Annotated in this window: 107 protein-coding genes and 1 other RNA gene (1 of these 108 cut by a window edge); 63 read left to right on the forward strand and 45 right to left on the reverse strand. The window is 51.2% G+C overall.

Going from position 1 to position 112402, the window contains the following annotated elements; genetic code table 11:
• Positions 1 to 265: 265 nt before the first annotated feature.
• The 4 genes from dksA to ACTHR2_RS03005 all read right to left on the reverse strand — a co-directional run bounded on the left by dksA (position 266) and on the right by ACTHR2_RS03005 (position 3045).
• Positions 266 to 682, reverse strand: a complete 417-nt coding sequence (gene dksA / locus ACTHR2_RS02990; protein ID WP_004519243.1) for an RNA polymerase-binding protein DksA — start codon at positions 680 to 682, stop codon at positions 266 to 268.
• A 233-nt stretch (positions 683 to 915) separates the two neighbouring features.
• Positions 916 to 1473: a YggT family protein gene (locus tag ACTHR2_RS02995; RefSeq protein ID WP_263339113.1), complete on the reverse strand. Its 558-nt coding sequence runs from the start codon at positions 1471 to 1473 to the stop codon at positions 916 to 918.
• 2 nt (positions 1474 to 1475) lie between these two features.
• The gene (gene proC / locus ACTHR2_RS03000; protein WP_263339116.1) at positions 1476 to 2273 is read right to left on the reverse strand and encodes a pyrroline-5-carboxylate reductase; all 798 of its coding nucleotides are present in this window, start codon (positions 2271 to 2273) and stop codon (positions 1476 to 1478) included.
• A 76-nt stretch (positions 2274 to 2349) separates the two neighbouring features.
• Positions 2350 to 3045 (reverse strand): YggS family pyridoxal phosphate-dependent enzyme, encoded by a 696-nt coding sequence (locus tag ACTHR2_RS03005; RefSeq protein ID WP_263339119.1) that lies wholly within the window; start codon positions 3043 to 3045, stop codon positions 2350 to 2352.
• Between the two features lie 117 nt (positions 3046 to 3162).
• On the opposite strand from ACTHR2_RS03005, the gene ACTHR2_RS03010 reads away from it, so the two are divergent.
• The 3 genes from ACTHR2_RS03010 (at position 3163) to yccS (ending at position 7832) form a co-directional block, all read left to right on the forward strand.
• Positions 3163 to 4209, forward strand: coding sequence for a type IV pilus twitching motility protein PilT (locus tag ACTHR2_RS03010; protein WP_004519239.1), 1047 nt, complete (start codon positions 3163 to 3165; stop codon positions 4207 to 4209).
• Positions 4210 to 4295: 86 nt separating this feature from the next.
• Positions 4296 to 5525 carry a PilT/PilU family type 4a pilus ATPase gene (locus ACTHR2_RS03015; protein WP_049333157.1) on the forward strand — a complete coding sequence of 410 codons (1230 nt, stop codon included), beginning with the start codon at positions 4296 to 4298 and terminating at the stop codon, positions 5523 to 5525.
• A gap of 165 nt (positions 5526 to 5690) precedes the next feature.
• Complete coding sequence (yccS, locus tag ACTHR2_RS03020; protein ID WP_440375342.1) at positions 5691 to 7832, forward strand: YccS family putative transporter; 2142 nt, start codon at positions 5691 to 5693, stop codon at positions 7830 to 7832.
• 95 nt (positions 7833 to 7927) lie between these two features.
• Here the strand turns inward: yccS and ACTHR2_RS03025 are convergent, their stop codons facing one another.
• Positions 7928 to 9106, reverse strand: a complete 1179-nt coding sequence (locus ACTHR2_RS03025) for a phosphoglycerate kinase (protein ID WP_036493913.1) — start codon at positions 9104 to 9106, stop codon at positions 7928 to 7930.
• A 195-nt stretch (positions 9107 to 9301) separates the two neighbouring features.
• Between ACTHR2_RS03025 and ACTHR2_RS03030 the strand changes: the two genes are divergently transcribed.
• The 3 genes from ACTHR2_RS03030 to ACTHR2_RS03040 all read left to right on the forward strand — a co-directional run bounded on the left by ACTHR2_RS03030 (position 9302) and on the right by ACTHR2_RS03040 (position 12499).
• Positions 9302 to 10651 (forward strand): M16 family metallopeptidase, encoded by a 1350-nt coding sequence (locus ACTHR2_RS03030; RefSeq protein WP_440375343.1) that lies wholly within the window; start codon positions 9302 to 9304, stop codon positions 10649 to 10651.
• A 58-nt stretch (positions 10652 to 10709) separates the two neighbouring features.
• Complete coding sequence (locus ACTHR2_RS03035) at positions 10710 to 12008, forward strand: M16 family metallopeptidase (protein ID WP_440375344.1); 1299 nt, start codon at positions 10710 to 10712, stop codon at positions 12006 to 12008.
• Between the two features lie 131 nt (positions 12009 to 12139).
• Positions 12140 to 12499, forward strand: coding sequence for a DUF2628 domain-containing protein (locus ACTHR2_RS03040; protein ID WP_036492509.1), 360 nt, complete (start codon positions 12140 to 12142; stop codon positions 12497 to 12499).
• 77 nt (positions 12500 to 12576) lie between these two features.
• Here ACTHR2_RS03040 and glmS read toward each other — a convergent pair whose 3' ends face one another.
• The 4 genes from glmS to ACTHR2_RS03060 all read right to left on the reverse strand — a co-directional run bounded on the left by glmS (position 12577) and on the right by ACTHR2_RS03060 (position 17041).
• A complete protein-coding gene (glmS, locus tag ACTHR2_RS03045) occupies positions 12577 to 14415 on the reverse strand; it encodes a glutamine--fructose-6-phosphate transaminase (isomerizing) (RefSeq protein WP_263339143.1) in 1839 nt (612 codons plus the stop codon).
• Between the two features lie 160 nt (positions 14416 to 14575).
• Positions 14576 to 15949 (reverse strand): bifunctional UDP-N-acetylglucosamine diphosphorylase/glucosamine-1-phosphate N-acetyltransferase GlmU, encoded by a 1374-nt coding sequence (gene glmU / locus ACTHR2_RS03050; protein WP_049335633.1) that lies wholly within the window; start codon positions 15947 to 15949, stop codon positions 14576 to 14578.
• A 98-nt stretch (positions 15950 to 16047) separates the two neighbouring features.
• Positions 16048 to 16332 carry a membrane lipoprotein lipid attachment site-containing protein gene (locus tag ACTHR2_RS03055; RefSeq protein WP_003686634.1) on the reverse strand — a complete coding sequence of 95 codons (285 nt, stop codon included), beginning with the start codon at positions 16330 to 16332 and terminating at the stop codon, positions 16048 to 16050.
• Between the two features lie 61 nt (positions 16333 to 16393).
• The gene (locus ACTHR2_RS03060; protein ID WP_440375345.1) at positions 16394 to 17041 is read right to left on the reverse strand and encodes a pyrimidine 5'-nucleotidase; all 648 of its coding nucleotides are present in this window, start codon (positions 17039 to 17041) and stop codon (positions 16394 to 16396) included.
• Positions 17042 to 17105: 64 nt separating this feature from the next.
• Here ACTHR2_RS03060 and ACTHR2_RS03065 point away from each other — a divergent pair, with 64 nt between their 5' ends.
• From ACTHR2_RS03065 to ACTHR2_RS03075, 3 genes are all read left to right on the forward strand, one after another.
• Positions 17106 to 18107, forward strand: a complete 1002-nt coding sequence (locus ACTHR2_RS03065; protein WP_101755634.1) for a thiamine ABC transporter substrate-binding protein — start codon at positions 17106 to 17108, stop codon at positions 18105 to 18107.
• Positions 18108 to 18218: 111 nt separating this feature from the next.
• On the forward strand, positions 18219 to 19064 hold the full coding sequence (locus ACTHR2_RS03070; RefSeq protein WP_440375346.1) for a mechanosensitive ion channel family protein: 846 nt from the start codon (positions 18219 to 18221) through the stop codon (positions 19062 to 19064).
• Positions 19065 to 19140: 76 nt separating this feature from the next.
• Positions 19141 to 19608, forward strand: a complete 468-nt coding sequence (locus tag ACTHR2_RS03075; RefSeq protein WP_440375347.1) for a CinA family protein — start codon at positions 19141 to 19143, stop codon at positions 19606 to 19608.
• Positions 19609 to 19681: 73 nt separating this feature from the next.
• Here ACTHR2_RS03075 and efeB read toward each other — a convergent pair whose 3' ends face one another.
• The 3 genes from efeB to efeU form a co-directional block, all read right to left on the reverse strand.
• Positions 19682 to 20947, reverse strand: a complete 1266-nt coding sequence (gene efeB / locus ACTHR2_RS03080; protein WP_070504079.1) for an iron uptake transporter deferrochelatase/peroxidase subunit — start codon at positions 20945 to 20947, stop codon at positions 19682 to 19684.
• A 134-nt stretch (positions 20948 to 21081) separates the two neighbouring features.
• On the reverse strand, positions 21082 to 22248 hold the full coding sequence (gene efeO, locus ACTHR2_RS03085; protein ID WP_049335642.1) for an iron uptake system protein EfeO: 1167 nt from the start codon (positions 22246 to 22248) through the stop codon (positions 21082 to 21084).
• Positions 22249 to 22260: 12 nt separating this feature from the next.
• Positions 22261 to 23085 carry an iron uptake transporter permease EfeU gene (efeU, locus tag ACTHR2_RS03090; protein WP_440375348.1) on the reverse strand — a complete coding sequence of 275 codons (825 nt, stop codon included), beginning with the start codon at positions 23083 to 23085 and terminating at the stop codon, positions 22261 to 22263.
• A 381-nt stretch (positions 23086 to 23466) separates the two neighbouring features.
• Here efeU and ACTHR2_RS03095 point away from each other — a divergent pair, with 381 nt between their 5' ends.
• The 3 genes from ACTHR2_RS03095 (at position 23467) to ACTHR2_RS03105 (ending at position 25485) form a co-directional block, all read left to right on the forward strand.
• Complete coding sequence (locus tag ACTHR2_RS03095) at positions 23467 to 24642, forward strand: cytochrome-c peroxidase (protein ID WP_049333127.1); 1176 nt, start codon at positions 23467 to 23469, stop codon at positions 24640 to 24642.
• 138 nt (positions 24643 to 24780) lie between these two features.
• Positions 24781 to 25110 (forward strand): FKBP-type peptidyl-prolyl cis-trans isomerase, encoded by a 330-nt coding sequence (locus ACTHR2_RS03100; RefSeq protein ID WP_094192864.1) that lies wholly within the window; start codon positions 24781 to 24783, stop codon positions 25108 to 25110.
• Between the two features lie 126 nt (positions 25111 to 25236).
• A complete protein-coding gene (locus ACTHR2_RS03105; protein ID WP_003686612.1) occupies positions 25237 to 25485 on the forward strand; it encodes a BolA family protein in 249 nt (82 codons plus the stop codon).
• 145 nt (positions 25486 to 25630) lie between these two features.
• Here the strand turns inward: ACTHR2_RS03105 and ACTHR2_RS03110 are convergent, their stop codons facing one another.
• Positions 25631 to 26425, reverse strand: coding sequence for a class I SAM-dependent methyltransferase (locus ACTHR2_RS03110; protein WP_049344917.1), 795 nt, complete (start codon positions 26423 to 26425; stop codon positions 25631 to 25633).
• A 55-nt stretch (positions 26426 to 26480) separates the two neighbouring features.
• On the reverse strand, positions 26481 to 27227 hold the full coding sequence (bioH, locus tag ACTHR2_RS03115; protein ID WP_049344918.1) for a pimeloyl-ACP methyl ester esterase BioH: 747 nt from the start codon (positions 27225 to 27227) through the stop codon (positions 26481 to 26483).
• On the opposite strand from bioH, the gene ACTHR2_RS03120 reads away from it, so the two are divergent.
• The 7 genes from ACTHR2_RS03120 (at position 27226) to rnpB (ending at position 31346) form a co-directional block, all read left to right on the forward strand.
• Positions 27226 to 27942, forward strand: coding sequence for a ComF family protein (locus ACTHR2_RS03120; protein WP_049344919.1), 717 nt, complete (start codon positions 27226 to 27228; stop codon positions 27940 to 27942). The genes bioH and ACTHR2_RS03120 overlap by 2 nt on opposite strands.
• A gap of 64 nt (positions 27943 to 28006) precedes the next feature.
• Positions 28007 to 28471, forward strand: coding sequence for a tRNA (uridine(34)/cytosine(34)/5-carboxymethylaminomethyluridine(34)-2'-O)-methyltransferase TrmL (gene trmL / locus ACTHR2_RS03125; RefSeq protein WP_049344920.1), 465 nt, complete (start codon positions 28007 to 28009; stop codon positions 28469 to 28471).
• 48 nt (positions 28472 to 28519) lie between these two features.
• Positions 28520 to 29239 carry a septal ring lytic transglycosylase RlpA family protein gene (locus ACTHR2_RS03130; RefSeq protein WP_049344921.1) on the forward strand — a complete coding sequence of 240 codons (720 nt, stop codon included), beginning with the start codon at positions 28520 to 28522 and terminating at the stop codon, positions 29237 to 29239.
• A 98-nt stretch (positions 29240 to 29337) separates the two neighbouring features.
• Positions 29338 to 29922: a Holliday junction branch migration protein RuvA gene (gene ruvA, locus ACTHR2_RS03135; RefSeq protein WP_049344922.1), complete on the forward strand. Its 585-nt coding sequence runs from the start codon at positions 29338 to 29340 to the stop codon at positions 29920 to 29922.
• A gap of 13 nt (positions 29923 to 29935) precedes the next feature.
• Positions 29936 to 30169 carry a hypothetical protein gene (locus ACTHR2_RS03140; RefSeq protein WP_049322987.1) on the forward strand — a complete coding sequence of 78 codons (234 nt, stop codon included), beginning with the start codon at positions 29936 to 29938 and terminating at the stop codon, positions 30167 to 30169.
• A gap of 54 nt (positions 30170 to 30223) precedes the next feature.
• Positions 30224 to 30931 (forward strand): hypothetical protein, encoded by a 708-nt coding sequence (locus ACTHR2_RS03145; protein ID WP_049344923.1) that lies wholly within the window; start codon positions 30224 to 30226, stop codon positions 30929 to 30931.
• A gap of 53 nt (positions 30932 to 30984) precedes the next feature.
• An RNA gene (rnpB, locus tag ACTHR2_RS03150) (RNase P RNA component class A) lies at positions 30985 to 31346 on the forward strand.
• A 106-nt stretch (positions 31347 to 31452) separates the two neighbouring features.
• On the opposite strand, the gene mltA is transcribed toward rnpB, so the two are convergent.
• From mltA to ACTHR2_RS03170, 4 genes are all read right to left on the reverse strand, one after another.
• Positions 31453 to 32775, reverse strand: a complete 1323-nt coding sequence (mltA, locus tag ACTHR2_RS03155; protein WP_049344924.1) for a murein transglycosylase A — start codon at positions 32773 to 32775, stop codon at positions 31453 to 31455.
• Between the two features lie 91 nt (positions 32776 to 32866).
• On the reverse strand, positions 32867 to 34786 hold the full coding sequence (gene tet(M) / locus ACTHR2_RS03160; protein ID WP_063856397.1) for a tetracycline resistance ribosomal protection protein Tet(M): 1920 nt from the start codon (positions 34784 to 34786) through the stop codon (positions 32867 to 32869).
• 15 nt (positions 34787 to 34801) lie between these two features.
• Entirely contained in the window at positions 34802 to 34888 is an 87-nt protein-coding gene (locus ACTHR2_RS03165) for a tetracycline resistance determinant leader peptide (RefSeq protein ID WP_011058339.1), read from the reverse strand.
• Positions 34889 to 35125: 237 nt separating this feature from the next.
• Positions 35126 to 35698 (reverse strand): RDD family protein, encoded by a 573-nt coding sequence (locus ACTHR2_RS03170; protein WP_049344925.1) that lies wholly within the window; start codon positions 35696 to 35698, stop codon positions 35126 to 35128.
• Between the two features lie 240 nt (positions 35699 to 35938).
• Between ACTHR2_RS03170 and asd the strand changes: the two genes are divergently transcribed.
• Complete coding sequence (gene asd / locus ACTHR2_RS03175; RefSeq protein ID WP_049344926.1) at positions 35939 to 37054, forward strand: aspartate-semialdehyde dehydrogenase; 1116 nt, start codon at positions 35939 to 35941, stop codon at positions 37052 to 37054.
• Positions 37055 to 37142: 88 nt separating this feature from the next.
• Here asd and ACTHR2_RS03180 read toward each other — a convergent pair whose 3' ends face one another.
• Complete coding sequence (locus ACTHR2_RS03180) at positions 37143 to 37940, reverse strand: factor H-binding protein (protein ID WP_049344927.1); 798 nt, start codon at positions 37938 to 37940, stop codon at positions 37143 to 37145.
• A 197-nt stretch (positions 37941 to 38137) separates the two neighbouring features.
• On the opposite strand from ACTHR2_RS03180, the gene ACTHR2_RS03185 reads away from it, so the two are divergent.
• On the forward strand, positions 38138 to 38620 hold the full coding sequence (locus ACTHR2_RS03185) for a dihydrofolate reductase (protein ID WP_003747727.1): 483 nt from the start codon (positions 38138 to 38140) through the stop codon (positions 38618 to 38620).
• Between the two features lie 82 nt (positions 38621 to 38702).
• Here ACTHR2_RS03185 and ACTHR2_RS03190 read toward each other — a convergent pair whose 3' ends face one another.
• Positions 38703 to 38969 (reverse strand): DUF3079 domain-containing protein, encoded by a 267-nt coding sequence (locus ACTHR2_RS03190; RefSeq protein WP_003686685.1) that lies wholly within the window; start codon positions 38967 to 38969, stop codon positions 38703 to 38705.
• 167 nt (positions 38970 to 39136) lie between these two features.
• Here ACTHR2_RS03190 and ACTHR2_RS03195 point away from each other — a divergent pair, with 167 nt between their 5' ends.
• Positions 39137 to 39592, forward strand: a complete 456-nt coding sequence (locus tag ACTHR2_RS03195; RefSeq protein ID WP_263339484.1) for a GNAT family N-acetyltransferase — start codon at positions 39137 to 39139, stop codon at positions 39590 to 39592.
• A gap of 69 nt (positions 39593 to 39661) precedes the next feature.
• Here the strand turns inward: ACTHR2_RS03195 and dinG are convergent, their stop codons facing one another.
• Positions 39662 to 41812, reverse strand: a complete 2151-nt coding sequence (gene dinG / locus ACTHR2_RS03200) for an ATP-dependent DNA helicase DinG (RefSeq protein ID WP_263339487.1) — start codon at positions 41810 to 41812, stop codon at positions 39662 to 39664.
• A 164-nt stretch (positions 41813 to 41976) separates the two neighbouring features.
• Positions 41977 to 42195, reverse strand: a complete 219-nt coding sequence (locus tag ACTHR2_RS03205; protein WP_440375349.1) for a DUF2061 domain-containing protein — start codon at positions 42193 to 42195, stop codon at positions 41977 to 41979.
• 128 nt (positions 42196 to 42323) lie between these two features.
• On the opposite strand from ACTHR2_RS03205, the gene ACTHR2_RS03210 reads away from it, so the two are divergent.
• On the forward strand, positions 42324 to 43274 hold the full coding sequence (locus tag ACTHR2_RS03210) for a D-2-hydroxyacid dehydrogenase (RefSeq protein ID WP_263339495.1): 951 nt from the start codon (positions 42324 to 42326) through the stop codon (positions 43272 to 43274).
• A gap of 195 nt (positions 43275 to 43469) precedes the next feature.
• Here the strand turns inward: ACTHR2_RS03210 and gnd are convergent, their stop codons facing one another.
• The gene (gnd, locus tag ACTHR2_RS03215) at positions 43470 to 44918 is read right to left on the reverse strand and encodes a decarboxylating NADP(+)-dependent phosphogluconate dehydrogenase (protein ID WP_263339498.1); all 1449 of its coding nucleotides are present in this window, start codon (positions 44916 to 44918) and stop codon (positions 43470 to 43472) included.
• Positions 44919 to 45400: 482 nt separating this feature from the next.
• On the opposite strand from gnd, the gene ggt reads away from it, so the two are divergent.
• Positions 45401 to 47170: a gamma-glutamyltransferase gene (ggt, locus tag ACTHR2_RS03220; protein WP_263339501.1), complete on the forward strand. Its 1770-nt coding sequence runs from the start codon at positions 45401 to 45403 to the stop codon at positions 47168 to 47170.
• Positions 47171 to 47406: 236 nt separating this feature from the next.
• Here the strand turns inward: ggt and lpxC are convergent, their stop codons facing one another.
• Complete coding sequence (gene lpxC, locus ACTHR2_RS03225; RefSeq protein WP_263339507.1) at positions 47407 to 48321, reverse strand: UDP-3-O-acyl-N-acetylglucosamine deacetylase; 915 nt, start codon at positions 48319 to 48321, stop codon at positions 47407 to 47409.
• Positions 48322 to 48972: 651 nt separating this feature from the next.
• Here lpxC and gap point away from each other — a divergent pair.
• Positions 48973 to 49977, forward strand: a complete 1005-nt coding sequence (gene gap / locus ACTHR2_RS03230; protein ID WP_440375350.1) for a type I glyceraldehyde-3-phosphate dehydrogenase — start codon at positions 48973 to 48975, stop codon at positions 49975 to 49977.
• 95 nt (positions 49978 to 50072) lie between these two features.
• Here the strand turns inward: gap and tsaA are convergent, their stop codons facing one another.
• Positions 50073 to 50747, reverse strand: coding sequence for a tRNA (N6-threonylcarbamoyladenosine(37)-N6)-methyltransferase TrmO (gene tsaA / locus ACTHR2_RS03235; protein ID WP_263339514.1), 675 nt, complete (start codon positions 50745 to 50747; stop codon positions 50073 to 50075).
• A gap of 170 nt (positions 50748 to 50917) precedes the next feature.
• On the opposite strand from tsaA, the gene ACTHR2_RS03240 reads away from it, so the two are divergent.
• From ACTHR2_RS03240 to ACTHR2_RS03260, 5 genes are all read left to right on the forward strand, one after another.
• On the forward strand, positions 50918 to 51553 hold the full coding sequence (locus ACTHR2_RS03240) for a nicotinamidase (protein WP_263339517.1): 636 nt from the start codon (positions 50918 to 50920) through the stop codon (positions 51551 to 51553).
• Positions 51554 to 51600: 47 nt separating this feature from the next.
• On the forward strand, positions 51601 to 52569 hold the full coding sequence (waaC, locus tag ACTHR2_RS03245; protein WP_440375351.1) for a lipopolysaccharide heptosyltransferase I: 969 nt from the start codon (positions 51601 to 51603) through the stop codon (positions 52567 to 52569).
• 183 nt (positions 52570 to 52752) lie between these two features.
• Positions 52753 to 53502, forward strand: a complete 750-nt coding sequence (locus tag ACTHR2_RS03250; RefSeq protein ID WP_440375352.1) for an electron transfer flavoprotein subunit beta/FixA family protein — start codon at positions 52753 to 52755, stop codon at positions 53500 to 53502.
• A 10-nt stretch (positions 53503 to 53512) separates the two neighbouring features.
• A complete protein-coding gene (locus ACTHR2_RS03255) occupies positions 53513 to 54445 on the forward strand; it encodes an electron transfer flavoprotein subunit alpha/FixB family protein (protein ID WP_263339526.1) in 933 nt (310 codons plus the stop codon).
• A 61-nt stretch (positions 54446 to 54506) separates the two neighbouring features.
• Positions 54507 to 55118 carry an IMPACT family protein gene (locus tag ACTHR2_RS03260; RefSeq protein ID WP_263339530.1) on the forward strand — a complete coding sequence of 204 codons (612 nt, stop codon included), beginning with the start codon at positions 54507 to 54509 and terminating at the stop codon, positions 55116 to 55118.
• A gap of 54 nt (positions 55119 to 55172) precedes the next feature.
• On the opposite strand, the gene ACTHR2_RS03265 is transcribed toward ACTHR2_RS03260, so the two are convergent.
• Positions 55173 to 55484 carry a DUF4298 domain-containing protein gene (locus ACTHR2_RS03265; RefSeq protein WP_003747758.1) on the reverse strand — a complete coding sequence of 104 codons (312 nt, stop codon included), beginning with the start codon at positions 55482 to 55484 and terminating at the stop codon, positions 55173 to 55175.
• A gap of 139 nt (positions 55485 to 55623) precedes the next feature.
• On the opposite strand from ACTHR2_RS03265, the gene purD reads away from it, so the two are divergent.
• Both purD and ACTHR2_RS03275 read left to right on the forward strand, forming a co-directional pair.
• Positions 55624 to 56895, forward strand: coding sequence for a phosphoribosylamine--glycine ligase (gene purD / locus ACTHR2_RS03270; protein WP_440375353.1), 1272 nt, complete (start codon positions 55624 to 55626; stop codon positions 56893 to 56895).
• Positions 56896 to 56967: 72 nt separating this feature from the next.
• On the forward strand, positions 56968 to 57537 hold the full coding sequence (locus tag ACTHR2_RS03275; RefSeq protein WP_063068648.1) for an L-threonylcarbamoyladenylate synthase: 570 nt from the start codon (positions 56968 to 56970) through the stop codon (positions 57535 to 57537).
• A 386-nt stretch (positions 57538 to 57923) separates the two neighbouring features.
• Here ACTHR2_RS03275 and ACTHR2_RS03280 read toward each other — a convergent pair whose 3' ends face one another.
• Positions 57924 to 58364: a surface-adhesin E family protein gene (locus tag ACTHR2_RS03280; protein ID WP_440375354.1), complete on the reverse strand. Its 441-nt coding sequence runs from the start codon at positions 58362 to 58364 to the stop codon at positions 57924 to 57926.
• A gap of 210 nt (positions 58365 to 58574) precedes the next feature.
• Between ACTHR2_RS03280 and purB the strand changes: the two genes are divergently transcribed.
• Positions 58575 to 59945, forward strand: a complete 1371-nt coding sequence (gene purB, locus ACTHR2_RS03285; RefSeq protein ID WP_440375355.1) for an adenylosuccinate lyase — start codon at positions 58575 to 58577, stop codon at positions 59943 to 59945.
• A gap of 130 nt (positions 59946 to 60075) precedes the next feature.
• Here purB and msrAB read toward each other — a convergent pair whose 3' ends face one another.
• Positions 60076 to 61644: a bifunctional peptide-methionine (S)-S-oxide reductase MsrA/peptide-methionine (R)-S-oxide reductase MsrB gene (gene msrAB, locus ACTHR2_RS03290; protein WP_263339543.1), complete on the reverse strand. Its 1569-nt coding sequence runs from the start codon at positions 61642 to 61644 to the stop codon at positions 60076 to 60078.
• A 145-nt stretch (positions 61645 to 61789) separates the two neighbouring features.
• Here msrAB and ftsY point away from each other — a divergent pair, with 145 nt between their 5' ends.
• Complete coding sequence (gene ftsY / locus ACTHR2_RS03295) at positions 61790 to 63202, forward strand: signal recognition particle-docking protein FtsY (protein WP_440375356.1); 1413 nt, start codon at positions 61790 to 61792, stop codon at positions 63200 to 63202.
• 158 nt (positions 63203 to 63360) lie between these two features.
• Here the strand turns inward: ftsY and ACTHR2_RS03300 are convergent, their stop codons facing one another.
• The 5 genes from ACTHR2_RS03300 to ACTHR2_RS03320 form a co-directional block, all read right to left on the reverse strand.
• Positions 63361 to 64257 (reverse strand): polyprenyl synthetase family protein, encoded by an 897-nt coding sequence (locus ACTHR2_RS03300; protein WP_440375357.1) that lies wholly within the window; start codon positions 64255 to 64257, stop codon positions 63361 to 63363.
• Entirely contained in the window at positions 64241 to 64468 is a 228-nt protein-coding gene (locus ACTHR2_RS03305) for an exodeoxyribonuclease VII small subunit (RefSeq protein ID WP_003681131.1), read from the reverse strand. The genes ACTHR2_RS03300 and ACTHR2_RS03305 overlap by 17 nt, the downstream gene beginning before the upstream one ends.
• A gap of 135 nt (positions 64469 to 64603) precedes the next feature.
• Positions 64604 to 66460 (reverse strand): ribonuclease catalytic domain-containing protein, encoded by a 1857-nt coding sequence (locus tag ACTHR2_RS03310; protein ID WP_440375358.1) that lies wholly within the window; start codon positions 66458 to 66460, stop codon positions 64604 to 64606.
• A 108-nt stretch (positions 66461 to 66568) separates the two neighbouring features.
• Complete coding sequence (locus tag ACTHR2_RS03315; protein ID WP_440375359.1) at positions 66569 to 67489, reverse strand: patatin-like phospholipase family protein; 921 nt, start codon at positions 67487 to 67489, stop codon at positions 66569 to 66571.
• A gap of 99 nt (positions 67490 to 67588) precedes the next feature.
• Complete coding sequence (locus ACTHR2_RS03320) at positions 67589 to 68206, reverse strand: tellurite resistance TerB family protein (RefSeq protein WP_263339564.1); 618 nt, start codon at positions 68204 to 68206, stop codon at positions 67589 to 67591.
• 150 nt (positions 68207 to 68356) lie between these two features.
• On the opposite strand from ACTHR2_RS03320, the gene rsgA reads away from it, so the two are divergent.
• Positions 68357 to 69223 (forward strand): ribosome small subunit-dependent GTPase A, encoded by an 867-nt coding sequence (gene rsgA / locus ACTHR2_RS03325; RefSeq protein ID WP_263339571.1) that lies wholly within the window; start codon positions 68357 to 68359, stop codon positions 69221 to 69223.
• Positions 69224 to 69333: 110 nt separating this feature from the next.
• On the opposite strand, the gene ACTHR2_RS03330 is transcribed toward rsgA, so the two are convergent.
• The 6 genes from ACTHR2_RS03330 to ACTHR2_RS03355 all read right to left on the reverse strand — a co-directional run bounded on the left by ACTHR2_RS03330 (position 69334) and on the right by ACTHR2_RS03355 (position 75485).
• Entirely contained in the window at positions 69334 to 69528 is a 195-nt protein-coding gene (locus ACTHR2_RS03330) for a virulence regulator (RefSeq protein ID WP_263339574.1), read from the reverse strand.
• A gap of 23 nt (positions 69529 to 69551) precedes the next feature.
• Positions 69552 to 71609, reverse strand: a complete 2058-nt coding sequence (gene metG / locus ACTHR2_RS03335; RefSeq protein WP_263339579.1) for a methionine--tRNA ligase — start codon at positions 71607 to 71609, stop codon at positions 69552 to 69554.
• 127 nt (positions 71610 to 71736) lie between these two features.
• Positions 71737 to 72990, reverse strand: coding sequence for a UDP-N-acetylglucosamine 1-carboxyvinyltransferase (gene murA, locus ACTHR2_RS03340; RefSeq protein ID WP_070504121.1), 1254 nt, complete (start codon positions 72988 to 72990; stop codon positions 71737 to 71739).
• Positions 72991 to 73186: 196 nt separating this feature from the next.
• Positions 73187 to 74104 (reverse strand): permease-like cell division protein FtsX, encoded by a 918-nt coding sequence (gene ftsX, locus ACTHR2_RS03345; protein WP_003747810.1) that lies wholly within the window; start codon positions 74102 to 74104, stop codon positions 73187 to 73189.
• Complete coding sequence (gene ftsE / locus ACTHR2_RS03350) at positions 74101 to 74751, reverse strand: cell division ATP-binding protein FtsE (protein ID WP_003681151.1); 651 nt, start codon at positions 74749 to 74751, stop codon at positions 74101 to 74103. Before ftsE ends, ftsX begins: the two co-directional genes overlap by 4 nt.
• A 251-nt stretch (positions 74752 to 75002) precedes the next feature.
• Positions 75003 to 75485, reverse strand: coding sequence for a TlpA disulfide reductase family protein (locus tag ACTHR2_RS03355; protein WP_049349226.1), 483 nt, complete (start codon positions 75483 to 75485; stop codon positions 75003 to 75005).
• Between the two features lie 169 nt (positions 75486 to 75654).
• Here ACTHR2_RS03355 and arsC point away from each other — a divergent pair, with 169 nt between their 5' ends.
• Both arsC and ACTHR2_RS03365 read left to right on the forward strand, forming a co-directional pair.
• Positions 75655 to 76014: an arsenate reductase (glutaredoxin) gene (gene arsC / locus ACTHR2_RS03360; RefSeq protein ID WP_263339594.1), complete on the forward strand. Its 360-nt coding sequence runs from the start codon at positions 75655 to 75657 to the stop codon at positions 76012 to 76014.
• A 25-nt stretch (positions 76015 to 76039) separates the two neighbouring features.
• A complete protein-coding gene (locus ACTHR2_RS03365; protein WP_049349227.1) occupies positions 76040 to 76696 on the forward strand; it encodes a YdcF family protein in 657 nt (218 codons plus the stop codon).
• Positions 76697 to 76766: 70 nt separating this feature from the next.
• On the opposite strand, the gene ACTHR2_RS03370 is transcribed toward ACTHR2_RS03365, so the two are convergent.
• Both ACTHR2_RS03370 and ACTHR2_RS03375 read right to left on the reverse strand, forming a co-directional pair.
• Positions 76767 to 76964, reverse strand: a complete 198-nt coding sequence (locus ACTHR2_RS03370) for a hypothetical protein (protein ID WP_440375360.1) — start codon at positions 76962 to 76964, stop codon at positions 76767 to 76769.
• Between the two features lie 181 nt (positions 76965 to 77145).
• Positions 77146 to 78240 (reverse strand): ABC transporter substrate-binding protein, encoded by a 1095-nt coding sequence (locus ACTHR2_RS03375; RefSeq protein WP_263339602.1) that lies wholly within the window; start codon positions 78238 to 78240, stop codon positions 77146 to 77148.
• A 159-nt stretch (positions 78241 to 78399) separates the two neighbouring features.
• Here ACTHR2_RS03375 and gltX point away from each other — a divergent pair, with 159 nt between their 5' ends.
• On the forward strand, positions 78400 to 79794 hold the full coding sequence (gene gltX / locus ACTHR2_RS03380) for a glutamate--tRNA ligase (RefSeq protein WP_263339606.1): 1395 nt from the start codon (positions 78400 to 78402) through the stop codon (positions 79792 to 79794).
• Positions 79795 to 79873: 79 nt separating this feature from the next.
• On the opposite strand, the gene ACTHR2_RS03385 is transcribed toward gltX, so the two are convergent.
• Complete coding sequence (locus ACTHR2_RS03385) at positions 79874 to 80830, reverse strand: DUF2167 domain-containing protein (protein WP_263339608.1); 957 nt, start codon at positions 80828 to 80830, stop codon at positions 79874 to 79876.
• 444 nt (positions 80831 to 81274) lie between these two features.
• Between ACTHR2_RS03385 and ACTHR2_RS03390 the strand changes: the two genes are divergently transcribed.
• The 9 genes from ACTHR2_RS03390 (at position 81275) to ACTHR2_RS03430 (ending at position 88088) form a co-directional block, all read left to right on the forward strand.
• Positions 81275 to 81613, forward strand: a complete 339-nt coding sequence (locus ACTHR2_RS03390; RefSeq protein ID WP_063076510.1) for a hypothetical protein — start codon at positions 81275 to 81277, stop codon at positions 81611 to 81613.
• Positions 81614 to 81672: 59 nt separating this feature from the next.
• Positions 81673 to 82008: a zinc ribbon domain-containing protein YjdM gene (locus tag ACTHR2_RS03395; protein WP_003682724.1), complete on the forward strand. Its 336-nt coding sequence runs from the start codon at positions 81673 to 81675 to the stop codon at positions 82006 to 82008.
• A gap of 216 nt (positions 82009 to 82224) precedes the next feature.
• A complete protein-coding gene (gene recQ / locus ACTHR2_RS03400; RefSeq protein WP_263339618.1) occupies positions 82225 to 84534 on the forward strand; it encodes a DNA helicase RecQ in 2310 nt (769 codons plus the stop codon).
• Positions 84535 to 84756: 222 nt separating this feature from the next.
• Positions 84757 to 85206: an HvfX family Cu-binding RiPP maturation protein gene (locus tag ACTHR2_RS03405; protein ID WP_263339622.1), complete on the forward strand. Its 450-nt coding sequence runs from the start codon at positions 84757 to 84759 to the stop codon at positions 85204 to 85206.
• 98 nt (positions 85207 to 85304) lie between these two features.
• Entirely contained in the window at positions 85305 to 85577 is a 273-nt protein-coding gene (locus tag ACTHR2_RS03410; RefSeq protein ID WP_049333024.1) for a hypothetical protein, read from the forward strand.
• Positions 85578 to 85662: 85 nt separating this feature from the next.
• Complete coding sequence (locus ACTHR2_RS03415) at positions 85663 to 86505, forward strand: HvfB family MNIO-type RiPP peptide maturase (protein WP_440375361.1); 843 nt, start codon at positions 85663 to 85665, stop codon at positions 86503 to 86505.
• Positions 86495 to 87181 (forward strand): HvfC family RiPP maturation protein, encoded by a 687-nt coding sequence (locus tag ACTHR2_RS03420; protein ID WP_263339630.1) that lies wholly within the window; start codon positions 86495 to 86497, stop codon positions 87179 to 87181. Before ACTHR2_RS03415 ends, ACTHR2_RS03420 begins: the two co-directional genes overlap by 11 nt.
• A gap of 142 nt (positions 87182 to 87323) precedes the next feature.
• Positions 87324 to 87902: a sigma-70 family RNA polymerase sigma factor gene (locus ACTHR2_RS03425; RefSeq protein WP_049333018.1), complete on the forward strand. Its 579-nt coding sequence runs from the start codon at positions 87324 to 87326 to the stop codon at positions 87900 to 87902.
• Positions 87903 to 87914: 12 nt separating this feature from the next.
• Positions 87915 to 88088 carry a zf-HC2 domain-containing protein gene (locus ACTHR2_RS03430; protein WP_141745160.1) on the forward strand — a complete coding sequence of 58 codons (174 nt, stop codon included), beginning with the start codon at positions 87915 to 87917 and terminating at the stop codon, positions 88086 to 88088.
• Positions 88089 to 88326: 238 nt separating this feature from the next.
• Here the strand turns inward: ACTHR2_RS03430 and ACTHR2_RS03435 are convergent, their stop codons facing one another.
• Positions 88327 to 92475 (reverse strand): translocation/assembly module TamB domain-containing protein, encoded by a 4149-nt coding sequence (locus ACTHR2_RS03435; protein ID WP_440375362.1) that lies wholly within the window; start codon positions 92473 to 92475, stop codon positions 88327 to 88329.
• Positions 92476 to 92556: 81 nt separating this feature from the next.
• A complete protein-coding gene (locus tag ACTHR2_RS03440) occupies positions 92557 to 94398 on the reverse strand; it encodes an autotransporter assembly complex protein TamA (protein ID WP_263339641.1) in 1842 nt (613 codons plus the stop codon).
• Between the two features lie 446 nt (positions 94399 to 94844).
• Here ACTHR2_RS03440 and sstT point away from each other — a divergent pair, with 446 nt between their 5' ends.
• On the forward strand, positions 94845 to 96068 hold the full coding sequence (gene sstT / locus ACTHR2_RS03445) for a serine/threonine transporter SstT (protein ID WP_440375363.1): 1224 nt from the start codon (positions 94845 to 94847) through the stop codon (positions 96066 to 96068).
• Positions 96069 to 96296: 228 nt separating this feature from the next.
• Positions 96297 to 98153, forward strand: a complete 1857-nt coding sequence (locus ACTHR2_RS03450; protein WP_263339646.1) for an ABC transporter ATP-binding protein — start codon at positions 96297 to 96299, stop codon at positions 98151 to 98153.
• Between the two features lie 108 nt (positions 98154 to 98261).
• Here the strand turns inward: ACTHR2_RS03450 and ACTHR2_RS03455 are convergent, their stop codons facing one another.
• Positions 98262 to 98990: a TIGR00730 family Rossman fold protein gene (locus ACTHR2_RS03455; RefSeq protein WP_263339649.1), complete on the reverse strand. Its 729-nt coding sequence runs from the start codon at positions 98988 to 98990 to the stop codon at positions 98262 to 98264.
• 140 nt (positions 98991 to 99130) lie between these two features.
• Between ACTHR2_RS03455 and truC the strand changes: the two genes are divergently transcribed.
• From truC to ACTHR2_RS03525, 14 genes are all read left to right on the forward strand, one after another.
• Positions 99131 to 99847: a tRNA pseudouridine(65) synthase TruC gene (gene truC, locus ACTHR2_RS03460; protein WP_263339652.1), complete on the forward strand. Its 717-nt coding sequence runs from the start codon at positions 99131 to 99133 to the stop codon at positions 99845 to 99847.
• Between the two features lie 97 nt (positions 99848 to 99944).
• The gene (gene prfB, locus ACTHR2_RS03465) at positions 99945 to 101048 is read left to right on the forward strand and encodes a peptide chain release factor 2 (RefSeq protein ID WP_049328751.1); all 1104 of its coding nucleotides are present in this window, start codon (positions 99945 to 99947) and stop codon (positions 101046 to 101048) included.
• A gap of 200 nt (positions 101049 to 101248) precedes the next feature.
• A complete protein-coding gene (locus tag ACTHR2_RS03470) occupies positions 101249 to 102706 on the forward strand; it encodes an oligopeptide:H+ symporter (RefSeq protein ID WP_263339657.1) in 1458 nt (485 codons plus the stop codon).
• Positions 102707 to 103040: 334 nt separating this feature from the next.
• Complete coding sequence (locus ACTHR2_RS03475; RefSeq protein WP_003686600.1) at positions 103041 to 103397, forward strand: NADH-quinone oxidoreductase subunit A; 357 nt, start codon at positions 103041 to 103043, stop codon at positions 103395 to 103397.
• Positions 103388 to 103870 carry a NuoB/complex I 20 kDa subunit family protein gene (locus tag ACTHR2_RS03480; RefSeq protein WP_002215610.1) on the forward strand — a complete coding sequence of 161 codons (483 nt, stop codon included), beginning with the start codon at positions 103388 to 103390 and terminating at the stop codon, positions 103868 to 103870. The genes ACTHR2_RS03475 and ACTHR2_RS03480 overlap by 10 nt, the downstream gene beginning before the upstream one ends.
• A gap of 12 nt (positions 103871 to 103882) precedes the next feature.
• Complete coding sequence (locus tag ACTHR2_RS03485; RefSeq protein WP_002258030.1) at positions 103883 to 104476, forward strand: NADH-quinone oxidoreductase subunit C; 594 nt, start codon at positions 103883 to 103885, stop codon at positions 104474 to 104476.
• Positions 104466 to 105722 carry an NADH dehydrogenase (quinone) subunit D gene (gene nuoD, locus ACTHR2_RS03490; RefSeq protein WP_049332998.1) on the forward strand — a complete coding sequence of 419 codons (1257 nt, stop codon included), beginning with the start codon at positions 104466 to 104468 and terminating at the stop codon, positions 105720 to 105722. The genes ACTHR2_RS03485 and nuoD overlap by 11 nt, the downstream gene beginning before the upstream one ends.
• Positions 105722 to 106195 (forward strand): NADH-quinone oxidoreductase subunit NuoE, encoded by a 474-nt coding sequence (gene nuoE / locus ACTHR2_RS03495; protein ID WP_049332996.1) that lies wholly within the window; start codon positions 105722 to 105724, stop codon positions 106193 to 106195. The genes nuoD and nuoE overlap by 1 nt, the downstream gene beginning before the upstream one ends.
• Positions 106196 to 106235: 40 nt before the next feature.
• Positions 106236 to 106661: a hypothetical protein gene (locus tag ACTHR2_RS03500; RefSeq protein WP_070826729.1), complete on the forward strand. Its 426-nt coding sequence runs from the start codon at positions 106236 to 106238 to the stop codon at positions 106659 to 106661.
• A 65-nt stretch (positions 106662 to 106726) separates the two neighbouring features.
• A complete protein-coding gene (nuoF, locus tag ACTHR2_RS03505) occupies positions 106727 to 108022 on the forward strand; it encodes an NADH-quinone oxidoreductase subunit NuoF (protein ID WP_263339669.1) in 1296 nt (431 codons plus the stop codon).
• A 58-nt stretch (positions 108023 to 108080) separates the two neighbouring features.
• The gene (gene nuoG / locus ACTHR2_RS03510) at positions 108081 to 110342 is read left to right on the forward strand and encodes an NADH-quinone oxidoreductase subunit NuoG (protein WP_263339671.1); all 2262 of its coding nucleotides are present in this window, start codon (positions 108081 to 108083) and stop codon (positions 110340 to 110342) included.
• Between the two features lie 2 nt (positions 110343 to 110344).
• Positions 110345 to 111421, forward strand: coding sequence for an NADH-quinone oxidoreductase subunit NuoH (gene nuoH, locus ACTHR2_RS03515; protein ID WP_002216340.1), 1077 nt, complete (start codon positions 110345 to 110347; stop codon positions 111419 to 111421).
• 80 nt (positions 111422 to 111501) lie between these two features.
• Positions 111502 to 111981 (forward strand): NADH-quinone oxidoreductase subunit NuoI, encoded by a 480-nt coding sequence (gene nuoI / locus ACTHR2_RS03520; protein ID WP_070837200.1) that lies wholly within the window; start codon positions 111502 to 111504, stop codon positions 111979 to 111981.
• A gap of 11 nt (positions 111982 to 111992) precedes the next feature.
• Positions 111993 to 112402, forward strand: the 5' portion of a protein-coding gene (locus ACTHR2_RS03525) for an NADH-quinone oxidoreductase subunit J (RefSeq protein WP_003747879.1). 262 nt of this gene lie beyond the right edge of the window; only the first 410 of its 672 coding nucleotides appear in the window; it begins with the start codon at positions 111993 to 111995; the stop codon falls past the right edge of the window.

Below are 112402 nucleotides of genomic sequence, written 5' to 3' on the forward strand. Positions count from 1 at the left end.
TAACTAACTGTGTTATACTGTCTGCTTCGTTTTCTTCACCGCGTCAGCAGCGAAGAACCGAACTATACGCCCCCAAATAAAACCAGTCAACACCTTTCGCAAAATTATTTCTAGAAATTTAACCACCACCCTGTTTTAACAGGGTTTTTATTTCTAAAAAAATACTATCAAACTTCCTACACTCCCCATACATACAAAAAATACAAAACAAAGGCCGTCTGAAATGCTCTTTCAGACGGCCTTTTGAGGTTTCTATATCTATATTTTAGTCGGCGAACTGTTTTTTCATTCGTTCGCGTCGCTCTTGCGCTTCTACGGACAATGTCGCGGTCGGACGTGCCAGCAGGCGTTTGAGGCCGATGGGTTCGCCGGTATCGGCACAGAAACCGTAATCGCCTTCGTCAATACTGCGGAGAGTCGCTTGCACTTTATTGAGAAGTTTACGCTCGCGATCACGGGTGCGCAGTTCTAAAGCGTATTCTTCTTCTTGAGTAGCTCGGTCGGCTGGATCGGGAGCGGATTCGTGCTCTTGAAGATGGCCGGTAGTGGTGTTTGCATTTTCAATCAGTTCTTCTTGCATTTTAACCAGTAGTTCGCGGAAGAAGGCCAATTGGTCGCTGTTCATGTAGTCCTCTTCAGGACCATCCCAGTTTAAAATATCTTGTTCTGTCAGCTTTGCCATGGTGTCTGCTTTCGGTTTGTTGTTAATGATTTAGATGCTACGGGTTTGCTTTTATTGGGTTTTCTTAAATTTCCGTTTTGGAAATTGGGCGAATCATATCATGTTTTACCTATTCATTTGTTCTTTATATTTCGATTTGCACTTTTTTGCACTACCTTACACCTAAATATATTAAAGCGCTTTTTAGGACGTTGTATTTTTGGTTATTAATGCCTGCTGCGCTTTCAGACGGCCTATTGAAGCAACCATAGGTTGGTTTGCTGGATAAGTTGGGGAAACCATCGGGCCAGCCACAACCATAATAAGAGCACCAACAAACTGCCTGAAAAATCGTATCGTCCTACGCGTAAGAAGGAAAACGGTTTGAGCAATGGCTGCAGGATTCGTTCGATGGCATAAGTCAACGGCGAATAGCGACCTTGTATGCTGGCCACCATTCTAATAATCAGACCGATAAGTAATGTATAGGCCGCGGCTTTCAGCATATGGAGTGCGGCAAACCAGAAGTTTGCCAAAATCAGCTTATTGCTGATGGACAGCGCCGGCGATATAAAAATAATGGCGGTACAGGCAAGGTAGTACACCAGAAAACCTGCGGGTAGGCAGTACCAATCGGTTTTCGCGCCGGATGGAAATGCTTTTTGCCAAGGTTTGGTAAGCCAGCCTGTTGCCTGTATGCTGAATTTGAGCAGGGGGTGCTCTGCTGCCAATCCTGCGTATCGGAGCAAAAAGCGTGTGATACACAGGATGGCAACAGCGTCTGCCAATAATAAGAGCAAGTCGCCGCGCATGTTCAGACGGCCTTGTATTGTTGCGCCATTTCTTGCGAACGTTTGACGCAGGCTTCTACGCCCTGTTCGATGGCTTCGGCAACGTGACGGGCTTTGAAGGTTTCGATGGCTTCGTGTGTCGTGCCGCCTTTGGAAGTTACGTTTTGCTGTAATTGTGCGAATGCTTCGCCGGTTTGTTCGGCCAAAGCCACTGCGCCTTTAAATGTAGCAAGGCTCAGTTCGCGTGCGTCTTGTTCGTTGAAACCTTGTGCCAAAGCCGCGTTTTGGAGCGCACCCAACAGATAGAAAACATAGGCGGGGCCGCTGCCGCTGATGCCGGTAATATTGTGGAGTTGCTCTTCCTCGTTCAGCCAAACGGTTGTGCCGACAGAGCGCATGATGCCGTCTGCGGCTGTGCGGTCGGCTTCTGAAACACCCGCATCAGCAAACATACCGGATACGCCCAAACCGATTTTGGCTGGCGTATTGGGCATGATGCGCACGATACGGCGTGTGCCGCCCAGATACTGGCTGAGGGTATCGATGGACAAACCAGCCGCTACGGACAACACCAGCGCACCATTCAAACGGATGTTTTGACAGGCTGCCTGCATGTCTTGCGGTTTGACGGCGAGAATAAGGACATCGTCCGCACTCAATTCAGGCAGGTTTTCAGAAGCGGCTACGCCCAATTCTTGAACCAGTTGCGCTCGTCTCTCTGCGCCGCGTTCGACAATGTGGACACGATAGCCGTCTTGTTTGACCAAACCGCCTGCAATGGCAGTCGCCATATTGCCGCCGCCGAGAAAATAGATATTCATATATATGTCACTCCTTTGTGATATCGATCAGGCCGTCTGAAACTGCTGTCTGCCCTGTTCAGACGGCCTATTACTTTTATTGAGGATAATGCCGCTTGCCGAAAATCGCGCTGCCGATGCGGACATGGGTTGCGCCGCATTCTACCGCGATTGGCATATCTCCGGACATACCCATAGACAAAACATCTGCTTCGACGCCTGCCGCATTCAACTCAGCCAACAGCCGCTGCATGGTATGAAACTGGCTGCGCAATTCATCGTCGCTGCTGTCGGCCTTGGCCACACACATCAATCCGCGCACTTTAATATTCGGCAACTTGGCCACTTCAAGGGCCAGCGCAACCGCTTCAGCGGGCGCTACGCCGTGTTTCGCCTCTTCCGCGGCAATGTTCACTTCAATACACACCTGCAACGGCGGCATTTCAGATGGCCTTTGTTCACTCAAGCGCCGCGCCGTTTTTAGACGGCCTATCGTATGCACCCAATGTGCGCGTTCGGCCACAAATTTGGTTTTATTAGACTGCACATCGCCGATAACGTGCCAAACAATATCCGGCAAATCGGCCAGCGTTTCCGTTTTTTCAAACCATTCCTGAATATAGTTCTCGCCAAAATCGCGCTGACCGGCCGCATACACTTCGCGGATATCGTCTGCCGGAAACGTCTTGCTGACCGCTACCAGCTTTACCGCATCCGCAGGCCGTCCTGCAGCCTCAGCCGCCTGTTCAACCGCCCGGCATACATCCTGATAGTTTTGTTGCAATACCGACATGGTTTTCTCCTTTAACCCGTTCATCACTCGGCATTTTGAAAATTTTACTTGGTCGAACGGATTTATCTATTTAAAATAAAGCGATTTTATTATTCTAAACCAAAACAAGGCCACATTATGCAGATTACCGACTTACTCGCGTTCGGCGTGAAAAACAAAGCCTCCGACCTCCATTTGAGTTCGGGCATTTCCCCCATGATACGCGTACACGGCGACATCCGCCGCATCAACCTGCCCGAGATGAGTTCGGAAGAAGTCGGTACCATGATTACCTCGGTCATGAACGACCACCAGCGCAAGCTCTATCAACAGGATTTTGAAGTTGATTTCTCATTTGAGCTGCCTAATGTTGCCCGTTTCCGCGTCAACGCCTTTATGACCGAACGCGGCCCGGCCGCCGTATTCCGTACCATTCCGAGCACCGTCCTGACGCTGGAAGAATTGCGTGCGCCGCGCATTTTTCAAAAAATTGCCGAAAATCCGCGCGGTTTGGTCTTGGTAACCGGCCCGACCGGTTCGGGTAAATCCACCACGCTGGCGGCGATGGTCAACTACATCAACGAAACCCAACCGGCCCACATTCTGACCATCGAAGACCCGATTGAGTTCGTCCACCAAAGCAAAAAGGCGCTCATCAACCAACGCGAGCTGCATCAACACACCCACAGCTTCACCAACGCCCTGCGTTCCGCCCTGCGCGAAGACCCAGACGTGATTTTGATCGGTGAGATGCGCGACCCTGAAACCATCTCCCTCGCCCTGACCGCCGCCGAGACCGGCCACTTGGTTTTCGGTACGCTGCACACAACCGGCGCCGCCAAAACCATCGACCGTATTGTCGACGTATTCCCTGCAGGCGAAAAAGAAATCGTGCGCTCCATGTTGTCCGAATCCTTGCGCGCCATCATTTCCCAAACCCTGCTGAAAACCCGCGACGGCAACGGCCGCGTCGCCGCACACGAAATCCTGATTTCCACACCGGCCGTGCGCAACCTCATCCGCGAGAACAAAATCGCCCAAATCAACGCCGCCCTCCAAACCGGTCAGGCCCACGGTATGCAAACCCTTGATCAAGCCCTGCAAACCCTTGTCCGCCAAGGCACCATCAGCCCAGAGCTGGCACGCAGCAAGGCGCAAAACATCGAAAACCTCTCTGTTTTCTAAACCATAATCAGGCCGTCTGAACCCCATCATCCCGTTTTCAGACGGCCTTTCAGCCTGACCGAATACCCGTTTTAAAGAGAATCATCATGAGCGACCTCGCCCCTCTGCACGACCTGTTAAGCGAAATGGTGCAAGCCTACTCACAAAAAAACCAAGCACCGCACATCCCCACCCCGGCCGAAATCGGCACGCATCTTCATCCCCTGCTCGACCGTATGTGTGAAGAGGCCGAAAAACGCAACGCATCCGACATCTTCATCAGCGCAGGCTTTCCTCCTGCCATCAAAGTCGGCGGCACCCTCACGCCCATGCCCCACAAAGCGCTGACCGGCGCGGACACCGCCGCCATCGCCGAATCCACCATGAACCCCGACCAGCTCGAAGCCTTCAACCGCGACTGGGAAATCAACTATTCCGTCCAATCGCGCAGCAACACACGCTACCGCGTCAACGCCTACCACGAGCAAGGCCGCGTCGGCATGGTATTGCGCCGCGTCAGCCAAGACATTCCCGAGATGAAGACCCTCGGCTTACCCGAAAAGCTCCAAGAGCTTGCACTCGCACCGCGCGGCCTGCTGATCCTCGCCGGCCCGACCGGTTCGGGTAAGTCCACCACCATGGCCTCCATGCTCAACTACCGCAACCAAAAGCTGCCCGGCCATATCGTTACCATCGAAGACCCCATCGAGTTTATCTACAAACCTTGCCGCAGCATCTTCACCCAGCGCGAAATCGGCATCGATACCGACAACTGGAAAACCGCCGTTCAAAGCGCCATGCGTCAAGCACCCGATGTCGTCTGCATCGGAGAAGTCCGCAGCGAAGAAAGCATGGAATACGCCCTTCAACTGGCTCAAACCGGCCATCTGTGCGTTTTCACCATCCATGCCAGCACGGCCTCCCAAACCATTGAGCGCATCATCAACTTCTATCCGGAAGACCGCCGCCAACAAGTTTTGATGGATTTGGCGTTAAACCTTGTCGGCATCATCGGCCAACGCCTCACCATCAAGAAAAACCGCCAACGCACGGCCGTTACCGACCTCCTGCTCAACACTCCGGCCATGCAGGACTTGATTTTCAAAGGCGAATTGCTGGAAATCCGTGACCTGATGGCACGCTCCGGCAGCAACGGCATGCAGACGTTCGACCAAAACCTCTTCAACCTCTACGCACAAGGCCAAATCGAACTCAGCGAAGCCCTGCGCCAAGCGGTATCCGCCAACGATTTGCGCCTGCGCATTCAAATGCACGACGAGGGCAACAATACCGAACGCCTCTACGACCGCATCAGCGACCTCAACCTGATGACCTAATGGCGCAAGCCAAACAAGGCCGTCTGAACGGATGTGGAAACGAAATCAAGTATTTCCCCGTATCCGTTCAGACGGCCTTATCCTATTTCAAACATTCTGAAACCGACTGAAAATCCTGTTAAAATCGAATCATTCACCTCATAACGAATAATAAACAACACCATCATGAACACTCCGCCGCTCAAACCTCTGATCATTGCCTCCCTGCCCGTCTTCGCCAGCGTATTCATCGCCGCCACCCTCGTTTGGCACTTCGACACGCCCAAACTGGTTATGCCCTTCGTACTCGGCATTATTGCCGGCGGTTTGGTCGATTTGGACAACCGCCTCACAGGCCGTCTGAAAAACATCATCATCACCGTTGCCCTGTTCACCCTCTCCTCGCTGCTTGCCCAAAGCACCATCGGCACAGGCGTTCCCTTCATCTTGGCCATGACCATGATGACTTTCGGCTTCACCATCCTCGGCACCATCGGCCTCAAATACCGCACCTTCGCTTTCGGTGCGCTTGCCGTCGCCACCTACACCACGCTGACCTACACCCCCGAGACCTACTGGCTGACCAACCCTGTCATGATTCTGTTGGGCACTGTCCTATACAGCGTCAATACCCTGATCTTCCAAATCATCCTGCCCCACCGCCCCGTCCAAGAAACCGTTGCCAACGCCTACGACGCACTCAGCAACTACTTCGATGCCAAAGCCGACTTTTTTGATCCCGACGAAGCCGCATGGTTGGGCAACCGCCAAATCGACTTGGCCATGAGCAACACCGGCGTGATTACCGCCTTCAACCAATGCCGCGGCGCACTTTTCTACCGGTTGCGCGGCCAACACCGCCATCCGCGTACCGCCAAAATGCTGCGCTACTACCTCTGCGCACAAGACATGCACGAACGCATCAGCTCCGCCCACGTCGATTACAGCGAAATGGCCGAACAGCTCAAAAATACCGACCTCATCTTCCGCATCCGCCGCCTGCTCGAAATGCAAGGCCAGGCGTGCCGCAACGTTGCCTCCTCCCTGCGCAACAACAAACCCTACGCATACAGCAAACGCCTCGGCCGCGCCATGGAAGGCTGCCGCCAATCCCTCAGCCATTTTGCCGAGACCCATGCCGATAATGCCAACCTTCACAATATCCGCCGTCTGCTCGACAATCTCAGCAGCGTCGATTACCAACTGCGGCAACTGCAAAACGATGCGTCCCTTGCCGAAAACGACAACGCCAACACCCGCATCGCCGCCCTTGAAAATACCAAGTTCCGCAATATCGGCGAAACCGTCCTCAGCCAGCTCAATTTCGAATCCGGCGTCTTCCGCCATGCCACCCGCCTCTCCATCGTCGTGGCCGCGGCCTGCATCATTGTCGAAATCCTTCATCTCAACCTCGGCTACTGGATTCTGCTGACCGCCCTTTTCGTCTGCCAGCCCAACTACACCGCCACCAAAAGCCGCGTGTACCAACGTATCGCCGGCACGATTCTCGGCGTGATTGTCGGTTCGCTCGTCCCCTACTTCACCCCGTCTGTTGAAACCAAGCTTTGGATTGTCATCGCCAGCACCACCCTGTTCTTCATGACCCGAAGCTACAAATACAGCTTCTCCACCTTTTTCATCACCATCCAAGCCCTGACCAGCCTTTCGCTTGCCGGTTTGGACGTGTACCACGCCATGCCCATCCGCATCATCGACACCATCGTCGGTTCCGTTATCGCATGGGCCGCCGCCACCTACCTCTGGCCTGATTGGCGTTACCTCACCCTCAGCCACACCGCCGCCCAGACCATCACTGCCAACGGCCGCTATCTCGACGCCATCCTCGACCAGCTGCAAAACGGCAGCCGCGACGATTTCGACTACCGCCTCACCCGCCGCCAAGCCCACGAAAGCACCGCCGCCCTCAGCAGCACCTTATCCGACATGAGCAGCAACCCGAAAAAATACCAAAACCGCCTGCAAGACGGCTTTACCCTGCTCAAAACCAGCTATGCGCTGACCGGCCACATTTCCGCGCTCGGCGCATACCGCGACCAGGTTCATCACGACGGCAGCGATACCTTCGCCCCATATGCCCGCCTGACCCACCACATCGCCGAACTCCTCAAACAAATGCCGCAGACCGAACCGACCACCTTCGATGCAAGCATCGAAGCCATCCGACAGGAGTTTGCCGATTTGGAACAGACCGACAAAGAGCAGTCCCAACAAAACCAAATCCTCAAACACCAGCTCGACCTCATCATCCGCCAGCTTGCACCGTGTTATCAGGCATTGCACAGACAGTCGGATACGCAAACCGCCTAAACCGATAACACATTTCAATAAAATAAATAAGGCCGTCTGAAACCTGATTTCCAGATTTCAGACGGCCTTTATTCAGCCATCGAAATTAAAACCGATTATGCGCCGCGTTTTTCCAAAGCAGCAACGGCAGGCAACTCTTTGCCTTCCAAGAACTCAAGGAACGCGCCGCCGCCGGTAGAGATGTAGCTGATTTGATCGGTTACGCCGAATTTGGCAATCGCCGCCAAAGTGTCGCCGCCGCCGGCAATCGAGAACGCATCGCTTTGGGCAATCGCTTCGGCCAATACTTTGGTACCGCCGGCAAATTGGTCAAATTCAAATACGCCGACCGGGCCGTTCCATACGACCGTACCGGCAGCTTTGAGCAACTCGGCCAAAGCAGCGGCAGATTTCGGGCCGATGTCCAGAATCATGTCGTCTTCGGCAACGTCGGCAATGTCTTTCACCACAGCTTCCGCATCGGCGGCAAAGGCTTTAGCGACAACTACATCGGTCGGCAACGGAACAGAGCCACCTTTGGCCGCCATTTTCGCCATGATTTTTTTGGATTCTTCCACCAAATCGTGTTCGGCCAAAGATTTGCCGATGGCTTTGCCTTCTGCCAACAGGAAGGTATTGGCAATGCCGCCGCCGACGATGAGTTGGTCGACTTTATCGGCCAAAGATTCGAGGATGGTCAGTTTGGTGGACACTTTACTGCCGGCAACGATGGCAACCATCGGATGAGCCGGTTGTTTCAGGGCTTTGCCCAAAGCATCGAGTTCGCCCGCCATCAACACGCCGGCGCAGGCAACCGGTGCGGCTTGGGCAACGGCTTCAGTCGAAGCTTGGGCGCGGTGGGCGGTACCGAATGCGTCGTTGACGAACACGTCGCACAAAGAAGCGTAGGCTTTGCCCAGCTCCAAGTCGTTTTTCTTCTCGCCTTTGTTGATGCGCACGTTTTGCAGCATCACGACATCACCGGCGTTCAAAGTCGGTTTGTTTTCACGCCAGTCGTTCAATACTTTCACGTCTTTGCCCAACAGTTTGCCCAAATGCGCGGCAACAGGCGCCACATCGTCTTCAGGATGGAATTCGCCTTCGGTCGGACGGCCGAGGTGGGTCATCACGATCACAGACGCGCCGTTGTCCAAGCAGTATTTAATGGATGCGAGCGAAGCGCGGATACGGGTGTCGTCGCTGATGTTGCCGTCTTTAAACGGTACGTTCATATCGGCGCGGATCAGAACGGTTTTGCCTTGAACATTTTGTTCGGTCAGTTTCAAAAATGCCATGATGATTCCTTTGTGATGGTTGGAAACGGGAATGTTTGGGATTATCCGCGAATGAGGCGCGACGGTAAAGATTGGCAACGGCCACGCTTGATGTGAATCAGCAGATAAGGCCGCAGGCCGTCTGAAACATTCGGCCTATCTTTGCAGATTTTCCGCTATACTTTGGCGATTGATTTTCATTTTACGGATTGAACCATGTTACGCCGAATTGCTTTAATGCTTGCCTTCACGCTGCCTGCCGCCTCATGGGCGCAGACGCTTTCTGAAACCCTGCCCAACGGTCTGAAAATCATCGTCAAAGAAGACCATCGCGCACCTGTGGCCGTTTCGCAGATTTGGTACAAAATCGGCAGCGTGGATGAAAAACCGGGCAAAAGCGGCCTGAGCCACGCTTTGGAACACATGATGTTTAAAGGCACGAAAGACGTTCCCTCCGGCGAGTTCAACCGCCGCGTATCCGAGCTGGGCGGGCAAAACAATGCCTATACCAACCGAAATGAAACGGTGTATTACGAAAACGTCGCCGCCGCCAACCTGCCCGAGATTCTGAAGCTCGAGGCAGACCGCATGCACAACCTCAACTTCAGCGACAAAGAATTCCTCAACGAGATGAACGTCATCCGTGAAGAACGCCGCCAGCGCACGGAAGACACGGCCGACGGCAAAATGTGGGAACAAGCCTATCTTGCCGCCTTTACCCAACCGTCGATGCGCGCCTCCGTCATCGGCTACATGAAAGATTTGCACACGCTAAAAGCCGACGACCTTCGCGCGTGGTACAAACAATATTACGCGCCCAACAATGCCGTATTGGTCATTGTCGGCGATGTCGATGCCAAACAAACGCTTCAGACGGCCGCCAAACTCTTTGGCGATATTCCGGCCAAAGCCCAGCCGCCGCGCAACAAGCTCCATACCGAACCCTATTTGCGCAAGCCTGTTACAGTCAAAGCCACTTCTCCGGTTACACACCAGCCGCTGATTGCCATCAACTTCCGTGTGCCGAAACTCCAAAAACTCGATGACACGATGCCTTTCGCCCTCGACATCCTCTCCGATATTTTGGCAGGCAACGCGTCCAGCCGTTTTGATAAAAACCTCGTGCGCGGCAAGCAAACCGCATTGAACGCAGGAACGCATTACGACATCATCAGCCGTGAAATGCCGCTGTTCAGCGTCATGGCTATGCCTGCCGAAGGCGTGAAAACCGATACTCTGATTGCCCAGCTGCGCCAAGAAATCAAAGACATTGCCGACAACGGCGTTTCCGAAGAAGAATTGCAGCGCGTCAAAACCCAGGCAGCGGTCAGCGAAATCTACGCCAAAGACTCCATGTCTTCCCAAGCCTCCATGATGGGCCGCCTCGAAGCGCGCGGTTTCCAATATACCGACGAACAAGAAATCCACCGCCGCTTGCAGGCAGTCAGCGCGCAAGAAGTACAGGCCGCCGCCCAGATGTTGACCGACGATCGCATGAGCACCGTCATCATCGAGCCGCAAAAACCTGCTGCCGCGCCAAGCAAAAAAGCTGCCAAACGCCGATAAACATCAGGCCGTCTGAAAGCCCATACCCTTTCAGACGGCCTTAACAGAAAGCCACAACATGAAACCCACCCTGCTCGCCCTTGCCCTACTCCTGCCCTTAAGCGTCCAAGCCGCCACCGACATCCAGCGCTGGCGCAACCACGACGGCACCCAAATCCTCCTTGTCGAACGCCACGAAAACCCCATCATCGACCTTGAAGTCAGCTTCAAGGGCGCAGGCAGCGTCGCCAATCCGGACGGCAAAAGCCAAGTTGCCGAATTTACCGCCGCCCTTCTGACCGACGGCACCCAAGAACTGGACGAAGAAGCCTTTAATGCCGAAGCCGACAACATCGGCGCGCACATCAGCAGCGACAGCAATGCCGAGAGCGCGTCCGCAGGCTTCCGCAGCCTCAGCAAAGCCGACATCCGCGACAAAGCCGCCAACTTGCTCAACCACTCGCTGACCCGTCCGCGCTTTGATGAAGCCGTTTTCCGCCGCCGTCAAACCCAATCCATCACCGGCTTGCAACAACAGGAAACCACCCCCGACTACACCGCCACGCGCGAACTGACTAAACTCATCTACCCGAACCACCCCTACGGTAGCGGCGCAAACATAACCGTTGACAGCCTCAAACAAGTTAGTCTGGACGACATCCGCGCCTTCCACCGCACCCACTACGGCAAAGACAACGCCATTGTCGCCATCGTTGGCGACCTCAACCGCAAACAGGCAGAGCAACTGGTCGAACGCGTCCTCAAAGACCTGCCGGCCAAAGCCACTGCAACCCACGCCATCCCGCCCGTTCCTAAACAAACCGCCCAACGCCGCGACATCCCCTTTGCCGGCACACAGGCACAAATCCTGCTCGGCACCTCCCTCATCAAACGCCACGACCCCGACTACTATGCCCTCGTTGCCGGCAACTACATCCTCGGCGGCGGTGGTTTCGACAGCCGCCTCATGAAAGTTTTGCGCGACCAACACGGCTACACCTACGGCGTATACAGCAGCCTCGCCCCGGCGACAGAAGAAGGCACGTTTGCCGTTTCCTACTCCACCCAAAAGAAAAACACCAAAGCCTCACTGGCAGACACCCAAGCCGTCATCGAACAGTTTATCGCCGAAGGCCCGAACGAAGCCGAGCTGAAACAGGCCAAAGCCAACATCGTCGGCGGCTTTCCCCTGCGCTACGACTCCAACGACAAGCTGCTCAACTACCTGAGCCTGATCGGCCTCTACGACCTGCCCAACGACTACTTGGAAGCCTACCCCAAAGCCATCAACAGCCTGACCGTCGAACAAGTCCGCGACGCATGGCAACGCCGCGTCAAATTCAAAGACCTCAACACCGTCGTTGTCGGTGCAGAATAAAACGCTTTAAAACAACAGGCCGTCTGAAAGATTTTTCAGACGGCCTGTTTTCCTAATTATCCAAATTATTTATGTTATTGTGATACAATCACTTGTTTTTTCAATTTTTGATCGTAAAAGGAATATATTTTATGAAAACTTACAAAATATTCAAAAATCCGACAGGTCAATATGAAGCTGTCAAACAAGGTTGGTCTTGGCCTGCATTTTTCTTTGGCGGCATCTGGGCATGCGTGAAAAAAATATGGGGTTTGGGTATCGGAATCTTTGTTGTATTTATAATTTTGAATTTAATCGCCGGTGACAATCCGGCCATGGGAAGCCTTGTCAGCGCACTTGGCTTCGGTGTAGGCATTGTACTTGGCTTACAAGGCAACAAATTGCGTGAAGGAAATCTAAAAAAACGCGGCTATCAAGAAGCACCTAAAATCATTCAGGCCAATAATCCGGAAGCTGCTGTCGCACAATACATTTCCGAATACGAAAAATAAATCGGATTCTTAAAACATAAAGGCCGTCTGAAACCTGATTCAAGGTTTCAGACGGCCTTTTTTAACCGGTCAATTACTTATTCAACCGTTACCGATTTAGCCAAGTTGCGCGGTTTGTCCACGTCTGTACCGCGTGCAAGGGCGGCGTGGTAAGACAGGAGCTGCACAGGGATAGTGTGCACAATCGGTGAGAGTACGCCGACGTGGCGTGGGGCGCGGATAACGTGCACGCCTTCGGTGGCGTTGAAGTTGCTGTCGAGGTCGGCGAAGACAAACAGTTCGCCGCCGCGTGCGCCGACTTCCTGCATATTAGCTTTTACTTTGTCCAACAGGCTGTCGTTCGGGGCAATCACGACAACAGGCATGTTCTCGTCCACCAAGGCCAACGGACCGTGTTTCAACTCACCCGCAGGATAAGCTTCGGCGTGGATATAGGTAATCTCTTTCAGCTTCAATGCGCCTTCGAGGGCGATTGGGAAGTGGATGCCGCGGCCGAGGAAGAGTGCGCTGGTTTTCTTGGCAAATTTTTGCGCCCAAGCGGCGATTTGCGGCTCCAGATTGAGAGCGTGCTGAATGCTGCCCGGCAGTTGGCGCAATTCTTCAACGTATTCACGCGCTTGTTCGTCAGAAACCAGGCCGCGCTGTTTGCCTAAGGTAACGGCCAGGCCGAACAGGACAACCAGTTGGGTCGTGAACGCTTTGGTAGAGGCAACGCCAATTTCTGCGCCGGCGCGTGTGTACAGTACCAACTCGCTTTCGCGCGGCAGGGCGGATTCCATCACGTTACAAATAGACAGGCTGTGTTTGTGTCCCAAGGATTGCGCGTATTTCAGGGCTTCCATGGTGTCCAAAGTTTCGCCGGATTGGGAAATGGTGATGACCAGTTGTTTCGGATCGGCAATCACGTCGCGGTAGCGGTATTCGCTGGCGATTTCGACGTCGGTCGGCACTTTGGCGATGGATTCGAGCCAATATTTGGCGGTCAACGCGGCATAGTAGGACGTACCGCAGGCAAGGATTTTGATGCTGTGGATATCATCGAACACTTCGCGTGCATTCGCGCCAAAGTTTTCAGGCTCAAAACCGCCGTCCAAGAAGACTTCGGCAGTATCGGCGATGGCGCGGGGTTGTTCGTGGATTTCTTTTTGCATGAAGTGGCTGTATGGGCCCAACTCCAAAGAAGCCAAAGACAATTCGGACACTTTAATCGCGCGTTCGGTTTGCGCACCGGTTTTGTCGAGCAGTTTTTCGATGCCGTTTGCGTTCAGCAGGGCGATGTCGCCGTCTTCCAAGTAAGCAATGCGGCGGGTAAAAGCGATCACGGCAGATACGTCGGAAGCGATAAAGGTTTCTTGGTCACCCAAGGCCACCAACAACGGGCAGCCCATGCGCGCAACAACCATTTGTTCAGGGTTGTCTTGTGCGATAACGGCAATCGCGTATGCGCCGTGGAAACGGGCAGTCGCAGCTTGGACGGCTTCAAACAGTTTGCCACCGTTTTGCGTGTATTCGTGGTTGACGCTGTGGGCAATGACTTCGGTATCGGTTTGCGATTCGAAGGTGTAACCCAACGCTTTCAGGCGTTCGCGTTCGGCTTCAAAGTTTTCGATGATGCCGTTGTGGACAACCGCAATCATGCCGCCGGAAATGTGGGGGTGGGCATTAGGCTCGGTTACACCGCCGTGGGTTGCCCAACGGGTATGGCCGATGCCGATATGGCCGAACACGCCTTTTTCGCGTGCTGCATCTTCCATCAGCTGCACACGGCCGACACGGCGGACGCGTTTGATTTTGCCGTCCATGTTGACGGCGATACCCGACGAATCATAGCCTCGGTATTCAAGGCGTTTGAGACCGTCGGTCAGAAAATCGACTACATTGTGATTGGCGCGAATAGCACCTACGATACCGCACATATAAGTTCCTTAGTATCAAAAGTTTGAGAAAATGACTGCTGCTCCGGCTCCCGAAAGCGGCAGTCGGAAAACGCCGTTTTATATTCATTAAACGGCAAATCTAGGTTTCAGACGGCCTGTTGTTTCTCAAGGCCGTCTGAAAGTAAATAAAAGGCCGGCTTTACTTCTTATCGCCTTTTTCCGGACGCACCCAGCCTTCGATGACGGTTTGGCGCGAACGGGCGAGAACGAGTTTGCCGTCTTCGCAGTTGCGGGTAATCGCGCTGCCCGCGCCTGTCGTTACTTTGTTGCCTAGGGTAACGGGGGCAACCAGTACGCAGTTTGAACCGATGCGCACTTCGTCGCCGATGACGGTTTTGTGTTTGTTCACGCCGTCGTAGTTGGCAATAATCGTGCCGGCGCCGAAGTTGGTTTTGCTGCCGATTTCGGCATCGCCGATGTAGGTGAGGTGGTTGGCTTTGGTGCCGTTGCCGATGGTAGCGTTTTTGACTTCGACGAAGTTGCCGATGTGTACGTCGTCGGCAAGTTTGGCTTGCGGACGCAAACGGGCGTATGGGCCGATTTGGTTGTTTTCGCCGACTTCGCAACCTTCAAAATGGGAGAATGGGGCGATTTTGGTGTTGGCACCGATTTTGGCGTTTTTGATCACGCAATTGGCACCGATTTCGACGTTGTCACCGAGTTCGACTTCGCCTTCGATGACGACGTTGACGTCAATCACGACATCTTGTCCGTGTTTCAGACGGCCTCGTAAATCGAAACGTGCCGGATCGCGCAGGGTTACGCCTGCTTTGAGCAATTCTTGCGCCTGCTCGGTTTGGAAAATACGCTCGAGTTCGGCCAGTTGGAGTTTGTTGTTCACGCCGGCGGCCAGATGGGAAGCGCGGACTTGGACGGGATGAACTTTGATGCCGTCGGCAACGGCTTTGGCGATGAGGTCGGTCAGATAGTATTCGCCTTGGGCATTGTTGCTGGAAAGGCTGTTCAACCAAGCTTCGAGTTTGGCGTTGGGCAGAACCAAAATGCCGGTATTGATTTCTTTCACGGCTTTTTGGGCGGCATCGGCGTCTTTTTCTTCGACAATGGCGGTTACGCTGCCGTTGCTGTCGCGGATGATGCGGCCCAAACCTGTCGGGTCGTTGGGCACGTCGGTCAACAGGCCGACTTCGTCGCCTGCGGCTTCGAGCAGGGTTTCGAGGGTGGCTGCGTCAATCAGGGGAACGTCGCCGTACAACACCAGCGTGCGGCCTTCGGCAGACAGGTGCGGCAGGGCGGTTTTGACGGCGTGGCCGGTACCAAGCTGTTCGGTTTGTTCAACCCAAACGACATCGCGTTTGACGGTGTCCAAGACCTGCTCTTTGCCGTGGCCGATGACGACGCAGATGTTTTGGGGATTCAGGGAGGCGGCGGTATCGATAACGCGCTCAACCATGGGAAGGCCGCCGATGCGGTGCAGCACTTTGGGCATTTTGGAGTACATGCGCGTGCCTTTGCCGGCGGCAAGGATAACGATATTTAAAGCTGTCTGAGCCATGATACGGTTTCCGTTGTCGTTGTTTGAGGACGTCTGAAAAGTGTGGCAACAAGTGTTGATTGTTTTTCACTCCGCTTCAGACGGCCTTGGGAATATTGTTATTCGGTTGCTGGCTGTTGGTTGGCAAATTGCGGTTTTTGCCAGTGCTGGCCGCGTTCGCCGTGTTCAGCATGATCCGCTTGATTGGATTGGACGGCGCGGCGCTCTGGGCGGAACTGGTTGTAATTCATGTTTTTAGAATAAGTACCGTCCTGATAAACGATAGGTGTGCCGGTAGCATATTTTTGGCGTACGGCGGTACGGCCGGATTCGTTGGTGTAGGTTTCCCAAGAGCAACCGGCCAAAACGGCGGCGGCGGTCAGAATTAAAGCGAGTTTACGCATGATGTTGTCCTTGTTTTTAAATGTCGGCAATACCGTGTATTGTACTTGTTTTTTCAAAACTTCACGGCAGTTTTGTGCAAAATTCAAGCAAACCCTGCATATCTTTCGCTATGCCATCGGCAAATGGCAGCGGATGGGCTTTTTCGCCGTACCAAACGGTCTTCATGCCCAAGGCTTTGGCTTGGTGCAGATTGTCGGCGCTGTCGTCCACCATAATGCACTGTTCGGGTTTGATGCCCAACAGGCGGCAGACGTTGAGATAGGCTTGCGGATTGGGTTTGTAGAGCAGGCCGAAGTCGTCCGTGCCGAACAAGCCGTCAAAATGCGCTTCCAAGCCCAAGGCTTCAACCAATGCGCGGACATAAAACGAAGGCCCGTTGGAAAATACGGCTTTTCGCCCTTTCAGACGGCCTAAAACGTCATCAGTTCCATCCATACCCTCCACCTTTGCCAAAATTTGCTTAAGGGGGTGACTTTCACGCAAAAATTCATCGATATCGACTTCGGGATGATGGATTTGCAAACCGGCAAGCGTCGCGCCGTATCGGTGCCAATAATCTTGGCGCAGTTGGGAGGCGGCCTCTTCGGAAAGCTTCAGACGACCTGCCATGTATTCGGTCATGGCGCGGTTGATGATGTAGAAAATGCCGGCTTCGGCATTGTGCAAAGTATTGTCGAGGTCAAACAGCCAAACGGGGGAATGATTCATATCGTGCCTTGATATGCAGATTTTGTTATGATATTTCATATTTTACCCGTACAAAGGAAAGAGAATGAAACTGAAATTATCCGTCCTCGCCCTGTTGCTGGCTTCGGCAAACCTGTACGCCCAAACCGAAGTGCGTTTGGCCGTGCACAAATCCTTCAGCCTGCCCCAATCCGTCATCGCGCAATTTGAAAAAGCCAATGATGCCAAAGTGTCCGTCATCAAGGCAGGCAGCGGCAACGAAATGCTCAACAAGCTGATTTTGAGCAAGGCCAACCCGATTGCCGATGCGGTTTACGGTTTGGACAACGCCAACATCGGCAAAGCCAAAGCCGCCGGCATCCTCGCCGCCAGCCAACCCAAATCCGCGCCCGTAACCGCTTCCCTGCCTGATGCACTGGCCGTTGATTACGCCTATGTTGCCATTAACTACGACAAAAAATGGTTTGAACAGAAAAAACTGCCCCTGCCGCAAACCCTGCAAGACCTGACCAAACCGGAATATAAAAACCTTCTGGTGACCCCGTCTCCCGCCACATCTTCGCCCGGCCTCTCCTTCCTCTTGGCCAACATCGGCGGCATGGGTGAAGAAGGCGCATTCAAATGGTGGGCGCAAATGCGCCAAAACGGCGTGAAAGTTGCCAAAGGCTGGAGCGAAGCCTACTACACCGACTTCACCCAAAACGGCGGCGCCTATCCCCTCGTGGTCAGCTATGCCACCAGCCCGGCGGCCGAGGTCCACTACTCCAAAGGCAAATACAGCACCCCGCCCACCGGCAACCTCTTCCTCAAAGGCGGCACATTCCGCCAAGTTGAAGGCGCGGCCGTTTTGAAAGGCGCAAAACAACCCGAGCTGGCAGCCAAACTGGTGAGCTGGCTGCAAAGCGGTGAAGTGCAAAAAGCCCTGCCTGCCGAAATGTGGGTCTATCCGGCAGTCAAAAACACACCGCTGCCCAAAGTATTCGAGTTTGCCCAAACCCCGAAACACAGCGATTCCCCCAACCGCGCCGACATCAACACCAAACAAAAACAATGGGTGAGCCGTTGGAGCAAAACCGTTTTACGTTAAACCGAAAAACTTAAAAACACATCAAGGCCGTCTGAAAAAACAAATCATTAGTTTTTCAGACGGCCTTGTTTTACAATAATCTTTTAAACAACTTCACACGCACACACAATTATGAATTTCGATCTTCAAGTCCTCTCTTCGTTCTCCGGCTGGGAACAACTCGCCCAAACCGGCATGTCTTTCGGTACCAACCTGCTGGCTGCCTTAGCCATCTTCTTTATCGGCCGCTGGATCGCCACACGCTTGGTAACACTGATGAAAGCTGCGCTGACACGCGCCAAAGTCGATAAAACACTGGTCAGCTTCCTCGGCAACGTCGCCAACATCGGCCTGCTGATCCTCGTCATCATCGCCGCACTGGGCAAACTCGGCATCCCGACCACTTCCGTAACCGCCCTGATCGGCGGCGCAGGCTTGGCCGTGGCTTTATCTTTGAAAGACCAACTGTCCAACTTCGCTGCCGGCGCGCTGATTATCCTGTTCCGCCCGTTTAAAGTCGGCGACTTTATCCGCGTCAACGGTTTTGAAGGCATCGTCCGCGAAATCAAAATGGTGCAGACCTCTTTAAGCACGCCGGACAACGAAGAAGTCGTCCTGCCCAACAGCGTGGTCATGACCAACAGCATCACCAACCGCTCCTCCCTGCCCCTGTGCCGCGCCCAAGTCGTTGTCGGCGTCGACTACGCCTGCGACTTGAAAGCCGCCAAAGCCGCCGTATTGAGAGCGGCAACCGAGCATCCATTGTGTGTTCAAACCGAAGAACGACCTGCCGTCGTATACATTACCAACCTTGGCGACAGCGCCATCGAAATCACCCTTTGGGCGTGGACGCAAGAAGAAAATCTCGGCCCGTTCCGATTCGCCCTGAACGAGCAAGTAGTTGAAAACCTGCGTGCCGCCAACATCAACATCCCGTTCCCGCAACGCGATGTCCACCTCATCCAGCCGAAAGCCTGATTTCAGCTTTCAGGCCGTCTGAAATCCGGCGGGCCAAGCGCCTGCCCGGTTTTACCCTTTTCCCTAAGGAGCCGCCATGTCCCACCTGCAAACCATCGCCGAACACCTGACCAGCCACCGTCAAACCGTTACCTGCGCCGAGTCCTGCACCGGCGGCCTGCTTGCAGGTGCGCTGACTTCCATTCCCGGCAGCTCGCAGTGGTTTCATCAAAGCTTCGTCACATACAGCAACCAAGCCAAGCAGGAGCGTCTGGGCGTCATGCCCGACACCTTGCTGAAACACGGCGCGGTTAGCCGCGAGACCGTCTATGAAATGGCACGCGGCGCAAAAGCCGTCGCGCAGGCAGATTACGCCTTGAGTATTTCCGGCATCGCCGGCCCCGGCGGCGGCAGCGCGGCCAAACCGGTCGGCACAGTCTGGTTCGGCCTGGCCACGCCCGAAGGTTCGTTTGAGCAAACCGCGCTATTCACAGGCGATCGCGAAGCAGTAAGGGCGCAAGCCGTCGAATACGCATTGGCTTTCTTGGTGGAACATTTGGTTTGATAGAAAAACTCAGGCCGTCTGAAATCAGGTTTCAGACGGCCTTTTTATTTATCGATTCAAACCATCGGCGGATTTATACGCCCAAAAGCTCTTTGCCGAGGAAGCTGCCTTTTTCGACACCCGGCAGGACGAAGAAATAGCCACCGCCAAACGGGCTGATGTATTCCTCCAGCGGCTCGCCGTTGAGCAGGTTTTGCACGAAGATGAAGCCGTCGGCAAGGTTGGCCTGATAACAGATGAACACCAAGCCGACATCGAGCTGGCCGTTGGCGGCAAGGCCGCGCGAATAGTTGAAGGCGCGGCGGTAGAGCAGGTGTTTTTTCATGAACTCCGGATCGCGCGGATTGGCAAGGCGCATATGGCTGTCTTTGGGCGTGATTTTGCCGTCGGGGTCTTTGGCGAAATCGGCGGTGTCGCCCTCTTTTTTACCGTCCATAGGCGCGCCGCTGTATTTGCGCCGGCCGAAAATATCGGTTTGTTCCTGCATCGGGGTGCGGTCCCAAAACTCGACAAAGTGGCGGATGAGGCGGACGGCCTGATAGCTGCCGTTTTTCGCCCATGCCGGTTCGTCCAAGCTGTTGGCGGCAACGCCTGTCCACAGGACTTGATCGGCGACTTTGGGATCTTCGACTTTGGGATTGCCGGAGCCGTCGCGGAAACCTAAAAGATTGCGCGCGGCAATGGCGCCGGGTTCGGCTTTAGGCAGCCAACCGTCTATGCTCCAACGGATGACGGCAAACTGGGCGGTGTTTTTGATGATGTCGCGCAGGGCGGCTTGACAGGTTTCAGGGGAAAACGCGCAAATTTGTAGGCTGAGGTCGCCGTCGCACCAAGATTTTTGGAGTTTGTCGTTAGGAAAGTCGCGCATTTCTTGTAGGTGTTTCGGCTTTTTGTCTTTGAGGCCGAAGCGATCGTCAAAGAGGCTGCTGCCGACGCCGACGGTAACCGTCAGCCCATCGGGGCGGAATTGTTTGCCGAGGATGCCGCTGCCTGCAGGCGGGAGTTTGTCGTCGCCGTCTTGGTATTCGCCGCCTTGGGTGAGGAATTCGATGCGGGCGGTCAGTGTGCGGAACAGGTTTTCAAGTTGTTTGGCGTCTTTGGCGGTAACGTCAAAGGCACACATAATGCCGAAGAGCTGGTGTGGCGTAACGATGCCTGCCTGATGCTCGCCGTAACACGGATAGGCCAGCTCGGAATGTTGGTTGTTTTGGGTTTCGGCGGCGGCTTCGCCTTGTTTTTTACCGGCAAAATAACCGGCAACGCCGATGGCGCCGGCGGCAAGGGCAGTTTTGAAAAGGGTTCGTTTTTCGGGTTGTGCCGGTTGTTTGTTTTGGCTCATGGTCTGCTCCTTGGCAGAGAACGGAAAGATTGCAATCGTGTGAAGTAAGGTCGGTTTTCAAGCATATTTGTGTGGGCGGCAATAAGATTCAGACGGCCTTTCAATATCCAAAGGCCGTCTGAAAACGCGTTATCTTATTTCAAACCCAAAATGCCGCGCAGTTTGGCCAAGTCTTCTGCCAAGGCATTAATCGGCGCCTGCAGGGCTTTGCGGTCTTCTTCGCTCAGTTTGTCATACAGCTCGAAACCGTTCGGGGTTTTGTATTTCGCCAAAATGTCTTCAACCTGTTTGAAGTTGGCATCGGTTTTTTCCAACAACGCTTTGTCTTTGGCTTCGATCAGCGGACGGAACAAATCAACGATTTTTTTGGAGCCTTCCACATTGGCTTGGAAGTCGCTCAAGTCGGTATGGCTGTAACGGTCTTCTTCGCCGCTGATTTTGCTGCCGGCCACTTCTTCAATCAGTTCGGACGCGCCGCCGACCACCTTACCCGGAGGGAATGCCAATGCGTCGATTTCTTTTTGTAGTGCTTCGACATCGGTCATCAGTTTGGCTGCAATTTCCTTCACGCCGGATACGTCTTTTTCTACCCAAAGGGCGTGTTCGATACGGTGGAAGCCGGTAAATCCGGCATCTTTCGCACCGTCTTTGAAGTCGTCTTCACGCGCATCGATGACGGGGTCGAGTTCGCTGAAAAGCTCGGCAATCGGTTCGATACGTTCGTAATGGACGCGGGTGGCGGCAAACAGGGATTTGGCCTTTTCAATGTCGCCGGCTTTAACGGCTTCGGTAAAGGTTTTGGTTTTCGCCACCAGCTCTTTAACCTCGCCTTGAACGTAAGCTTTATAGTCGGCGAGCGGTTGGGACAGTTTTTCCAAATCCGCTTCGTTGGCAGTATCTTTGAAGCCGCTGTCGGTAACAATCAGCTTACCGCGCGGATTGGTCAACAGGCCGCAAGTCATTTCATATTCGCCCGGCAGCAGGGTAACGGTCATTTTGTCGGATAAACCCGGGGCGATGTTTTCACGCTCGTCCACCACCATCACGCCTTTCAGGATTTCCCATTCCAGCTTGCGGCCGCTGTCGTTTTTAATATTGAACACGACTTGGCCGCTGGGGACGGTCAATTCCATTGGTTCACAAGCAGTATCGTTCACGCCGATATTGACCGAACCGTCGGCATTGGCGGCAGCGGATGCGCCTGAAGCGGCAGGCGCGGCTTTTTCGGCTTCAGGCGGCTGACACGCGGTCAAACCCAGAGCCAACATTACGGACAAAGCAGTCAGATTGAATTTTTTCATTTTCATTCCTTTTTATTTAGTTAACGTTTTTGCTGGCGCACTGCCGCGCAAAAACCAAATCATGACGGGAACCAGATACAGCAGCCAAATCAGGACTTCGCCTTCGGTCGGATGGTCGGTATAGCCGAAGAAACCGCCGAGCAGCACGCCTAAAGGGCTGTCTTCATGCAAATATTTCGAGGTGTCGAAAGCGATGTCCTGCATCACATTCCATACGCCGGCCTCATGCAGCGCACGAAATGAACCGGCCAGCAGACCGGCCGCCACCACAATCAGAAACGCGCCCGTCCAACGGAAAAACTTCGCCAAGTTCAGGCGCATACCGCCCTGATAAATCAGCGTACCGATGACAACCGCCGCCAACAGCCCCAACACCGCGCCTATCGGCATAGACCACGTCGGGCTTTGCTGGAACACGGCCAGCAGGAAAAACACACTTTCCAAACCTTCGCGCGCCACGGCCAAAAACGCCATGCCGACCAAGGCCCAGCCCTGGCCGCTGCCACGGTTCAAGGCCGTCTGAACCGAATCCTGCAGATGCTGTTTCATCGAACGCGCGGCCTTCTTCATCCACAAAATCATGTACGTCAGCATCGCTACGGCCACCAGGCCGATAACGCCAACCACCAATTCCTGTTCTTTTTGCGGAATCTCGCCCGTAATGGAATGAATGCCGTAACCGATACCCAAACACATGGCCGCAGCCAAAAACACGCCCAGCCAAACCTTCGGCATCAGCTCGCTGTGTCCCGACTGTTTCAAAAAACTGGCAACAATGCCGACGATCAGGGCGGCTTCGATGCCCTCGCGCAGCATAATCAAGAAAGCAATCAGCATAAAAAACTCTAAAGTGAAACGTTCATTTGTTAACGCATTTATAACGCTTTACGCTTAATAACGCAAATTATTTTCATTTTTTAATACCCCTATATTTATTAAGATTTTTTAAAAGAAAATAACGAACGTAATCAATAAAAACTAAAAGGCCGTCTGAATTTTGTTTTTTCAGACGGCCTTAAAAACCATAACTAATTGTAAAGCAATAATAAAAAAGTTTCATGGTATAAAATTCTCTATCGGTTATATTTTCAAAATTTATCAAAATTAAAAGGTTGATTTACAATAAAAATTAAAACCACCTTATCTTTTATAGTTGGCATATTGCTGGTGCAATCAGCAATCCATGACATAACAAACGCATAACAAAGGAACCCTCCTATGCCACGTTTAAAACTCCACCAAATCGCTTTGGCTTTGGCCGTTTCTGCCGCGCTGACCGCCTGCGGCGAGAAAACGGCTCAAACAACCGAAACCCCTCAAGCGGCTTCTGCCGCGAGCGCTGCCGATGCTGCCGCAAGCACCGCCGCTGTTTCGGCCCCTCAAAATTCCGCCGATGTTTCTGCCGAAGACAAAGCCCTGTTGGAACGCGCGCAAACCGTGTTCAAACCTTTGCCTGATGCGGCCGAAATGCAAAAAATCCGTCCGTTTACCGAAGAGCAGGTCAAACTCGGCCAACAACTTTGGTACGAAACCCGCCTGTCCAAAGGCAACACCGTCAGCTGTAACTCCTGCCACAACTTGGCAACTGCTGGCGTAGACAACATGCCGACCAGCGCGGGCCACAAAAGCCAATTCGGCGCCCGTAACCCCCCGACTGCCCTGAATGCCGCCTTGTTGGGAAGCCAATTCTGGGACGGCCGTGCCGCCGATGTGGAAGAACAAGCCGGCGGCCCATTGCTCAACCCGGTTGAAATGGCCAACGCGACCGAAGCCGATGCCGCCGCCAAAATCGCCGGTATCCCTGAATACCAAGAAAAATTCAAAGCCGCATTCCCTGAAGACGGCGCGGTTTCCTTTAAAAACATCACCACTGCATTGGGCGCGTTTGAACGTACCCTGCTGACTCCGACCCGTTGGGACGACTACCTGAAAGGCAACGTATCTGCCCTGAGCGAACAAGAACGCAAAGGCGTACGCGCATTTATGGACAACGGCTGTATCGCTTGTCACAACGGCGTCAACTTGGGCGGTACCATGTTCCAAAAATTCGGTTTGGTGGATGGTCCTTACTGGAAACACATCGACGATCCTAAACACGACAAAGGCCGTGCGGACGTAACCAAAAAAGCTGAAGACGAATTCTTCTTCCGTGTTCCCGGCTTGAGAAACGTTGAACGTACCTATCCATACTTCCACAACGGCAGCGTTTGGGAATTGGATAAAGCCGTCAACATCATGGCGAAAGCTCAATTGGGTAAAACCCTGGCTCCGGAAGACACTGAAAACATCGTTGCCTTCTTGAAAGCCCTTTCCGGCAATGTTCCGGAGTCTGCCCGAACCATGCCTGAGCTGCCCGTCTCCCACGATGTCAAATCCCAACCTGACAACAAATAAGGGTTAGCATAAAACAAGGCCGTCTGAAAATCCGTTTCAGACGGCCTTTTTGCTGCCGGCCATATGGGCAGCTTTGTTTCACGATTGCGCACAATATGGTAATCTTGAGCCGATTTTCACCATACATCCGAAAGGAACATCATGAGCCTGATTATTGAAGACTTGCAAGAAGGCCACGGCAAAGAAGCCGTCAAAGGCAAAGAAATCACCGTACATTACACCGGCTGGTTGGAAGACGGTACCAAATTCGACTCCAGCCTCGACCGCCGTCAACCGCTGACCATCACTCTGGGCGTCGGCCAAGTGATTAAAGGCTGGGACGAAGGCTTCGGCGGCATGAAAGAAGGCGGCAAACGCAAGCTGACCATTCCTTCCGAAATGGGCTACGGCGCACACGGTGCCGGCGGCGTGATTCCTCCGCACGCAACCTTGATTTTTGAAGTCGAGCTGCTGAAAGTGTACGAATAAGCATTTGACGCTTCAAAAGACCGAGGCCGTCTGAAATCCGAAGTTTGGTTTTTCAGACGGCCTGTTTTTATCAAGATTCGGTATAATGCCCTCTTTTACAAGCAAACCATTTCCCAAGGAACCCCCATGCTTTTACCCGAACAAGTCAAAACCCTGATTGAAGGCGTTACCCCTTGCGAACACGTCGAAGTCGAAGGCGACGGCCATCACTTCTTCGCCGTCATCGTTTCCTCCTCATTTGAAGGCAAAGCCCGCCTCGCCCGTCACCGCCTGATTAAAGACGGCCTCAAGCCGCAACTCGAAAGCAACGAATTACACGCGCTGTCGATTTCCGTTGCTGCCACTCCGGCCGAATGGGCTGCCAAGCAGGCTTAATTAGGAATCAAATAAAAGGCCGTCTGAAAAGTTTTCAGACGGCCTTTTTCATACATATTAAACAGCACAGGCAATCGATACAAACGCCAAACCGCATTCCACAATACGCAATCTCGGTGTAAACCCTACCGGCACAACCGCCAAACTAGCCCTGCCGTTTCGGGAAAAACTGCACCACATTCTCCCCTTGCGGCAACACCAATTTTTTCACGGCATGGCCGTACACGGTTTCAAGCGTGATGTTCAGACGGCCTTCGTTGGCAAAAATCTTATCCACACATTCCTTGGCCGCTTGCGGATTGCTGAACTTCAACGCATTCCACAATCCCAAGGTTTCCATGTCCTGCCAAAACGTCGCAGCTTTTTTATAGCCCAACTCAAGCTTGGCCGTGTCGGTTACCGGATCGTAAAAGCCGTTGTCGGCGAGCATATCGCCCAAGTCGTGCATATCAATCAGCGTGGGCGCTTCGCATTCGATGCCTTCATGGTTCAGACGGCCTGTCAGTTCGGTCAGGCTGTCGCGGCCAAAGTGCGTGAAAAACAATAATCCGTCGGTTTTCAAAGCAGCGGCCCAGTTTTTCAATACCGGCAAAATATCGTCGGCGCGGCTGAGGCTGAGGTTGGCCCACAACATATCAGCGGATGCTTCGGGCAACGGCGCGGTCAGGGCTTGGCAATGCTGCGGGATGGTTTTGCCGGTCAGCTTCTGCCAGAAACCGCCTTTGCGCGCGGCGGCGGCGGTTTTCAAAAAATCGGCATTCGGATCGTATTCTTCAAACACGGCATCGGGATAACGCGCGGCCAGCAGGCTGCGGCTGATGTCGGCATCGGCACCAATCAGCATGATGCGTTTGGGTGCATTGCGGACCAGCTGCAGGCGCTCGTCGGTGTCTTGGGCGAGATGGCGGTGAATCTGCCAGCGTTTGTCTTGTTCGGTCATGGTGGGTCGTGTCAGCGGGCTTTGCCCGACAATGTTTTTATGGTTTAAGTCTGTTTCAGACGGCCTTTTCGACAAAATTGCGGTAGGTTTCGGCAAATTCGTCGGCATGGCTTAAAAAGGGCGCGTGTGCGGCTTTGTCTATAAGGACCAGCTCGCTGTTGCTCAAATGGCGGTGTAAATATTCGCCCATGCGCGGCGGCGTGATGGCGTCTTTTTGTCCAAACACCAGCAATGACGGCGTTTGAATCAGCGGCAACAACGGACGCGCATCGGCATGGTTGACCGCTTCAAGCGCGGCCTGTAAGGCGGAAGGCGTGCCGCAGCGCGCCAAATCGGGCAGCACCCGGTTTAAGATTTCGCCGGAATGGGGCGTGTGCAGCAGTTGCAGTTGTAGAAACTGTTTAATATGTTTGGCATAATCCTGCTGGAATGCGCCGACCATCTTGCCCAAGGCAGGTTGTGCCAAGCCTTCGGGATAATCCGTGTCGGCAATCAATCGGGCAAAACTTGCCGTCAGGCAGAGCGATTGGATTTTGTCGGGATAAAGCGCAGTCAGATACAGGGCAACCAGTCCGCCCAGCGACCAGCCGAGAATGTGTGCCGGCGTATCGATTTGTCCGGCGAAGGCTTCGGCAACGGCGGCAATATCAAACGGCTCGGTAAAAGGCGCATCGCCGTGTCCGGGTAAATCAAGCGCGCGGACGTCCCAATCGGCAGGCAGGCGCGGTATTAAATCGTCGAATACATGGCGGTTCGCCGCCCAACCGTGTATCAGATAAACTTTTTTGGCGGAGTGTGGCATGAATGTTCTTTCTTGGTGGCGCAGTTTGAAACAGCTCAATGCGCGACGTTGCGTATTATGCCACGATTCCGTTTCAGACGGCCTTTGCAAAGGCTGCGCAAACGATTTGACGGAATATTTTATCGACGCGGCACAAAGCTGCCCTTTGTGTTTCCGCCATGTCGCGGGCGGGGCGGTGTGCGGCAGTTGCCAGAAAAAGCCGCCCGCATTTGATAGAATGTGGGCCTCGCTGTATTACGAACCGCCCGTCAGCAGCATGATACGCGAGCTGAAACACTTGGCCGACTTGGGCATGAGCCGTCCGTTGGCGGATTTGATGTGCCAAAACGCACCCGGCTGGCTGGCGACGGAACACTTCGATTTCGTCCTGCCCATGCCTTTGAGCAAAGAGCGGCGGCTCAAGCGCGGATTCAACCAAAGCGAGGCGTTGACGGATATTTTGGCAAAACGCTACGGCTGGACGCTGCTGCCGCGCCACGCAGTTTTCAGACGGCATGGCGAGCCGCAAAGTACGCTAAAAAGCGACGAACGTCGGCGAAATATCAAGAATGCATTTAAAATCAAAGCCGAATTGCCGAAGGCGTGTAATATTCTGTTAATTGACGATGTCTTCACCACCGGTTCGACTTTGGACGAATTGGCGAAAACGCTGAAAAAATCAGGCGCAGGTAAGATTTTTTGCTGGAGCTTGGCGCGGCCGCCAATGAAAAAATAGCTTAAAGTTTTTGACACCCATGGAACATTTCGGCATTATGCCACTCTATAAGTGATTGATTTATATGTTTACCATAGTTTTGTACCAACCCGAAATCCCGCCCAATACGGGCAATATCATCCGCCTGTGCGCCAATACCAGTGCCGATTTGCACTTGGTCAAGCCGCTTGGTTTTCCGCTGGATTCGTCCAAAATGAAACGCGCGGGTTTGGATTATCACGAGTTTGCCAAACTGACGGTACATGAGAATTTCGAAGACTGCCTCAAGGCACTCGAAGGCCGCCGCATTTTCGCGCTGACCACCAAAGGCTCTACCCGCCCCGACGAAGTTTCCTTCCGCGAAGGCGACGTGTTGCTGTTTGGTCCCGAAACGCGTGGCCTGCCTGCCGAAATTCTCGATAGCCTGCCTGCCGGACAAAAAATCCGCCTGCCGATGATGCCCGGCAGCAGGAGCATGAATCTTTCCAATACTGTCGCCGTGATTCTGTTTGAAGCATGGCGACAAAACGGTTTTGCCGGCGGCGTATAGCAGGCCGTCTGAAACCGCTGCGTTATCAACTCAAGAACGGAACCCGTTTTGACTTTTACCAAAAAAACCCTCCTTTCCTTAGCCGCCGCCACCATCGGCGTCCTTTCCATCAATGCCGCCGTTGCCGACAGCGTGGTCCGAGTCGAAAAACTGCATCCTTCTGCCAACCGCAGTTACAAAGTTGCCGGCAAACGCTACACGCCGCTGATCCAAGTTTCCTCTTTCAGCCAAACCGGCAAAGCCTCATGGTACGGCAACCAATTCCACGGCCGTAAAACTTCCAGCGGCGAGCGTTACAATATGAACGCCCTCTCCGCCGCCCACAAAACCCTCCCTATTCCCAGCTACGCACGCGTGACCAATATGCAAAACGGCAAAAGTGTCATCGTCCGCGTCAACGACCGCGGCCCTTTCCACGGCAACCGCGTCATCGATGTTTCCAAAGCCGCCGCCCAACAATTGGGTTTCATCAACCAAGGCACGGCCAACGTCAAAGTTGAGCAAATCATCCCCGACCAAACCGCCGCTCAAACCATTATTTCCCCAAACAACAAAGAATTTTTTGTTGATTTGAAATCCTTCGGTACCCAACGTGAAGCGCAGGCTTATCTGAACCAAGCCGCACAAAGCCTGCCGTCGGACAGCAAAGTCATGCTGGAAAAACGCAACTACGAATACGTTGTCAAAATGGGTCCGTTCAGCAGCCAAGAACGTGCCGCCGAAGCAGGCGAACGCGCCCGTCATCTGAATCTGGTATCCGCCATCTGATTTCGTCCGCGTTAGCGCTGAAGTTTGATACAATACAAGGCCGTCTGAAACCCGATTGCAAGGTTTCAGACGGCCTTTTTTAATCACAGGGGAACACCATGATCAGCAGGCTCACAGGTAAATTGATTGAGAAAAATCCGCCGCAGGTCGTTATCGACGTCAACGGCGTCGGTTATGAAGCCGACGTTTCCATGCAGACTTTCTACAACCTGCCCCCCGTTGGCGAAACCGTCCATCTCTACATCCAGCTTGTCGTCCGCGAAGACGCGCATTTGCTGTTTGGATTCGCCTCGGCCGAGGAGCGCGCCACCTTCCGCCAACTGGTCAAAGTCAGCGGCATCGGTGCCAAAACTGCATTGGGCATCTTGTCGGCCATGAATGCCGACGAGCTGGCGCAAGCCGTCGCCGAAGAAGACGTCAAACGCCTCTCCTCCGCCCCCGGCATCGGCAAAAAAACCGCCGAACGCATGGTGTTGGAACTGCGCGGCAAACTCGTGTCCCATACCGTTTCAGACGGCCTGTTTGCCCCTGATGCCGTTGCCGACGAAAGCCAAGACATCATCAACACCCTGCTTGCCCTCGGCTACAACGAACGCGAAGCCAAAGCCGCCACCAAAGGCATTCCCAAAGGCACGGAAGTCGGCGAAGGCGTGCGCCTGGCCTTAAAAAACCTGCTCAAATAAGGCCGTCTGAAACATGAAAACCGCCGTCCTGAGTGCCGCCTTGCTTCTAAGCGCGTGCGTTTATACCGAGACTCCGTACGGGCGCACCGCCGTCTTAGACCTGCCCGTCCACGCGCAAACCACCGTCAACAAAACCGTGACCATCAACGCCCCGCCCGGGACGACCGTCATCTATCAAGACAGCGAACCCGTCCGCAATTACCCGGCCTATCCCGTTTATCCCCGCCGGGTTTATCGTTATCGATAAACAATGCTGACCGTTTGAAACCATAGGTTCAGACGGCCTGTTGAGAGACCAACCATGAAATACATCCTTCCCCTGCTTTTACTCCTGAGCGCCTGCACACCGGACGCCAAGACCACGGATGCCGCATCCGCCCCCAAAACACACGGCTTCGCACACCGCCTGACCGAAGGCGAAAAACTGTTGACCCAAGCCCTCATCAAACAAGACCTCGCCGCCTACTTCAAACACGAAACCGGCGGCGCATTTGCCGAACAAGCCCCCTTATTCTCGGCCCAGCAACTTGCCGAACAGAAAAACATCCCCCAAAACGATGCCATCGGCGTTTACGGCAAAATCATCAAAACCCAAGGCCGCACCGCCTGGCTGCAAACCGACAAGCAAACCCTCAAACTCGATTTGGCCGAACCGCTGCAAGAAGCAGAAGGCGAAGTTACCCTCGTCTGCCAACACGAAAACACCGCCTTCCAAGACTGCCAAACAGAAGCAAACTTCGTCCGACGCTTTACCGAACAAATCTTCTCGGCGGTCGAGTCCGGACGCGTATCCGCCCAAACAGACGCACCGGCCGAAGAAATCATGGCCGGCCGCCTCATCCCGTTTTTAAGTGCCGCCAGCGACTTTACCGGCAACTTCAAAGCCTGCGCCACCACCATGACCGAATACTGCACCAGCCGCCTGGCACGCGAAATGCCCGAATCCGCAGTCCGCAAAAAAGCACAGGAATTGGGTTTGACCGAAATAGCATTTAAAAAGAAAAAATAAATATTTAGGCCGTCTGAACCTTATAGCGGCTGTGTTATAATCCGCACCTCATACAGGTCGGACAGACAGTCGCCGCGTATCGCGTAAGGCATACGGGGAGGAAAGTCCGGGCTCCACAGAGCAGAATGCCGGCTAACGGCCGGGCGCGGCAACGCGACGGAAAGTGGAACAGAAAGCAATACCGCCGATGATTGCCTTCGGGCAAAACAGGTAAGGGTGAAAAGGTGCGGTAAGAGCGCACCGTGCATTTGGTAACAAAGCGCAGCAGGCTAAACCCCATTCGGAGCAAGACCAAACAGAACGCGATGACGCTGCTCGCCGAGCGTTCGGGTAGGTTGCTTGAGCACACCAGCAATGATGTGCCTAGAGGAATGACTGTCCGCGACAGAACCCGGCTTACCGTCCGAGCTGTATGTCCCCATACCGCGGCAGGTTTTTAAAACCTGCCGCATTTTTATAGAAATAAAAAGGCCGTCTGAAACCTGAATCTTGGTTTCAGACGGCCTTTTTTAAACCGCTGTTTATGGACGGTATTCCGGTTTCATGCCGTTGGGCAGGAGCTGCCATACATAGCCGGTGGTTTTCATTTTACCGGCCACTTCGCCTGCTTCGTCGCCATAGCCCCAGAAATAATCCACACGGACTGCGCCTTTAATCGCGCTGCCGGTATCTTGCGCCATAATTAAGCGGTTGAGGGCTTTTTTGGTGATCGGATGGGCAGTGGCGACGAATAACGGTGCGCCAAGCGTGATGTAGTGGCGGTCGATGGCACCGGCGTATTCGCCCATCAACGGCGTACCCAATGCGCCCACCGGGCCGGAATCGCCGCTGCCGGTCAGCTCGCGGAAGAAGACGTAGCTTGGGTTTTGTCCCAAAACTTCGGCAAGGCGGCCGGGGTTTTGCTTCATATAGGCCTTGATGCCCTGCATGCTGGTCTGACCCAGCGGCAGATAGCCTTTGTCCGCCATATAGCGGCCGATGGAAACATACGGATGTTCGTTTTTATCGGCAAATCCGACACGGATGTATTTGCCGGACGGCGTTTTCAGACGGCCTGAACCTTGAATGTGCATAAAGAAAAGTTCGACCGGATCATCTGCGTAACCCAAAATCGGCGCTTTGCCGTTAAGCGCGCCGCCGTTGATTTGGCTGCGGGTGTAGTAAGGAACGAAACGGCTGCCTTCAAAACGGCCTTTCAGCGCGGTGCTGCGTGCTGTAATCGGGAATCTGGACAAGTCGGCCGTGTATGCGCCGCTGTTGTCGATGACGCCGCTGTTTGGGCCGGTTTGGCGGATGCGGACGGTGGCTTTGCTGCCCCTCAAGTTTGCAGCCAGCGGAACGGAAACAAAATCGTTCGGAATGCCGTAAATAGGGAAACGGGATTGGCTCGTGGATTTGTCGTCGCCGCGCAGGACCGGTTCGTAATAACCGGTAATGGTGCCGGCAGGATTGCCGCCGTTATCGACGCGCCATGCGGTGAAATAGCGCTCGAAAAAGTGCTTGGCTTGGAAATGGTGCACCGGTGTTTGCATGGCCTGGATACAAACGTCCTGCCAGCCTTGGCGGTTTTTAAGTTTTTCACAGCCTAAACGGAAAGATTGCAGGCTTTTGGTAAAGTGTTGGAGGTCCCAGTGCGGCAATTCGTTGTAGGAAACTACGGTGTAGTTTGCTCCTCCCCCGCTCACTGTCGTACCGACGGGATCGGGCGTACCGGTGGGGCGGTCAGGGCCTTTGATAACGCTGGTGTCGGTTTCGGGGAGGTTTTTAATGCTTTTGCTCGGACAGGCGGCAAGAATGGCCGCGGCAATGCTGACGAGCGTAATGCGGTACAAATGTTTTTTCATGAAATCAATAGCGTGTCGAAAGGCCGTCTGAAAGCGATTTTTCAGACGGCCTATGTTGGAAAGTGCTGATTTTACATAAACATAAAATACACTAAGTTATTTTATTGAACATATATCGTACTTTATCTATCCGACTATTTGGACGACGGGGCTGGCAAACAGGTTCACCGGTAGTAACATGGTACCCTTTTAACTCTGTTAAACAAACACTACGTCCATTTGTAAAGAAAGTTAAATCACTACGATATTCTTGAATACACCGAGCAGGGATTTCTCCACTAAGAATGACCTCATTATTTTTCAATTGAGTGTCTACGATGTTCGCACAATATTTAGGAGCATCGTTGTATGCTCGTGAAAGATATTCCTGTGGCGCATAAATTTTAAAACTAAGATATGGCTCTAACAATTCTGTTCCAGCTTTTTTTAAGACTTGTTCCAATACAATAGGAGCAAGCATCCGAAAATCTGCTGGGGTACTAACAGGGCTATAGTATAAGCCATACTTAAAACAGATTTTACAATCCGTCACATTCCAACCATATAATCCTTGTTCGCAACCATAGCGTATCCCTTCCATAACTGCATTTTGAAATGATTGATTTAAGTATCCAAGAGAAACCGAGCTCTCATACTGCATTCCACTTCCCAACGGAAGCGGTGATACAGATAAACCAATGGAAGCCCAGAAAGGATTTGGCGGCACTTCGATGTGAATGGTATATTCTGCATTTTTTAACGGTCTCTCCATATAAATGACTGTAGGCTCTTTTAGTTCTATCTCCACATGATACTTTTCTTGCAACAGTGCACTAATCACTTCCATTTGTACTTTCCCTAAGAAAGAAAGTATGATTTCATGTGTCGCAGAATCCACATAATATCGCAGAAGCGGGTCACTGTCGGAGATTTCTAAAAGTGCATCAAGTAACATTTCCCTTTGTTGAGGTTTGCTCGGTTCAACAGTCGTTTGCAGCAGAGGGAGGGGATTTTCAATTCTCTCTCTCTGTGGCAATAGCTTTGTATCTCCAAGAACACTATTTAACTTCAAAAACTCATTCTGCAAAATAACAATTTCCCCGGAATAAGCCTTATCGATTTTACATAATTCACCATTTATTGAAGTATACATTTCTGTAATTTTTATTTTTTCCTTTTCCGATATTCTAACCGAATCTCGCAAATGCAGTACGCCACTATAAAGACGTATATATGCAAGACGCTGTCTTTTTTCCGAATACTCAATTTTGAAAACTTTTCCGCAAAGTTCAGACTGACCTCGATGTGTTGATGAATAAAATTTATTCGTAATCACTTCTATAAGGTTATCAATCCCTATATTGTTTTTTGCACTTCCGTGATAAACAGGGAACAGGGAACAATTATGAAATCTTATGCTTTCCTCTTGTTCGAGTTCTAATGCTTCCAATAATTTCCCAGACGTATATTTCTCCAAAAGGTAATCATTTCCTTCTATTACCATATCCCATTGTTCAGATTCGGTAAAGTTCATTACACGCATATTAGGATGCAGTTCTACCTTCTGTTTGATTACAATTTCGGCAGAAAGTTTCTCTTTAATATCCTGATAAACCGTTGATAAATCAATTCCATTTTGGTCAATCTTATTGATAAAAAAGATTGTGGGAATCCCCATTTTCCTAAGTGCATGAAATAATATACGAGTTTGTGCTTGTACGCCATCTTTTGCAGAAATCAGTAGAATTGCCCCATCTAAAACTGATAATGAACGATATACTTCTGCTAAGAAATCCATATGTCCTGGCGTGTCTATGATGTTCACCTTCGTATTTTCCCACTGAAAAGAGGTTATTCCTGTCTGAATTGTAATTCCTCTCTGACGTTCTAAAAGCGTATTATCCGTCCTCGTTGTACCTTTGTCCACGCTTCCTAATTCTGTAATCGCTCCACTGTTATATAATAAGCTTTCTGTTAAGGTAGTTTTTCCTGCATCAACATGAGCTAAAACTCCAATATTAATAATTTTCATGTGATTTTCCTCCATTCAAAAACCCAAAAGGGCATAAAAATCCCAGTGATAAATACTTTTATCACTGGGATTTTTATGCATAACCATAGGTATACAAAGCATACAGATATTCTCTGGATACTTTAGAATCACATGATAAAGGTATTCTTAAACTGGGTACAAAAAACTAAGCCCTCCTAAAAAAGGACATCTAATTATTTGTTCCCGCTATCAAATTGACAGTTTATTTAAGAATACCTTGCCGCATATTTATTAACTCCTTTTAAATAGTCACTTAAATAATAGCACGTAAGAGCATATTTGTAAAGGAATCTCCAATTTTTTATCAAAAAAAGCGATTTATCGGCGCGGCGGCAATTTGACGACAACCGTATCGGCCAGCATATCGTAGAGCGTGCGGCGGTCGCGTTTGACGGAAAAGAGCATGATGAAGTTGATGAAGGCTATAAGCAGAGAAATCAGGTTTCCACCCGTGTCACTTATTGCCAACGATACAATAGTTACCACAACACCAACAGCAAGCGCCCAGACAACTTCGCGGATTAAAACCGTTCCTTCAAAGCCCGGATTGCTTCCGTCATTTTTTAACACCCGGATGCCCATAATTTTTTTACCTAAAGACTGACCGTCCCGGCTCATGTAATACAGTTGGAAGATACCGAAAACCAAATAGACAGCCAAAGAAATAAAAAATGTTATGGCAAAATATTCAGGGGTATTAAAAAGAGAAGATTCCGAAACTAATTTTTTGCTTTCATCTAAAGTAAAAACTACCATCACAATAAATGGCAACCATATCAAAAAAGTAAACAGATTATTCAACAAATATGCCGCAACCCTCGCCCCCGGCGAAGCAATATGGACATCTACTATTTCTGTTTGGGGCAAATCCGACAAATTGATTTTGCTCATTTAATCTTCCTCTGTACCATTAATGAAATGCAATTTCATTGCCATCTTAACCTATTTTCCTATCATTCTAAAAATTTTCGATAAAAACCTTTACATTTTCCGCAGACGGCGTTAAAACGTTTGTTTTCCCCTTTTTTATAGTGGGTTAACAAAAATCTGAACAAAGCGGCAGGCGATGCCGTTCCGATTTTTGTTAATGCACTATAAACTTATCCGGATTTTCTTTGTAAGGAGTAACACATGAAAGTAGGTTTTGTCGGCTGGCGCGGTATGGTCGGCTCTGTTTTGATGCAGCGTATGAAAGAAGAAAACGACTTCGCCCATATTCCCGAAGCGTTTTTCTTTACCACTTCCAACGTCGGCGGTGCTGCCCCTGATTTCGGTCAGGCGGCCAAAACATTGTTGGATGCCAACGATGTTGCCAAATTGGCAAAAATGGACATCATCGTTACCTGTCAGGGCGGCGATTACACCAAATCCGTGTTCCAACCCCTGCGCGACAGCGGCTGGAACGGATACTGGGTTGACGCGGCTTCTTCCCTGCGCATGAAAGACGACGCGATTATCGTCCTCGACCCGGTCAACCGCAACGTCATCGACAACGGCCTCAAAAACGGCGTGAAAAACTACATCGGCGGCAACTGCACCGTTTCCCTGATGCTGATGGCTTTGGGCGGCCTGTTCCAAAACGATTTGGTCGAATGGGCAACCAGCATGACCTACCAAGCCGCTTCCGGCGCGGGTGCGAAAAACATGCGCGAACTCATCAGCGGCATGGGCGCGATTCACGCCCAAGTGGCAGACGAGCTTGCCGACCCTTCCAGCGCGATCCTCGACATCGACCGCAAAGTGTCCGATTTCCTGCGCAGCGAAGACTATCCGAAAGCCAACTTCGGCGTACCGCTCGCCGGCAGCCTGATTCCTTGGATTGACGTGGATTTGGGTAATGGCCAGTCCAAAGAAGAATGGAAGGGCGGCGTGGAAACCAACAAAATCCTCGGCCGCAGCGACAATCCGACCGTAATCGACGGCTTGTGCGTGCGCATCGGTTCTATGCGCTGCCACAGCCAAGCCATTACCCTGAAGCTGAAAAAAGACCTGCCTGTTTCTGAAATCGAAGCGATTTTGGCAGGCGCGAACGACTGGGTGAAAGTCATCCCCAACGAAAAAGAAGCCAGCATCCACGAGCTGACGCCCGCCAAAGTAACCGGCACGCTGTCTGTTCCCGTCGGCCGTATCCGCAAACTGGAAATGGGCGGCGAATACATCAGCGCGTTCACTGTCGGCGACCAACTCTTGTGGGGCGCTGCCGAGCCGTTGCGCCGCGTATTGCGCATTATCTTGGGCAGCCTGTAATTTAGGTTGGCATGAAAAAAGCAACGGTTTGAGCCGTTGCTTTTTTGTCACAAAAAGGCCGTCTGAAATGTTCAGACGGCCTTGTTTCCTATTCTTTTTTACCGGCCAAACCGATTTCTTTGGTGGAATCGCCAACTTTGATTTGCGCCTTACCGGCAATTTCTTCAGCCTGCGGGCCGAAGAGTTTCAAATCGTAACGGCCGTTTTCGATACCGTTCAAACTGGTTTTACCGCTGATGGCGGCTTTTCCGTTGTTATTGGCAATGCCTGCGGCAAGCAGGTCGACATTATTGTGGGAAGCCATGCTGCTGATTTTGCCGTAACCTTGTTTTTTATCGAAATCGACAGTGTATTTCAGACGGCCGCTGCGGTCGTCGCCGTTAAACGCGATCCCCGAATACTGATAGCTGCCTTGTTTGGGTAAATTGCGATACGCTGTTTCATCGCCTTGGACTTCGCCGACGGTAAATATGTATGTATCGAGGTTTTGCAGCTTGCCTGCGTCATCGGCTTTTTGTTTGGCGTAACGCGCGGCAACAGTGGAATAATTTTGTTTATACACTTGGAAGTCGCCTGTTTCCAAAGTGATGACTTGGCCGTTTACCTTGATTTTTTGGGCGTAGTCGTAAGAGGATACTTTATCGGTTTTCAAAAAGCCGGTATCGAGTTTGTCACCTTTTTGCAGGGTTTGCGTTTTACCGTTGGCTGTCAGCTCCAACGTACCGTTTTCAGGGACGGATTCGTTCAATTCAACGGATAACACGCCTTTCGGATGCGGATTGAGCGGCTCGGTAACGGCATTTGACAAGCCGCTTGTTGCGCCGCCGCAGGCAGCCAACATCAAAGACAGGGAAGCCGTCAAAGCAGAAATACGGAGGGTTCTCATCATTTTTTCCTTTCCTTTTTTATTTGGTATGATATTTATCATATACCTAAAAAAATGAACAATAAATGATTTTTATCAAAATTAAGTATTTTGAATATTGATTTTATAAATATTGAAACATTTTTAAAATATCGGGTATTCAGTCTATTCAAAGTCCCTTCCGCTATAATCATTTTATTTTACAAACGGATTTCATCATGCCGAAAATCACCCTTATCGCCGCCTACGCCGCCCGCCGCTGTATCGGCATCAACAACACCATGCCTTGGCATTTGCCCGAAGATTTTGCCTTTTTCAAATCCTACACCACCGGCAAACCCGTCATTATGGGCCGCAAAACATGGGAATCGCTGCCGCGCAAGCCGCTGCCCGGCCGTCAAAATATCGTCATCACCCGCCAAGCTTATCAGGCCGAAGGCGCACAAACGGCGGCTTCTTTGGAAGATGCGCTGGCTTTGTGTCAGGGGGTTGAAGAAGTCATCATCATGGGCGGCGCGCAAATTTATGCACAAGCCCTGCCGATTGCCACCGATTTGCGCTTGACCGAAGTCGGTTTGGATGTGGACGGCGATGCGTTTTTTCCTGAGTTTTCCACAGAAACATGGCAAGAAGCCTCTCGGGAAAACCATGTTTCCGCCAAAGGCATCGAATACGCGTTTGTGCATTATGTGAAGGCATAATCCGACAACGCAAAGGCCGTCTGAAACCCTGTTTTTCAGGTTTCAGACGGCCTTTTTATTTCGTTTGTTTACGGCATGCCGTTTAAGCCGTTTTGTTTTTCAAAGGCAGTTTGATATGCGGTTTGGCAGGCTTGGGCGCTTCTTTCAGTCCAAGTTCGATTTGCTGCTCTTCGCTCAACAAATTGCTCCAGTCGCCTTTTTTATACCAGTCGCGACCATCCAACTCGATAGGGTGCTGAATACGCTCGCAACCGTTGCCGCATTGCAAATCGTCCTCTTTACAGTATTTGTCGCAACCCCAGCAGATACGCTCGGGATTTTTCGGGAAAATGGGAAATTTCTTGGCCATGGTGTGCTTCTTTTGTTTGTGTGCGGTATGGGCAGAATTATAAGTGATTTGAATGGGGCTGGCGGCGGGTTTATCCTGTTTTACGCTGATTTTTTAAGATGTGTTAACCTTTCAGACGGCCTATACTGTAAAAATAATCCCTATGCCGTACAACAAGAGGAACCAATATGAACATATGCCATCTGAAGCCTGAGTTTGTCGAGCCTTTAGCCCTCGCTCTGTTTGAGGAATGGCACGATTTTGCGCCGTGGTCGTCTCTGGACAAAATCTGCGCGTATTACGCGCAGTGCCTCGATGGGGATGACTTGCCGCTGGCGTTTGCGGCTGTGGATAAGGAAGGGCGGCTGATGGGTTCAGCGGCATTGAAGCGGTTTGATATGGCGTGTTTTCCCGAATACGAATATTGGCTGGGCGATGTGTTCGTTTTGCCGCAATTTCGCGGTTTGGGCGTAGGCAGGCGGCTGGTTTCGTTTTGTCTGGATAAAGCACGCGAACTGGGTTTGCCGCATCTGTTTCTCTATACGCCGGATGTGCAGGCCGTATATGAAAAGTTCGGCTGGAAAGAAATCAAGCAGACTTGGCACAACGGGGAAACCGTATCCGTCATGAAATTGGATTTATAGTTTGAAAAGAATAAAAGGCCGTCTGAACATTTGGTTTCAGACGGCCTTTGTTTTTTGAACAATCCACAACTACCCTATCCGCTTAAACGGCGGCAGACACGCCAATAATTGTTGGCCATAGCGTTGCGTTTTAACGCGGTTGTCGAGGATGGTCACGCGGCCGTAATCCTGTTCGGTACGGATAAGGCGGCCGACGGCTTGGATCAGTTTGATGCTGGCTTCAGGTACCGTGATTTCGATAAAGGGATTGCCGCCGCGTTGTTCAATCCAACGGTTTTGGGTTTTCTCAATGGGATTGTCCGGCATCGCAAACGGGAGCTTGGCAATAATGACTTGCACGCAGGCCGTGCCGGGCAGGTCGAGGCCTTCGGCAAAACTATCGAGGCCGAAAATAATGCTGGCTTTGCCTTCGGCAATGGCTTGATGGTGCCTTTGCAACAGGACAGCCTTGGGCAACTCGCCTTGTACAAGCAGAAGCGGCAAGTATTCGTCAGGCAGGCGCAAGGCGACATCCTGCATTTGCTTGCGCGAGGAAAACAGCACCAGCGTACCGATGGCTTCAACCGGCGAAACCAGCTTCGGCAACCATTCGACAATGGCGGCCGTGTGCGCATCAGGGTCTTTGGGGCTAGCGTGTACGGGCGGAATATACAGCTCGCCTTGCGTATCGAAATTAAACGGGCTTTCCAATGCAAGCGTGGTGGTTTCGGGCAGCCATAATAGGCCGGTTTGGCGCAAAATCAGGTTGAAGCTGCCGAGCGATTGCAGGGTGGCCGAAGTCAGCACCGCGCCTGCCGCGCGCCGCCACAGGCTGTTGGCAAGGTGGGATGCGCTGCTGATGGGGCTGGCGTTGAAAATGTAGTCGTTTTTGTCGTCGGCACGGCGGGTTATCCATTTCGCCAACGGCTCTTCGCCTTCAATGGGAACGGTGGAGAGCAAATCCCAAACCGCGCTGATTTGTTCGATACGAGCGATAAAAAGGCCGAACTCGCTGGTCAGGCGGTCGAGGAGCGCGCCGTCCTGCTCTTTATCGCGGCGCGCGGCGGAAAGCGCATCGTTCAAGCCGACAACATGTTTGAGCAGGCTGCGCGCGGCAATGGCCGTATTGGAAACTGTGGTTTCCAGGCCTTCAGGGATTTTGCCGTCTTCCCACAGCCAAGTCGGTTCGTTGTGTTTCCGCCTGTCGTTTTCAGACGACCCCAAACTTAAAGACGGCTCTTCCGCCAAGTGAAACTGCCATTCGTGCAGGCTGTCGAGCAAGGATGTGGCAGCTTCGTCGGCGAGGTTGGCAAGTTCGGCTTTATCGGTCAGTGCGGCAATTTTGCCGGTCAACTGCGGCAGTTTTTCCAGCGTCCAAACGGCAATATTCCATGAATGTTCGGCGGCAAAACGGCTGAGGGCTTTTTTGGGCAGGTGGTGCGCTTCGTCTATGCAATAGAAACTGTTTTCGGGCGCAGGCAGAATCACGCCGCCGCCCATGCTGATGTCGGCAAGCAGAAGATCGTGGTTGGCAACAACGACATCGACGGTTTCCAAGACATCGCGTGCCAGGTAAAAAGGGCATTCCGGACGGTTGGGACAGGCGGATTTCAGGCAGCCGTGGCGGTCGTTGGTCACTTTGAGCCAAATCGCGTCATCGATTTTTTCCGGCCAAGCGTCGCGGTCGCCATTAAAGCGGCGGGCGGAAAATTCATCGGCAATGTCGCGCAGCAGGTTCAATTCTTCGGGCTTGGGTTTACTGTCCCACAACACTTCCGGCGCTTCAAAACCAAGCAGGTTTTGCTGGGCGTTGTTTTGCGTCAGTTGATAGAGTTTGTAGGGGCAAAGATAACGGCCTCGCCCCTTGGCAAGCGCAAAGGTCAGCTCCAAACCGCTTTTTTCAACCAGAAACGGCAAATCGCGGTCAACCAACTGCTCCTGCAAAGCCACCGTCGCGCTGCTGACAATCAACCGTTTGCCGCGCGTTTGCGCCATGATGCCGCCAGCCAAAAGGTAGGCCAACGATTTACCCACGCCGGTCGGCCCTTCGATCACAGCAATGCTTTCGCCCTCGCGTTTGGGCGCTTCTTCGCCTTCTTCACGCACCAACGTCCGCGAAAAAGCGTTGGCAATCGCCGCAATCATTTCCCGCTGCGAAGCGCGCGGACGGAAACCGGGCAGGTTTTTGCCGATGTTTTGGTAATGGTCGCGGATGGCGTTTTTTTCTAAATCGGTGAGCATTGAGGCCGTCTGAATGGGTTTGCAAGAATAGCGTATTTTAGCATTTTTACCTTCATGAAGCCTTCGTAAAGTCTTACTCTATTTTAGGGTTTGGCATTTTGATGGCGATGGACGAACCGCAAAAACATAATCGGTTTTAATCAAGCAAAAGACCGTCTGAAACTTTAGCCGCACTGATGCAGAGGCACCCACAATTTTTGCTTTTCGGATTTGTTTTTCTCGTAGCGGTTCCATGCTTTTTCGTGAAAATAAAAGACGACGGTATTGACGATGGGTTCAACCAAAGCCACCGCGCTGGAAACACCGATACTGTCAGTCAAAATATAGGCGACACTAAATGCGACGCTGAAATGCAAAATAGCAAATGTAATGGTTTTAATCATGCTGTTTTCCTGATACATTGATGTTTTAATCGCTACATAATAATTATTATCAACTAACGCGTATATTTTAAATCCTTTATCCTAATTTAGATTTTATAAATCGATATTTTATTTTTGATAGGAATTTTATGAAACCGCTCCATATTGTCGTCCTCGACCGCGATACCCTCGTCAACCGCCCGTTTGACTTTGATTTTCCACATACATTGAGCAGCTACGGCACAACCGAAGCACACGAAACGCTGGAGCGCATCCGCGGCGCAGACATTGTGATTACCAACAAAGTCGTGATTTCCGCCCAAGCATTTGCCGAAAATCCACAACTCAAGCTGGTTGCCGTTACGGCGACAGGCGTCAATAATGTGGACGTTGAGGCTGCCAAACAAAATGGCACGGCAGTGTGCAATATCCGCGCTTACGGCAATGAATCCGTGGCGGAACACGCGTTTATGATGATGATTACCCTGATGCGCAACCTGCCTGCCTACCAGCGCGACGTTGCGGCAGGCTTATGGGAAAACTCGCCGTTTTTCTGTCACCTCGGCGCACCGATGCGCGATTTAAACGGTAAAACGCTGGCGATTTTCGGGCGCGGCAATATCGGTAAAACGCTGGCAACTTATGCTCAGGCTTTCAAAATGAATGTCGTGTTCGCCGAACATAAAAATGCCCAAAGCGTCCGCGACGGTTATGTTTCCTTTGACGAAGCCATCCGCTCTGCCGATGTCGTGTCGCTTAATTGCCCACTTACGCCGCAAACGGCAAACATGATAGGCGAAGCCGAATTGCAGCAAATGAAACCCGGCGCCATCCTCATCAACTGCGGTCGCGGCGGCTTGGTCGATGAAGCCGCTTTGGTTGCGGCGTTGAAATACGGCCAAATCGGCGGTGCAGGTTTTGACGTGTTGACACAAGAGCCGCCGCGCGACGGCAATCCTCTGCTGAAAGCCCGATTGCCCAATCTCATCATCACGCCACACATTGCATGGGCAAGCCAAGAGGCCGCCAACCGTCTGTTTGACATTCTTTTGGACAACATCAACCGCTTTGTGGCCGGCAATCCGCAAAATCTGGTTTAATCTATGGAAAACCTGTTGATAAGGTTGTGAACAATTTTAAAGGCCGTCTGAAATATTCAGACGGCCTTTATTAATCTTTATTTATTTCATAAAGTTATCTATCAAATAGGTTAAATCGTTTCATTCTTCATTGTGGATAACCCTATAAAAATGCCGTCTAAGATACTCAGACGGCATTTTGTTTGCCTAGATAAATTAAATATCGTATGTGGTTGAAGCGGTATCGCCGCCTTTGCCTGTCCAGTTGGTATGGAAAAACTCGCCGCGCGGTTTGTCGGTACGCTCGTAAGTGTGCGCGCCGAAGTAGTCGCGTTGCGCTTGCAACAGGTTGGCAGGCAGGCGCTCGGAAGTGTAGCCGTCAAGGAAGGTAATGGCGGAAGCCATGCAAGGCATCGGAATACCGCACTCGATCGCTTTGGCCACCACTTTACGCCATGCAGGCAGACAGGTTTCCAACACGCCTTTGAAATAAGGATCGGAACCCAAGAAGACCAAATCAGGATTGGCTTCGTATGCGTCGCGGATGTTGCCCAAGAACGCGCTGCGGATGATGCAGCCTTCGCGCCACAAGAGGGCAGTATTGCCGTAATTCAATGCCCAATCGTTGTTTTCGCTGGCTTCGCGGATCAGCATAAAGCCTTGTGCATAAGAAATAATTTTGGATGCCAACAGGGATTGGCGCAAAGCATCTACCCATGCGGCTTTATCGCCTTCAATCGGGGTAATGGTTTTGCCAAACAGGCTGTTTGCTTGGGCGCGTTGGTCTTTAAACGCGGACACGCAACGTGCAAACACGGCTTCGGAAATCAAGGTCAACGGGATACCCAAATCGAGGGCATTGATGCCGGTCCATTTGCCTGTACCTTTTTGACCTGCGGTATCGAGGATTTTTTCGACCAAAGGTTCGCCGTTTTCATCTTTGTAACCCAAAATCGCAGCGGTAATTTCGACCAGATAAGAATCCAGTTCGGTTTTGTTCCACTCGTTGAAGATTTGGTGCATTTCATCATAAGACAGACCCAAACCGTCTTTCATGAATTGGTAGGCTTCGCAAATCAACTGCATATCGCCGTATTCGATACCGTTGTGCACCATTTTGACGAAGTGGCCCGCACCATCGCGACCGACCCAGTCGCAGCAAGGCTCGCCTTGAGGCGTTTTGGCAGAGATGGCTTGGAAAATCGGCTTAACAGCAGGCCATGCGGCTTCATCGCCGCCAGGCATGATAGATGGGCCGTGACGCGCGCCTTCTTCACCGCCGGATACGCCGGCACCGATGAAGCGGATGCCTTTTGCGGCCAGCTCATGTGTACGGCGGGTAGAATCAGGATAGTTGGCATTGCCGCCGTCAATAATGATGTCGCCTTGGTCCAAAAGTGGAACGAGTTGCTCGATAAAATCGTCAACAACAGAGCCAGCGCGGACCATCATCATGATTTTGCGTGGTTTTTCTAATTTATCAACCAGATCTTGCAGTGAATATGCGCCGATAATATTGGTATTTTTGGCTGCGCCGTTTAAAAAATCATCTACTTTGCTGGTCGTACGGTTGAATGCGACAACTTTAAAACCATTGTCGTTCATGTTGAGAATCAGGTTTTGCCCCATCACGGCAAGGCCGATAACGCCAATGTCGCCTTTCATTTTGTGAAACTCCGTTATTGATTAATTTTATCAAGCGTAACTCTAGCTGATTTACACGTTTTTAACAATCCTTAACTTTTTAATTTTTTGAAAAGATGCCTTTACGTTTCAGACGGCCTTTGCCTTTGGGAAAACAAACTATAAATTAGATTTTAAATAATAAATAGAAGATGATATTGAGTGCTGCCCCAGCTTGTTTATAACTTTAATTACAAAAATTTTTCAAATACTTAGCTGATATTTTTTGATGAGGATAAAGTATGGTCGGCCTTGTTTGCAGATGTGGATAAAATTTTCCTGCTGCTTTATTCTGTGGGTAACTTTTTGCCTGTGCACAATCTTAGCTTGTTTTATACTTCTTCAGTCGGAACTGATTGACTAGAGAAATAGTCAAATGGTTTTTTATTTCAAGCTATTTTCATATTTCCTTTTATTTAAGCTGGGAAAAGGCCGTCTGAAAATATTTCAATAAGGGTATGCATATGAAGTTTTCCTTTAGTATTAACCTGTTATCCGTTTTGATTTTGGCCGCTTGTGCGCAACAGCCGGTTCAAAAGCCTCAAGTTGCCCTGCCCTCTGTATCTGTGGACAACCATGCGCCGGAGCAAGGAACAGGGCTGACGGAGCAGAAATTAATCCGCGCCAAGCATTATATGGCGGCGTCTGCCAATCCGCTGGCAACTGAAGCCGGTTATGAAATTTTGAAGCGCGGCGGCAGTGCGATAGATGCGATGATTGCCATGCAGACAACTTTGGGACTGGTTGAACCGCAGTCTTCCGGATTGGGCGGCGGTGCGTTTCTGGTGTATTGGGACAATAAGGCGAAAAAGCTGACGACGTTTGATGCCCGTGAAACGGCGCCGAAAGCGGCAACGCCGGAACTTTTCTTGGATGAAAACGGCAAGCCGATGGGCTTTATGAAAGCAGTGGTCGGCGGCCGTTCGGTCGGTGTACCGGGAATTCCGAAGCTGCTGGAAGATGTCCATAAGCGTTACGGCAAATTGCCGTGGGCAAGTTTGTTTGAGAAACCAATTACTTTGGCGGAACAAGGTTTTGCTGTTTCTCCGCGTATGGCGAAATCCATCGAACAAAATTTGGAACCCTTGCAACGTTATCCGCAAACCGCCGCTTACTTCCTGCCTGACGGCAAACCTTTGGCTGCGGAAACGGTTTTGAAAAATCCTGAATTTGCGCGTTCCGTACGCCTGTTGGCGGAAAAAGGCAGCGCGCCGTTTTATCAGGGCGCGCAGGCGCAGAATATTGTCCGTGCCGTTACCGGTGCTGTGGATAACCCCGGTAAAATCAGCATGGCGGATTTGAAAAACTATCAAGTTATCGAGCGTAAGCCGGTTTGTGCGCCGTATCGTGAATATGAAGTTTGCGGCATGGGCGCGCCAAGTTCCGGCGCAATCGCTTTGGGGCAGATTTTGGGCGTATTGCAGAATCAGGATATGAAAGCGTTGGGATCGGAAAATATCCACAGTTGGCGCTGGATAGGCGATGCGTCGCGGATTGCGTTTGCCGACCGTGATTATTATGTAGGCGATCCCAAGTTTGTGAATGTTCCGACCCGAGCCATGATTTCTCAGGCTTATTTGAAACCGCGTGCCGAAGAAATCCGCAAAGCTGACAAGGCATTGGAAACTATTCAGGCAGGCAAGTTCGACAAGGCATACGCGCAGGGCATGGCAGTAGAGCTGCCGTCCACCAGCCATTTGGTGGTTGTGGATAAAGACGGCAACGTTGTATCGATGACGACTTCGATTGAAAACGCGTTCGGTTCGGGGCTGATGGCAAACGGCTATCTGCTCAACAACGAATTAACCGATTTTGCCTTCAATCCTGTCGGAGAGGACGGTAAAATCGTTGCCAACAGCGTGGCGGGCGGCAAACGGCCACGTTCTTCAATGGCACCGACCATCGTGATGAAAGACGGCAAGCCCTATCTGGCGGTCGGTTCGCCCGGCGGCAGCCGTATTATCGGTTTCGTCGCCAAAACACTTGTGGCACATATCGATTGGGGCATGGACATTCAGGCGGCAATCTCTCTGCCGAATATGCTCAATCGCGGCAGTCAGTATGAAATCGAGGAAAAAACCGCTGCGGCGGATAAAGCGGCTGCGTTGGAAAAATTAGGCTACAAAGTCCAAATCCGCGATTTGAATTCCGGCGTACAAGGCATTGTAATCGGCAAAGACGGTTTGCTCGGCGGTGCCGACCCGCGCCGCGAAGGCAAAGTCATGGGCGATTGATATTGTCGGTTTGACATGAAAAGGCCGTCTGAAACCTAGTTGTTCAGACGGCCTTTTAGTTTAGGAAAAAATATGGATAAGATGTGTATAAGAATAACGTTAAATTTTAATATTTTTATTTTTCAATAAGATAAAAAGGATGAATATGTGGATAATTACTTGTGGAAAATGACATGATTTAGGCCGTCTGAAAGGTTAAGACGGCCTTTTCATTGGACTGCTTTATCTGTTTTCTATCAGGCTGCCGGCAGCTCGTGAAAAGCGCTGGGCAAGTCTTCGTCATCGGCAAACTCAACCCATTCGTAAGCGCTTTCATCTGCCAAAACGGCACGCAACAGTGCATTATTGATGGCATGGCCTGATTTGTAACCTTCAAATGCGCCGATAATCGGATGGCCGATAATGTATAAATCGCCAATCGCATCCAGGATTTTGTGGCGGACAAATTCATCAGGATAGCGCAAACCTTCCGGATTCAAAACATCCATGTCGTCAATCACGATGGCGTTGTTCAAATTGCCGCCCAGTCCGAGATTATGGGCGCGCATCATTTCCACTTCGTGCATAAAGCCGAAGGTACGGGCGCGGGCAATCTCATCGATATAGGATTTCCCTGCAAAATCAATCTCGAAAGTAGGTGCACTGCGGTTGAATACGGGATGGTCAAACTCGATGGTTAAAGTCACTTTAAAGCCGTCATAAGGCGTAAAGCGCACCCATTTTCCGGTTTCTTTGATTTCAACGGGTTTGAGGATTCTCAAAAAACGTTTTTGGGCTTTTTGATCGACAACGCCTGCATCTTGTAAAAGGTAAATAAACGGCAGGCTGGAGCCGTCCATAATCGGAATTTCAGGCGCGTTCAATTCAATCAAGGCATTATCGATGCCGTAGGCAGACAGAGCCGACATAATGTGTTCAATCGTGCCGATGCGAACGCCTTTATCGGTAACGATGGTTGAAGAGAGGCGGGTATCGTTAATCAAATAAGGATTCAATTTGATTACTTCTCCCATTTCTCCACTTAAATCAGTACGGCGGAACGAAATACCGCTGTTTTCTTCGGCAGGATGCAAAGTCAGAGCGACCCTTTCGCCCGAATGCAGGCCAACGCCGGTAACGCTTACTGATTTGGCTAAAGTCCGTTGCAACATAATTGCTTCCTTTTAAAAAGTCTGATGGGCAAATGATACGTTAAAAAGGAAAAAACAAGCCATCATTTTTAATAGTATTTGCCAATATAGATGTTTTGTGGGGGTGAAATTCAATGTTTAAATTATCCATAAAAATATGTGAAATTGAAGTGGGTAATTTGGGTTTTATCCATAGATAAATAGGGAAACTAAGATTCTATCCTTTTTTATTCCGGCATTCAGTTGAGGTTGGCCTCAAAGATAAAAAGGAATTATCAAATTGGTTTTAAAGAAAGTTATTCCGTTATCCACAGATAGTTTGGTTCTTCATCAAACTCATCATTTTAAAAATTAAAATATTATGATTTGAAGAAAACACTGAATTATCAACACAAAAATGGCAAAATACGGAAGAAATAGAACTAAGTTTATGATTTCCATAAACTTATGAAACTTTTAAGATTGGAAAATAGTTTTTATGAAATAAAATATCAAAAGCTAAGTCTGATTCGATTTTCCTGATATTTTCCTACAAACAAGAATTTCATGTTTTCTTTATTTAAATCAAACAACTTAAAAGTAATCATCTGTAATCCTAGAAAGTAATTTTATTTCAGGATACAATGGTCTTACTGAAAAATTTTTCCCATTCCATCTAATAGGAGTAGCAAAATGAGTATTAAAGTAGCGATTAATGGTTTTGGCCGCATCGGTCGTCTGGCATTGCGTCAAATTGAAAAAGCCCAAGGTATCGAAGTCGTTGCTGTTAACGACTTGACTCCTGCCGATATGCTGCTGCACCTCTTTAAATACGACAGTACTCAAGGCCGCTTTGAAGGCTCTGCCGAATTGAAAGATGATGCGATTGTTGTGAACGACAAAGAAATCAAAGTATTTGCCAATCCTAATCCTGAAGAATTGCCTTGGGGTGAGCTGGGTGTGGACGTCGTCCTCGAATGTACCGGTTTCTTTACCAGCAAAACCAAAGCAGAAGCCCATATCCGTGCCGGTGCGCGCAAAGTTGTAATTTCGGCTCCTGGCGGCAATGATGTGAAAACCGTTGTATACGGCGTAAACCAAGATATTTTGGATGGTAGCGAAACTGTCATCTCTGCCGCTTCTTGTACGACTAACTGTCTGGCTCCTATGGCTGCGGTATTGCAAAAAGAATTCGGTATCGTCGAAGGCTTGATGACCACCATCCACGCCTATACCGGTGACCAAAACACTCTTGACGCACCTCACCGTAAAGGCGACTTCCGCCGCGCCCGTGCCGCTGCCTTGAATATCGTACCGAACAGCACCGGTGCCGCTAAAGCCATCGGCTTGGTTATCCCTGAATTGAACGGCAAGCTTGATGGTTCTGCCCAACGCGTTCCTGTTGCTACCGGCTCTTTGACCGAACTGGTTTCTATTCTCGAACGCCCTGTTAACAAAGAAGAAATCAATGCAGCCATGAAAGCCGCCGCTAGCGAGTCTTATGGCTACACTGAAGATCAAATCGTTTCTTCCGACGTTATCGGTATTGAATACGGCTCACTCTTCGATGCGACTCAAACCCGTGTGATGACTGTTGGCGACAAACAATTGGTAAAAACCGTTGCTTGGTACGACAATGAAATGTCTTACACTTGCCAATTGGTTCGTACCTTGGAATTCTTTGCTGGTAAAATCTAAAGGATAACAGGCTAAATCAATCAGTCTGTGGATAATTAAAAGGTCGTCTGAACATTTCAGACGGCCTTTTGTTTGTAGATAAATTCAATTTGCAATCAGATTGTGGATAGTTTAATCACTGTGGCACATTTATTTTCTATCCTAAACTGCACTTCATAATCCGCAATATTCATTACATAAATCCGTTCGGGAATATCTTGATAAGCAGGGCGAGGATCTTGGGCGATGCTTTGCTCAATGAGATGTTTTTCTTCTGTGGATAGATGTTCCGCAAGCGTACTTTCTGCCCAAACAACGTTCAATTCTTCAGGTTTGCCACTGACAAAGCCTGATGATGCGTCAGGTTTGGATTCGACAAACGGGATGTAGGGTTTGATATCCACTACCGGAGTACCGTCCAATAGGTCTGCACCGCTGCAATAGATGCGGACAGGTTTGCCTGTTTCGATACGTTCGAGTTTCAGCAGGGATAAACCGAGATGATTGGGGCGGTGCGGGCTGCGCGTGGCAAATACGCCCATTTTTTGTTTGCCTCCAAGCCGTGGCGGACGCACCATTTGCGCCCAACCTTCATCCAATACGCCGTGGAAAATAAAATTTATCCACACATAGTCGAAATCTTCCAAGCCCCGAACGCTGTCTGCGGTAAATTCAGGAGTGAGTTCAATGCAAATTTCTGCCGCAGGAACCAAACCGGGTTGGCGGGCAATGCCGAATTTTTGTTTGTAGGGGGAATGAACGGTTGCAATAGGCGTAATCGAATAGGACATAATTTGTGGATAAATATTCTGTGCAAACTGTCATCATATCACAGATGTTTTCCCACATTTTGCGGTAGTAATTTGTTATAATACAAAACATTTATTCCAAATGTCCGTATATTGGCAATAAATGAATAATTTAAATTATTTAAAATAAAATCAATAGGTTATATTAATACATGATTGTTTCTATCGATGTAGATGCACAAAAAACGTTTACGCCTTTGTGCCCGAAAGAATTACCTGTTGCCGAAGGTCATCTGATTGCGGATGAACTCAATGCCCAAGCTGCATTGGCGGATTTACGCGTGATGACGAAAGATGCGCATCATGCCGCGGCAAAATGGCTTGTGGATAATCCTGTTGATATGTTGAAACCGACAGGTTTGCCCGATGCGGATTTGACTTGGGTGTCGCATGCGATGGTTGGAACATATGGCTATGAGTTGTTGGATGGCCTGCCTTCAGCCAAAGAATACGATTATTGTGTTTGGAAAGGCGTTGATCCTGAATTACACCCCTACGGCGCATGTTTTCACGATATTGAGGAAAAGCTCAGTACAGGTTTGATCGAATGGTTGCGCTGTCAAAATGCAGATACAGTTATTGTCGGCGGTTTGGCAACGGATTATTGTGTGAAGACAACGGTTTTACAGTTGCTTAAAGGAGGGGCTTGGAAAGTCATCGTCAATCAGGCGGCTTGCCGTGGCATTGCTCCGGAAACGGTTGAATCTGCATGGCAGGAAATGCATTCTGCCGGGGCTATTATTTTAGAAAACGCCGAAGAAATAAGAAAATACATTAATAATCAATAAATTATATTTTTAAATTCTGTTGTTTCACGTGAAACATTTTCCAAAATATGAAGATTTTACTTGTCCGCTTGTCCAGTATGGGCGATTTAATTCATACGTTGCCCGCAGTTGAAGATTTGGCGCGACAATGTTCTGATGTGGAGCTCCATTGGCTGTGTGAGGCAGGGTTTGCAGATATCGCCCGCTTACATCCTTTTGTCAAAAAGGTTCATGTAATGAAATGGCGGCAGTGGCGCAAACAGCTTTTTCAGGCTGAAACTTGGCGTGAAATAGGCCGTCTGAAAACAGATTTACAGGTTGAATCTTTTGATTTTGTTTTAGATAGCCAAGGACTGATTAAAAGCGCATGTTTTGCCAAAATGGCGAAATCCCCTATTTACGGTTTGGATAAACACAGCGCGCGTGAAAGTTTGGCTGCCTTTGCATACAGTAAAACATTTGCCGTGCCGAAAGGCAAAAATGCGGTCTGGCGAAACCGTGAATTATTCGCCCAAGTATTTGGTTATACAATGCCTGAGACGCAGGTATTTGGTTTGTCAGTTCCTGAATCAGGCCGTCTGAAAAATTTGCAATCCCCTTATTACGTTGCTTTGCATGCAACCAGTCGCGACAGTAAATTATGGCCGGTAGAACACTGGCGTGTATTATTGAAAAAGTTGAATGAAGAGCAACAATGCAATGTGTATCTGCCGTGGGGAAATGAAACCGAAAAAATGCGTGCCGAACAGATTGCAAGCGATTTACCGTTTGCTTCGGTTTGCGACAAAATGAATTTATTACAGGCTGCATTTTTATTGAAAAACGCAGAGGGTATTATTGGCGTAGATACCGGACTACTGCATCTTGCCAATGCGTTGGAAAAGCCTGTTGTAGGAATTTATACAGATACAGATCCGGCCAAGACTGGCGTTCAAGTTTCGGCTTATGCAGAAAATTTAGGCGGTATTGCTCAAATTCCCAATGTTGACGAGGTTTATCAAACCTTGATGGATTGTGTTGCAGTATACGGTAAATAATTGCTGGGGAGTTGGATTTATTTTCTGAGTAAATGCTTTAGAAATGATATAATTCCGCTCTATTTGCCAAGATTTATACAAATTTGGTTTTGTCATGTTGGGAAAACCGAATTGGATTTTATATAAAGAATGTATCAAAAGCAGTATGCTTGATTTGATGGACATTCTTTTTAGGAGAATTGAATGAAAGCACTGGTCGCAGTAAAGCGCGTAGTGGACTACAACGTCAAAGTTCGTGTGAAAGCCGATGGTTCCGATGTGGATATCGGTAATGTCAAAATGTCGATGAACCCGTTTGATGAAATCGCGGTAGAAGAAGCTGTCCGTTTGAAAGAAGCCGGAAAAGTAAGCGAGATTGTTGCTGTTTCTCTTGGCGAGAAAAAATGCGAAGAGACGTTGCGTACTGCTTTGGCGATGGGTGCCGACCGTGCGGTTCATGTTGAGACTGATGCGAAGTTGGAGCCTTTGGTCGTTGCGAAATTGCTGAAAGCTGTTGAGGATAAAGAAAATCCGCAAATTTTACTGCTGGGCAAACAGGCAATTGACGATGACGCCAACCAAGTTGCCCAAATGCTGGCTGCGTTGTTGAATGCGGCTCAAGGTACTTTTGCATCAAAAGTGCAAATTGAAGGCGAAGAAGCATTGGTAACCCGTGAAATTGACGGCGGCGAAGAGACTGTTGCATTGAAGCTGCCTGCGGTCATCAGTGCAGATTTGCGTTTGAACGAACCACGCTTTGTCAAACTTCCTAATATCATGGCGGCAAAGAAAAAACCTTTGGAAAAATTAAGTCCTGCCGATTTAGCTGTGGATATTTCTCCGCGTTTGAATACCGTGAAATTTGCCGAACCTAAAGCACGTCAAGCCGGTGTGAAAGTGGCTGATGTTGCCGAGTTGGTTGAAAAGCTGAAAAACGAAGCCAAAGTGATCTAAGGAGTATGAAATGAGCGTATTGATTATTGCGGAACATAATAACCAACATTTGAATCCTGCCACTTTGCATGCGGTAACGGCTGCCGCTAAATTGGGTAATGTAGATTTATTGGTTGCTGGCAGTAATGCTGCTGCGGTGGTTGAAGAGGCGAAACAGGTTGCAGGCGTAGCGAAAGTTTTAGTAGCCGATGCGCCCTATTACGCTGAAGGTTTGGCAGAAGAATTAGCGCCTTTGGTTGTTAAACTGGCTGCGGATTACCACTATGTGGCTGCGACTGCAACTGCATTTGGTAAAAATCTGTTGCCCCGAGTAGCTGCCCTGTTGGATGTGCCACAAGTTTCGGATTTAACCGAAGTTGTGGATAACTCGACATTTGTCCGTCCGATTTATGCCGGTAATGCATTTGAAACTGTTCAATCCAGTTCTGAAAAATTGGTGCTGACTTTCCGTGCGACAGCATTCGATGCTGCCGGACAAGGCGGTAATGCAGAAGTGGTCACTGTTGAGGCAACGCCTGCTCAAAACCTGAGCCGTTTCGTAAATTGTCAACTTTCCCAGTCTGACCGCCCTGAATTGACTCAGGCAAAAGTGATCGTTTCCGGTGGCCGTGCATTGGGCAGTGCTGAAAAATTCAATGAAGTGTTGACTCCATTGGCGGATGTTTTGGGTGCAGCGATTGGTGCTTCCCGTGCGGCAGTGGATGCCGAGTATGCGCCAAACGATGCCCAAGTCGGACAAACCGGTAAAGTGGTTGCGCCGCAACTGTACTTTGCTATCGGTATTTCCGGTGCTATCCAACACGTTGCCGGTATGCAGGACAGTAAAGTAATTGTTGCCATCAACAAAGATGCTGACGCTCCGATTTTCAATGTGGCAGATTACGGCTTGGTTGGTGATTTGTTTGAAGTTGTACCTCAACTGACTGAAGCACTGAAAAACTAATGTTTCACGTGAAACGTTCAGACGGCCTTTTATAACAAAGGCCGTCTGAAAATATTTTGGCATGATTACGACCTATAAAACCATTACCACACCGATACAGGCTGAATTTAAAGATAAAGGCAGTCGCTTCATTGCATATGCCTATCCGATTCGCACTTTAGCCGATGTGAAGAAATATCTCGACCCATTAAAGGAAGAGCATCACAAGGCGCGACATTGGTGTTACGCCTATCGATTGGGTGTGGATGGAATGCAGTTTCGTGCAAACGATGATGGAGAACCGTCTGGAAGCGCAGGCCGCCCTATTTTGGGGCAAATTGATTCTGTCGGTGTGACGGATGTGTTGGTTGTGGTTGTACGTTATTTTGGCGGTACGCTATTGGGTGTTCCCGGTCTGATTCATGCTTATAAGGAATCAACAGCTCAGGCATTGGCGATAGCTGAAGTTGTTGAAAAGAATGTCGAAAAGACAGTTTGGTTGAAATGTGAATATCCTGTTTTGAATGAGGCTATACGGATTGCCAAACAATATCAGGCCGATATTGTGGAACAGGATTTGCAGCTGGATTGTAAGTTGACAGTGAAAATAGCGTTGGCCGATTATGAAGCCTGTATTGCTGCTTGGAAAAATACACGCCAAATTGAAGTAGATACTGAAAAGCCGTTTGAATAAAAGGTCGTCTGAACATATTTGAGAAATCAAAAGATTCAGACGGCCTTTGATGTTTTAGCCTTGGTATCTGTCTAGAGCATTTACGCTTGAGCGCAGGTGTTCCCAAGCCAGTTGATGAAATTCTCCCAGTGCGTTCCATAGGGCATCTTCGCTCATAATGCTGTATTCGCCCTGTGTTCGCAAATCAACATCTGCCCCTTCTTCAATGGCTTGATGGCATGCTTGGTATTCGTTGGTATAGAAGTCATCCATATCTTGCATTAGGCTTGCAGCATGTTTCCAGCGGGCGATATCTGCTTCCAGTTGCGGCAGTAATTCGCACCATTCGCGGTATTTGCTTTGAATTTCGTCAATACGTTTTTGCATGATTTTCCTTTCGTTGTTTGAAATTAGAGTATGGTTGTCTTGGTGCAATATTATTCTTAATTTGAAACAGCTATGCAAGATGGAACAATATTCCATCAATTGAATTTTATTTACAACATCTATTCTTCAAGGAGATGGTATGAAATTGCTCGTTATTGGTAATGGTGGACGTGAACACGCACTGGCTTGGAAATTGGCGCAGTCGTCTAAAGTAGAAACTGTCTTTGTTGCACCTGGTAATGCCGGAACGGCAATTGAGCCTAAACTGCAGAATATCGCATTAACGGCGCATCAAGATTTGATTGATTTTTGCCGTAATGAAAATATTGCTTTTACTGTAGTCGGCCCTGAAGCGCCTTTGGCTGCCGGTGTGGTGAATGATTTCCGTGCTGCCGGGTTGAAGATTTTTGGCCCGACTCAATACGCGGCCCAACTGGAGAGTTCAAAAGATTTTGCTAAAGCATTTATGGCAAAATATAAGATTCCAACCGCGCAATACCAAACCTTTGAAAATGCCGATGCGGCACATGATTACGTCAATCGAAAAGGTGCGCCGATTGTTATTAAGGCGGATGGTTTGGCTGCCGGTAAAGGCGTGATTGTCGCCATGACTTTGGATGAAGCCCATGCCGCTATTGACGATATGTTGTTGGGCAACAAAATGGGCAATGCAGGCGCGCGTGTTGTAATTGAAGATTTCCTGCAAGGCGAGGAAGCGAGCTTTATCGTTATGGTGGACGGCAATCATGTTTTGCCGATGGCAACCAGTCAAGACCATAAACGCCTGCTGGATGACGACAAAGGCCCTAATACCGGCGGTATGGGCGCGTACAGCCCTGCTCCGGTGGTAACGCCTGATGTGTACGAGCGCGCGATGAATGAAATTATTTTGCCGACTGTGGCCGGTATGAAAGCAGAAGGTCATGAATTTACCGGCTTTTTATATGCGGGTTTGATGATTGATAAAACCGGTGCGCCTTATACCATCGAATTCAACTGTCGTTTCGGCGACCCTGAAACCCAGCCGATTATGAGCCGTTTGGATAGCGATTTGGTGGACTTGGTTGAAGCGGCGATCGACGGCAAACTGGATAGTGTTGCTGCCGAATGGAATCCGCAGACTGCAGTAGGTGTGGTGTTGGCTGCACAAAACTATCCTGATTCTCCGAAAAAAGGCGATGTGATCTTCGGCTTGGATAAGGCCAATCAAATAGGTAAAGTTTTCCATGCCGGTACTGCAACGAATGAAAAAGGCGAAGTGGTAACCAATGGCGGCCGTGTGTTGTGTGTCGTCGGTTTGGGCGATGATGTTGCACAAGCTAAAAGCAAGGCTTATGAGGCATTGGAAACCATCCGTTTTGACGGTATGCAATACCGTAAAGATATTGCCGATAAAGCCATCAACCGTTAATAATGAATAGAAATAGGCCGTCTGAACACAGATTGTCCGACAATCGCAGTTTCAGACGGCCTTGGTATTATGATGATGTTCCCCAGAATTTTATCGGCTGCAGCCCAACGCAGGTTGCAGGCGCATCTTAAAAAAGGCGGTTTGGTCGCCTATCCTACCGAGTCTTGCTATGGCTTGGGCTGTGTCCCTACTTTGCCTAAAGCACTCAATCAACTGATTCATCTGAAAAAACGACCGCAACACAAAGGCATGATTGTCATTGGCCATAGCTTGGAACAGTTGCAACCTTTGTTGCAAAGGCCGTCTGAAAATATCCAAACCATGCTGCATGAAGCATGGCCGGCTCCGAAAACTTTCTTATTGCCGGCCGGCAAAAAAGTATTGTCCTCATTGCGGGGGAAAGGACGCAGTAAATTGGCTGTCAGGGTTCCTGCGCACGCAGGTGCAAGGCGTTTGTGTCAGGTTTTGGAAAAGCCTTTAGTCTCTACTTCATGCAATCGTGCAGGCAAACGGGCGTGCAAAACAGAAAGAGAAGTCAGAAGACAGTTTGGCAGGAAAGTTTGGGTTGTAGGCGGATTGATAGGTAAGCAGAAAACGCCCAGCCAGATTATTGACGGAGAAACAGGGGCAAGGCTGCGTTAAAGAAGAATTGTATTTTCAAAGGAAAGGTATTTATTTGGAGAAGCAAATTTTTTCCAAAAGATTGGAAATATCTTTGTGAAAAGCATTTAGCGCAGATCCAGTTTGATGCATGGTAGTCTGTAAAGACAGATCGATTAAGCAGATAGTAAGTCAGTAAATAGAGTATAAAGCAGTATTTTGTGAAATGCTCTTGCAAAGAATGAAGCAAATTTTGAGCGTAAATGAATCTCTGTAATAAATTATTTTTGAATAAACAAATTTTGTGGATAAATTTGAAGATAAATTTCCATCGAAACATAAAAAGGCCGTCTGAAACTTGATATTCAAAGCATTCAGACGGCCTTTTAAATATTTAAACTGTGGATAACTTTGTGAATAAGTATGGATTAAAGCTTATGTCCGCACACAGTTTCGTATTGTTTTTCAGTAATCGTACCGCTCATGACGCTCATTGGGCGGATGCTGGTCGGAGTATAGTTTTGGTTGGAAATGACCCTGCCGTGTTCGTCGATCAGTTGCAGCGCTGCCAGGCGATAGGTTTTGTTTGAGCAATGAATTTCCCAGCTGCCGATGGCTGTTTTATAGGCCGGTGTATTGACGAAACGTTCCTCTTTCAGTTTGGAAACGGTTTTTTTATCGCGGAAAGTAACCAGTGCGCCATTTCTTTTAATGCTGCTTCTATCAATGGCCACTTTGATATTGCCTTCAGAGATGGTGCCGATGTTGGTCCAGTTGCCGCCGCCGCTTGAAGTGGTGGTTGTTTCACAGGCACTCAACATCAAAGCCGCAAATACGGTTGCAGCTAGGGAAAAACGTTTGATATTCATAAAACCTCATTATTTACAGAAAGTCAGCCGATATTATCCGTGAAGATGGCATATATCGTAAATCGATTTTGCAAAGTTGAACCTCTGAAAAGCATTTTATGAAAAATACGCTGAAAAGGCCGTCTGAAACCTGTCTTTCAGACGGCCTTGAAGTGTAAAATCATGTATAATCGCAAACAATTTGGTTTTCATCCCATAGGAAGATCCGACATGATTAACCCTATCGCTGCACTTTCCCCATTAGATGGCCGCTACGCCAAATCCGTTGAAGCATTGCGTCCGATTTTCTCCGAATACGGCCTGATGCGTGCACGTGTCAAAGTTGAATTAAACTGGCTCAAAGCCCTTGCCGCCGAGCCTAAGATTGTAGAAGTTCCTGCTTTCAGCGATTTTACGCTTGCCGAAATCGACAAAGTGATCGAAAACTTCTCGCTTGAAGATGCCGCCGCCGTCAAAGCCATTGAGGCGACCACCAATCACGACGTCAAAGCCATCGAATATTGGCTTAAAGAACGCTTCTCCGGCGTGCCTGAAGTGGCTGCTGCCAGCGAGTTCATCCACTTTGCCTGCACCAGCGAAGACATCAACAACCTGTCCCACGCTTTAATGCTGCAAGAAGCGCGTGAGACTGTTTTGCTGCCGAAACTGGCCGAAATCATTGAAAAACTGACCGGCATGGCGCATGAGTTGGCTGCCGTCCCTATGATGAGCCGCACGCATGGCCAGCCTGCTACACCAAGCACACTGGGTAAAGAAATCGCCAATGTTGTGTACCGCCTGCAACGTCAGTTTAAAAACCTGCAAGCGCAAGAGTTCCTCGGCAAAATCAATGGCGCAGTCGGCAACTACAATGCCCATATGGTCGCCTATCCCGATGTGGATTGGGAAACCCATTGCCGCAACTTCGTTGAAATCAGCCTCGGCCTGACCTTCAACCCCTACACCATTCAAATCGAGCCGCACGACTATATGGCGGAACTCTTCCAAGCCATCAGCCGTGTCAACACGATTCTGATCGACTTCAACCGCGATGTTTGGGGCTACATTTCTTTGGGTTACTTCAAACAAAAAGTCAAAGCAGGCGAAGTCGGTTCTTCCACCATGCCGCACAAAGTCAATCCGATCGACTTTGAAAACTCCGAAGGCAACCTCGGTATGGCCAATGCCGTATTGGGCTTTTTGTCCGAAAAACTGCCGATTTCCCGTTGGCAGCGCGACCTGACCGACAGCACCGTATTGCGCAATATGGGCGTAGGCGTGGGCTATACCGTATTGGGCTTTGCCGCCCATCTGCGCGGTCTGAACAAGCTTGAACCGAATCCTGCCGCCCTTGCTGCAGATTTGGACGCTACTTGGGAGTTGCTGGCCGAGCCGATTCAAACCGTAATGCGTCGTTACGGCGTGGCCAATCCTTACGAGAAACTGAAGGACCTGACTCGCGGTAAAGACGGCATTACGCCTGAAGTGTTGAAACTCTTTATCGAATCGTTGGAAATTCCGGCAGAAGCCAAAGCCAAATTGCTTGAGTTGACCCCTGCGTTGTATGTGGGCAAAGCCGAAGAGTTGGCAAAACGAATTTAAAAGGCTTTTGTAGGGTGCACTTTCTTAGTTATCGAGATTTTTTGATAGATAAGAAACCAACCCTTTACATCCGACAAATTAAAAAGGCCGTCTGAAATCTCTTTCAGACGGCCTTTTTCGATTCAAACCATTATTTCACTTTGTCTTTCAATGCGCCATAGCCGGCGGCGTCCATTTCTTCCAAAGGGATGAATTTCAAACTTGCGCCGTTGATGCAATAGCGCAGGCCGCCTTTGTCTTTGGGGCCGTCGGGGAAAACGTGTCCTAAGTGTGAGTCAGCGGCGTGGCTGCGGACTTCGGTGCGGCGCATGTTGTAGCTGAAATCGTCGTGTTCGGTAACGGCTGAGGCATTAATCGGGTGGGTGAAGCTCGGCCAGCCGCAGCCGGAATCGAATTTGTCGGCGGAAGAAAACAGGGGTTCGCCGCTGACGATGTCCACATAAATGCCGGGTTTGAACAAGTGGTCGTATTCGTGGCTGAATGCATATTCGGTCGCGCTGTTTTGGGTAACTTGGTATTGCTCTTCGGTCAGAAGGCGTTTGAGTTCGGCAGTGCTAGGTTTTTTATACGTTGCTGCGTCGAAGCCTTTGCCTTGAGGGGCGGCTTTGCTTTTGCCCGGCAGCGGTTCGTCGGCTTTGCGGATATCGATGTGGCAGTAGCCGTTGGGGTTTTTAATCAGGTAGTCCTGATGGTATTCCTCGGCGTCGTAGAAGTTTTGCAGCGGCTCGTTTTCGACGACGAGGGGCTGTTGGTATTTTTGCTGCTCGCGTTTGAGCGCGGCGGCGATGACGGCTTTTTCGGCAGGGTCGGTGTAGTATACGCCGCTACGGTATTGCGTGCCGATGTCGTTGCCTTGTTTATTGAGGCTGGTCGGGTCAACGACGCGGAAGAAATATTGCAGGATGTCGTCTAGGCTGAGTTTGTCGGCATCGTAGGTGACTTTGACGGTTTCGGCATGGCCTGTATCGCGGTAGGAAACGTCTTCGTAGCTTGGGTTTTGCGTTTTGCCGTTGGCGTAGCCGGATACTGCGTCAACCACGCCGTCTATGCGTTGGAAATAGGCTTCCAAGCCCCAGAAGCAGCCGCCGGCAAGGTAGATGGTGCGCGTATTCATGATTGCTGAATCCTTTTTCTGTGTGTCGGGTTTGTAGAACGAGTTTTTCAGACGGCCTATATCGGCATTCGGGTCGCGGATTAAAGCCAATGCCTGCGCTTCGTTGATACTGCCTTTGACGATGCGCTGCACGTCGCCGTCTTTGCCGATTAATGCCCATGAAGGGTAAACACTGATATTCAGGCTTTGGGCGATGGAGCCGCCGTTGTCGGTAACGACGGGTAGCTTGGGATAATTCAAACCGGCATACCATTTTTGAAAGTCGCCGTCTTTTTTCTCGTGTAGAAAACCGGGTGAGGCAACGGTAATCAGGTTGGCAGAACCGAATTTTGCATCTTGCGCCCATTTTTCGGTTTGTCCCAATTCGGACAAACACAAAGGACACCAACTTGCCCAAAATTTAATCAGGGTGGGTTTGTCTTTTTTCAGGAAAACACTGGCAGGGCGGTTGTCAGGGGTTTTCAACGAGGACAATGCCTGCGGTACGGTTGCGGCTTCGGTATCCATCATTTTGGATGAGCAAGCGCCAAGCGCAAGCAGGCAGCCGAACTTGGTGCAAAGTGAAAATAATGTGCGGGGATTCATCGCTATGTTTCCTGTATGGATGGTTTGTCTCGTTAGACGTTGGAAATGCCAAAACCTGACAACCTTGATTTTCAGACGACCTTGCCACGTAAAATACGCTACAATACTCCCTATTTCAAGTTTCTAAAATTAAAAGGAAAATTTAATGTTCAGCTTCTTCCGTCGCAAGAAAAAACAGGAAACTCCGGCTCCTGAGGAGGCTCAAGTTCAGGAAACCGCAGCAAAAGTAGAATCTGAAGTTGCTCAAGTAGTTGAAAATATTAAAGAAGATGCCGAATCTTTAGCAGAAAGCGTCAAAGGGCAGGTCGAATCAGTTATCGAATCGGCTGTTGAAACCGTCAGCGAAACCGTCGAGCAGGTTCGGGAAGCTTTGACCGAAACGCCGTCTGAAACAGTCGAAAAAGTAGAAGAACACGTTGAAGTGGCAAAAGAAGCGGCTGTTGAAACAGTCAGTGAGGCTGTTGATCAGGTAAAGGAAACTGTTGCCGAGATGCCGTCTGAAGCGGCTGAGGTTGCTGAAGAAGTGGCAGAACAGGCTGAGGTGGTAAAAGAAGCAGCTGTTGAAACCGTCAGCGAGGCTGTTGAACAAGTTCAAGAAACCGTTGCGGAAACACCGGCTGAAGCCCCTGCTCCGGTAGAAGAACAAAAGCTCAGTTGGGCTGCGCGTTTGAAACAAGGCTTGACCAAATCGCGCGACAAAATGGCAAAATCGTTGGCCGGCGTGTTTGGCGGCGGACAGATCGACGAGGATTTGTATGAAGAGCTGGAAACCGTGCTGATTACCAGCGATATGGGCATGGAAGCCACCGAATACTTGATGAAAGACGTGCGCGACCGTGTCAGCCTTAAAGGCCTCAAAGACGGCAACGAATTGCGCGGTGCGCTGAAAGATGCGCTGTACGACTTGATTAAGCCTCTCGAGAAGCCTTTGGTCTTGCCAGAAACCAAGGAGCCTTTCGTGATTATGCTTGCCGGTATCAACGGCGCGGGCAAAACCACGTCTATCGGCAAACTGGCCAAATACTTCCAAGCCCAGGGAAAATCTGTATTGCTGGCGGCAGGCGATACTTTCCGTGCCGCCGCGCGTGAGCAGCTTCAGGCTTGGGGTGAGCGCAACAATGTGACCGTGATTTCGCAAACTACGGGCGATTCCGCTGCCGTTTGCTTCGATGCCGTCCAAGCCGCGAAAGCGCGCGGGATCGACATCGTGCTGGCCGATACAGCCGGCCGTCTGCCGACGCAGCTTCATTTGATGGAAGAAATCAAAAAAGTGAAACGCGTGTTGCAAAAAGCCATGCCTGATGCGCCACATGAAATTATCGTCGTGCTTGATGCCAACATCGGTCAAAACGCCGTCAACCAAGTGAAAGCCTTTGACGAAGCATTGGGTCTGACCGGCCTTATCGTGACCAAGCTTGACGGTACGGCCAAAGGCGGTATCCTTGCCACCCTTGCCTCTGACCGCCCAGTTCCTGTCCGCTACATCGGCGTAGGTGAAGGCATCGACGATTTACGTCCGTTTAATGCCAAGGCGTTCGTAGATGCCCTATTGGATTAAACAGACAGGCTGAGGCTTGGTAACCGCAGTTTGCGGGGGATTTCTGAGCCGTATTTTGAAAGACTCCGCATTCGGTTGGTACAAGCCAAACAGGCTGTTAAAAAGGCCGTCTGAAACCTAAAATCAGGTTTCAGACGGCCTTTATTTTATTTGCAGGTTTAGTTTTTCCTTGCGGTAACAAACTCGGCCAGTTGGCGCAGGTGCAGGGCTTTGTCGCCGAATGGCTCGATCAGGGCAACGGCTTCTGCAATCAGCGTTTCTGCGTAAGTACGCGCGGCGTGCAGGCCCATCAGTTTGACGTAGGTTGGTTTGTCGTTGTCCGAGTCTTTGCCGGCGGTTTTGCCCAATGTGGCGGTATCGGCTTCACAGTCCAATACATCGTCGATCACTTGGAAAGCCAGGCCCAATTTGGCGGCGTAGCGGTCTAAGGATTGGATTTGCGCCGGTGTTAAGTCCGGGCAGGAAAGTGCGCCTAAGGCTACGGCCGCGCGGATGAGTGCGCCGGTTTTGAGGCTGTGCATCTGTTCCAATTCGGCCTGATTCATGGCTTTGCCGACATTGGCAAGGTCGATGGCTTGTCCGCCCGCCATGCCGAGGCTGCCGGATGCCTGGGCCAGTGTGGACAACATGGCAAGCTGACGTTCGGCAGGCAGGCCTGTCGGACGGCTCAATACATCAAAGGCTTGGGTTTGCAGCGCATCGCCGACCAAAAGGGCGGTGGCTTCATCGTATTGCACATGGCAGGTCGGTTTGCCGCGGCGCAGGCTGTCGTTGTCCATCGCCGGCATATCGTCGTGAACCAACGAATAGACGTGTACCATTTCGATGGCCGCCATCGCCTGCTCGACGGCATTTTGGTTTGCTTCGCCCAATTCGGACGCGGCAAGCACCAAGAGCGGGCGCAGCCGTTTGCCGCCGCCGAGGGTAACGTAACGCATGGCTTCGTGCAGCGTGTGCGGCACTTGGCTTTCAGACGGCAAGAAATGCGCCAGCAGTAATTCGGTTTGCGCTTGGGCTTTTTGCTGCCATGTTTTGAGTTCATTCGCCGGGTTCAAGGTTCAACTCCTTCAGTTCGCCGGCATCCAAGACTTGCAGTTTCTGCTCGACTTCCGCCAATTTGGTTTGGCAGTATCTGACCAATTCGTTGCCTTCCTGATAGGCGGCCAAAGCGTCTTCCAGCGGCATTTCGCTGCTTTGCATGGCCTGGGTCAGGGTTTCAAGGCGGGATAAGGCTTCTTCAAAGGATTGGGGGGCATTTTTTTTCATGGTTTGAAATGATGGGCAGAAAAGGGGAATTGTAGCATTTTTAGATGATGAAGGCCGTCTGAACAGGGATGAAAACGAAATCAAAGATTTCTGTTTCTTTGTTCAGACGGCCTTTTTTCAAACTAAATAACGTTATCAGCCCGGTAAAACGGCTTTTTGATAGTTGAGCGCGATAAACTGCTTCTCGGCATCCAATTCAGTGATTTTGAACAATGCCTGCGATTTGGGCAGCGCGTCAAACGGAATACCGGTCGCGCGCGTTACCAGCGGCAGACCTTCAATGCGGACGAGGTCTTCTTTGAGGATGGTGGCCGTCAGCTCGCTCGTGCCTTGTTGTTGCAGATAGACGAGGCTCCAGTAAGCTTCCATTTGGCGTTGGAAGTCGGCGTAGGCTGTATAGGCGGCATCAAAGTCGCGCAGTGCGGCGAAAAGCTCGGCATCGCTGTTTTGATACAGCGGCTCGGTAGAGTCGTCGATCAGGCTGATCAGCTGTTTTTGGTTGATGTAGTCGGCGGCGCGGCGCAGCGGCGAGGTAAACCAGCCGTAATGCTGCACGCCCATGCCGATGTGTGGCTCGGATTTGGTGCTCATGCGTACTTTGCCTGCCGGTTGGACGCGGAAAAGGCCGGGCAGCTCGTTTTCATCCAACATTTGCGCCCAAGTGCTGTTGGCAAGAATCATCATCTCGCTGACCAGCGTATCGATGGGCGAACCGCGTTCGCGGCGGACGACGGATACGTTGCCTTCCTCATCCAATTCGATGCTGTAATCGTATTGTGGCGCACGGTCGGGCTCGTATTTGCCGCGCGCTTTTTGCAAGGCGATGGCAAATTGATAGAACCAAATCAGGTCTTGATGATGGGCGAACATCATTTCGTCTGCTTCGTCCAAGCCGGTTTCGGCGTTGAAATGCGGCTCGATGGTTTGGATGCGCAGATTTTCGGCGATGTTGACGGCTTCGATTTTGCAGGTCGGCTCGCCGACGTTGAACTCGCTGTCCACATCAAAATAAATGCTGACGGCAGGACGGTACGCGCCCGCATCGAGGCTGAACGCGGCAATCCAGTTTTCAGGCAGCATGGTGATTTTGCCGCCGGGGAAATAGACCGTGCTTAAGCGTTCCATGATGTTTTTTTCCATTTTGTCGCCTGGTTTAATGGCAAGCGACGGCGCGGCGATGTGGATACCGACGCGCTTCATGCCGTTGCCCAAATCGGTCAGGCTCAAAGCATCATCGACTTCGGTGGTCGATTCGTCGTCAATGGAAAAGGCAGTAACGTCGGCCTTGGGCAAGTCGGGCATTTCAGGAAGCGGAAGGTCGGGAAAACCTGTTCCTTTGGGGAAGTATTTGATTTCAAACCCATCTTGCAGGTATTGGGGAATGGACGTAATGCCGCCCGTTTTTTTCGCCAGTTCGTAGGCGGAGATTTTTAGCGCGTCGGCGGCTTTGGTAAAGGCTTTGTAGGTCAGCGACTGCTTGTCGGGCGCGTGCAGGATGGTTTTCAAATCCGCCGCGATTTCAGACGGCATCTCGCCGCGTTTCAAGGCTTCCGCCCAAGCGTCGATTTGCGCGTCTTGCTGTTTTTTGCGTTCGATGGCGGCAAGCGCTTGTTTCAAAGTTTCTTCGGGCGCGGCTTTGAACACGCCTTTGGCTTTTTTGTAGAAATACATCGGCGCGGCGTAAAGCGCAATCAAGGTCGCCGCCAGCTCGGTTTTGGTCGGTGCATGGCCGTAATATTCTTCGGCGATGGCTTCGGCGGTAAACTCCTCTTCGCCGCATACTTCCCACAATAAATCGGTGTCGATGTCCGCCGCCTGAGCCTGCGCGTTCTCCAAAAACGCCGCCATATCGCCGTCAAATTCGGCAAAGACATTGTTTGCCTTCACTTTGGTGCGTTTGCCGTGTTGGGTATCGACTTGGTAGGTGGCGTCGTTTTTTTGGACAATAGAGGCAACTTTGAATTGGCCGGACTCTTCGTAAAAGATATTCATTTTTTTAGGATTTTATGATTTGTAGGAAACGCGTGATTTTAGCAGATTTGCACAAGAAAGGCCGTCTGAAAGTATGTTTTTCAGACGGCCTGTTCAAACGGCGGATGATTAATACTGATATGCCGCCAGTTTGCGTTTGATTTCAGGCAGGGCTGCGCGTGCGGCCTGTTCGCCCAGTTGGATGGCGCGTTGTTTTTGGTCGAAACCGCCAACCGAACCCAGCTCTAAAACCTGCGGTTTGATGACCACATTGGCTTGTCCCAATTCTTGGCGCAACGCAGTTTGACTCATTACGTTGAAGGTTTGGTCAAGATAGGAGAACATGCCTTGGCTGACATTTTTGGCCGGACGGGCGGAAATATCGACGGCAATGATGAAGTTTGCCCCCATTTTTTTCGCCGCGCTGACCGGTACGGGTTGAGACAGGCCGCCGTCTACATATTTGCGGCTGCCGATAACGACTGGTTGGAACACGTTCGGAATCGACGCAGAAGCGCGGACGGCCTGTCCGGCATTACCTACGTTAAATACCACTGGTTTGCCGCTTTCAAAATCGGTCGCAACGGCGGCAAATTTGATGGGGAACTGCTGCATCGGGCGGTTGCCGACTTTGCGGTTGATGTAGTTTTGCAGTTTTTCGCCTTTGATAAAGCCGCTGGTGGACAAGGTCAAATCCACCAAATCGGTTTTACCCAAAATTTCCGCTTCCAATTCGAGGCGGTCGGGCGACATTCCCGAAGCGTACATACTGCCGACAATCGAGCCTGCGGATGTGCCGGTAACGATTTTGACCGGAATATTGTTTTCTTTCAAAACCTTAATAATGCCGATATGGGCAAAGCCTTTGGACGCGCCGCCGCCCAAAGCCAGCGCAACCGTGGCTTTCGGTTTGGGTGCAGGACGCGAAACCGTATTTTGACCCTGCGTAGAAGGTTTGGATTGCGGCGCGTTGCCACTCGGACAGGCAGCCAATACCAAGACGGACGAAGCGGCTAAAAACGTTTTGAATGTGGAAAAAAGTTTATTCATGTTCAGACAGCCTTTAATATGTCGAAAGGGTTATTCTACTCTGAAATTAAGTCGAAAGGCCGTCTGAAATCAGGTTTCAGACGGCCTTTTAAATCAAGCTTAAGCCAATTCGAGCTGTTTTTCCAAGCTTTCGACCAGTTGGTCGTCCAAATTCAAAGCTTGGGACAAACGGCTCAGGAACACGATTTCCTTGCGCGACAAGTCCGCGCAGACCAATCTGGCCGCCAGATAAGTTTCGGCTGCCAAAGCCTCGTCGCTGCCAACCGAAGCGGCAATTTGCTCGATAGAGGCCGGTTGCGCATATTCCGCCTGCAACCATGCCGCCGTTTCCGCATCGCTGCCGCTTTCACGCTCAATGGCCGCGCGTTCTGCATCGTCAATCAGGCCGTCTGAAGCCGCCGCCGCAATCATTGTTTGCAAAATCACACGGCTGTGGTTTTCACCAATCAGGCCGGCAGGTTGGAACGCACTTTGCGGCAATTCGTCCTGCTGGCGGTTTTGCTTCCAGTTTTGATAGCCTTTATAAGCCAGAAAACCCAAAGCGGCGACCGAGCCGGCCTTGACCAGCTTCTTCGCATTTTTCTTTTTCAACAGCATCGATGCCAAAGCACCCGTCAACGCGCCGCCGCCGAAAGAATTGAGCGGGCTGTCCGCCACCGCTTTGCTGCCTTTTTGAGCCGCACCCAAAACCTGATTGAGCAACTGACTGAAATCCATAAAAAATCTCCTGAAAACAAATACATTGCAAATATAGGGCAGAAACACCAAAAAACCAAGCCAAAGAAAGTTAAAAGGTGCAAACAAGTTTTCAGACGGCCATAGCCGACTTTCGGTACAATCACACCATTCCAAACAATAAACCCCATCATGACCGATACCGCCCAAATCATTACCAGCTATGGCCGCCGCTATATTGTCCGCACTCCCGACGGTCAAACATATGACGCCACCACCCGCAAAAAACGCGTCGATTTCGCCTGCGGCGACCAAGTCCGCATCAGCCCCATCAACGGCGAACAAGTCGTGATTGAAGACTACCTCCCGCGCGAAAGCCTGCTCTACCGCCAAGACGCATGGAAAACCAAACTGATTGCCGCCAACGTTACCCAACTGCTCATCGTAACCGCTGCCAGCCCCTCACCCAGCGAAGCCCTGTTGCAACGCGCCCTCCTCGCGGCAGAAGCGGCCGGCATCGACGCCGTTATCGTCCTCAACAAAGCAGACCTCCCCGAAACCGCCAAATGGCGCGAGAAACTCAAATTCTACGAAACCCTCGGCTACCCCGTGGTCGAAACCAACGCATTGGAAAACGCCGACATCCTGCGTCCCATTTTAGAAGGGCAAACCAACATCCTGCTCGGACAAAGCGGCATGGGCAAGTCCACCCTGACCAACGCCCTACTCGGCAACCAAGCCGCCCGAACCGGTGACATTTCCACCGCGCTCGACTCCGGCAAACACACCACCACCCACGCCCAACTGTACGATTTAGACGCAGAAACCCGACTCATCGATTCCCCCGGCCTGCAAGAATTCGGCCTGCACCATCTCCAAGCCGCCGATTTATTGCAATACTTCCCCGACCTGCGCCACCTTATCGGCCAGTGCCGTTTCCACAACTGCACCCACCGCGCCGAACCCGGCTGCGCCGTCAAAGCCGTTGCCGAATCAGGCGAAGCCAAACCCGAGCGCATCGAATTTCTGCAACGCATTACCGATGAATTGTTAAGATAAAGATTGAACGGAAACTAAGCGTTTGGATAAATAAAAGGGCCGTCTGAAACTTTCAGACGGCCCTTTTGTTGAAGTATAACCAAATTTACCTTTCAACCGGTATCAGTATCTTAGCGGGAAAGAGACGGTGCTTTTCGTGGCGGATTGATCATGAGAAGCACGGCTTCTTCAATTTGTTTGTCCTCCCGATCATGGAGCTCTACCGGAAACTTCAGACGCAATACTGTAATAATAGCGCCAACCGATAAGCCTGCATCATGAAGCAACTCGATTTCTTTAAGTACCGGTGCGGAAAGGTTTAACATGGTTTCTCCTTAATATTTGATACTTAGCCCACTTTATCCCCGGGTTGTGCGCCTGCGTCGACATCGAGCAACTTCAGTTTGCCCTCTGCTGTGGCGGCGGAGAGGATCATGCCTTCGGATACGCCGAATTTTGCCATTTTGCGCGGGGCGAAGTTGGCGACGGCGATGACCATGCGGCCGTTCAACTCAGCGGGGTTGGGATAAGACGCGGCGATGCCGGAGAAGATGATGCGTTTTTCAAAACCGAAATCGAGGTCGAATTTCAAAAGTTTGGTGCTGCCTTCGACGGCTTCGCAGTTCAATACTTTGGCGACGCGCATATCGATTTTCATGAAGTCGTCAAAGCTGGCCTGTTCGGCGACTTTTTCGTATTTGCTCTCTTCGGCGGCAGGCGCAGCTGCTGCGGCGATGCTTTGTTTGTTGGCTTCGATTAAATCGTCCACTTGTTTTTGCTCCACTCGTTGCATTAAATGTTCGTATTTGTTGATGGCATGTTCGCCCAAGGTTTCGCATGTATTTGCCCAAGTGATGGCTTCCAAATTCAGGAATTTGGCGGCGTTTTCGGCCACTTTCGGCAATACGGGGGCGAGGTAGGCGGTCAACATGGTAAAGGCGTTGATGAGCTCGCTGCATACTTCGTGCAGGCGTGCGTCTTGGCCTTCTTGTTTCGCCAGTTCCCAAGGTTTGTTGGCATCAACGTATTCGTTGACAATGTCCGCCAAGGCCATGATGTCGCGCAGGGCTTTGGCGTATTCGCGGCTTTCGTAGCATTCGGCAATGGCTTCGCTTTGCGCAGTCAGTTTTGCCAGCAATTCGCTGTCGGCAACGTCTTTCAGACGGCCTTCAAAGCGTTTGGCGATGAAACCTGAAGCGCGGGCGGCGATGTTGACGTATTTGCCGACGAGGTCGCTGTTTACGCGGCTGATAAAGTCTTGCAGGTTCAAATCGATGTCTTCGATTTTGCTGTTGAGTTTGGCGGCAATATAGTAGCGCATCCACTCAGGGTTCAGGCCTTGTTCCAGATAGGATTTGGCAGTGATGAAGGTGCCGCGCGATTTGGACATTTTTTGTCCGTCAACGGTCAGGAAGCCGTGTGCGTACACGCCGGTCGGGGTGCGGTGGCCGGAGAAATGCAGCATGGCGGGCCAGAACAGGGCGTGGAAATAGAGGATGTCTTTGCCGATGAAATGGTACATCTCGGTTTGGCTGTCGGCTTTGAAGTATTCGTCAAAATCGACGCCGATGCGGTCGCACAGGTTTTTAAACGACGCCATGTAGCCGACGGGCGCGTCCAGCCAGACGTAGAAGTATTTGCCCGGCGCGTCGGGGATTTCGAAACCGAAATACGGCGCGTCGCGGGAAATGTCCCAGTCGGACAGGGTGGTTTCCTCGCCTTCGCCCAGCCATTCTTTCATTTTGTTGAGGGCTTCGGGTTGAAGATGGGGCTTGCCGTCGTGCGGGTTGTTGCCGGAAGTCCATGCTTTGAGGAAGTCGGCGCATTCGCCCAGTTTGAAGAAGAAGTGTTCGGATTCGCGCAATTCGGGTTTGGCACCGGATACGGCGGAATACGGGTTAATCAGTTCGGTCGGGGAATAGGTCGTGCCGCAGACTTCGCAGTTGTCGCCGTATTGGTCTTGGGCGTGGCATTTCGGGCATTCGCCTTTGACGAAGCGGTCGGGCAGGAACATTTGTTTTTCGGGGTCGAAAAGCTGCTCGATGACGCGGCTTTCGATTTTGCCGTTGGATTTCAGCGCGCGGTAAATGTCTTGGGAAAACTGTTTGTTTTCAGGGGAATGGGTGCTGTAATAATTGTCGTAGCCGATGCCGAAGCCGGTAAAGTCGGCGAGGTGCTCTTCGCGCACTTTGGCAATCATGTCTTCGGGCGCGATGCCTTGTTTTTGAGCGGCAAGCATCACGGGTGTGCCGTGGGTGTCGTCGGCGCAGCAGTAGTAGCATTCGTGGCCGCGCAGTTTTTGGAAGCGTACCCAAACGTCAGTTTGGATGTGTTCGACCATGTGGCCGAGGTGGATGCTGCCGTTGGCATACGGCAGCGCGGAAGTGACAAGGATTTTGCGTGTCATGGTTTGTGCTTTTAAAAACAATGGATAAAGATGTCGGGAATTATACCGCAAAACAATACGCAAAGGCCGTCTGAAACCCGATTGCCGGTGTTTCAGACGGCCTTTTATTTATCGGCTGTGTGTGGGATTAACCGCGTACGCGTTCGATTTTTGCGCCTACGCCGCCGAGTTTTTTCTCGATGTATTCATAGCCGCGGTCGAGGTGGTAGATGCGTTCGACGATGGTTTCGCCATCAGCGACCAAACCGGCCATGACGAGGCTGGCGGAGGCGCGCAGGTCGGTTGCCATCACGACGGCGCCGGAGAGTTTTTCCACGCCTTTGATGTAGGCGGTGTTGCCTTCGGTGGTGATGTCTGCGCCCATGCGGTTGAGTTCGGGAACGTGCATGAAGCGGTTTTCAAAAATGGTTTCCACCACGCGGCTGCTGCCTTCGGCAATGGCGTTCATGGCCATAAACTGCGCCTGCATGTCGGTTGGAAAGCCAGGGTGGACGACGGTACGGATGTCCACGGCTTTGGGGCGTTGTTGCATGTCGATGGAAATCCAGTTGTCGCCTGCTTCGATGATGGCGCCAGCTTCTGTCAGTTTGTTTAACACAACTTCCATGGTTTTGGGGGCGGCATTACGCAGGACGACTTTGCCGCCGGTCATGGCGACGGCGCAAAGGAAAGTACCGGCTTCGATACGGTCGGGAACGACGCTGTGTTCGCAGCCGTGCAGCTCTTTTACACCTTCGATGGTCATGGTTGCTGTACCGATGCCGCTGATTTTTGCGCCCATTTTGACGAGGCATTCGGCCAAATCGACGACTTCAGGCTCGATGGCGCAGTTTTCGAGGATGGTGGTGCCTTCGGCGAGCGTGGCCGCCATCAGCAGGTTTTCAGTGCCGCCGACGGTTACGACATCCATGGTGACGCGCGTGCCTTTCAGACGGCCTTTGGCTTTGACGTAACCGTGTTCGATGGTGATTTCCGCACCCATGGTTTCGAGGCCTTTGAGGTGTTGGTCAACCGGACGCGAACCGATGGCGCAACCGCCGGGCAGGCTGACTTGAGCTTCGCCGAAGCGGGCGAGGGTCGGGCCCAAAACCAAGATGGATGCGCGCATGGTTTTTACCAGCTCGTAAGGTGCGCAGGTGTTGTTGACGGTGCCGCCGTTGATTTCAAATTCGGAGATATTGTCGGTCAAAACGCGTGCGCCCATGCCTTGCAGCAGTTTTTGGGTGGTTTTGACGTCGGCGAGCATGGGTACGTTTTTCAAGCGTAAAGTGCCGGAAGTCAGCAGACCGGCACACATCAGCGGCAGGGCGGCGTTTTTTGCGCCGGATACGATGATTTCGCCGTTGAGGGGGCCGTTGGCAGAGATTTTGAGTTTGTCCACAGGATGTCTTTCGTTATTTGTCTGCACGGCTTATGCCGCACAAATGAAATGAGATGGATAATAAACCATCAATTATAAGGGATTATGCCCTTGCTGTTAGATTTGGCAGTATTAAATTTTCACAAGGTTTGTTTAAGTTGCGAAAGGATAAGATTTCAGGCCGTCTGAATGGTTCAGACGGCCTGTTTGCTAAGGCTTATTTTTTGGCTTTGAAGCCTAAGAGGTGTTGCGTGGTGGCCAACCATGCGCCGAATACGCCCAGCGCGATGACGAAGCCGAATACCAGCGACACTTCGCTAAATGTGAAGAAACGCCAGCCGATGTTCAGACCGTAGGGTTTGAAAATCGCGTCCACCAGCGGCCGTACTTCGGCCAGCAGCCAAGCCGACAAGCCCAAGCTGACGGCGGCGGAGAAAATACTCTGCCACATTGCCTGATAAAGGAAAGGGCGGCGGATGAAGGAAGCAGGCGCACCTAACAGCTTGGTGATTTCCAACTCTTCCTTGCGGCTGAGGATTTGCAGGCGGATGGTGTTGTGTGCCACCAAGACAAAGGCCATGCCCAAAGTCAGCGAGAGGAACCACAAAATCTTGCGGATAAATTCGTTAATACGATAAAGGGTTTGTACCCATTCCGTATCCATGGTTGCCGATTCGACGCGCGGCAGTTTGGTAATGTCTTTATAGATGGCCTGCATCTGATCCGGAGAAGTGGCAGGGTCGGGCGTAACGATAAAGACATCGGGCAACGGGTTGCCATCGAGCATGGAAACGAGGTTTTGGTCGAGATTGGTCTGCAATTCTTCCAAACCTTCCTGTTTGCTGATAAAGCGGACTTTATCGATACGGCTGTCGCGTTGGAGCAGGTTTTTTACCGTATCGGCATCAGAACTTGCCGCATCGGTGTCCATATAAACCGTAATCTGCGGCGATTCGTTGAGTTTGCCCAATACGCTTTGACCGCTTTGGATGCCCAAATACATAAAGAGCGGCAAGGTCATGGCAACGGCAAGCATGAGCAGGGTCAGCAGCGTGCCGATGGGTTGGCGCAGAAGCTCTTTGAGCGCGGCGCGCGCCGATTCGACGTGTAGAGAGATGTAATGAATCATGCTCATGCGAGGCGTCCTTTCTGCAGGCGCAAGACGCGGTGGCCGTAATCCGCCATCAGCGTTTCATCGTGCGCCGCAACGATCACGGTCGTGCCTGCTTCATGGAAGGTTTTGAACAATTCCATAATATCCAGCGCATAGGCGCGGTCGAGGCTGGCGGACGGCTCGTCGGCAATCAGCAGGCTGGGTTGGTGAACCACTGCGCGCGCGATGCACAAGCGCTGTTGTTCGCCGCCGGACAAAGTGATGGGCATATCGTTTTCGCGGCCTTTCAAGCCGACTTTCTCAATCGCAATACGCGCGCGCTCTTCCGCTTTGCGCGGCTGGTAGCCGCTAATCCGCAAAGGCAGGATAACGTTTTGCAAGACATTACGGTCGTAGAGGATTTTGTGGTCTTGGAAGACAATGCCGATATGTTGGCGCATAAAGCCGATCTGATTGTCGCTCAAGGTGCCGAGGTCTTGATTGTTGAACCAAACCTTGCCTTTGGTAGGCTTGGTAATGCCTGAAATCAGCTTCAAAATGGTGGATTTGCCCGAACCCGAATGGCCGGCGATAAAAATCATCTCACCTTTGTTAATCTGGAAACTGACATTTTTCAGGGCTTCGAAACCGCCGGGATAGGTTTTGGAAACTTGTTCGAAACGGATCATGGGTTTTCCTGAAAATAGGGATTCAGACGGCCGGCGTCATCGATAGGGCAACATGCCGTCTGAAAAAATGGGGATATTCGCAGATTATAAATATTTCGGCTGCTTTTTGATAGTGAAACCCCGGTTCTGCCTGTGGAGACACTGTCGGTTTGCAACACAAAGTAATATGGTTTGAAAAAAGGCCGTCTGAACGGTTGGGTTTCAGACGGCCTCGGTATCAGCAGCGTAGGTTAAGCACCCTATCCGCTGTTTTATTTACATTTGGTTTTGGCCAAATTTACGGCGGCGGTCAGGCTTTTTTCGTTGACTTCGCCGGTAATGGTTTGTTTGTAGCCGCATTTCGGCGCTTCGACGACAGTGAAGGGCAATACGCCGACGTTGTTGCCGTGGGCTTTCATGAAATTGCGGCTGTTGGCGCCGGTGTAACGCCAAATCGGATAGCTGACCGGCGTTTGTTTCAGGAACTTGCCGATGTTGTCGGTCGTATCCAGCGCGATGCCGACCATATCGACGCTGCCTTTTTTCTGCGCTTTGTACCATGCGGACATGGCGGGCATTTCTTTACGGCAGGGGCCGCACCAGGTTGCCCAAAGGTTGACCACGCGCACGGGGGCTTTGAGCGATTCCAGGCTTTGCGGTTTGTTGTCCTGCCAACCTGCCGTTTCGTCGGCGGCAAAGGCCGGTGCAGCGGTAAAAACGGTGGCGGACAGTAGAAGGGCGGTTAAGGCTTTCATGGTTGTATCCTTGAGGTTGCCAATCGAAATTGTGTTTATTGTAAAACGGTTTGGTGGGCATGCCTACCGATTCGTATCAAGATATCAAGTAAAAAGTTTGAGTAAAAATCAGTTGCAGACGATAATAACCGCCATCATTGAATGATTTTGCAATAATACGGAGACTTTCATGCCGTCTGAATTCACACTTTATCACAACCCGCGTTGCAGCAAATCGCGTGCCGCGCTGGCTTTGCTCGAAGAAAAAGGCGTTGCCGCCGACGTAGTCAAATATCTGGATACCGCGCCCGATTTGGCGATTTTGCAGGATATGTTTGCCAAACTCGGTATCGAATCGGTGCGCGGCATGATGCGCACGAAAGACGATTTGTACAAAGAATTGGGTTTGGACAATCCCGATTTGGACAATGCCGCCCTGCTTCAGGCAATCGTCGAACACCCTGCCCTGCTTGAGCGTCCCGTTTTGGTAACGCCTACGCGCGCAGCCATCGGCCGTCCGTTGGAAAACATTGCCGCCCTACTCGGCTGACGGGGTTGGATAAGGCCGTCTGAAGATGATTTCCCTGCTTAAAAGCCGCAATGGCTTGCGATACTACCTATTTCGCGGCCTTGCTTTGAGCGTTTTGTTGGTGTGCGGTATTTTTTTGAGTGGCACATGGCAGATTTACCGGACAGGTTTGCAAACCTTGCCGAAGGACGCTCATGCCGATGCGGCGGTGGTGTTGGGTGCGGCGGCGTGGGACAAACGCCCGTCGCCGGTATTCCGTGAGCGCATCAACCATGCCATCACGCTCTACCAAAGCCATCGGGTCGGCAAAATCATTTTCACCGGCGGTACGCCCAAAAAAGGATTTATGACCGAAGCCGAAGTGGGGCGCCGATACGCGCTCAAGCAGGGCATACCGGCGCACAATATCCTGTTTGAAAACACGTCGCGCAACACTTACGAAAACCTGCGCAATGTCGTCCCCATCATGCACGCCAACGGAGTCGGCAGCATTATCGTTGTCAGCGACCCGTATCATTTGGCTCGCGCCGAAGAAATGGCCGCCGATTTGGGCTTGTCAGACGCGCAGTTCTCTGCCACACCGACCACGCGCTTTGATGAGCGCAGCAAGAAAGCCAAGTTTCTGATGCAGGAGAGCTATTCTTTGTTTCTCTACCGTATCGGCAAATGGAGCGATGCGGTTTGGAATTGGATAAGCAGTTGAGCCTTGGGCAAGCCATACAAAAGGCCGTCTGAAGCCTTTTAGGTTTCAGACGGCCTAAATGTATTCTTACTTATTGATATTGATTTGCAGCTATACTGCCCAAAAAGACTACGGCCAGCACCAGATAAATTGCCATTACGATAGCAAACAGAATCAAGGCAGCCTTGAAATAATTGGCTTTATTCGGATTGGTGTTTGAGCTGAATGCCCACACAAACATCATGATCAGATTGACCAGCGGAATCATCAAAATCAAGCTGGTTACCAACCAACCATTCGCTGATGCTGACGACCGGAGCCTGAGACCGGTCGATTTGGTTTTATCCGTTCATACGTACCCAGTAATTTTGTTGAAAGAACAGTAATTATACTCATTAAATCTTTATCGGCATAACATGTTCAGGCCGTCTGAATCTTCAGACGGCCTGAGCCTATGATTTTTGCAGCCGCTATTTCAATCGGATGTAAAACGTACCGTCCGGCACGACGGGCAGGTATTTGCGGTAGAAGTCCAGATAGGTCTTGTTTGGGTCTATGTCGGCAAACTGCTGCGGATACAGGGTTTTGGCGATAAATTGCGCGCTGGCCAAATCGGTGAGCGAGCGGGAGGCGGTGTGGTAGATGCCGTAAACGCGTTTGTTTTTGACGGCAGGAATGTCTGCCCAGCCTTTGCGGTTGACAAATCCGGCCAGGCGGCGTTGCGCATCGGCCTGGCTGATGCCTATGCCCATCGCCATAATGCCAGGCTTGTCTTTATGGCCGTTTTCCGTCCCCGAAATGACGATGACGTCGGGTTTGGCCGTCAGGAATTTTTCAGGGTTTATCGGTCCCCAGTTTTTAACGTAAGGCGCGGCGATATTGTTGCCGCCTGCTGTGTCGGCAATCGCGCCCCACATATCTTTGCCGAAGGTGTAGCTGTATTCGGACGGGCCTTTGTCGCCGAACTCGATATAGATTTTCGGTTTGGACTGCTTGGCACGCGCGACGCGTTTTTGGATGTCGGCAATGCCTCGGGCGTATTCGGCGGCAATTTTTTGGGCGCGCGCCTGCGTACCGTTGAGTTCGCCGAAAATTTCCGCACTGCGCGTGTGCCGCGCGACGGTTTCGGCGTTGAAATCGACCACGACGACGGGTATGCCTGCCGCTTTAATGCGCGGCAGATGGGTGGCGATGGCCTTATACTGCCAGTCGGCCAGAATCAATACGTCCGGCTTGAGCGCGAGCGTTTTCTCCAGTGAAAACGTGCCGGTGCTGATGTTGCCGATGTCCGCAATGTTTTGCAGCGTAGGCAGCTTCTGTTTGAACATCGCCCAGCTGCCGGGATTGAATTTCTCCCAAAACTCACGCGAAATGCCGATGACGTTTTTAAATTTGTCCGCGCCCGTTACCGCGATATAGTCGGGATAGTAAAACGCCAAAACCGCGCGTTTGACAGGGACATCGACTTTGACTTCGCGTCCCAATACGTCTTTGATAGTTTTGATTTCAGCTTGGGCAAAAAGGGGCAGGAGGGCGAGGGCGGTAAATAAAGCGCGTTTGTTCATGAGCGGATACTTTCAAAGAAATAATTATCATTTGTCTTGTTTTTAGGAGAAAAGTTCCCAGATGGTCCTTCTGCGCTGACATTATTTTCAGACGGCCGTACATTGTTTAAACCTTGCCGAAAAAGTAAAATACCTGTTTTCAAAGACTTTGGAGCCATCATGACCGTCAAAACCCGTTTCGCCCCCAGCCCCACCGGCTACCTGCACATCGGCGGCGTACGCACCGCCTTGTTTTCATGGGCGTTTGCCCGCCATCATAAAGGCGAGTTCCTATTGCGTATCGAAGACACCGACTTGGCGCGCTCTACTGCCGAATCCGTCAACATCATCCTCGACGGCATGAAATGGGTCGGCCTGAACTACGACAACGCCGACAACGTCGTGTACCAAACCCGCCGTTTCGACCGCTATAAAGAAGTCATCGCCGAACTTTTAGAAAAAGGCCATGCCTACTACTGCTATTGCAGCAAAGAAGAGCTGGAAGCCATGCGCGAGAAAGCAGAAAAAGAAGGCACGGCGACTTACGACCGCCGCTGGCGTCCGGAAGAAGGCAAAACCCTGCCCGAAATCCCTGCCGACGTGCAACCTGTTGTCCGTTTCAAAACGCCTTTGGACGGCGTGACCAAATGGACGGACTTGGTCAAAGGCGAAATCTCCATCCCCAACGAAGCACTCGACGACCTGATTATCGCCCGCGCCGACGGCACGCCGACCTACAACTTCTGCGTCGTGGTGGACGACTACGACATGGGCGTTACCCACGTTATCCGCGGCGACGACCATGTGAACAACACGCCGAAACAAATCAACATCTTAAAAGCCATTGGCGCCACCCTACCCGAATACGGCCACCTGCCCATGATTCTCAACGAACAAGGCAAAAAAATCTCCAAACGCAGCGGCGATACCGTTGCCATTACCGATTTCGGCGCAATGGGCATCCTGCCCGAAGCCATGCTCAACTATTTGGCACGTTTGGGCTGGGCGCACGGCGACGACGAATTTTTCACGATGGAACAATTCATCGAATGGTTTGATTTGAAAGACGTTTCCCCGTCTCCAAGCCGCATGGACTTGAAAAAACTCTACTGGATCAACGGCGAACACATCAAAATCACCGCCAACGAGAAATTGGCCGAAATGGTGAAACCACGCCTCGCCCTGCGCGATATCCACGAAACAAGCAAGCCTGCTTTGGAAGATGTGTTGGCATTGGTCAAAGACCGCGCCCAAGACCTGAACACACTTGCTGATGAGTGCCTCTACTTCTACGTCAAACAAACCCCTGCCGAAGCGGACGTGCAGAAACACTGGGACGACGAAGCCGCCGCCCGTATGCTGCGCTTTGCCGAACGCCTTGAAGGTTTGGAAGACTGGAACGCCGAAGTCATCCACGACCTCTTCAAACCTTTCTGCGACGAAGAAGGCATCAAAATGGGCAAACTCGGTATGCCTTTGCGCCTCGCTGTCTGCGGTACGGCAAAAACCCCAAGCGTCGATGCCGTATTGGCTTTAATCGGCAAAGAAGAAGTGTTGAAACGGATCCGTTCGTAAGGCATGAATGATAAAAGGCCGTCTGAAAACTAGGGATGCCAAGTTTTCAGACGGCCTTTTTATTTTGAACAGGATTTATTTATTCTTCTTCGTTCGGTTTATTTTTATCTTTTTTGCGCCACAGGCCTTTAAACAATGCGCCTGCTGCAACAGCACCGAAAATAATCAATTTGCCGAATTTAGCCAGTAATGCGCCGGCCAAAGCTAATAATCCCAGTTTTTTTGCAGCGATACCGCCAACCAAGGCAGCCAGTCCGTATTCAGCCACTTTGTCGGTTGCGGCATTGAAATCGCTGTAGCGCTTGCCTTCATTGAATTCGATATTACCCAACAATTCTTGCACAATAGGTTTGTATTGATCTATGCTTTTCAAATCGGTGATCATAGTCAATTCAATATAGCCTTCGCGTCCCAGCTGGAAAGTATTGTAGTTGATGGCAGGATTGGGATCGGGTTCGTTTTTATTCAGAACGTCAATCGACCAAATCAGACGATGGGTCTTTGCATCATATTGCGGTTTTTCTACCCAGCCGCGTGTTTCCAATTCCGGCAGGTTGCGGGAGGCACGCTCTTTATTTTGTTCCTCGGTGCCTTCTTTCAGCTGCTCGAGCATGGCCTCAACATCCCATTCTTTGGCATCATCGTCTTTGATATAGCCGGAATCGGTAAAGGTTAGGTCTACCATCCAATTAGTATCACCGTCCTCGTTTTCCGACTCGGGGAGAATCAGGCCGTAGCGGTTGGGATCTGTGGCGTTGCCTGCTTCCCTCATTATGGCATTGGCGCGATTTTTTTTCACAAAGACCATTTTTGCAGGCAGTTTCAGTTTGGCCTGATTGCCCAAATCAACGGTTGCCGGGCCTTGGACGATCTCGTCATCAACGTAGTTCGCGATAGAGTCTGAGGCTTGTTGCGCTTCTTGCCCGGATGCCTCGACGGCAGAAGCGGTATCAGCTTTGGCTGCAGAAGCCGGCAGGGTTTGGATAGATAGTAGGGCTGCCAAAACGGCATAGGCGAGATGGTTGCTTTTCATCATAGGGTTCTCATGGAAGAAGAATTAAAAAAGATGCAGACAGCCGCAACACCATATGCTCCGGCATGACTAAAGAATAAATTTTACAATAAATAAATCATATTTACATATTTAAATATGACTGTAATTTAAAAATACAGGAAAGCTTTTTGACGAGAGGCAGAGCCATCATTGTGAAACTCAAAAAGGCCGTCTAAAAATTTTTCAGACGGCCTTTTCTAATAAAACCAGAAAATAATGGAATAAGGCGGAGAATATGAGAAAATAATAGCCACCTGCCTGTTACAACTGCCGATTGAATTAACTTTTATCGGCAGCCTGAATGTCCGGATTGGATAAAATAAACCATCAAGAATAAAGACCAACCAGCATATTATGTAAACTTGGCGGCTGAAAAATCGGCTCTGCGCTTTACTTTACCAATCAAACAACTTTAAAGGAAAACCCATGAAAAAAACCTTACTTGCCCTGATGATGTTATCTGCCGCCGCCGCGTATGCCGGTGAGGCGGAAGACCGTTTGCTGTCTGTCCAATCGGTTTACCGTGCCGCTTTGCATGAGCAAAACAGCAACGACAGCAAAATCATTTCCCTGCAAAGCGATTTGGAAAGCGCGCAGCGCCGTTTGCAGGCTGCGCAATCTGATATTGACCGTTTGAAAGGCGAAATTCAGACGGCCTTGGCTCAGAAAGAGCAGCAAAATGCCAAGCTGCAACAAGCCGGCCAGATGTTGGACGCGGCGTGGAATGCCGTTTACGGCGCAGGCGGCAGCAAGGCGAATCAATAATTTAGACATTGTATTATTTGCGTTTTACGCTTCTTTTATCATATTTATAAGGAAACCTCATGTCCCTACCTCCCTGCCCGAAATGCCACTCGGAATACACTTACGAAGACGGTGCTCAATACGTTTGCCCTGAGTGTGCCCATGAGTGGAACGAGGCCGATGCTGCGGCTGCAAGCGATGATGCCTTGGAAGTCAAAGATGCCAACGGCGCGGTATTGCAAGATGGCGATACGGTTGTCTTGATTAAAGATTTGAAAGTCAAAGGCAGCTCTATGGTCATCAAGCAAGGCACCAAAGTCAAAGGCATCCGCCTGCAAGAGGGCGACCACAATATCGGTTGTAAAATCGATGGCAGCGCGATGAACTTGAAATCTGAGTTCGTCAAAAAAGCCTAAAGATTTTATCTTTGAAAGGCCGTCTGAAATCCGAAGATTAGGATTCAGACGGCCTTTGTGCATTTCATTCAAAATAAAATAAATCTTTATTTAAAATTAAATAAATTGAATAGGATTGAATTTCAGGCCGTCTGAAAAAGCGGCGGCAAAATGTTCCGCACATATGCGGGTGTAAAACCGTTAAAATAACGCTTTCCCCTATTCTACGGAACCATTATGCCTCAGCCGACCGCCAAACAGATTTTGCACGAAGTATTCGGTTATCCCGAATTTCGTGGCAAGCAGGAGGCTATCGTCAATGCTTTGGCCGGCGGCGAGAGTTTGATGGTGCTGATGCCGACGGGCGGGGGCAAGTCTTTGTGTTACCAGATTCCGGCGCTGATGCGCGAAGGCGTGGCGGTTGTCGTATCGCCGCTGATTGCGCTGATGAACGACCAAGTAGCCAGCCTGCATGTGGCCGGGATTGAAGCGGCGGCAGTCAACAGCAGCACATCGGCAGATGAGGCGCGCGAGATTGCCGACAAGCTTGCCCAAGGCCGTCTGAAACTGCTTTATGTCGCACCGGAACGCTTGGTTACCGACCGCTTTTTACGTTTTCTCGACCAACAAACCGTCAGCCTGTTTGCCATTGATGAGGCGCATTGCGTCAGCCAATGGGGACACGATTTCCGCCCCGAATATCAACAGCTCGGCATGCTTGCCGAACGCTATCCGAACATCCCGCGCATCGCCCTGACCGCTACCGCCGATGCGGCCACGCGCGCCGACATCAAGCATTATCTGCACTTGGACAATGCGCCCGAATTTATCTCCAGCTTTGACCGCCCGAATATTTATTATCAGGTTATCGAAAAAAATAATGGCAAAAAACAATTGCTGGATTTTATCCGTAAGCAGATGCATGGGCAAAGCGGCATTGTGTATTGTTTAAGCCGCAAAAAAGTCGAGGATGTGGCGCAGTTTTTGTGTGAAAACGGCTTGGAGGCGATTCCGTATCATGCCGGTTTGAGCATGGATGTGCGCGAGGAAAACCAACGCCGCTTTACGCATGAAGACAATATTATTGTGGTGGCGACCGTGGCGTTCGGCATGGGCATAGACAAACCCGACGTGCGCTTTGTCGCCCATCTCGATATGCCCCAAAGTGTCGAACATTTCTATCAGGAATCGGGGCGCGCCGGCCGTGACGGGCTGCCTGCTGTGAGCTGGCTGTGTTACGGCTTGAACGATTGGGTGTTGCTGCGTGAACGGATTGCCGAAGGCAACAGCGACGAAGTGCAAAAGCAAATCGAAATGCAAAAACTCGATGCCATGCTTTCCGTCTGCGAAACCGCCGCTTGCCGCCGCGTGTTGCTGCTCAAACATTTCGGCGAAGAATCCGAACCCTGCGGCCATTGCGACAACTGCCTGCATCCGCCCGTACGGTTTGACGGCACGGTGTTGGTGCAAAAATTACTCAGCTGCGTGTACCGCGCCGGACAACGTTTTGCCGCCGGTTACATCACCAACCTTTTGCGCGGCAAAAGCGACGATTGGATACAGCGCAACGGCCATGACAAGTTATCCACATTCGGCATCGGCAGCGAACAGACCGACAAGGAATGGCGCAGCGTTATCCGCCAGTGCATCAGCCTGGGCTATCTCACCGTCAACGTCGAGCAGCATCAAGCCCTGCAGCTGACCGAAGCGGCAAAAAAAGTCCTCAAGGGCGAAACTGAAGTCATGTTGCGTCCCTTGCGCCGTGAAAAAACGGCCACCCAAAAGCCGAAAGACGATTGGTTGCGTACCGAGCGTGAAGAGCGTTTGTGGCAGGCATTGCGCCAGTGGCGGCAACAACGCGCCCGGGCAGAGGAAGTGCCGGCCTATGTGGTTTGCGGCGACAAAACCCTGCGCGATATTGTCGAAAAAATGCCCCGAAGTTTGGAAGATTTACATCAAATCTACGGCTTGGGCGAGGCGAAAATCAATAAATTCGGTTTAGAGATACTCGACGTTTGCGAAACGGCTGAAGCCGGTACGGTTTCCACAGACAGCGCACAAGTTATCCACAGCTTAGGCGAGCGCGAACAGGCCTTAAAACAGGCTTTGGAAACTTGGCGCGAGCAGCAGGCAAGTGCCGATCAAGTAACGCTGGGTACGGTGTTCTCCAACGAAAGCATGGATGATTTGCTGACCAATACGCCTGCCGAACCCATCGACCTTTTAGGCGTGTATAAACTCGGCGAAAAACGTATCGAACAATACGGCGAGGGCATTTTAAACATCTGCCGCCCATTTTCAGACGGCCTGAGTGAAGAGGACAAACGCAAACGCCGATTGATGCGTCGTCTGCTTCAGTGGAATATCGATACTGCCCGCCATGAAGGGCTCGAAGCCTATCAGATATGCAGCAAAGTCACCTTGCGCGCCATTGCCGCCCGACGGCCGCAAGATTTGGCGGAGCTGGCGGAAATCCACGGCATGAATGAGGAGAAAACCGACAAATACGGCGCAGAAATTGTCGAATTGTGTAAACAAGCGGATTGATTGACCGCGTTCATCATTAGAGGCCGTCTGAAACCCAATCAAGCATGGTGTTTCAGACGGCCTTTTGAATTTTTAATCTTTATAAAACAATGAATAAGAAAATAACTTTATTTATTTCGTCAGTTTTTTAAAGCTGCCGCGTCTAAACAGGCATGAAAGATGGGATGGTGCCGATGGATTTTTCGTCTCATCCCATTCGACACACATCGATTAGGAAAATAAATGAACACCTCATCCAACCCCTCTTGGCAGGCTGCTTTCGGCTTGTTGACGCTCAGGCTTTTTGCCGCGTATGAATTTCTTGAATCCGGCCTGGAAAAATGGAACGGGGAAAACTGGTTTGCAGAAATAAACAGTCAATTTCCCTTTCCGTTCAATTTGTTGCCGGATACGGTCAACTGGAATTTGGCCATGTGGGCGGAACTGGTTTTGCCTGCGTTGCTCATCGTCGGCTTGGCAACGCGGCTGTCCGCGCTGGGATTGATGGTTGTAACGGCTGTCGCATGGTCTGCGGTACATGCCGGCTTGGGGTACAATGTGTGCGACAACGGTTATAAAATGGCACTGATTTATTTGGTGGTTTTATTTCCTGTCCTATTGCAGGGCGCAGGCCGTTTGTCTTTGGATGCCCTGCTGAAGAAACGCTGTTGCCGTATCAAGCATTTTCTTTAAGGATTATCTTTAAGGATTAATGGTCGCGGGCCGACTTTAAATGCCCGATATTATCCCTTGATTTGTTTTTAAACCCATATTTTAAAAAGGAAGTTGAAATGAAAAAAAATGTAGCTGCTGCTCTGGCCGGTGCACTGTCCCTGTCTTTGGCTGCCGGTGTTGTTGCCGCTGATAAAGCTGCCAGCGACGTGGCCGTTGAGAAAACTGTTAAAGCTGCCGAAGGTACTTGCGGCGCGGCTGCCAAAGCCGGTGAAGGTTCTTGCGGCGCAGCCATGAAAAAAGCACACGCCAAAAAAGGCAAAGCATCTAAAGCCAAAGCTGCCAAAGTAGTAGAAGGCAAATGCGGCGAAGGTAAATGCGGTTCTAAATAATCCTGAACATACCTTTAACAAAGTCGCATTTTACAAACGAAAATGCGACTTTGTCGTTCATACGGCACCATAACAGGACATCACCATGATTCAACATGCAGGCTTGGGCTACCGCCGCGACTTGGCGGAAGACTTCCTCTCGCTTTCAGACGACAGCCCGATACGCTTTATCGAAGCCGCCCCCGAAAACTGGCTGAAAATGGGCGGCAGGGCGCGCAAACAGTTTGACCGCGTGGCGGAACGGCTGCCGCTGGCGTTGCACGGATTATCCATGTCGTTGGGCGGACAAGCCCCACTGGATACCGATTTGATAGACGGAATCAAAGAAATGATGCGCCGTTATGACTGCACGTTTTTCTCCGACCATTTGAGCTATTGCCACGACGGCGGTCATCTTTACGATTTGTTGCCGCTGCCTTTCACTGAAGAAATGGTGCAACATACCGCGCGCCGTATCCGCGAAGTGCAAGACCGGTTGGGCTGCCGTATTGCCGTAGAAAATACCTCCTACTACCTGCATTCTCCGCTTGCCGAGATGAACGAGGTTGAGTTCCTTAACGCAGTTGCCCGTGAAGCCGACTGCGGCATTCATTTGGACGTGAACAATATTTACGTCAACGCCGTCAATCACGGCCTGTTGTCGCCTGAAGCCTTTTTAGAAAATGTGGATGCAGGGCGCGTGTGCTATATCCATATTGCCGGACATGATGTGGAAACGCCCGAGCTTTTGATTGATACGCATGGCGCGGCGGTTTTGCCGACCGTTTGGGATTTACTCGAACTCGCCTATGCCAAACTGCCGATGATTCCGCCCACCCTGTTGGAACGCGATTTCAATTTTCCGCCTTTTGCCGAACTCGAAGCCGAAGTCGCCAAAATCGCCGACTATCAAATGCGTGCCGGAAAGGAATACCGCCGTGCAGCCTGAAACTTCCGCCCAATACCAACACCGCTTTGCCCAAGCCATACGCGAAGGCAAAGCCGCAGACGGATTGCCGCAAGAGCGGTTGAATGTCTATATCCGCCTGATACGCAACAATATTCACAGCTTTATCGACCGCTGCTATACCGAAACGCTGCAATACTTTGACAGCGAAGAATGGGGCCGTCTGAAAGAAGGTTTCGTCCGCGACGCGCGCGCCCAAACGCCCTATTTTCAAGAAATCCCCGGCGAGTTCCTCCGATATTGCCAAAGCTTGCCGCTTTCAGACGATCTCTTGGCATTGATGGACTTTGAACACACCCAGCTGCTCGCCGAAACCGCTCAGACCGATAGCCAAACAACCCATGCCGATTCAGACGATTTGGCTTACACCCTTTCTCCCGCCGCCTTTGTGCGCCGTTATCAGTATGACGTGACGGACGAATTACAGGAGGCGGAAACCGCCGTTTTGGTGTGGCGCGATAAGGAAGACGACGTGATGTATCAAACGCTTGATGGATTCGGCGCATTATTGCTGGAAACACTGGTAGAAACGCTCGCTTCCCTAAACGGCCTGCAAACCATGCTGGCAGAGTTCATGCCGTCTGAAAATGCTTGGCAGGACGCATTAAGGCAGAAATGGACGGAATGGCTGGAACAGGGCATTTTGGTTGCAGCATAAATCAAGGCCGTCTGAAACGGGCGCAGTCGGTTTCGGCGAAACAAAAATACTACTGAAATCGTTTATAGATTCAATCGCATACTCTTGCCGTATCAGCGTAAAATCAAAAGTATATTGATCATTCCTTTCATACTGATACATTATGGCCCTACCCGAACTGACTGATGCCGAACTTGCCGAATCCCGTAAACTGCTGCTGCGCTTTGCCCATATCCAGCTGCCCGACCGCCCCGATTTGGCGGAAGACCTCGTACAGGAAACCATGCTTTCCGCCTACCGTGCGGCCGAGGGTTTCAAAGGCGACGCCCAAGTGAGCAGCTGGCTGTTTGCAATCTTAAAAAACAAAATTACCGACTGCCTGCGCCAAATCGGACGGCAACGCCAAGTTTTCGTCACGCGCGACGAAGAAGCTTTGGATGAAGCCTTTGAAGGACATTTTGCCGCCGACGGGCATTGGACGGATGAAGGACAGCCTCAGGGTTGGGACTCGCCCGAAGCCAGTTTGAACAATAAAGAGTTCTACCAAGTTCTGCAGACCTGCCTCTACTATCTGCCAGAAAACACCGCCCGCGTGTTTACCATGAAAGAGATTCTCGGTTTTTCAAGCGATGAAATCCGCGAGCAATGCGGCATCAGCCATGCCAACTATCACACCATCATGCACCGCGCGCGTGAAACCTTGCGCCAGTGCCTGCAAATCAAATGGTTCTCCCATGCCTGACAGGAAAATGCCATGAAAAAATGCCGCAAAATAACCGATCTGATTTCCAAACAGCAAGACCAAGTGCGTCTCAGTCTTTTTAACCGCATTGCCCTTGCCGTCCACCTGTCGCTCTGCCCCCGTTGCCGTGAATATAAGAAACAGCTCGAATTAATCAGCAACGCCATGCACAAGATATTTCGATGATTAAAAAAAGGCCGTCTGAAACCTGCCCCTGTCAGTTTCAGACGGCCTTTTTGTATCTGTTTGATTTATCGCTAACCTTGAATAAGCCATGGTTTGCCACTCACTTTTTTAGCTGCATTTATTTTTAAACTTGCGCCGTTGACCTTTGTTTTTTGAGGCATGGCTGAAGATTCTAATACGGTAGAACAAGATAAAGGCCGTCTGAAAGATGAATTTCAGACGGCCTTTTTCACGGCTTTTAGTGTTGTTCTTCCAGCTCGGGTTCGTCTTTGCCGAACCAGTTGTCAAAGCGGATGGTGTATTTCAACTCGCCGCCGGAGGAGCGCGTGCCGATGCGGGCAACGGCTTGGATAGCGCGGGTCAGTTGGTACACGAGTTTGACGGATTGTTCGGCGCTGGAGATGCCGTATTCGTAACCTGCGTAGAGGTTGTTGGTGAGCTGTTTGCCGACGGTCAGGACTTGTTCGGCAGGGTTGAGCTCGCCGGTTTGGGCGTTGCGGCTGCGTTTGCTGGTAAAGCCCAAATCATCGACAAGGCCGATGCGGTCGTTGACTTGACCGGCAAGCAGCGCGCTGGCGGCAGCGGAGAGTGTGGCGTTGTCGCCGTCGCTGCCGCTGCTGGCACGGTTGAGGATGAGCCAGGAGAGTTTGTCTTTTTCACTCATGGCTTCTTTGGCAACCAAGGTTACGCGCGGATTGCTGAGGCTGCCGAGGACTTCGACACCTGCGCCGACCGGGGAGAGACGACGTTCGGCACGGATGTTGAGGTTCGGATCGGTCAGCGGGCCGACAAAGGAAACCGAGCCTTTGGTGATGTCGAGGTCTTGGCCGTAGGCTTTGTAGCGGCCTTTGACAACGCGCACGGTACCGACGCCTTGGACGGCTTCGCCCGGATGTGATGTGATGGCCAGTTTGCCGCCGATGGTAACGTCTGCGCCGTAGCCGACAAAACGGACATTGTCGTTGATGTTCAAGACAAGGTTCATATTAATCGGCGTGGTGGCCGTTGCTTCTTTTTTGGTTTCGCCCAGTACAACCACGTCGTCATCGAGGGTCGGCATGGAGGATTTTTGCGAACCAAATCTGCCGTAGTCGGTGTTGAGCGTGCCGTTGAGCGATACGCCTTTTTCCGGATTGTAGAGGACTTTGGCCGCGCCGGAGAGCTGCAGTTGGCGGTTTGGACGCGAGAGGGTGCGGTATTTGTCGAAGACGATGTCCACGTCGACATCGGGGTTGGCGTTGGCAAGGTTGACCGCACCTTTGAGCTCAATCGTGCCGCCACGGTGGAATTTGAGGCTGTCGATCACCCATTTTTGACCCTGCAGGCGCGAACGCAATACGCCGTTGTCGAGAATCAGGCCTTGGGTTTGATGGCGGTAGTAGAGGTTGTCGCCGTTAATCAGGCCGCTTAGTTGCGGATCGTTCAGACGGCCTGCCAAGTTGACGGCGGCGTTCAGACGGCCTTTGAGGGTTTGGCCGACGGGCAGGAAGTTGCGGAAGACTTCGAGGTTGGCAACGTTCAGGTTGAGTTTGCCGCTCAGGGGGGCGGTGTCGAAGCTGGTACCCTGACCGATGTTGACAGTACCGTCGGCACGGCCGTAATTGGTTTGGAGGTCGAGGTTGCTGTTGACGGTAGGCGAACCGAGTCGGCCGCCGATGGTGGCGGTCGCGTTCAGACGGCCTGCAATGCCTTGGGCTGTCGCCGGCATAAAGGATTTGAGCGAGCCTAAATCGGGAACGCTGATATTGACTTTGCCGCTGACGGGGGCGTTGTTGATGTTGTTGCCGAACTGTTGGGCGATGCCGAGCGTGCCGTCAACTTTACCGAAGCGGGTGTTGCCTTCCAGCGTGCTGTCGATGCGGCCGTTTTGGAAACGGGTGCGCAGGGCGAGCGCGGAAAGTCCCAAAGGCTGTTTGTTTTTCGGGTCTTTGACCGGCAGGATGATGTCGCCGCTTTGACGGTTGATGTTGAGGAAGCCGCGCGCGTTTTGACTGTACGCCAAATCCCAGTCGCCGCCCAAGACGAGGTTGTGTTCGATGGGCGGGGTGTAGAAGTTGTGCAATTCGGTAATGTGCAGATTTTGCGCGCTGCCTTTACTGGTAATGCCGGCTTTTTTGTCCCAAACGAAATTTTGCAGGTTGAGGCTGCCGCCCATGGCTGCCCAGCGCGCGCTGCTGAGGGAAACGCGTTCGCTGCCGGCTTCGAGGTTGAGGCGGTTTTGCAGTTTGAGGTTGAACGCGCCGTTGATGTCGAGCGTGTCGACCGTGCCTTTCCATTGGGTTTGGTCTTTGTTGAGGCCGCCGGTGGCGTTGAGGTCGAGCTTGTAGCGTTTGTTGTCCACCGCCATGCTGCTGTTGCCGCGGATGTGGTGGTGCGAGCCTGTGCCGCTGATGAGCAGGTTGACGTTGTCAATCATGGCCGCGCCGCCGGAGACGGCGATGTGTTCGCCTTTAATATCGGCACTCAACGGACGGTTGGTGTCGGGCGAACCTTTAAGTTTGAAGTCGAGGGTGCGGATATTTACGGTATTGGCGACTTTGAAGTTGCGCGCTTCGCCGTTCAAATCGGCTTCAAGGGTTTTGAGGCCGTCTGAAAAACTGCCGGAGATGTAGCCGCGCGCGTTGAGCAGGCCGCCCAAGCCGAAGCCGAAACGCGACAAATCGGGGGCAGTAATGTTGAGGTTGAGGCGGTCGCCTTTTTGGCCGAAGCTGCCGTTGGTTTTGACGATGTTGCTGCCGAGGGTCAGGTCGGTCAGGGCGCGCGCAAGGTGTTTGTTTTCATAGGCGACGTCGGCTTTGCCGCTGAGCGGAACGCCGTTGAGCGTACTTGGTGCGAACTGCATTTTGCCGGCGAATTTCTCTTGCGCCAGTATACCGGTTAAGTTGATGTTGCCGTTGACGCTGCCTTGCGGAAGCTGCGGATCGATGCGCGCAGGGTTGAAGGCTTTGCTGACGATGTCCAATTGCAGTTTGCGGTCTTTGAAGAGTTCGAGCGAGCCTTTGGCATTGAGTTCGCCGCCGTTTTGCGGAATCAGGCGGACTTTGTCGAGCTTGAGCGTGCGCTGGCCGAGCTGTTTGTCGGTTTGGAAAAACAGCATGCCGTCTGTACGCGCAAATCCGCTGTCGAGATTCCAGTTGACGACAGGGGAGGAGGTTTCGCCTTTGACGTCGATACTGCCGTTCAGACGGCCTGCGATGTTTTGACGGACAAAGTCGTCTGCGCCGGTATTGTTGATGCCCAGTGCGAGTTTGAGCTGGTCTTGGGCGGTATCGATTGAGCCGGATACATCGATGCTGCCGTCTTTGAGCAGATCGACGCCGATGTCTTCAATCATGACCGTGCCTTTATCGTCGACGATGAATTCGCCGAGGATGCGTTTGACGGGGATATGATTTTCATCAGCAAAACCGGCTTGGTCGTTTTCTAAGTCAATCGAGCCCTCCAACGCAACGCCGTTGGTAAACGACGGAATGGTGGTGGCGTCGAAATTCAGGCGCGCTTTGGGCAGGCTGGGCAGGAAGGCCTGCGGATTGATGTTGGAACCTTTAATCAGGATTTCGCCGACGGTTTCGTTGAGGCTGTCGGCGAATGGGTGGATGGTGGATTTGGCAGACAAATGAACGTTGTCGCTATCGAGCAGCAAGTCGGTGGATACGTCTTGCAGGCTGCCCCACAGGCGCACCGTGCCGTGTATGGTTTCGCCCTCAAGCTGGCCTTTGGTGTAGATGGCGGTATTGAGGACGTAGGGTTTGTTCAAACCGAGCACCACCGCGCCTGTCGAGCTGCTCCATGGCGTGTCGGCGGTTTTGATGTGGAGGCGGTGTTCTTTTTTGTCGTAATGATAGGCTGCGTGCAGATGGTCGAGATAGACGGTCTGCTTGTCAAAATGCTTGCCCACGCTGATTTTGCCGGTTTCCAAACGGTCGAGATAGGCGGTAACGGGCAGGTCTATGCTGTCGGGCAGGCCTTTTGAAGGCTCTTCTTCTTTGGGCGGCGTGCGCTTGGTCACAATGGCGATGTCGCCGGCCACGACTTCGGTAATGTGCAAAGACGGACGGAACAGCTCGGACGGTTTCCAATCAAAGCGGAAGCTGCTGATTTTGACATCCGCACCGTCTGTTTCAATCAACCATTTGTCGCCTTCAAAACCTTCAATCAGCGTGCCTTTCAGTGTGTCCGAAGAGATTTTGACGCCGAACCATGACGGGATCTTGTACAAACCGAAACGCAAACCCGATTCCGTACCGACCAGCCAGCCGATTGCGCCGGCAGAAACGGTCAATACGCTCAAGGCGGACAGGACAAAGCCGCGTAACAGGCGTTTTTTGCGCTTTGGCGGGGTGGGCTGTTGTTCAGACGGCGTGGAAGTGTTTGCAGTATCGGTCATGATATTTTTCTGTTTGTCTGTTGTTCAGACGGCCTGGAATGGCTGAGGCCGTCTGAAAGAATGGATGGTGAGTATATTTTTTTAAAACCTTGTGCCTAAGCTGATGTGCCAGCGAATTTTTTTGTCGTGGTGGCCGTAGGCAATGTCGAAGGAGAACGGCGCAACCGGGCTGAACCAGCGCACGCCCAAGCCGGTACCGTGTTTTAAGGTCATGTGTTTGAAGTTGCTCGCCGCATCGCCGACATCGTGGAAGATGGCGCCGGAGAAGCTTTTGGTAACCGGGAATTGATATTCGAGGCTGCCGACCACCAAGGCGCGTTGCGGCAGGACGGAGCCGTTGGGTCCGGCCAAGCCGATGCTGTCGAGTTCGTAACCGCGTACGGAAGTTGCGCCGCCGGTACGGAACATCAGGCTGGACGGCACTTCTTCGCCTTCGCGGGCATAAACGTAGCCTGCCTGTCCGCGTACGATGAATGTACCGAGTTTTTTGTTTTCAGGCGTGAAGAAATAGCCTGCCCGTGCCGTGGCGCGTGCCATTTGGGTGGAGGAGAGGAATTTGCCCAAAGTTGCCCCGATTTTGCCGTCGAGGTAATAGCCGTTTTGAGGGTGCAGCTCGGTTTCGATGCTTTGCCGTTTCCATGAGGCAGTCAGCATGGTGGCATGGCTTCGGCCTAAATCGTAGCTGGTGTCGGGGACCTTGCGGTCTTCGGTAATGAATTCGAGGCCGAAGCGGGCATCGATATTATTGCGGTCGCGGACATACCAAATACCGCTGGTCAGGGCGCGTTTTTCAAGGTTTTGCGTGGTCGAGCGGTTGTAGGAAACGTTGCTGGTCCAGTAGTTGCCGCGGTTGTTGCGCGGTTGGCTGATACCGGCAGCCAGCGTGGTTTCGTATTTATCCATGTCCCAAACGATGGAACCGATGTAGCCTTTGTTAAAGAGGTTGTAATAGTCGTAGGCGATGCGGCCGCCGATTCCGTATTCGGAGTCGTAGCGGATACCGGTTTCCAGTTTGTGGCGTTTGACTTCGGTCACGTTGATTTTGACGGGAACGCGGTCGCCTTGCAGTTGATCGAAGTCAGCCTGTACGGACGCGCCGGAGTAGTGGCCGTTTTGTTCGAGCGCCTGTTGCAGGTCGAGGATTTTGTCTAAGTCGTAAGGCGAACCGGGTTGGAAGCGCGCCATGCCGGAAACCACGCTTTCAGGGTAGCGGCGCGTGCCGGTGATTTGGAACTCGCCAAAGTAAATGGGGCGGTTGCTCTCTACGATGACGTTCAAATCGGCTTTTTGGGTATTGGGATTGATGGTGGCTTGGGTGGTAGTGAGTTTCGCCAAAGGGTATTTTTTGCGTGTTACCGCGCTGAGGACGGAGGTTTTACTTGCACTCCAGCCATCTTGGTCGAAGTTTTCGCCAACGGGCTGTTGCCAGTTTTCCATCGCATTTTGGTAGTACTCGGCCAAGTTGTCATCATTCAATACGTCGCCAAGGATGGCCACGCTGACGTTGTCGACTTTGGTGCGCGGGCCGGGGGTGACGTTGACGGTATAGCTTTCGCCGTGGTCTTGAATATTGACGTTGCTGTTGAAGTAGCCTTTGGTCCGGAGCATCGTTTTGACGTTGTCGGGAGCCTCTTCGGCGAGGAAGCCGACCTGCTCTTTGTCCAGCTCTTCGTCCTGCTGCTGGGTAATCAGCGGCAGGTATTCTTCAAGCATTTCTTTGACTTCGCTGTCTTGGGTGTCGATTTTGACGGGGAATTTGGGCTTGAGTTTGCCTGTTTGGTCGTCTTTGGGCTGCTTGGGCATTTCGGATTCGGGAACAGCCTCGTAGTCTTCTGCTTTGGGAACGGAAGTATCTACTGCCAACGCGTGTCCGTAGGCGAGCGCCAATGATGCAAATAAAACAGGGTAGGTCAGTTTGGTCATGATGTGTGTTTGACAGCGACAATTCTTCAGTTTGGGGATTTTAACATTATTTCTGCAAGGTTTCAGGCTATGGTTGTAAACGGAAATTTAGCGCGATGACGTTGCAAAAGGCGACTTAAGGGCGGATTTTGGTTTGTTTCTATACGATTGTAATATTTATGTTTTGTATTTTTACTGGTGAAGTTGCCTTTGTATGCGGCCTTATGGCGCAGATTTCAGGCCGTCTGAAATCAAGATACAGAGGGATAAGGCAACAGTATGGGTATACTTTAAAGTAGGGTTTGAGCGGATTTGACTGTATTTTTGGCATAAAGTGCTAACTGTGTCATAAATGCTAAACTTTAATGCTGTTTTTGTGAGGTGTGCATGAAAACCTCGCCGACAAATGATTTTTTATTTTAGAATGTAAGACTTTTTTAACATATCTTTAAATTGAAGGAACGGATATGGCAAGTGGCAATCCGCTTTTAAACGCGATCAACAGCGTCAGCCTGGTGGTACAAATCGCCATCGGCTTGGTTTTAGGTATTCTTGTGGGCGCAGTTTCGCCGCAAGTCGGTATCAGCGCAGGACTGCTGGGCAGCCTGTTTGTCGGTGCGCTTAAGGCTATCGCGCCGATTTTGGTATTTGTTTTGGTGACTGCCGCCATTGCGCAACACCAAAAAGGCAATCAGGCCCACATCAAACCGATTTTGATTTTGTATATTTTCGGTACGTTTGCCGCGGCCGTGGTGGCGGTTGTCGCCAGTATGGCATTCCCGACCACGCTGATTCTGCGTGCGGCAGGCGATGTGTCCGTTGCGCCGCCTTCCGGCATTGTCGAAGTATTGAAAACGCTGTTGATGAATTTGGTGGCCAACCCGATTAATGCGCTGGCCAATGCCAACTATATCGGTATTTTGGCTTGGGCTTTGGTTTTGGGCGCGGCTTTGCGCCATCACGGTTCGGATACAACCCGCCAAGTGGCGGCCGATTTGGCTGATACCGTTTCGACCGTTGTGAAATGGATTATCCGTTTTGCGCCGCTGGGTATTTTCGGCTTGGTGTCTTCTACCATTGCGGAAACTGGTTTTGAAGCGCTTGCCGGTTATATGCAGCTGTTGGCCGTATTGCTCGGCTGTATGCTGTTTATCGCTTTGGTGGTCAACCCGATTATTGTGTGGACGCAAATCCGCCGCAACCCTTTCCCGCTGGTGTTTACCTGCCTGCGCGAAAGCGGCGTGTATGCTTTCTTTACCCGTTCTTCCGCCGCCAATATCCCTGTGAACATGGCATTGGCGAAAAAACTGGGTCTGCACGAAGACACTTACTCTATCTCCATTCCATTGGGTGCTACCATCAATATGGCCGGTGCGGCAATCACCATTACCGTTTTGGCGATGGCTGCGGCGCACACGCAAGGCATTACGGTTGACTTCGCTACTGCCCTGCTGCTGAGCCTGGTGGCAACTGTCAGCGCGTGCGGTGCATCCGGTGTGGCCGGCGGTTCGTTGCTGCTGATTCCTTTGGCGTGCAGCCTGTTCGGTATCGATAACGATGTGGCCATGCAGGTGGTTGCCGTCGGCTTCATCATCGGCGTGATTCAAGACTCTGCAGAAACTGCGTTGAACTCTTCCACCGACGTTTTGTTTACTGCCGCTGCCGATTTGGGCCGTCAACGGAAAGAGTGATTTTTAAGGGCAACCTAAATCCAGCAAAGGCCGTCTGAAAAGTTTCAGACGGCCTTTGCTTTGGGTAAAGGAAAAGGGATTTTTAGATGGTCAAGCCGATAGATTGGTTTGGTCGGCCTGGCGGTATCCGCTGTCATCAGTTGGATTTTTCCCGTAAAATACAGTCTTGAATGTATTTGAACACCTCTTTTCAGACGGCCTGACCGTCTTATTAAATTTGCAAAAACAATGATTAAAAAAATATTCTCATGGTTCGAGTCCCGCATCGACCCTTATCCAGAAGCCGCTCCGAAAACGCCAGAAAAAGGGTTGTGGCGGTTTATTTGGAGCAACATTGAAGGCGTGCGTAAATGGATCGCCGTGTTGGCCGTGTTTACGGTCGGCGTCGGCATCATGGAAGCCTTGATGTTCCAATTTATGGGCAAGGTGGTTGACTGGCTCGGCGCGTATACACCGCAAACGCTTTTTGTTGAAAAAGGCCACGCATTAATCGGCATGATGGCTATGGTGGCATTTTTTGCCGTTTGGACCTTTTTCGCGTCCAGTGTACGCCTGCAAACCCTGCAAGGCGTGTTCCCCATGCGCCTGCGCTGGAATTTCCACCGCCTGATGCTGGGTCAAAGCTTGGGCTTTTATCAGGACGAATTTGCAGGACGCGTGTCCGCCAAAGTCATGCAGACCGCGCTGGCGCTGCGCGATGTCGTGATGACCGTCGCCGATATGGTTGTGTATGTGCTGGTGTACTTCATCACTTCCGGCGTGATTCTGTCCTCATTCGATGCTTGGCTTATCGTGCCGTTTATTTGCTGGATGATTGGATTCGCGATGATTATGCGCTTTCTGATTCCCAAACTCGGCAAAACCGCTGCGCGTCAGGCCGATGCGCGCTCGCTGATGACTGGCCGCATTACCGACGCCTACTCCAATATCGCCACCGTCAAACTTTTCTCCCACGGCGCACGCGAGGCCGCCTATGCCAAGCAATCGATGGAAGAATTTATGGTAACCGTCCATGCCCAAATGCGTTTGGCAACGCTGCTGCACACCTGCAGCTTTATCGTCAACAGCTCGCTGACCGTCGGCACAACCGCCTTGGGTATTTGGCTTTGGTATCACGGCCAAGTCGGCGTAGGCGCGGTAGCCACCGCCACGGCCATGGCATTGCGTGTGAACGGTTTGTCGCAATACATCATGTGGGAGTCTGCCCGATTGTTTGAAAACATCGGTACCGTCAACGATGGCATGGCGACCCTGTCCAAACCCCACACCATCCTCGATAAACCGCAAGCCCTGCCGCTTAAAGTTACCCGAGGCGAAATCAAGTTTGATCACGTCGATTTCTCCTACGAAGCAGGCAAACCGCTCCTTAACGGCTTTAATCTGAACATCAAACCCGGCGAAAAAGTCGGCTTGATCGGCCGCAGCGGCGCGGGTAAATCCACCATCGTCAACCTGCTCCTGCGTTTTTACGAACCGCAAAGCGGCACGATTTCGATCGACGGCCAAAACGTGGACAGCGTTACCCAAGAAAGTCTGCGCGCCCAAATCGGTTTGGTAACGCAAGATACTTCCCTGCTGCACCGCTCCGTCCGTGACAACATTATCTACGGCCGTCCCGATGCGACCGAAGCCGAAATGATTTCTGCCGCCGAACGCGCCGAGGCCACCGGTTTTATTCCTAACTTAAGCGATGCCAAAGGCCGACGCGGCTATGACGCACACGTTGGCGAACGCGGCGTGAAACTTTCCGGCGGCCAACGCCAACGTATCGCCATCGCCCGCGTTATGCTCAAAGACGCACCGATTCTGTTGCTTGACGAAGCCACCAGCGCGCTCGACTCCGAAGTCGAAGCTGCCATCCAAGAAAGCCTCGACAAAATGATGGAAGGCAAAACCGTGATTGCCATCGCCCACCGCCTCTCCACCATCGCCGCGATGGACCGCCTCATCGTCTTGGACAAAGGCCGCATCATCGAAGAAGGCAGCCACACCGAGTTGCTCGCGAAACAAGGCTTGTATGCTAAACTTTGGGCGCACCAAAGCGGCGGCTTCTTGAGTGAGCATGTCGAGTGGGAAAACAATTAAACGCTTTGAAAGAAGATAAAAGGCCGTCTGAAAACATTTTCAGACGGCCTTTATTAATGAAGCAAAGGGTAGGTGGGATAACCGCCTTTTTTCAGTTGAAACCTTATTTTACAGCCCCAGCGACCAAGCATTTTGGTGTTCGGACAAGTCTTCCAGGCGGTTTTCGTAATGGGCGAAGATTTCTTCGATAATCTCGTCTTCGTCATCGATGACGTGGATCAAGTTCAAATCCTCTTCCAAAATCAGGTTTCTGCCCAGCAACTGCTCGCGTATCCAGTCCAACAGCCCTGCCCAAAATGCTTTGCCTACTAAGATAATCGGGCGGTCGGGCGTCTTGCCGGTTTGCACCAAAGTCAGGCTTTCAAACAATTCGTCCAGCGTGCCGAAACCGCCGGGCATGACGACATACGCCACGGCGTGTTTGACGAACATGACTTTGCGCGGGAAGAAGTGTTGGAATTTAATCGACAAATCCTGATACGGATTGGCTTTTTGCTCGTGCGGCAACACGATATTCAACCCCACCGCCGGACTTGCGCCTGCAAACGCGCCTTTGTTGGCTGCTTCCATAATGCCCGGCCCGCCGCCGGAAATGACGGAAAATCCGGCATCCGACAGTTTGCGCGCCAAGCGTAATGTGAACGCGTAGTCGGGATGGTTTTCAGGCGTGCGCGCGCTGCCGTAAATGCTGACGGCCGGCTGAATGGCGCGCAATTCTTCGCCGGCTTCGACAAATTCGGAAATAATCTTCAATACATGATACGACTCGCGCGCCTGAATATCGCGGCGTGTTTCGTCGGGAAGCATGGGTTTGGGCAGTTTTTTGAGCAGGCTCACGGCTTTTCCTTCGTGTTTTTATGTGCCGTATTGTAACCTGAAAGGGGCAGGCCGTCTGAAAGTTGGGTTTCGGCGGCAAGTGTGCCTGCCACATTTTAAAAAGCCCGTTACAATATCTGCTTTTATTCAACTGCTCCGCCATGCTCGATATTATCCACCGCGACAGCCGCACCATCGCCGTCAACAAACCTGCCGGAATGCTGGTGCACCGAAGCTGGTTAGACAAACACGAAACCCGTTTTGCCGTGCAGACCCTGCGCGACCAAATCGGGCAGCACGTCTATCCCGTCCACCGCCTCGACCGCCCGACTTCCGGCGTCTTGCTGTTTGCACTCGATACGGAAGCCGCGCGGTTATTGACGCAGCAGTTTGAAAACAAAACCATCGAAAAAACCTATTGGGCGATTGTTCGCGGTCATCTGCCTTCAGACGGCCTGATTGATTACGCCCTCAAATATATGCCCGACAAAATTGCCGAAGCGCAGACCGAAGCCACATTGCAGGAAGCGCAAACCGCCTACCGCTGTCTGGCACAAACCGAGTTGCCGTTCCAATCCGCCCTGCGTTATCCGACCTCGCGTTATTCGTGGGCCGAACTCACGCCGCACACCGGCCGCAAGCACCAACTCCGCCGCCATATGAAACACATTTTCCACCCCATCGTCGGCGACACCAACTACGGCGATTTGCGCCAAAACCATGCCGTTGCCGAACATATCGGCACGCAACGCCTGATGTTGCACGCGCAGAGCCTCAGTTTTCAAAGCATAGAAGACGGCAGCCGGATGACCGTACAAGCGCCGATAGACAACGACTGGCGGCTTTGGATGGAAAAATTTAAAACCGAGGCCGTCTGAAAATCCAAACCGCACATTTTCAGACGGCCCGGTCATGGAAAAAAACAGGCAAATCCCTTACAATACGCCCCTAAAATTTTGAAAGAACACAAGAATCATGGAAGCCGAAGTAATCAACCAGCTTAACAACACCCTAAACGACTTGGAGAAGCGCAGCGAAGACATCCGCGTCTATATGGACTACCAAGGCAAAAAAGACCGCCTTGAAGAAGTCATCGGCCTCTCCGAAGACCCGGAACTCTGGAACGACCCCAAACGCGCCCAAGAAATCGGCAAAGAGCGCAAAATCCTCGAAGGCATCGTGGTAACCCTCGACAACATCGCTACAGGCATCGAAGACAACCGCATGCTGATCGAAATGGCCGTCGAAGAAAACGACGAAGAAGGTTTCGCCGCCGTACAGGAAGACGTGGCCGGTTTGGAAAAACAAATGGCCGATCTCGAATTCAAACGAATGTTCAACCAGCCAGCCGACCCGAACAACTGCTTTATCGACATCACCGCAGGCGCGGGCGGTACGGAAGCGGAAGACTGGGCGGGTATGCTGTTCCGCATGTACAGCCGCTACGCCGAGCGCAAAGGCTTCAAAATCGAAATCCTTGAAGAAGACGACGGCGAAATCGCAGGCATTAACCGCGCCACCATCCGCGTGGAAGGCGAATACGCCTACGGCTTGCTGCGTACCGAAACCGGCGTTCACCGCTTGGTGCGATACTCGCCGTTTGACTCGAATAACAAACGCCATACGTCTTTTTCATCCGTGTTCGTGTACCCCGAAATCGACGATTCCATCGAAATCGAAATCAACCCCGCCGATTTGCGTATCGACACCTATCGCGCATCAGGCGCAGGCGGTCAGCACATCAACAAAACCGACTCCGCCGTGCGTATTACCCACGAGCCGACAGGGATTGTGGTGCAATGTCAAAACGACCGTTCGCAACACGCCAACAAAGCGGCCGCGATGGAAATGTTGAAATCCAAACTGTACGAATTGGAAATGCGCAAACGCAACGAAGAGAAACAGGCATTGGAAGAAGGCAAATCCGATGTGGGTTGGGGCAGCCAAATCCGCTCATACGTTTTGGATTCCTCACGCATCAAAGACTTGCGTACAGGCTACGAAGTCGGCAACACCAAAGCCGTATTGGACGGCGATTTGGACGGCTTCATCGAAGCCAGCCTGAAACAAGGTGTGTAAACCGTAAGAGATAAACAGGCCGTCTGAAAGATTTCAGACGGCATTTTTCAGTTTGAAAGAAACATTATTTTGCAAATATTAAAACATGTTTTGCAAATGCAAAGATTGGCGGTAATATATAGTTTCTATAAAAATGATTGGTAGGTGCAATAGGCCGTCTGAAGCCTGATCCTGTCCGATATATTAGGAGAACTTATTAAATGTCCGGTCAAAAGCTGTCTTCTGCCGAGAAAACTTTCTTCGGCCATCCTTTGCAATTATCCACCCTATTCCATATTGAGCTGTGGGAGCGTTTTTCCTTCTACGGTATGCAGGGCATCCTGCTGATTTATCTGTATTACACCGCGAGTCAAGGCGGTTTGGGTATGGATAAAGCCTTGGCCGGCGGTATCGTTGGCGCGTACGGCGGCAGCGTTTACCTGTCCACCATTCTCGGTGCGTGGTTGGCCGACCGCATTTGGGGTGCGGAGCGTACCCTGTTTATCGCCGGCATCGTCGTGATGACCGGCCATATTTTATTGGCGATTGTGCCGGGTTTGATGGGATTGCTGCTGGGCTTGGTGTTTATCGCGCTGGGCAGCGGCGGCGTGAAATCGTCTGCCGGTTCGATGGTCGGTTCTTTGTATGAACGGGAAGACCTGCGCGAATTGCGCGATGCCGGTTTCTCTATTTTCTATATTTCCATCAATATCGGCGGCTTCTTAGGCCCGTTGTTGACCGGTATTTTGCAAGACAGGATGGGTTTCCATTACGGTTTCGGCGCAGCGGCCGTCGGCATGGCATTCGGCCTGTTGTGGTATTCGCGCGGCCGTAAAAACCTGCCGCATACGCCGGTTCCCAATCCGTTGCGTCCTGAAAAGGTGCAGACCGCCATGGCTGTCGGCGTATTGCTGGTTTTGGTGTTGGGCAGCGTGATTGCTTCCGGCGCGCTCACCCTTGAAAACTTCTCCCGCTGGCTCTTGGGCGTGGTTATCGTTACCGTCGTCGCTTATTTTGCGCGCCTGTTGGGCAGCAGCCACGTTGAAGCGGCCAATAAACGCTATATTGTGGCCTATATTCCGCTGTTTTTGACCATTTGTATGTTCTGGGCGGTTTGGTTTCAGGTGTACACCGTTGCAACGGTTTATTTTGACGAAACGGTGGACCGTACTTTCTTCGGCTTTACCGTGCCTGTTTCATGGAAAGATTCGATACAGGCCATGTGGGTGGTCCTCTTTTCCGGCGTGATGGCGGCGGTGTGGACGAAAATGGGCAAACGCCAACCTAAAACGCCGTTGAAGTTTGCACTGGCCATGTTGGTAACCGGCGTCTCTTATTTGAGTTTTATTCCGTATATTTCATCCGGAACCCCGATGCCGATTATCGTGTTTATGCTGGTGTTGCTGGCGATTACGATAGGCGAGTTGATGCTGTCGCCGATTTCGTTGTCGTTTTCCACCAAAATCGCACCGAGCATGTTTAAAACACAAATGGTTGCGTTGAATTTCTTAGCATTGTCCATCGGCTTTACCTTGGGCGGAGTGTTGTTTAAAGACTACTACAATGCTCAGTTGCCATTGGATTTCTACTGGATGCTGGCCACTATCGGCGCAGTAACCTGCGGTATCCTGCTGGTACTCGCCCCGGTATTGAACCGTATGCTCAAAGGTGTCGATTGATTTTTCTATTTAAAATAATGTGATGTACACAGGCCGTCTGAAAATAATCAGTTTTCAGACGGCCTGATGCTTTTATTGAGGTTTGGGAAAGGACGGTTTTCCAGATTTTTGAAGTAAATCGGACAGGCGGAAAATCCGAATTAAATGATACATGATTAAAACGAAATTAAAATTTGGAAATATTAAATAAGAATAAGAATTGTTCTCATAACTTTATTGAATTTATTAGGGTTTTTTTGCTGATTTGCTGATATTTACCTTTAAATGGCTTTTGAAATTCGATAAAATGGTAATCTATTTTTAAGATTTGTCTGTCAACCAGTTAGGTACGACCATGTTGGCCAGTTACTTTCCCGTCCTCGTATTCATCCTCGTCGGCCTTGCGGCCGGCGTACTGTTTATTCTGCTCGGCACAATTTTAGGCCCGAAACGTCACTATGCCGAAAAAGACGCGGCTTACGAATGCGGTTTTGAAGCCTTTGAAAACGCAAGGATGAAGTTCGACGTGCGCTATTACCTCGTCGCCATCCTCTTCATCCTGTTTGATTTGGAGGTCGCGTTCATGTTGCCGTGGGCTGTCGTGTTCAAAGATTTGGGCGCATACGGCTTCTGGTCTATGCTGGTGTTTATCGTCGTTTTGACGGTAGGCTTTATTTACGAATGGAAAAAAGGTGCGCTGGAATGGGAATAGAAGGCGTTTTGAAAAAAGGTTTCATCACCACCAGCGCGGATACGGTGTTGAACTATATGCGTACCGGTTCATTGTGGCCGGTTACTTTCGGCTTGGCCTGCTGCGCCGTGGAAATGATGCATGCGGGTATGGCGCGTTATGACCTTGACCGTTTCGGTATCATTTTCCGTCCGTCCCCACGTCAGGCCGACCTGATGATTGTGGCGGGTACGCTCACCAACAAAATGGCGCCCGCGCTGCGCCGCGTGTATGACCAGCTCGCCGAGCCGCGCTGGGTATTGTCTATGGGCTCGTGTGCCAACGGCGGCGGCTATTATCACTATTCTTATTCCGTTGTGCGCGGTGCCGACCGCGTCGTGCCGGTAGACGTTTATGTGCCGGGTTGTCCACCGACTGCGGAAGCCCTGATTTACGGCCTGATTCAGCTCCAACAAAAAATCAAGCGCACTTCCACCATCGCGCGTGACGAGTAAGGAGAGGACGATATGGCAAGCATTCAAAACTTATACGAGACCGTCATCGGCGTGCTTGGCGATCAGGCAAGCAAAGTCATTTCAGCTTTGGGCGAGATTACCGTCGAGTGTCTGCCCGAACACTATATTTCAGTCATGACCGCATTGCGCGACCATGAAGAGCTGCATTTCGAGCTTCTGGTTGACTTGTGCGGTGTCGATTACAGCACTTACAAAAACGAAGTATGGCAGGGCAAACGCTTTGCCGTCGTCAGCCAGCTGCTTTCCGTTAAAAACAATCAACGCATCCGCGTACGCGTCTGGGTTTCAGACGACGACTTCCCAGTAGTCGAATCCGTAGTCGATATTTACAACAGCGCGGATTGGTACGAACGCGAAGCCTTCGATATGTACGGCATCATGTTCAACAACCACCCGGACTTGCGCCGCATCCTGACCGATTACGGCTTTGTCGGACATCCGTTCCGCAAAGACTTCCCGATTTCCGGCTATGTGGAAATGCGTTACGACGAAGAGCAAAAACGCGTGATTTACCAACCTGTTACCATTGAGCCGCGCGAGATCACGCCGCGTATCGTCCGTGAGGAGAACTACGGTGGCCAATAAATTAAGAAACTACACCATCAACTTCGGCCCGCAACACCCTGCGGCGCACGGCGTATTGCGTATGATTTTGGAGTTGGAGGGCGAAACCATCGTCCGTGCCGACCCGCACATCGGCCTTCTGCACCGCGGTACTGAAAAACTGGCTGAAACCAAAACCTATCTGCAAGCCCTGCCCTATATGGACCGTTTGGACTACGTTTCCATGATGGTCAACGAGCAGGCGTATTGCTTGGCGGTAGAAAAACTTGCCGGTATCGATGTACCTATCCGCGCCCAATACATCCGCGTGATGTTCGCCGAAGTAACACGCATCCTCAATCACTTGATGGGCATCGGTTCGCACGCCTTCGATATTGGCGCGATGACCGCCATTCTTTACGCCTTCCGCGATCGTGAAGAGCTGATGGACTTGTACGAAGCCGTGTCCGGCGCACGTATGCACGCAGCCTATTTCCGTCCCGGCGGCGTTTACCGTGACCTGCCCGACTTCATGCCCAAATACGAGAGCAGCAAATTCCGCAATGCCAAAGTATTGAAGCAGCTCAATGAATCCCGTGAAGGCACCATGCTCGACTTTATCGACGCCTTCTGCGAACGTTTCCCGAAAAACATCGACACACTCGAAACCCTCCTGACCGACAACCGTATTTGGAAACAGCGTACCGTCGGCATCGGCGTTGTCACTCCTGAGCGCGCCATGCAAAAAGGCTTTACCGGCGTGATGTTGCGCGGTTCCGGCGTGGAATGGGACGTGCGTAAGACACAGCCTTACGAAGTGTACGACAAAATGGATTTCGACATCCCCGTCGGCGTCAACGGCGACTGCTACGACCGCTACCTCTGCCGTATGGAAGAAATGCGTCAATCCGTACGCATCATCAAACAATGTTCCGAGTGGTTGCGTGTCAATCCGGGTCCAGTCATTACCACAAACCACAAATTTGCTCCGCCCAAACGTACCGAAATGAAAACAGGTATGGAAGACCTGATTCACCATTTCAAACTCTTTACCGAGGGTATGCACGTTCCCGAGGGTGAGACCTACACCGCTGTCGAACATCCGAAAGGCGAGTTCGGCGTTTACATCATTTCAGACGGCGCAAACAAACCCTACCGCCTGAAAATCCGCGCACCCGGCTTCGCCCACCTGCAAGGCATGGATGAAATGGCAAAAGGCCACATGCTGGCCGACGTCGTTGCCATCATCGGTACGCAGGACATCGTATTCGGGGAGGTTGACCGATAATGTTATCCGCAGAATCCTTAAAACAAATTGATATTGAGTTGGCAAAATATCCTGCCGACCAACGCCGCTCCGCCATTATGGGCGCATTGCGTATTGCCCAAACCGAAAAAGGCTGGCTTGCTCCCGAGACCATCGCTTTTGTCGCAGACTATATCGGCATCTCGCCTGCACAAGCCTACGAAGTCGCTACTTTCTACAATATGTACGACCTTGAGCCTGTCGGTAAATATAAATTGACCGTTTGTACCAACCTGCCCTGCGCCCTGCGCGGCGGTATGGCTACCGGCGAATACCTCAAACAAAAACTCGGTATCGGCTACGGCGAAACCACGCCCGACGGCAAATTTACCCTTGTCGAAGGCGAATGCATGGGTGCATGTGGTGACGCTCCGGTCATGCTGGTCAACAACCACAGCATGTGCAGCTTTATGACCGAAGAAGCGATTGACAAGAAACTTGCCGAACTGAAATAAAAGGCCGTCTGAAACTTTTCGATAAGGAAGGCTTTAAATTATGAGAAAAGTTATTTTAGCTATTTCATTATTTGTTGCTACAACCAATTATGCGTTTGCAGATTTTACAGATAGTGAAGCCAACGAAATTATTTCTCAATTTTATAAGCAGTATGTTTTTGGTAACGAAGAATTAGGTGTCGATGCGCAACGTTTCGGGACATCTCGCTTTTTGAAAAAATTAGAACGTGCTTATAGTGCTGAATATGATTGTGAAGATGCTCCTTGTTATGGCACTTGGGAACTACGGACAGAAGCGCAAGATGGTGACGGCACGAGTATTTTATCTAATATCCAGCCTATTATTAAAAATAAAGGTTGGTACCGTGTGAGTTATCGAGACATGGGGCACAAAGGCGTTACTGATGTAAAAGTTGTAGAAAAAAATGGCATTATCAAATTGGATGATTATAAGCGTGTACGCTAAATAAATTTTCCGGTTACCTGAAAATAAAAAAGAAACCCTAAAAGTTAAGTTAGGCAAAACCAAAAATGGCTATTTACCAATCAGGCGTGATTTTTGACCAAGTGGATACCGCCAATCCCGATTGCTGGACATTGGACGAATACGTCAAACGCGGCGGTTACAGCGCGCTGCGTAGAATCCTGTCCGAAAACATCTCGCAAACCGACGTGATTGACGAAGTCAAAACCTCCGGCTTGCGCGGGCGCGGCGGTGCGGGCTTTCCGACCGGCTTGAAATGGAGCTTTATGCCCCGTTCTTTCCCCGGCGAAAAATACGTCGTCTGCAACACCGACGAAGGCGAACCGGGTACGTTTAAAGACCGCGACATCATCATGTTCAACCCTCATGCCCTGATTGAAGGCATGATTATCGCTGGTTACGCGATGGGCGCGAAAGCGGGTTACAACTACATTCACGGCGAAATTTTCGAAGGTTATCAACGTTTTGAAGCTGCACTAGCCCAAGCACGCGCCGCAGGTTTTTTGGGTAAAAATATTTTAGGTTCGGACTTCGAATTCGAACTCTTCGCCCACCACGGCTACGGCGCATATATTTGCGGCGAAGAAACCGCATTGCTCGAGTCGTTGGAAGGCAAAAAAGGCCAGCCGCGCTTTAAGCCGCCATTCCCTGCTTCGTTCGGCCTGTACGGCAAACCGACTACCATCAACAATACCGAAACGTTCTCCTCCATCCCCTTCATTATCCGCGACGGCGGACAGGTATTTGCCGATAAAGGTATTCCGAATGCAGGCGGTACCAAATTGTTCTGTATTTCCGGCCATGTCGAGCGTCCGGGCAACTATGAAGTGCCATTGGGTACGCCGTTTGCCGAAGTCCTGAAAATGGCGGGCGGTATGCGCGGCGGTAAAAAACTTAAAGCCGTTATTCCCGGCGGTTCGTCCGCGCCCGTGTTGCCTGCCGATATCATGATGCAGACCAATATGGACTATGACTCGATTTCCAAAGCAGGCTCGATGTTGGGTTCCGGCGCGATTATCGTCATGGACGAAGACGTGTGCATGGTGAAAGCCCTTGAGCGCCTGAGCTACTTCTACTACGACGAGTCTTGCGGCCAATGTACGCCTTGCCGAGAAGGTACAGGCTGGCTCTACCGCATCGTCCACCGCATCGTAGAAGGTAAAGGCCGCATGGAAGACTTGGATCTGCTGGATTCTGTCGGTAATCAAATGGCAGGCCGCACTATCTGCGCCCTTGCCGATGCCGCCGTCTTCCCAGTCCGCAGCTTTACTAAGCATTTCCGTGATGAGTTTGTGCATTACATCGAACACGGCGGACCGATGAAACCGAATAAGTGGTGCTAAGTTTTCAGACGGCCTCTAAAAGAATTATTTATTAAATACCCGTAACTAGGAACGAACCATGTTACAAATCGAAATCGACGGCAAACAGGTATCTGTGGAGCAGGGCGCGACGGTAATTGAAGCCGCGCACAAGCTCGGTACTTATATCCCGCATTTCTGTTACCACAAAAAACTTTCCATCGCCGCCAACTGCCGTATGTGTTTGGTGGATGTGGAAAAAGCCCCCAAACCCCTGCCCGCCTGTGCCACGCCGGTTACAGACGGCATGATTGTGCGTACGCATTCGGCAAAAGCCCGAGAGGCGCAAGAAGGCGTGATGGAGTTCCTGCTCATCAACCATCCGCTTGATTGTCCGACCTGCGACCAAGGCGGCGAATGCCAGTTGCAGGATTTGGCGATGGGCTACGGCAAAACCACCAGCCGTTATACCGAAGAAAAACGTTCCGTCGTCGGCAAAGACATGGGTCCTTTGGTTTCCGCCGAGGAAATGAGCCGTTGTATCCACTGTACCCGTTGCGTTCGTTTCACTGAAGAAATCGCCGGCGTGCAAGAAATCGCCATGGCCAACCGCGGCGAACATTCCGAGATCATGCCTTTTATCGGTAAAGCAGTGGAAACCGAATTGTCAGGCAACGTCATCGATTTGTGTCCTGTCGGCGCATTGACCAGCAAACCGTTCCGCTTCAACGCGCGTACTTGGGAGCTAAACCGCCGTAAATCCGTTTCTGCCCATGATGCTTTGGGTAGCAACCTGATTGTACAAACCAAAGACCATACCGTCCGCCGCGTGTTGCCGTTGGAAAACGAAGCCATCAACGAATGCTGGCTGTCCGACCGCGACCGTTTCGCCTACGAAGGCCTGTATCACGAAAGCCGTCTGAAAAACCCGAAAATCAAACAGGGTGGCGAGTGGATGGACGTGGATTGGAAAACCGCGTTGGAATATGTCCGCAGCGCGATTGAATGTATCGCCAAAGACGGCAACCAAAACCAAGTCGGTGTTTGGGCCAACCCGATGAATACGGTTGAAGAGCTGTATCTGGCCAAAAAACTCGCCGACGGCTTGGGTGTTAAAAACTTTGCCACCCGTTTGTGCCAACAAGACAAACGTCTTTCAGACGGCCTTAAGGGTGCGCAATGGTTGGGACAAAGCATTGAATCTTTGGCTGACAACGATGCCGTATTGGTAGTCGGCGCGAATTTGCGCAAAGAACAGCCGCTCCTGACCGCCCGCCTGCGCCGCGCCGCCAAAGACCGTATGGCCTTGAGCGTATTGGCCAGCAGTAAAGAAGAATTGTTTATGCCGCTTCTGTCTCAAGAAGCCGTACATCCCGACGAGTGGGCAGGCCGTCTGAAAAACCTGTCTGCCAATGCGGAACACGCCGTTACCGCCAGCCTGAAAAACGCTGAAAAAGCAGCGGTGATTTTGGGCGCGGAAGTGCAAAACCATCCTGATTACGCCGCGATTTACGCCGCCGCGCAAGAGCTGGCAGACGCGACCGGTGCAGTGTTGGGCATTTTGCCGCAAGCCGCCAACAGCGTTGGTGCGGATGTCTTGAATGTAAACTCCGGCGAGAGCGTTGTCGAAATGGTAAACGCGCCGAAACAGGCAGTCTTGCTGCTCAACGTCGAGCCTGAAATCGATACGGCGGACGGCGCAAAAGCCGTGGCCGCGTTGAAACAGGCGAAAAGCGTGATGGCGTTTACACCGTTTGTCAGCGAAACGCTGCTGGACGTGTGCGACGTATTGTTGCCGATTGCGCCGTTTACCGAAACATCAGGCAGCTTCATCAATATGGAAGGCCGTCTGCAATCTTTCCACGGCGTGGTACAAGGCTTCGGTGATTCGCGTCCGATGTGGAAAGTGTTGCGCGTATTGGGCAACCTGTTTGACCTGAAAGGTTTTGAATACCACGATACCGCTGCGATTCTGAAAGATGCGCTGGATGCAGAAAGTCTGCCGTCCAAACTGGACAACCGCAGCACATGGACAGGGGAGGGCGTTCAGACGGCCTCAGACCGTCTCGTCCGTGTCGGCGGCGTCGGTATTTATCACACTGATTCTATCGTACGCCGTTCCGCACCGTTGCAAGAAACCAGCCATGCCGCCGTGCCTGCCGCGCGTGTAAATCCAAACACATTGGCACGCTTGAGCCTGCAAGACGGACAAACTGCTATCGCCAAACAAAACGGCGCAAGTGTATCGGTTGCAGTCAAAGCCGATGCCGGTTTGCCTGAAAACGTGGTGCATCTGCCGCTGCATACCGAAAATGCCGCGCTGGGTGCGTTGATGGACACTATTGAACTGGCGGGAGCTTGATCATGCAAGAATGGTTCCAAAACCTCTTTGCCGCAACGCTCGGTCTGGGCGATTTGGGTATCACCGTAGGCTTGGTGGTATCCGTCATCGTCAAAATCGTGATTATCCTGATTCCGCTGATTCTGACCGTTGCCTACCTGACGTATTTCGAACGTAAAGTCATTGGATTTATGCAGCTTCGTGTCGGCCCGAACGTAACCGGCCCGTGGGGTCTGATCCAGCCGTTTGCCGACGTGTTCAAACTCTTGTTTAAAGAGGTAACCCGTCCGAAGCTGTCAAACAAAGCCCTGTTCTACATCGGCCCGATTATGTCACTCGCCCCATCTTTCGCGGCGTGGGCAGTGATTCCGTTCAACGAAGAATGGGTGCTGACCAACATCAATATCGGCCTTTTGTACATCCTGATGATTACCTCGCTGTCGGTTTACGGCGTGATCATCGCAGGCTGGGCTTCCAATTCCAAATATTCGTTCTTGGGCGCAATGCGTGCTTCCGCGCAAAGCATTTCCTACGAGATTGCCATGAGTGCCGCGCTGGTGTGCGTTGTGATGGTATCGGGCAGCATGAACTTCTCCGACATCGTTGCCGCACAAGCCAAAGGTATTGCCGGCGGTTCGGTATTCTCTTGGAACTGGTTGCCGCTCTTCCCCATCTTCATCGTCTATCTGATTTCCGCCGTTGCCGAAACCAACCGCGCGCCGTTTGACGTGGCAGAGGGTGAATCTGAAATCGTTGCCGGTCACCACGTTGAATACTCCGGCTTCGCATTCGCGCTGTTCTTCCTTGCTGAATACATTTTCATGATTCTGATTGCCGCGCTGACATCGCTGATGTTTCTCGGCGGCTGGCTGTCTCCGTTCCCTCAAAGCTGGGGCTTTATCGGTACGCCTTCCGCATTCTGGATGTTCGTGAAAATGGCGGCGGTGCTGTACTGGTATCTGTGGATCCGTGCAACTTTCCCACGCTACCGTTACGACCAAATCATGCGTTTGGGCTGGAAAGTGCTGATTCCGATCGGCTTCGCCTACATCGTGATTTTGGGCGTGTGGATGATTTCACCGCTGAATTTGTGGAAATAAGTTTCAGACGGCATCTTGAGGCCGTCTGAACAAAGCGATTTTGAATACCTAACGAAATCCCTGTTTTGAGGGAACATAATATGGCTAACTTAGTAAAAACCTTTCTGCTTGGCGAATTGGTAAAAGGCTTGGGCGTAACGCTCAAAAACTTTTTTGCCCGCAAAGACACAATTTATTTCCCCGAAGAGAAAACGCCGCAATCCGTGCGTTTCCGCGGCTTGCACGCGCAACGCCGTTATCCGAACGGCGAAGAGCGCTGTATTGCGTGCAAATTGTGTGAGGCGGTGTGTCCGGCAATGGCGATTAACATCGAATCGGAAGAACGCGAAGACGGCACGCGCCGCACCAAGCGTTACGACATCGACCTGACCAAGTGCATCTTCTGCGGTTTCTGCGAAGAGGCCTGCCCGACCGATGCGATTGTAGAAACCCATATTTTTGAATACCACGGCGAGAAAAAAGGCGACTTGCACATGACCAAACCGATTCTTTTGGCCATTGGCGACAAATACGAACCCGAAATCGCCAAACGCAAAGCCGCTGACGCGCCGTATCGTTAAGGAGCAGACGAATGACTTTTTCCGCGATTCTGTTCTATATCCTTGCCGCCATCGTTTTGTACGGTGCGGTTCGTACCGTTACTGCTAAAAACCCCGTGCATGCCGCTTTGCATCTGGTGCTGACCTTCTGCGTAAGCGCGATGATTTGGATGCTGATGCAGGCCGAATTCTTGGGTGTGACGCTGGTGGTGGTTTACGTCGGCGCCGTGATGGTGTTGTTCCTGTTCGTCGTGATGATGCTGAATATCGACATCGAAGCCATGCGCGCCGGTTTCTGGCGTCATGCGCCTGTTGCCGGTGTGGTCGGCACATTGTTGGCGGTTGCCCTGATCCTGATTTTGGTCAATCCGAAAACCGACTTGGCCGCATTTGGTCTGATGAAAGACATTCCCGCCGATTACAACAATATCCGCGATTTGGG

The organism is Neisseria sp. P0006.S004 (genome assembly GCF_051963015.1).
Classification (GTDB): Bacteria; Pseudomonadota; Gammaproteobacteria; order Burkholderiales; family Neisseriaceae; genus Neisseria.

What these genes read in the sequence shown, in the direction of transcription:
- dksA (WP_004519243.1), bottom strand. Translation starts at nt 682, where the DNA reads ATGGCAAAGCTGACAGAACAAGATATTTTAAACTGGGATGGTCCTGAA.
- ACTHR2_RS02995 (WP_263339113.1), bottom strand. Translation starts at nt 1,473, where the DNA reads ATGCGCGGCGACTTGCTCTTATTATTGGCAGACGCTGTTGCCATCCTG.
- proC (WP_263339116.1), bottom strand. Translation starts at nt 2,273, where the DNA reads ATGAATATCTATTTTCTCGGCGGCGGCAATATGGCGACTGCCATTGCA.
- ACTHR2_RS03005 (WP_263339119.1), bottom strand. Translation starts at nt 3,045, where the DNA reads ATGTCGGTATTGCAACAAAACTATCAGGATGTATGCCGGGCGGTTGAA.
- ACTHR2_RS03010 (WP_004519239.1), top strand. Translation starts at nt 3,163, where the DNA reads ATGCAGATTACCGACTTACTCGCGTTCGGCGTGAAAAACAAAGCCTCC.
- ACTHR2_RS03015 (WP_049333157.1), top strand. Translation starts at nt 4,296, where the DNA reads ATGAGCGACCTCGCCCCTCTGCACGACCTGTTAAGCGAAATGGTGCAA.
- yccS (WP_440375342.1), top strand. Translation starts at nt 5,691, where the DNA reads ATGAACACTCCGCCGCTCAAACCTCTGATCATTGCCTCCCTGCCCGTC.
- ACTHR2_RS03025 (WP_036493913.1), bottom strand. Translation starts at nt 9,106, where the DNA reads ATGGCATTTTTGAAACTGACCGAACAAAATGTTCAAGGCAAAACCGTT.
- ACTHR2_RS03030 (WP_440375343.1), top strand. Translation starts at nt 9,302, where the DNA reads ATGTTACGCCGAATTGCTTTAATGCTTGCCTTCACGCTGCCTGCCGCC.
- ACTHR2_RS03035 (WP_440375344.1), top strand. Translation starts at nt 10,710, where the DNA reads ATGAAACCCACCCTGCTCGCCCTTGCCCTACTCCTGCCCTTAAGCGTC.
- ACTHR2_RS03040 (WP_036492509.1), top strand. Translation starts at nt 12,140, where the DNA reads ATGAAAACTTACAAAATATTCAAAAATCCGACAGGTCAATATGAAGCT.
- glmS (WP_263339143.1), bottom strand. Translation starts at nt 14,415, where the DNA reads ATGTGCGGTATCGTAGGTGCTATTCGCGCCAATCACAATGTAGTCGAT.
- glmU (WP_049335633.1), bottom strand. Translation starts at nt 15,949, where the DNA reads ATGGCTCAGACAGCTTTAAATATCGTTATCCTTGCCGCCGGCAAAGGC.
- ACTHR2_RS03055 (WP_003686634.1), bottom strand. Translation starts at nt 16,332, where the DNA reads ATGCGTAAACTCGCTTTAATTCTGACCGCCGCCGCCGTTTTGGCCGGT.
- ACTHR2_RS03060 (WP_440375345.1), bottom strand. Translation starts at nt 17,041, where the DNA reads ATGAATCATTCCCCCGTTTGGCTGTTTGACCTCGACAATACTTTGCAC.
- ACTHR2_RS03065 (WP_101755634.1), top strand. Translation starts at nt 17,106, where the DNA reads ATGAAACTGAAATTATCCGTCCTCGCCCTGTTGCTGGCTTCGGCAAAC.
- ACTHR2_RS03070 (WP_440375346.1), top strand. Translation starts at nt 18,219, where the DNA reads ATGAATTTCGATCTTCAAGTCCTCTCTTCGTTCTCCGGCTGGGAACAA.
- ACTHR2_RS03075 (WP_440375347.1), top strand. Translation starts at nt 19,141, where the DNA reads ATGTCCCACCTGCAAACCATCGCCGAACACCTGACCAGCCACCGTCAA.
- efeB (WP_070504079.1), bottom strand. Translation starts at nt 20,947, where the DNA reads ATGAGCCAAAACAAACAACCGGCACAACCCGAAAAACGAACCCTTTTC.
- efeO (WP_049335642.1), bottom strand. Translation starts at nt 22,248, where the DNA reads ATGAAAAAATTCAATCTGACTGCTTTGTCCGTAATGTTGGCTCTGGGT.
- efeU (WP_440375348.1), bottom strand. Translation starts at nt 23,085, where the DNA reads ATGCTGATTGCTTTCTTGATTATGCTGCGCGAGGGCATCGAAGCCGCC.
- ACTHR2_RS03095 (WP_049333127.1), top strand. Translation starts at nt 23,467, where the DNA reads ATGCCACGTTTAAAACTCCACCAAATCGCTTTGGCTTTGGCCGTTTCT.
- ACTHR2_RS03105 (WP_003686612.1), top strand. Translation starts at nt 25,237, where the DNA reads ATGCTTTTACCCGAACAAGTCAAAACCCTGATTGAAGGCGTTACCCCT.
- ACTHR2_RS03110 (WP_049344917.1), bottom strand. Translation starts at nt 26,425, where the DNA reads ATGACCGAACAAGACAAACGCTGGCAGATTCACCGCCATCTCGCCCAA.
- ACTHR2_RS03120 (WP_049344919.1), top strand. Translation starts at nt 27,226, where the DNA reads ATGAATGTTCTTTCTTGGTGGCGCAGTTTGAAACAGCTCAATGCGCGA.
- bioH (WP_049344918.1), bottom strand. Translation starts at nt 27,227, where the DNA reads ATGCCACACTCCGCCAAAAAAGTTTATCTGATACACGGTTGGGCGGCG.
- trmL (WP_049344920.1), top strand. Translation starts at nt 28,007, where the DNA reads ATGTTTACCATAGTTTTGTACCAACCCGAAATCCCGCCCAATACGGGC.
- ruvA (WP_049344922.1), top strand. Translation starts at nt 29,338, where the DNA reads ATGATCAGCAGGCTCACAGGTAAATTGATTGAGAAAAATCCGCCGCAG.
- ACTHR2_RS03140 (WP_049322987.1), top strand. Translation starts at nt 29,936, where the DNA reads ATGAAAACCGCCGTCCTGAGTGCCGCCTTGCTTCTAAGCGCGTGCGTT.
- ACTHR2_RS03145 (WP_049344923.1), top strand. Translation starts at nt 30,224, where the DNA reads ATGAAATACATCCTTCCCCTGCTTTTACTCCTGAGCGCCTGCACACCG.
- mltA (WP_049344924.1), bottom strand. Translation starts at nt 32,775, where the DNA reads ATGAAAAAACATTTGTACCGCATTACGCTCGTCAGCATTGCCGCGGCC.
- ACTHR2_RS03165 (WP_011058339.1), bottom strand. Translation starts at nt 34,888, where the DNA reads ATGCTTTGTATACCTATGGTTATGCATAAAAATCCCAGTGATAAAAGT.
- ACTHR2_RS03170 (WP_049344925.1), bottom strand. Translation starts at nt 35,698, where the DNA reads ATGAGCAAAATCAATTTGTCGGATTTGCCCCAAACAGAAATAGTAGAT.
- asd (WP_049344926.1), top strand. Translation starts at nt 35,939, where the DNA reads ATGAAAGTAGGTTTTGTCGGCTGGCGCGGTATGGTCGGCTCTGTTTTG.
- ACTHR2_RS03180 (WP_049344927.1), bottom strand. Translation starts at nt 37,940, where the DNA reads ATGAGAACCCTCCGTATTTCTGCTTTGACGGCTTCCCTGTCTTTGATG.
- ACTHR2_RS03185 (WP_003747727.1), top strand. Translation starts at nt 38,138, where the DNA reads ATGCCGAAAATCACCCTTATCGCCGCCTACGCCGCCCGCCGCTGTATC.
- ACTHR2_RS03190 (WP_003686685.1), bottom strand. Translation starts at nt 38,969, where the DNA reads ATGGCCAAGAAATTTCCCATTTTCCCGAAAAATCCCGAGCGTATCTGC.
- ACTHR2_RS03195 (WP_263339484.1), top strand. Translation starts at nt 39,137, where the DNA reads ATGAACATATGCCATCTGAAGCCTGAGTTTGTCGAGCCTTTAGCCCTC.
- dinG (WP_263339487.1), bottom strand. Translation starts at nt 41,812, where the DNA reads ATGCTCACCGATTTAGAAAAAAACGCCATCCGCGACCATTACCAAAAC.
- ACTHR2_RS03205 (WP_440375349.1), bottom strand. Translation starts at nt 42,195, where the DNA reads ATGATTAAAACCATTACATTTGCTATTTTGCATTTCAGCGTCGCATTT.
- ACTHR2_RS03210 (WP_263339495.1), top strand. Translation starts at nt 42,324, where the DNA reads ATGAAACCGCTCCATATTGTCGTCCTCGACCGCGATACCCTCGTCAAC.
- gnd (WP_263339498.1), bottom strand. Translation starts at nt 44,918, where the DNA reads ATGAAAGGCGACATTGGCGTTATCGGCCTTGCCGTGATGGGGCAAAAC.
- ggt (WP_263339501.1), top strand. Translation starts at nt 45,401, where the DNA reads ATGAAGTTTTCCTTTAGTATTAACCTGTTATCCGTTTTGATTTTGGCC.
- lpxC (WP_263339507.1), bottom strand. Translation starts at nt 48,321, where the DNA reads ATGTTGCAACGGACTTTAGCCAAATCAGTAAGCGTTACCGGCGTTGGC.
- gap (WP_440375350.1), top strand. Translation starts at nt 48,973, where the DNA reads ATGAGTATTAAAGTAGCGATTAATGGTTTTGGCCGCATCGGTCGTCTG.
- tsaA (WP_263339514.1), bottom strand. Translation starts at nt 50,747, where the DNA reads ATGTCCTATTCGATTACGCCTATTGCAACCGTTCATTCCCCCTACAAA.
- ACTHR2_RS03240 (WP_263339517.1), top strand. Translation starts at nt 50,918, where the DNA reads ATGATTGTTTCTATCGATGTAGATGCACAAAAAACGTTTACGCCTTTG.
- waaC (WP_440375351.1), top strand. Translation starts at nt 51,601, where the DNA reads ATGAAGATTTTACTTGTCCGCTTGTCCAGTATGGGCGATTTAATTCAT.
- ACTHR2_RS03250 (WP_440375352.1), top strand. Translation starts at nt 52,753, where the DNA reads ATGAAAGCACTGGTCGCAGTAAAGCGCGTAGTGGACTACAACGTCAAA.
- ACTHR2_RS03255 (WP_263339526.1), top strand. Translation starts at nt 53,513, where the DNA reads ATGAGCGTATTGATTATTGCGGAACATAATAACCAACATTTGAATCCT.
- ACTHR2_RS03260 (WP_263339530.1), top strand. Translation starts at nt 54,507, where the DNA reads ATGATTACGACCTATAAAACCATTACCACACCGATACAGGCTGAATTT.
- ACTHR2_RS03265 (WP_003747758.1), bottom strand. Translation starts at nt 55,484, where the DNA reads ATGCAAAAACGTATTGACGAAATTCAAAGCAAATACCGCGAATGGTGC.
- purD (WP_440375353.1), top strand. Translation starts at nt 55,624, where the DNA reads ATGAAATTGCTCGTTATTGGTAATGGTGGACGTGAACACGCACTGGCT.
- ACTHR2_RS03275 (WP_063068648.1), top strand. Translation starts at nt 56,968, where the DNA reads ATGATGTTCCCCAGAATTTTATCGGCTGCAGCCCAACGCAGGTTGCAG.
- ACTHR2_RS03280 (WP_440375354.1), bottom strand. Translation starts at nt 58,364, where the DNA reads ATGAATATCAAACGTTTTTCCCTAGCTGCAACCGTATTTGCGGCTTTG.
- purB (WP_440375355.1), top strand. Translation starts at nt 58,575, where the DNA reads ATGATTAACCCTATCGCTGCACTTTCCCCATTAGATGGCCGCTACGCC.
- msrAB (WP_263339543.1), bottom strand. Translation starts at nt 61,644, where the DNA reads ATGAATCCCCGCACATTATTTTCACTTTGCACCAAGTTCGGCTGCCTG.
- ftsY (WP_440375356.1), top strand. Translation starts at nt 61,790, where the DNA reads ATGTTCAGCTTCTTCCGTCGCAAGAAAAAACAGGAAACTCCGGCTCCT.
- ACTHR2_RS03305 (WP_003681131.1), bottom strand. Translation starts at nt 64,468, where the DNA reads ATGAAAAAAAATGCCCCCCAATCCTTTGAAGAAGCCTTATCCCGCCTT.
- ACTHR2_RS03310 (WP_440375358.1), bottom strand. Translation starts at nt 66,460, where the DNA reads ATGAATATCTTTTACGAAGAGTCCGGCCAATTCAAAGTTGCCTCTATT.
- ACTHR2_RS03315 (WP_440375359.1), bottom strand. Translation starts at nt 67,489, where the DNA reads ATGAATAAACTTTTTTCCACATTCAAAACGTTTTTAGCCGCTTCGTCC.
- ACTHR2_RS03320 (WP_263339564.1), bottom strand. Translation starts at nt 68,206, where the DNA reads ATGGATTTCAGTCAGTTGCTCAATCAGGTTTTGGGTGCGGCTCAAAAA.
- rsgA (WP_263339571.1), top strand. Translation starts at nt 68,357, where the DNA reads ATGACCGATACCGCCCAAATCATTACCAGCTATGGCCGCCGCTATATT.
- ACTHR2_RS03330 (WP_263339574.1), bottom strand. Translation starts at nt 69,528, where the DNA reads ATGTTAAACCTTTCCGCACCGGTACTTAAAGAAATCGAGTTGCTTCAT.
- metG (WP_263339579.1), bottom strand. Translation starts at nt 71,609, where the DNA reads ATGACACGCAAAATCCTTGTCACTTCCGCGCTGCCGTATGCCAACGGC.
- ftsX (WP_003747810.1), bottom strand. Translation starts at nt 74,104, where the DNA reads ATGAGCATGATTCATTACATCTCTCTACACGTCGAATCGGCGCGCGCC.
- ftsE (WP_003681151.1), bottom strand. Translation starts at nt 74,751, where the DNA reads ATGATCCGTTTCGAACAAGTTTCCAAAACCTATCCCGGCGGTTTCGAA.
- ACTHR2_RS03355 (WP_049349226.1), bottom strand. Translation starts at nt 75,485, where the DNA reads ATGAAAGCCTTAACCGCCCTTCTACTGTCCGCCACCGTTTTTACCGCT.
- arsC (WP_263339594.1), top strand. Translation starts at nt 75,655, where the DNA reads ATGCCGTCTGAATTCACACTTTATCACAACCCGCGTTGCAGCAAATCG.
- ACTHR2_RS03365 (WP_049349227.1), top strand. Translation starts at nt 76,040, where the DNA reads ATGATTTCCCTGCTTAAAAGCCGCAATGGCTTGCGATACTACCTATTT.
- ACTHR2_RS03375 (WP_263339602.1), bottom strand. Translation starts at nt 78,240, where the DNA reads ATGAACAAACGCGCTTTATTTACCGCCCTCGCCCTCCTGCCCCTTTTT.
- gltX (WP_263339606.1), top strand. Translation starts at nt 78,400, where the DNA reads ATGACCGTCAAAACCCGTTTCGCCCCCAGCCCCACCGGCTACCTGCAC.
- ACTHR2_RS03385 (WP_263339608.1), bottom strand. Translation starts at nt 80,830, where the DNA reads ATGATGAAAAGCAACCATCTCGCCTATGCCGTTTTGGCAGCCCTACTA.
- ACTHR2_RS03390 (WP_063076510.1), top strand. Translation starts at nt 81,275, where the DNA reads ATGAAAAAAACCTTACTTGCCCTGATGATGTTATCTGCCGCCGCCGCG.
- ACTHR2_RS03395 (WP_003682724.1), top strand. Translation starts at nt 81,673, where the DNA reads ATGTCCCTACCTCCCTGCCCGAAATGCCACTCGGAATACACTTACGAA.
- recQ (WP_263339618.1), top strand. Translation starts at nt 82,225, where the DNA reads ATGCCTCAGCCGACCGCCAAACAGATTTTGCACGAAGTATTCGGTTAT.
- ACTHR2_RS03405 (WP_263339622.1), top strand. Translation starts at nt 84,757, where the DNA reads ATGAACACCTCATCCAACCCCTCTTGGCAGGCTGCTTTCGGCTTGTTG.
- ACTHR2_RS03410 (WP_049333024.1), top strand. Translation starts at nt 85,305, where the DNA reads ATGAAAAAAAATGTAGCTGCTGCTCTGGCCGGTGCACTGTCCCTGTCT.
- ACTHR2_RS03415 (WP_440375361.1), top strand. Translation starts at nt 85,663, where the DNA reads ATGATTCAACATGCAGGCTTGGGCTACCGCCGCGACTTGGCGGAAGAC.
- ACTHR2_RS03425 (WP_049333018.1), top strand. Translation starts at nt 87,324, where the DNA reads ATGGCCCTACCCGAACTGACTGATGCCGAACTTGCCGAATCCCGTAAA.
- ACTHR2_RS03430 (WP_141745160.1), top strand. Translation starts at nt 87,915, where the DNA reads ATGAAAAAATGCCGCAAAATAACCGATCTGATTTCCAAACAGCAAGAC.
- ACTHR2_RS03435 (WP_440375362.1), bottom strand. Translation starts at nt 92,475, where the DNA reads ATGACCGATACTGCAAACACTTCCACGCCGTCTGAACAACAGCCCACC.
- ACTHR2_RS03440 (WP_263339641.1), bottom strand. Translation starts at nt 94,398, where the DNA reads ATGACCAAACTGACCTACCCTGTTTTATTTGCATCATTGGCGCTCGCC.
- sstT (WP_440375363.1), top strand. Translation starts at nt 94,845, where the DNA reads ATGGCAAGTGGCAATCCGCTTTTAAACGCGATCAACAGCGTCAGCCTG.
- ACTHR2_RS03450 (WP_263339646.1), top strand. Translation starts at nt 96,297, where the DNA reads ATGATTAAAAAAATATTCTCATGGTTCGAGTCCCGCATCGACCCTTAT.
- truC (WP_263339652.1), top strand. Translation starts at nt 99,131, where the DNA reads ATGCTCGATATTATCCACCGCGACAGCCGCACCATCGCCGTCAACAAA.
- prfB (WP_049328751.1), top strand. Translation starts at nt 99,945, where the DNA reads ATGGAAGCCGAAGTAATCAACCAGCTTAACAACACCCTAAACGACTTG.
- ACTHR2_RS03470 (WP_263339657.1), top strand. Translation starts at nt 101,249, where the DNA reads ATGTCCGGTCAAAAGCTGTCTTCTGCCGAGAAAACTTTCTTCGGCCAT.
- ACTHR2_RS03475 (WP_003686600.1), top strand. Translation starts at nt 103,041, where the DNA reads ATGTTGGCCAGTTACTTTCCCGTCCTCGTATTCATCCTCGTCGGCCTT.
- ACTHR2_RS03480 (WP_002215610.1), top strand. Translation starts at nt 103,388, where the DNA reads ATGGGAATAGAAGGCGTTTTGAAAAAAGGTTTCATCACCACCAGCGCG.
- ACTHR2_RS03485 (WP_002258030.1), top strand. Translation starts at nt 103,883, where the DNA reads ATGGCAAGCATTCAAAACTTATACGAGACCGTCATCGGCGTGCTTGGC.
- nuoE (WP_049332996.1), top strand. Translation starts at nt 105,722, where the DNA reads ATGTTATCCGCAGAATCCTTAAAACAAATTGATATTGAGTTGGCAAAA.
- ACTHR2_RS03500 (WP_070826729.1), top strand. Translation starts at nt 106,236, where the DNA reads ATGAGAAAAGTTATTTTAGCTATTTCATTATTTGTTGCTACAACCAAT.
- nuoF (WP_263339669.1), top strand. Translation starts at nt 106,727, where the DNA reads ATGGCTATTTACCAATCAGGCGTGATTTTTGACCAAGTGGATACCGCC.
- nuoG (WP_263339671.1), top strand. Translation starts at nt 108,081, where the DNA reads ATGTTACAAATCGAAATCGACGGCAAACAGGTATCTGTGGAGCAGGGC.
- nuoH (WP_002216340.1), top strand. Translation starts at nt 110,345, where the DNA reads ATGCAAGAATGGTTCCAAAACCTCTTTGCCGCAACGCTCGGTCTGGGC.
- nuoI (WP_070837200.1), top strand. Translation starts at nt 111,502, where the DNA reads ATGGCTAACTTAGTAAAAACCTTTCTGCTTGGCGAATTGGTAAAAGGC.